98 protein-coding genes, 2 tRNA genes, 1 other RNA gene and 2 pseudogenes are annotated in these 105046 nt (G+C 35.8%); 43 read left to right on the top strand and 60 right to left on the bottom strand.

The annotated features are described in order from the left end of the window. The 7 genes from GN105_RS10445 to GN105_RS10415 form a co-directional block, all read right to left on the bottom strand. Window positions 1–2312, bottom strand: a 2312-nt coding sequence (locus GN105_RS10445; protein WP_155285338.1) for an isopeptide-forming domain-containing fimbrial protein, incomplete at its 3' end; no start/stop codon positions are given. Between the two features lie 160 nt (window positions 2313–2472). After that, the gene (locus tag GN105_RS10440; protein WP_155285337.1) at window positions 2473–3138 is read right to left on the bottom strand and encodes a DUF4294 domain-containing protein; all 666 of its coding nucleotides are present in this window, start codon (window positions 3136–3138) and stop codon (window positions 2473–2475) included. Between the two features lie 72 nt (window positions 3139–3210). Next, on the bottom strand, window positions 3211–5940 hold the full coding sequence (locus tag GN105_RS10435; protein ID WP_155285336.1) for a PD-(D/E)XK nuclease family protein: 2730 nt from the start codon (window positions 5938–5940) through the stop codon (window positions 3211–3213). Window positions 5941–6038: 98 nt separating this feature from the next. Then, complete coding sequence (locus GN105_RS10430; protein ID WP_155285335.1) at window positions 6039–6755, bottom strand: sulfite exporter TauE/SafE family protein; 717 nt, start codon at window positions 6753–6755, stop codon at window positions 6039–6041. After that, window positions 6755–7204: a FixH family protein gene (locus GN105_RS10425; protein ID WP_155285334.1), complete on the bottom strand. Its 450-nt coding sequence runs from the start codon at window positions 7202–7204 to the stop codon at window positions 6755–6757. The genes GN105_RS10430 and GN105_RS10425 overlap by 1 nt, the downstream gene beginning before the upstream one ends. A gap of 46 nt (window positions 7205–7250) precedes the next feature. Beyond that, window positions 7251–8657: an arylsulfatase gene (locus tag GN105_RS10420; RefSeq protein ID WP_155285333.1), complete on the bottom strand. Its 1407-nt coding sequence runs from the start codon at window positions 8655–8657 to the stop codon at window positions 7251–7253. Window positions 8658–8752: 95 nt separating this feature from the next. After that, a tRNA-Ala gene (locus tag GN105_RS10415) sits at window positions 8753–8826 on the bottom strand. A gap of 153 nt (window positions 8827–8979) precedes the next feature. Between GN105_RS10415 and GN105_RS10410 the strand changes: the two genes are divergently transcribed. The 10 genes from GN105_RS10410 (at window position 8980) to GN105_RS10365 (ending at window position 18781) form a co-directional block, all read left to right on the top strand. Further along, on the top strand, window positions 8980–9786 hold the full coding sequence (locus GN105_RS10410; protein WP_155285332.1) for a sulfite exporter TauE/SafE family protein: 807 nt from the start codon (window positions 8980–8982) through the stop codon (window positions 9784–9786). A 144-nt stretch (window positions 9787–9930) separates the two neighbouring features. Then, window positions 9931–11346, top strand: coding sequence for an MBL fold metallo-hydrolase (locus GN105_RS10405; RefSeq protein ID WP_155285331.1), 1416 nt, complete (start codon window positions 9931–9933; stop codon window positions 11344–11346). 252 nt (window positions 11347–11598) lie between these two features. Beyond that, window positions 11599–12369 carry an enoyl-CoA hydratase/isomerase family protein gene (locus tag GN105_RS10400; protein ID WP_155285330.1) on the top strand — a complete coding sequence of 257 codons (771 nt, stop codon included), beginning with the start codon at window positions 11599–11601 and terminating at the stop codon, window positions 12367–12369. Beyond that, the gene (locus GN105_RS10395) at window positions 12366–12569 is read left to right on the top strand and encodes a hypothetical protein (protein ID WP_155285329.1); all 204 of its coding nucleotides are present in this window, start codon (window positions 12366–12368) and stop codon (window positions 12567–12569) included. The genes GN105_RS10400 and GN105_RS10395 overlap by 4 nt, the downstream gene beginning before the upstream one ends. 516 nt (window positions 12570–13085) lie before the next feature. Next, entirely contained in the window at window positions 13086–13739 is a 654-nt protein-coding gene (locus GN105_RS10390; RefSeq protein ID WP_155285328.1) for a PQLLE family protein, read from the top strand. A gap of 156 nt (window positions 13740–13895) precedes the next feature. Beyond that, entirely contained in the window at window positions 13896–14042 is a 147-nt protein-coding gene (locus tag GN105_RS10385; protein ID WP_155285327.1) for a hypothetical protein, read from the top strand. A gap of 18 nt (window positions 14043–14060) precedes the next feature. After that, window positions 14061–15764, top strand: a complete 1704-nt coding sequence (locus GN105_RS10380; protein ID WP_227977434.1) for a beta-N-acetylhexosaminidase — start codon at window positions 14061–14063, stop codon at window positions 15762–15764. Window positions 15765–15953: 189 nt separating this feature from the next. Further along, window positions 15954–17294, top strand: a complete 1341-nt coding sequence (locus GN105_RS10375) for an alpha-L-fucosidase (protein ID WP_155285326.1) — start codon at window positions 15954–15956, stop codon at window positions 17292–17294. A 206-nt stretch (window positions 17295–17500) separates the two neighbouring features. After that, complete coding sequence (alr, locus tag GN105_RS10370) at window positions 17501–18640, top strand: alanine racemase (protein WP_155285325.1); 1140 nt, start codon at window positions 17501–17503, stop codon at window positions 18638–18640. Window positions 18641–18708: 68 nt separating this feature from the next. Next, window positions 18709–18781, top strand: a tRNA-Met gene (locus tag GN105_RS10365). A gap of 62 nt (window positions 18782–18843) precedes the next feature. Here the strand turns inward: GN105_RS10365 and GN105_RS10360 are convergent. After that, complete coding sequence (locus GN105_RS10360) at window positions 18844–21231, bottom strand: heavy metal translocating P-type ATPase (RefSeq protein ID WP_155285345.1); 2388 nt, start codon at window positions 21229–21231, stop codon at window positions 18844–18846. A gap of 117 nt (window positions 21232–21348) precedes the next feature. On the opposite strand from GN105_RS10360, the gene GN105_RS10355 reads away from it, so the two are divergent. The 3 genes from GN105_RS10355 to GN105_RS10345 are packed head-to-tail and all read left to right on the top strand — an operon-like array spanning window position 21349 to window position 23544. Next, a complete protein-coding gene (locus GN105_RS10355; RefSeq protein ID WP_173015000.1) occupies window positions 21349–22050 on the top strand; it encodes a Crp/Fnr family transcriptional regulator in 702 nt (233 codons plus the stop codon). A 19-nt stretch (window positions 22051–22069) separates the two neighbouring features. Next, window positions 22070–22564, top strand: a complete 495-nt coding sequence (locus GN105_RS10350; protein WP_155285324.1) for a YqiA/YcfP family alpha/beta fold hydrolase — start codon at window positions 22070–22072, stop codon at window positions 22562–22564. A 2-nt stretch (window positions 22565–22566) separates the two neighbouring features. After that, on the top strand, window positions 22567–23544 hold the full coding sequence (locus GN105_RS10345; RefSeq protein ID WP_155285323.1) for a glycosylasparaginase: 978 nt from the start codon (window positions 22567–22569) through the stop codon (window positions 23542–23544). A gap of 60 nt (window positions 23545–23604) precedes the next feature. Here GN105_RS10345 and GN105_RS10340 read toward each other — a convergent pair whose 3' ends face one another. Together GN105_RS10340 and GN105_RS10335 are read right to left on the bottom strand one after the other, a co-directional pair. Beyond that, a complete protein-coding gene (locus GN105_RS10340) occupies window positions 23605–24009 on the bottom strand; it encodes a lipocalin-like domain-containing protein (protein ID WP_155285322.1) in 405 nt (134 codons plus the stop codon). A gap of 235 nt (window positions 24010–24244) precedes the next feature. After that, window positions 24245–25126, bottom strand: coding sequence for a helix-turn-helix domain-containing protein (locus GN105_RS10335; protein WP_227977374.1), 882 nt, complete (start codon window positions 25124–25126; stop codon window positions 24245–24247). Window positions 25127–25371: 245 nt separating this feature from the next. On the opposite strand from GN105_RS10335, the gene GN105_RS10330 reads away from it, so the two are divergent. The 6 genes from GN105_RS10330 to era all read left to right on the top strand — a co-directional run bounded on the left by GN105_RS10330 (window position 25372) and on the right by era (window position 31168). Then, window positions 25372–26217 (top strand): metallophosphoesterase, encoded by an 846-nt coding sequence (locus GN105_RS10330; RefSeq protein WP_173014999.1) that lies wholly within the window; start codon window positions 25372–25374, stop codon window positions 26215–26217. A 281-nt stretch (window positions 26218–26498) separates the two neighbouring features. Further along, entirely contained in the window at window positions 26499–27152 is a 654-nt protein-coding gene (locus tag GN105_RS10325; RefSeq protein WP_155285321.1) for a hypothetical protein, read from the top strand. 58 nt (window positions 27153–27210) lie between these two features. Next, a complete protein-coding gene (hemB, locus tag GN105_RS10320) occupies window positions 27211–28200 on the top strand; it encodes a porphobilinogen synthase (protein WP_155285320.1) in 990 nt (329 codons plus the stop codon). 469 nt (window positions 28201–28669) lie between these two features. Beyond that, the gene (locus GN105_RS10315; protein ID WP_155285319.1) at window positions 28670–29584 is read left to right on the top strand and encodes an OmpA family protein; all 915 of its coding nucleotides are present in this window, start codon (window positions 28670–28672) and stop codon (window positions 29582–29584) included. A gap of 36 nt (window positions 29585–29620) precedes the next feature. Then, window positions 29621–30187 (top strand): hypothetical protein, encoded by a 567-nt coding sequence (locus GN105_RS10310; RefSeq protein WP_155285318.1) that lies wholly within the window; start codon window positions 29621–29623, stop codon window positions 30185–30187. Between the two features lie 99 nt (window positions 30188–30286). Further along, the gene (era, locus tag GN105_RS10305) at window positions 30287–31168 is read left to right on the top strand and encodes a GTPase Era (protein WP_155285317.1); all 882 of its coding nucleotides are present in this window, start codon (window positions 30287–30289) and stop codon (window positions 31166–31168) included. Between the two features lie 31 nt (window positions 31169–31199). Here the strand turns inward: era and GN105_RS10300 are convergent, their stop codons facing one another. From GN105_RS10300 to mraZ, 37 genes and pseudogenes are all read right to left on the bottom strand, one after another. Beyond that, complete coding sequence (locus GN105_RS10300) at window positions 31200–31586, bottom strand: DUF6168 family protein (RefSeq protein ID WP_155285316.1); 387 nt, start codon at window positions 31584–31586, stop codon at window positions 31200–31202. Between the two features lie 2 nt (window positions 31587–31588). Next, window positions 31589–31819, bottom strand: coding sequence for an AtpZ/AtpI family protein (locus GN105_RS10295; protein WP_095896257.1), 231 nt, complete (start codon window positions 31817–31819; stop codon window positions 31589–31591). Beyond that, the gene (locus tag GN105_RS10290) at window positions 31782–32195 is read right to left on the bottom strand and encodes a bactofilin family protein (RefSeq protein ID WP_095896258.1); all 414 of its coding nucleotides are present in this window, start codon (window positions 32193–32195) and stop codon (window positions 31782–31784) included. The genes GN105_RS10295 and GN105_RS10290 overlap by 38 nt, the downstream gene beginning before the upstream one ends. A 263-nt stretch (window positions 32196–32458) precedes the next feature. After that, entirely contained in the window at window positions 32459–34300 is a 1842-nt protein-coding gene (ftsZ, locus tag GN105_RS10285) for a cell division protein FtsZ (RefSeq protein ID WP_155285315.1), read from the bottom strand. 18 nt (window positions 34301–34318) lie between these two features. Then, window positions 34319–35695: a cell division protein FtsA gene (gene ftsA / locus GN105_RS10280; RefSeq protein ID WP_155285314.1), complete on the bottom strand. Its 1377-nt coding sequence runs from the start codon at window positions 35693–35695 to the stop codon at window positions 34319–34321. A 144-nt stretch (window positions 35696–35839) separates the two neighbouring features. Next, complete coding sequence (locus GN105_RS10275) at window positions 35840–36553, bottom strand: cell division protein FtsQ/DivIB (protein WP_155285313.1); 714 nt, start codon at window positions 36551–36553, stop codon at window positions 35840–35842. A gap of 30 nt (window positions 36554–36583) precedes the next feature. Beyond that, a complete protein-coding gene (murC, locus tag GN105_RS10270; RefSeq protein WP_155285341.1) occupies window positions 36584–37927 on the bottom strand; it encodes a UDP-N-acetylmuramate--L-alanine ligase in 1344 nt (447 codons plus the stop codon). A gap of 157 nt (window positions 37928–38084) precedes the next feature. Then, window positions 38085–39176: an undecaprenyldiphospho-muramoylpentapeptide beta-N-acetylglucosaminyltransferase gene (gene murG, locus GN105_RS10265; RefSeq protein ID WP_155285312.1), complete on the bottom strand. Its 1092-nt coding sequence runs from the start codon at window positions 39174–39176 to the stop codon at window positions 38085–38087. After that, entirely contained in the window at window positions 39176–40414 is a 1239-nt protein-coding gene (locus GN105_RS10260; RefSeq protein WP_155285311.1) for an FtsW/RodA/SpoVE family cell cycle protein, read from the bottom strand. The genes murG and GN105_RS10260 overlap by 1 nt, the downstream gene beginning before the upstream one ends. 3 nt (window positions 40415–40417) lie before the next feature. Continuing rightward, complete coding sequence (gene murD, locus GN105_RS10255; protein ID WP_155285310.1) at window positions 40418–41752, bottom strand: UDP-N-acetylmuramoyl-L-alanine--D-glutamate ligase; 1335 nt, start codon at window positions 41750–41752, stop codon at window positions 40418–40420. A 129-nt stretch (window positions 41753–41881) separates the two neighbouring features. Further along, window positions 41882–42472, bottom strand: coding sequence for an STM2901 family protein (locus GN105_RS10250; protein WP_155285309.1), 591 nt, complete (start codon window positions 42470–42472; stop codon window positions 41882–41884). A gap of 38 nt (window positions 42473–42510) precedes the next feature. Continuing rightward, a complete protein-coding gene (locus GN105_RS10245) occupies window positions 42511–42870 on the bottom strand; it encodes a DUF1493 family protein (protein WP_155285308.1) in 360 nt (119 codons plus the stop codon). 66 nt (window positions 42871–42936) lie between these two features. Next, entirely contained in the window at window positions 42937–43419 is a 483-nt protein-coding gene (locus GN105_RS10240; RefSeq protein ID WP_155285307.1) for a HEAT repeat domain-containing protein, read from the bottom strand. Window positions 43420–43704: 285 nt separating this feature from the next. Further along, window positions 43705–44421 carry a hypothetical protein gene (locus GN105_RS10235; protein WP_227977373.1) on the bottom strand — a complete coding sequence of 239 codons (717 nt, stop codon included), beginning with the start codon at window positions 44419–44421 and terminating at the stop codon, window positions 43705–43707. Between the two features lie 63 nt (window positions 44422–44484). Further along, entirely contained in the window at window positions 44485–45699 is a 1215-nt protein-coding gene (gene mraY, locus GN105_RS10230; protein WP_155285306.1) for a phospho-N-acetylmuramoyl-pentapeptide-transferase, read from the bottom strand. Window positions 45700–45889: 190 nt separating this feature from the next. Beyond that, complete coding sequence (locus tag GN105_RS10225) at window positions 45890–46459, bottom strand: transposase (RefSeq protein WP_155285305.1); 570 nt, start codon at window positions 46457–46459, stop codon at window positions 45890–45892. A gap of 162 nt (window positions 46460–46621) precedes the next feature. After that, window positions 46622–47137, bottom strand: coding sequence for a hypothetical protein (locus tag GN105_RS10220; protein WP_155285304.1), 516 nt, complete (start codon window positions 47135–47137; stop codon window positions 46622–46624). 72 nt (window positions 47138–47209) lie between these two features. After that, entirely contained in the window at window positions 47210–47746 is a 537-nt protein-coding gene (locus GN105_RS10215; RefSeq protein ID WP_155285303.1) for a GNAT family N-acetyltransferase, read from the bottom strand. Window positions 47747–47767: 21 nt separating this feature from the next. Continuing rightward, window positions 47768–48490 carry a CPBP family intramembrane glutamic endopeptidase gene (locus GN105_RS10210; protein WP_155285302.1) on the bottom strand — a complete coding sequence of 241 codons (723 nt, stop codon included), beginning with the start codon at window positions 48488–48490 and terminating at the stop codon, window positions 47768–47770. Window positions 48491–48623: 133 nt separating this feature from the next. Then, window positions 48624–50075, bottom strand: coding sequence for a UDP-N-acetylmuramoyl-L-alanyl-D-glutamate--2,6-diaminopimelate ligase (locus GN105_RS10205; protein ID WP_155285301.1), 1452 nt, complete (start codon window positions 50073–50075; stop codon window positions 48624–48626). 22 nt (window positions 50076–50097) lie between these two features. Continuing rightward, window positions 50098–50589, bottom strand: a complete 492-nt coding sequence (locus GN105_RS10200) for a putative immunity protein (protein WP_155285300.1) — start codon at window positions 50587–50589, stop codon at window positions 50098–50100. Between the two features lie 54 nt (window positions 50590–50643). Next, the gene (locus GN105_RS10195; protein ID WP_155285299.1) at window positions 50644–51189 is read right to left on the bottom strand and encodes a DUF1697 domain-containing protein; all 546 of its coding nucleotides are present in this window, start codon (window positions 51187–51189) and stop codon (window positions 50644–50646) included. A 55-nt stretch (window positions 51190–51244) separates the two neighbouring features. After that, complete coding sequence (locus GN105_RS10190; protein ID WP_155285298.1) at window positions 51245–52060, bottom strand: DNA alkylation repair protein; 816 nt, start codon at window positions 52058–52060, stop codon at window positions 51245–51247. 106 nt (window positions 52061–52166) lie between these two features. After that, window positions 52167–52613, bottom strand: a complete 447-nt coding sequence (locus tag GN105_RS10185) for a GyrI-like domain-containing protein (RefSeq protein WP_155285297.1) — start codon at window positions 52611–52613, stop codon at window positions 52167–52169. 33 nt (window positions 52614–52646) lie between these two features. Beyond that, window positions 52647–53438 (bottom strand): cation efflux transmembrane domain-containing protein, encoded by a 792-nt coding sequence (locus GN105_RS10180; protein ID WP_002664567.1) that lies wholly within the window; start codon window positions 53436–53438, stop codon window positions 52647–52649. A gap of 33 nt (window positions 53439–53471) precedes the next feature. Further along, window positions 53472–53618 (bottom strand): annotated as a pseudogene (locus GN105_RS13010) (YdeI/OmpD-associated family protein); the annotation flags it as partial. 49 nt (window positions 53619–53667) lie between these two features. After that, window positions 53668–54405: an SDR family oxidoreductase gene (locus GN105_RS10175; RefSeq protein ID WP_155285296.1), complete on the bottom strand. Its 738-nt coding sequence runs from the start codon at window positions 54403–54405 to the stop codon at window positions 53668–53670. A gap of 112 nt (window positions 54406–54517) precedes the next feature. Then, window positions 54518–55033 carry a hypothetical protein gene (locus GN105_RS10170; protein ID WP_227977372.1) on the bottom strand — a complete coding sequence of 172 codons (516 nt, stop codon included), beginning with the start codon at window positions 55031–55033 and terminating at the stop codon, window positions 54518–54520. 88 nt (window positions 55034–55121) lie between these two features. Continuing rightward, window positions 55122–55571 carry a DUF1569 domain-containing protein gene (locus GN105_RS10165; protein ID WP_155285294.1) on the bottom strand — a complete coding sequence of 150 codons (450 nt, stop codon included), beginning with the start codon at window positions 55569–55571 and terminating at the stop codon, window positions 55122–55124. A gap of 69 nt (window positions 55572–55640) precedes the next feature. Continuing rightward, window positions 55641–56552, bottom strand: coding sequence for a hypothetical protein (locus tag GN105_RS10160; protein ID WP_155285293.1), 912 nt, complete (start codon window positions 56550–56552; stop codon window positions 55641–55643). A 50-nt stretch (window positions 56553–56602) separates the two neighbouring features. Then, window positions 56603–56956, bottom strand: coding sequence for a VOC family protein (locus GN105_RS10155; protein ID WP_155285292.1), 354 nt, complete (start codon window positions 56954–56956; stop codon window positions 56603–56605). 34 nt (window positions 56957–56990) lie between these two features. Then, window positions 56991–57911 (bottom strand): hypothetical protein, encoded by a 921-nt coding sequence (locus GN105_RS10150; RefSeq protein ID WP_155285291.1) that lies wholly within the window; start codon window positions 57909–57911, stop codon window positions 56991–56993. Between the two features lie 3 nt (window positions 57912–57914). Then, window positions 57915–58226 (bottom strand): DUF4298 domain-containing protein, encoded by a 312-nt coding sequence (locus tag GN105_RS10145; protein ID WP_155285290.1) that lies wholly within the window; start codon window positions 58224–58226, stop codon window positions 57915–57917. Between the two features lie 448 nt (window positions 58227–58674). Further along, window positions 58675–60687 carry a PASTA domain-containing penicillin-binding protein gene (locus GN105_RS10140; protein ID WP_155285289.1) on the bottom strand — a complete coding sequence of 671 codons (2013 nt, stop codon included), beginning with the start codon at window positions 60685–60687 and terminating at the stop codon, window positions 58675–58677. A 34-nt stretch (window positions 60688–60721) separates the two neighbouring features. Then, the gene (locus GN105_RS10135; protein ID WP_155285288.1) at window positions 60722–61051 is read right to left on the bottom strand and encodes an FtsL-like putative cell division protein; all 330 of its coding nucleotides are present in this window, start codon (window positions 61049–61051) and stop codon (window positions 60722–60724) included. Window positions 61052–61072: 21 nt separating this feature from the next. Next, entirely contained in the window at window positions 61073–61981 is a 909-nt protein-coding gene (rsmH, locus tag GN105_RS10130) for a 16S rRNA (cytosine(1402)-N(4))-methyltransferase RsmH (RefSeq protein WP_155285287.1), read from the bottom strand. Continuing rightward, window positions 61974–62480: a division/cell wall cluster transcriptional repressor MraZ gene (mraZ, locus tag GN105_RS10125; protein ID WP_373279401.1), complete on the bottom strand. Its 507-nt coding sequence runs from the start codon at window positions 62478–62480 to the stop codon at window positions 61974–61976. Before mraZ ends, rsmH begins: the two co-directional genes overlap by 8 nt. Before the next feature lie 377 nt (window positions 62481–62857). On the opposite strand from mraZ, the gene GN105_RS10120 reads away from it, so the two are divergent. The 14 genes from GN105_RS10120 (at window position 62858) to galE (ending at window position 75564) form a co-directional block, all read left to right on the top strand. Beyond that, window positions 62858–63700 (top strand): ABC transporter ATP-binding protein, encoded by an 843-nt coding sequence (locus GN105_RS10120; RefSeq protein ID WP_155285286.1) that lies wholly within the window; start codon window positions 62858–62860, stop codon window positions 63698–63700. A 2-nt stretch (window positions 63701–63702) separates the two neighbouring features. After that, window positions 63703–64506 carry a hypothetical protein gene (locus GN105_RS10115; RefSeq protein ID WP_155285285.1) on the top strand — a complete coding sequence of 268 codons (804 nt, stop codon included), beginning with the start codon at window positions 63703–63705 and terminating at the stop codon, window positions 64504–64506. Window positions 64507–64508: 2 nt separating this feature from the next. Next, window positions 64509–64901 carry a GntR family transcriptional regulator gene (locus GN105_RS10110; RefSeq protein ID WP_155285284.1) on the top strand — a complete coding sequence of 131 codons (393 nt, stop codon included), beginning with the start codon at window positions 64509–64511 and terminating at the stop codon, window positions 64899–64901. After that, window positions 64888–65652, top strand: coding sequence for a hypothetical protein (locus GN105_RS10105; protein ID WP_155285283.1), 765 nt, complete (start codon window positions 64888–64890; stop codon window positions 65650–65652). The genes GN105_RS10110 and GN105_RS10105 overlap by 14 nt, the downstream gene beginning before the upstream one ends. Before the next feature lie 125 nt (window positions 65653–65777). Beyond that, window positions 65778–66320 (top strand): YceD family protein, encoded by a 543-nt coding sequence (locus tag GN105_RS10100; RefSeq protein WP_155285282.1) that lies wholly within the window; start codon window positions 65778–65780, stop codon window positions 66318–66320. 3 nt (window positions 66321–66323) lie between these two features. Beyond that, on the top strand, window positions 66324–66518 hold the full coding sequence (gene rpmF, locus GN105_RS10095) for a 50S ribosomal protein L32 (RefSeq protein WP_155285281.1): 195 nt from the start codon (window positions 66324–66326) through the stop codon (window positions 66516–66518). 367 nt (window positions 66519–66885) lie between these two features. Then, a complete protein-coding gene (locus GN105_RS10090; RefSeq protein ID WP_155285280.1) occupies window positions 66886–68199 on the top strand; it encodes a TolC family protein in 1314 nt (437 codons plus the stop codon). Between the two features lie 63 nt (window positions 68200–68262). Continuing rightward, the gene (locus GN105_RS10085; protein WP_155285279.1) at window positions 68263–69540 is read left to right on the top strand and encodes an efflux RND transporter periplasmic adaptor subunit; all 1278 of its coding nucleotides are present in this window, start codon (window positions 68263–68265) and stop codon (window positions 69538–69540) included. A gap of 82 nt (window positions 69541–69622) precedes the next feature. Continuing rightward, window positions 69623–70210 (top strand): peptide deformylase, encoded by a 588-nt coding sequence (gene def / locus GN105_RS10080; protein ID WP_155285278.1) that lies wholly within the window; start codon window positions 69623–69625, stop codon window positions 70208–70210. A 69-nt stretch (window positions 70211–70279) separates the two neighbouring features. Next, window positions 70280–70717: a DUF5606 family protein gene (locus GN105_RS10075; RefSeq protein WP_155285277.1), complete on the top strand. Its 438-nt coding sequence runs from the start codon at window positions 70280–70282 to the stop codon at window positions 70715–70717. A gap of 58 nt (window positions 70718–70775) precedes the next feature. Beyond that, a complete protein-coding gene (locus GN105_RS10070) occupies window positions 70776–72200 on the top strand; it encodes a leucyl aminopeptidase family protein (protein ID WP_155285276.1) in 1425 nt (474 codons plus the stop codon). Between the two features lie 131 nt (window positions 72201–72331). Beyond that, entirely contained in the window at window positions 72332–73255 is a 924-nt protein-coding gene (locus GN105_RS10065; protein WP_155285275.1) for an SPFH domain-containing protein, read from the top strand. Window positions 73256–73669: 414 nt separating this feature from the next. Then, window positions 73670–74512: a mechanosensitive ion channel family protein gene (locus tag GN105_RS10060; protein WP_155285274.1), complete on the top strand. Its 843-nt coding sequence runs from the start codon at window positions 73670–73672 to the stop codon at window positions 74510–74512. A gap of 29 nt (window positions 74513–74541) precedes the next feature. Continuing rightward, window positions 74542–75564 (top strand): UDP-glucose 4-epimerase GalE, encoded by a 1023-nt coding sequence (gene galE / locus GN105_RS10055; protein ID WP_155285273.1) that lies wholly within the window; start codon window positions 74542–74544, stop codon window positions 75562–75564. A 70-nt stretch (window positions 75565–75634) separates the two neighbouring features. Here galE and dprA read toward each other — a convergent pair whose 3' ends face one another. From dprA to GN105_RS10020, 7 genes are all read right to left on the bottom strand, one after another. Beyond that, window positions 75635–76732, bottom strand: a complete 1098-nt coding sequence (gene dprA / locus GN105_RS10050) for a DNA-processing protein DprA (RefSeq protein WP_155285272.1) — start codon at window positions 76730–76732, stop codon at window positions 75635–75637. A 115-nt stretch (window positions 76733–76847) separates the two neighbouring features. Next, a complete protein-coding gene (locus tag GN105_RS10045) occupies window positions 76848–78230 on the bottom strand; it encodes a dipeptidase (protein ID WP_155285271.1) in 1383 nt (460 codons plus the stop codon). A 152-nt stretch (window positions 78231–78382) separates the two neighbouring features. After that, window positions 78383–79252 carry a DUF3078 domain-containing protein gene (locus GN105_RS10040; protein ID WP_155285270.1) on the bottom strand — a complete coding sequence of 290 codons (870 nt, stop codon included), beginning with the start codon at window positions 79250–79252 and terminating at the stop codon, window positions 78383–78385. A gap of 27 nt (window positions 79253–79279) precedes the next feature. Next, complete coding sequence (locus GN105_RS10035) at window positions 79280–79786, bottom strand: DUF2480 family protein (protein WP_155285269.1); 507 nt, start codon at window positions 79784–79786, stop codon at window positions 79280–79282. 11 nt (window positions 79787–79797) lie between these two features. Beyond that, window positions 79798–80121: an iron-sulfur cluster assembly protein gene (locus GN105_RS10030; RefSeq protein ID WP_155285268.1), complete on the bottom strand. Its 324-nt coding sequence runs from the start codon at window positions 80119–80121 to the stop codon at window positions 79798–79800. Window positions 80122–80125: 4 nt separating this feature from the next. Next, window positions 80126–80548, bottom strand: coding sequence for a SufE family protein (locus tag GN105_RS10025; RefSeq protein WP_155285267.1), 423 nt, complete (start codon window positions 80546–80548; stop codon window positions 80126–80128). A gap of 155 nt (window positions 80549–80703) precedes the next feature. Continuing rightward, window positions 80704–81483 carry a proline and serine-rich protein 1 family protein gene (locus GN105_RS10020; protein ID WP_155285266.1) on the bottom strand — a complete coding sequence of 260 codons (780 nt, stop codon included), beginning with the start codon at window positions 81481–81483 and terminating at the stop codon, window positions 80704–80706. Between the two features lie 179 nt (window positions 81484–81662). Between GN105_RS10020 and GN105_RS10015 the strand changes: the two genes are divergently transcribed. The 5 genes and pseudogenes from GN105_RS10015 to GN105_RS13005 form a co-directional block, all read left to right on the top strand. Beyond that, window positions 81663–82553 (top strand): hypothetical protein, encoded by an 891-nt coding sequence (locus tag GN105_RS10015; RefSeq protein WP_155285265.1) that lies wholly within the window; start codon window positions 81663–81665, stop codon window positions 82551–82553. A gap of 15 nt (window positions 82554–82568) precedes the next feature. Then, window positions 82569–83444: a hypothetical protein gene (locus GN105_RS10010; RefSeq protein WP_155285264.1), complete on the top strand. Its 876-nt coding sequence runs from the start codon at window positions 82569–82571 to the stop codon at window positions 83442–83444. A 15-nt stretch (window positions 83445–83459) separates the two neighbouring features. Next, the gene (locus GN105_RS10005) at window positions 83460–85223 is read left to right on the top strand and encodes a protein kinase domain-containing protein (RefSeq protein ID WP_173014998.1); all 1764 of its coding nucleotides are present in this window, start codon (window positions 83460–83462) and stop codon (window positions 85221–85223) included. A gap of 85 nt (window positions 85224–85308) precedes the next feature. After that, on the top strand, window positions 85309–88038 hold the full coding sequence (locus GN105_RS10000) for a calcium-translocating P-type ATPase, PMCA-type (RefSeq protein ID WP_155285262.1): 2730 nt from the start codon (window positions 85309–85311) through the stop codon (window positions 88036–88038). An 89-nt stretch (window positions 88039–88127) separates the two neighbouring features. Next, a pseudogene (locus GN105_RS13005) lies at window positions 88128–88259 on the top strand (helix-turn-helix domain-containing protein); the annotation flags it as partial. A 154-nt stretch (window positions 88260–88413) separates the two neighbouring features. On the opposite strand, the gene GN105_RS09990 reads toward GN105_RS13005, so the two are convergent. From GN105_RS09990 to asnA, 4 genes are all read right to left on the bottom strand, one after another. Continuing rightward, a complete protein-coding gene (locus tag GN105_RS09990; protein ID WP_155285261.1) occupies window positions 88414–88839 on the bottom strand; it encodes a hypothetical protein in 426 nt (141 codons plus the stop codon). A 105-nt stretch (window positions 88840–88944) separates the two neighbouring features. Beyond that, window positions 88945–90885 carry a beta-N-acetylhexosaminidase gene (locus GN105_RS09985; RefSeq protein WP_155285260.1) on the bottom strand — a complete coding sequence of 647 codons (1941 nt, stop codon included), beginning with the start codon at window positions 90883–90885 and terminating at the stop codon, window positions 88945–88947. 318 nt (window positions 90886–91203) lie between these two features. After that, window positions 91204–91606: a transfer-messenger RNA gene (ssrA, locus tag GN105_RS09980) on the bottom strand. Between the two features lie 99 nt (window positions 91607–91705). Beyond that, window positions 91706–92740 (bottom strand): aspartate--ammonia ligase, encoded by a 1035-nt coding sequence (gene asnA, locus GN105_RS09975; protein ID WP_155285259.1) that lies wholly within the window; start codon window positions 92738–92740, stop codon window positions 91706–91708. A 279-nt stretch (window positions 92741–93019) separates the two neighbouring features. On the opposite strand from asnA, the gene metF reads away from it, so the two are divergent. The 3 genes from metF (at window position 93020) to htpG (ending at window position 98440) form a co-directional block, all read left to right on the top strand. After that, on the top strand, window positions 93020–93976 hold the full coding sequence (gene metF, locus GN105_RS09970) for a methylenetetrahydrofolate reductase [NAD(P)H] (protein ID WP_155285258.1): 957 nt from the start codon (window positions 93020–93022) through the stop codon (window positions 93974–93976). Window positions 93977–94034: 58 nt separating this feature from the next. Further along, window positions 94035–96338, top strand: a complete 2304-nt coding sequence (gene metE / locus GN105_RS09965) for a 5-methyltetrahydropteroyltriglutamate--homocysteine S-methyltransferase (protein WP_155285257.1) — start codon at window positions 94035–94037, stop codon at window positions 96336–96338. 218 nt (window positions 96339–96556) lie between these two features. Then, window positions 96557–98440, top strand: coding sequence for a molecular chaperone HtpG (htpG, locus tag GN105_RS09960; RefSeq protein ID WP_155285256.1), 1884 nt, complete (start codon window positions 96557–96559; stop codon window positions 98438–98440). Here htpG and GN105_RS09955 read toward each other — a convergent pair. Then, on the bottom strand, window positions 98433–98672 hold the full coding sequence (locus GN105_RS09955) for a hypothetical protein (protein WP_155285255.1): 240 nt from the start codon (window positions 98670–98672) through the stop codon (window positions 98433–98435). The genes htpG and GN105_RS09955 overlap by 8 nt on opposite strands. Before the next feature lie 402 nt (window positions 98673–99074). On the opposite strand from GN105_RS09955, the gene GN105_RS09950 reads away from it, so the two are divergent. Together GN105_RS09950 and GN105_RS09945 are read left to right on the top strand one after the other, a co-directional pair. Continuing rightward, on the top strand, window positions 99075–100745 hold the full coding sequence (locus GN105_RS09950) for a sialidase family protein (protein ID WP_155285254.1): 1671 nt from the start codon (window positions 99075–99077) through the stop codon (window positions 100743–100745). A 458-nt stretch (window positions 100746–101203) separates the two neighbouring features. After that, on the top strand, window positions 101204–103273 hold the full coding sequence (locus tag GN105_RS09945) for a thioredoxin fold domain-containing protein (RefSeq protein WP_155285253.1): 2070 nt from the start codon (window positions 101204–101206) through the stop codon (window positions 103271–103273). A gap of 713 nt (window positions 103274–103986) precedes the next feature. Here the strand turns inward: GN105_RS09945 and GN105_RS09940 are convergent. Beyond that, entirely contained in the window at window positions 103987–104814 is an 828-nt protein-coding gene (locus GN105_RS09940) for an RteC domain-containing protein (protein WP_155285252.1), read from the bottom strand. Between the last annotated feature and the right edge of the window lie 232 nt (window positions 104815–105046).

Raw genomic sequence — 105046 nt, 5'->3', positions numbered from 1 at the left:
TCCAATCTTACTTTTTTACGAACAAGAACCGAATAAATTCCCGCTGTTTCTATTTCAAAATCAGGACTTTGTTGATATACAGGAGATTCAGTTGTTCCTTGTAATTCAATAGCATATTCGTAATCGGAACTTGCATTTTGCACGGAAATTTTCCCATTTTTACAGTAAATGTCTTCCTTTGAAATAGTTGGATTAATGGGCGATGTATGCACACGGAAATAATATGTTGCCAAACAACCATTTTGGAAAGTCAGATTTAACTTGTAAATTCCTTCTTCAGTTAGTGAAAAGGTTTTGGAACTTGATATACTTTGCCACATATTGTCGTTAGGCGGACAGTTTTCTTCCAAAGCAAGTGATTGTGTACCAGCGTATTTTTCCAAATTAACCGTAGCCACATTCTGGATTGAGGTTAAATCAATTGATTTTGAAGCTCCCGTTCCGCATAGAAATATTTGAGGGAAGGTTCTGTGTGTTTCTGCACAAGTAAAAGTAACTTCGGAATAAGGAATAAGAGGATTAGTGCCTTGACGTTGTACCGTTGAAACATTATAAATTTCCTGTCTATCAACACAATTGTTGGTATGTTTGATTAAAGTATATCTTCCTGATGCAGATATAATTACAGTTTGGTTTGTGCTGATAATATTTCCCATATTGTCTTTCCACTCATATTTGTCAAAACCAGCCTGAGCCGTTAACACCAGATTTTCTCCGCAAAGTAGTTCAATATTTTCCGGAATCACGCAAGGAGTTAAATCAGCATAAAAAACAGTATCTTCTAAAATACCAATATTACAATTATCAATTGATGAAAAACTTCCATTGTCATTTATAATTGATTGATTAAGAGTTCCTTTATATGTGGATTTTGCCTTGTTTATGATTTTTTCAGAACAAGGAGCCTCGAAATCGGAACAATTAGAACTTAATTTTACGGCAAATCGGATTTTATGTTTTTCTCCACCTTTTTTGACCAACTCATTAGGAATTTTGAAAGTAATTTCACTTCCGTTAGTAGAATTATTTACCGAATGCGTAATGCCACTTCCAGCAGGAATTTCAAAAGGAATACTGGTATCTAAAGTTACGTTTTTGGGGAGAAAGTCTTTGATTTGGTAATCAACGACGTCGTCATTTCCAACGTTTTGAAATTCAAGTCCGTAATAAACAGTTGAACCAAGAGCAACCGTTTGGTTGTTCAAAATATTTCCTGCTACATCTTGGGCAGTTTTTAACAGATTCATCTTTGGTTCAATGACTTCCACCTCAAAAGCACTGAAAAAGATATTGTAAAGGTCTCCTGTTGAGTGAGCTTTGAAAGAGGCTGTTTCTTGGTCATTTTGTATAATAGAGTTATTTGTATTTGGAATAGAAAATAAATCAATATCCCAACCCAAAGTATTGGTCGATGCCGGGTGTCTGTCTATAATTAAATTTTCGCCTTCGCTTATTGAGCTATTGAAGAAATTATTCGCTGGATTTATAGAATTAGAAAGGTCTTCATAAGAACCATCTGGTTTTAAGATGGATAGCTTGTCCCCTGAAATATCTTTATCTCCTTCAAGAGCCATCACTCCAAAACGAGCATTTACGGGAAGTGGCGAGGGTAGGGTTTTGAATCCGGAAAAGGAAAAATCAACTTTTTCTCCTTTTGTAATTCTGGCGTATCCATCAAAAGTTGTAATGTTTTTGTTGCTTTTGTCGGGGTCTTCGTAAATGATAACAAGTGACCAACCTGCTGATACTCCTCCACGGACTTCATGAGGATTTGTTGTTCGGGAAGCTTTTACATTTGCCACAACATATTCACCGGTTGGATTTGCATTGGAAAGTAATTCTGTAATATCCTTGTAACAAATGTAAGAATCTCTGCCTTGCTGTATGTTTAAAGCATAGCCGTCATAAATGAACGTATCAGCTTCTATGTCAATGTAATCCGTTTGAGAAGGAATTTTTATTTTGATATTTCTTAGATTGGGGTCGTTTTGTAAATATACACCTCCCCAATATAAACCAGCATATTTTATTTTGGAACACGTAGGATTATCAAAAGTCAATGTAGCAGCACTTGAACTGAAGGTATTTTCATCATTGTCAATATCTACGTATTTCATCGGTAGTAAATCATTCATACCTGTATCATCATTATGATTTTCATTGGCAGGATGTTTGTTTAGTATTTGATTTCCAATCATCTTCAAGCCACCTTTTAGATTTTCGTTTTGTCGAATTTTGAATGGAGTGTGTACTTGTGAATAAATCCCTACATAGGAAAGAAGCAAAAAAGTAAGAAAAATTAATTTTTTCATAGGAAGTATCATATGATTGCTTTAAAAAATCGTGCAAAGATACAAAATTTTTGCAATATGATAAAAAAGTACAGTTTTCTGAATTCTTTCAGAAGATAGGAAAAGCCAATTGAAATTCTCCATTGAAGAACTCAATCTTATTTTGTGACGAGAAGAAAAATTATTTTGAATTACCTTCTTTTCTTCTACTTTTTCGCTCATCAATTATTTTACTCAAATTTATCTCAAAGGCAGGAGCTTGGTAATCCAACTCGTCGTTGGCAAAAGCACGATGCAAGATTTCTTCTATTAGTAAATCTTCATTATTTTCAGCAGGATTATATTCGGTTTTAAGGGAAATATCATATAGCCAAGCCGTGCTGTTATACATAAAAGCACTCCATCCGTTGCGTAAATCTTTAACTAATTGATAAGCAGTTCTTCCCGTTTGCCGATGTATAAGTTTTACTAAAATTCGTCCTTGTGAACGTGAAAGTTTTTTGAGTTCGGCTGTAAATCGGTCTTCGATGTATTTTTGCATTCGCTTGGTATATAGCTTTTTGGCTCGTTTGTTACGCATTGTATCCATTGTCTGTTCCATAATTTCCAGACGGTCAGCGGCGAGCTTGGCATAAGGATAAACTTTTTTAACGCGACTACGCAAAATCAGATATTGTTTACGAGCTTCCTCGCTGACAAACTTTCGTTCTTTTCCAAAAACAACAACTTCCGGAAGCCGAATTGTATCAATAAACTGAAAATTCTCGCCTTGATAAAGTGTATCGGTTTGGGCGAAAGCAAAAGAGCAACAAATGATTGTAAAAAAAGTCAAAAAAAGTGATTTCATCCAAAAAAGCTTAATTTTCAGAGAACAAAAGTACAAACTAAAATATAAGAAAGCAAGATGGCAAAAATTTAACTACGTATTTTTCTCAGAAAAAGGAATGTTGGGGTCAAAGATTTCTGATAGTAGTTTTTCGGTGTATTCTCTGTAAATTTCAATGACTTGCGGGCTTATTTCATACTCTGTTTCTCTTCCTTGTTTGATGTGAAACTTTATTAATCCTTGGTTAAGGTTTTTAAACGAAAAATTTCCTGCAATCATATTTTGTTGATTTTGATTCTGTTTATCAAACATATAGGCATATGTAAGCAGTTGAAAAGCTTTACTATATTTGAAATCGGTAATTAGCAAATCCCAATCAGAAACGCAAACGTTATTGTGATTTACCTTTCCTGTTTTGTAATCGATAATATGCAAAATGCCGTTTCGTAAATCAATGCGGTCAATAATTCCTTTGAAATGGATAGGAAAAGGCAGGATTTTACTTTCAAAAGGGACGCTTAATCGTTGCTCCAAATGCAAAACGATAATTTCAGTTCCTTTGCGGATTTCAGCAATTTCAAGGTCAAGAAATCGATTTACATATTCATAAATAACATTGAAAATCAGTAAATTTTTACCGCTTTTGAATTCGGAGTTTTTGTATTTTTCCAAAAAATGTTTTTCAATTAAAGAACGTACTTTAGGACGCATTGCTTTGAAATGGCTTTCCGTTAGAATTTGTTTGAGCAATGGGTTATACAAATCCTCTAAAGTTCCGTGAACAATATCCCCAAAGGTGCGTGCTTCCACCGTTTCTTCAACATCTCTTTCTTCGTAAACTTGCAGGACGTTTTGTTGATAGAATGTAATTGGATTCAGAATATAATTCGTTAAAGAAGAGGGAGATATACCTTTTTCTGCTATATTTTTCAAGCGTTCCAAAATATCATCAGTTTTTGGAATGATAATCTTCGGAGCAGTTGCAGGATACACCTCAGGGGCTTTTACCTGATGCAAAACCCGGTGTGCAGAAATCCTTTCGGCAAGTAATTGCAAAACAAATCGGCTTTTTTCTTTGCTTTTCAGTCCGCTCATTTCCGTGTCGTAAATCAGATGTATCTTTCTGGAACGCTGTAACATACGATAGAAATTATAACTATAAACAGCATCTTTTTCTTTGTAAGTAGGCAATTCCAAAAAATATTTCACATCATACGGAATAAACGAATTTCCGCTTTTCCCCAAAGGAAGAACTCCTTCATTTACTGAGGTTATTATGATGTTTTCAAAATCCAAACTTCGGCTTTCCAAAACTCCCATAACTTGCAGTCCTTCAAGAGGTTCTCCAACAAAATTCAGAGAACTTTTCTGTAAAACATCTAAATAGAAATGATATAAAGATTTTACCGAATCAATGTAACCAAATTTATTTTGAAGTTGTCTTAACTGGTTGAATAACAAATAGAAACGATACAGAAACTCCAAGGTAAGTGTATGTTTTCCATCATCGTTATTTGTTTTCTGTTTGATACTATAGATTAAAAATAAAGCATTGTCAATCAGTTTGTTAATCAGGTTTTCATCTTTCTCTGGGAATAATATTTCGATGAATTCTTTTTGAGCGTCAGGAGTTGCTTCCAGAATTTTTTCCCGAGTTAAATAATTCAAGTTGCGTTCTTTTATGAATTCTGAAATCTTAATTATAGCTTCTTCCGTGAAGATATTTTGCAAGAAAGGTTGCGAAATGAGGTTTAAAATATCTTTATAATAGAAATTCTTCGATAAATGTAACCTGAAATAGCCTGTAAATAGGTCATTAAGAGGCGTTTGTTGCAGCGGATACCCCATTGTTATATTAACCGATGTGTTCGGTTTAACTGATTGTAACATAGGGATTAACAGATTTTCATCAGCAATGATTAAAGCTGTTTTTTCCAATTCGCTGTTAGGCGTTTTTTGGAGCAGTTCGGCAACTTCGTGAGCTTGGTTGATACTCTTCGGAACTCCTGTGATATGAATTTCTTTTTCTTGTAAATAGTTGTTATTTAACCATTTTGGTTTGTTTGTTTCGTAATATTTCCAGTTTTTTATATATTTTCGGATAAAATAACCCGCATCGTGTTCTTCCGATTTTATAAAATATTCATCAATATCCCAATAAATTTCTGATTTTGAATCCATTAAAATGGAATGAATGATTTTTTGTTCTGCCTTTGATAAAGCATTGAATCCCACGAAAATATGAATTTTATTGGTGTTATTTTGGATGTAGTGTGGCAATTTTTCAACTGCTTTTTTGGCAATAAATCCGGAATATCCCTTATTTAATGAAGTAAGTTTCTCATTAAGAGCAAAGTAATAATCGCCAAGTGTATTCCAAAATTCGAGATGTTTTTTTTGCATTTCGGTTAGCTCATCTGCTCCCGACCAATGCTCGGCTTCCTTCAAAGCGTGTATGTAGGGGAAAATTTTTTCGGGCTGAACCAAATACTGGTCAATCTCGCTAAAATCCTTCAGTAATGTTTGTCCCCATCCGATAAAAGTCTCAAAATCATCAGGTTCTTTTTTGCATACAGATTTGTAAGTGTCGTAAAATTCAAACAAAAGAGGTAATTCTCCGAAGCTTTCTACTCCCGAAATTCGAGTGAAAAGCTCCGAAATTCCTATAAATTCAGGAGCAATGCTTGTTTTGTGATTAAGTTCCGCGAAATATTTCTTCAAGAAAAGTACAGGACGTTTTCCTGAGGTTACGAAAATCAAATTTTCAAGCTCATCAGGGAAGCATTCCAACACATCAGCAACAACACTTTTTAAATAATTCATCTGTAATACGAATCTGTTAAACCGATTTTTTTACAAAAGTATAATTATCTTAAAAAAATGAAAGGAAAAAACGAAAATAAATTTACTTTCGAATAATTTTATTTCGGCATAGGGACAATGCAATCGGCATCGGCTTTAATCATCAAATTCATATTTGACGGGGAGATGTACGGAATTCCTAAAGCAAGCCCACGGAGTATAAACAATCCGCCAATGATGATAATCACAAAAGGAATTGCTTTTTGAATGTATTTTTTCGTTTTTTGACTTAAAAAATTTCCCAAATAAATGGTGGCGGTCATTAAAGGAACGGTTCCCAATGCAAAAGCAAACATATACATTGCCGAGTAACTCAATTCCCCTTGAGCTAACGCTCCGAATAACGCCATATAAACCAATCCGCAAGGAAGAAACCCATTGAAAAAACCTATAAAAAGAATCGATAGTACGCCTTTACGACGAAGTTGCTGAGCAAGAGCATATTTTACCTTTCCTATCAAAAAATAAATCGGTTTGGAAAACAGATTCATTTTTACTTTTACCAAAGAAAGCAACACAATCAAAATCATCAGTGAACCAACAATAATAGAAAAGACTTGCTGATATTCTCTGATAAATAACCCTTTTCCAAGCATTCCGAACACTAACCCCAAAGACACGTATGCCATAGCCTTCCCGATGTGATAAGAAGCAATTTGAAAGGCTTTTTTAAAAGGTTTTTGATGTTCAAGCGGAAGAATTAAAGTTAAAGGACCACACATTCCCACACAATGAAAACTTCCCAAAAAGCCCAATATAAAGGCAGTATAAAACATTATTCTATGGTAATATTTTTAATCGAAAAATAATCGTTTGTATTAAAAGTATAGTCCACTTCTATGTTCCATCGTCCTTTAGCCAAAACGTTCATCGGGATTAGCATCCTTCTGTTTTTCAATTGCAAAGGAATTCTGAAATCTCTTTTTTTATCGGAAGGTCGGTAGAAAGAAACCGTACCCGTAACAGTCTCATCAGTTGTTTTTTCAGGGAAAATTAACAAAACTCCTTCCGAAGAAGGTTTTATTTGTACGGTCATCTGTTCTTGCTCCGTTTTTTTGACCTTAACCATCATATTTTGGTATGACCACTCTTTTTTATAGTAATCTTCCGTTACAAAATCGTGATCATATTTTTTATCAACTATCATATTTAAAACAAAATACATTATAAATGTGATAAAAAACACAAAAGCAATCACAATTCCCGTTCCCCAACTTATTTTCATATATTTTTCTTTTTTGTAAAACAAAGTAACCTAAACAAAAACGAATTTATTTTTTTGTTTTTTCCCACGAATATTTAAAAATATCCGAAGATGTACGGGATTTTTCCATAAACTTGGTCAATTTCTTTATCATTTTAGGGTATTTTCCCGCTATATTGTTCGTTTCCGAAGGGTCTTTACTCAAATCGTAAAGCTCAATGGGGGCATTTTTGTCTTTATCTACATTTACCCTTACTGCTTTCCAATTTTTATATCTAACAGCTTGTTTTCCGCCAAATTCATAAAATTCCCAGTAAAGATATTTGTGTTTTTTCTGTTTTTTATTTCCTTTGAGCGTATTCATAAACGATATTCCGTCAATCGGGTCGTTTTTATCTACGCGAACGCCTGCCATTTCAGCAAAAGTAGGATAAATATCCCAAAAAGCTCCTTGAAAATTACTCTTAGTATTAGCCGGCACGGTTCCTTTCCACCGTACGATGAAAGGTTCACGTATGCCTCCTTCGTATAAATCACGTTTTACACCTCGATAAATGCCACTACTTTGAAAATAAGCTACATCTTCCATAGTTCTGCCTCCTTCTATATGTGTGCCGTTATCGCTTGCAAAAATGATAATCGTATTTCGGTCGATGCCCAACTTTTCCACCAAAGTTGAGATTTGTCCCACATAATCATCTATTCCGTTAACCATTGCAGCATATGTCGCTTTGGGGAATTTTTGAGGTCCGTAATGTCCTCCTTTAAAGTTCTTTTCATTAGGATGAATACTATTTTTATTTTCATCTAATTGTTTTTCCATATAGTGCTGTGCAACAGAAAGTTCTGCGTGAGGAACGGTCAATGACAAGTAAATGAAAAATGGATTTTTACTCGCATTGTCTTTGATGAAATCAAGTGTTTTGGTTATGAAAATTTCATTGGCGTATGTTCCTTTGGCAAGTGGCTTTCTTACTATTTTTCCATCTTCAATACAATCGATAGCGTCAGGTGTTTGGGAATGAGCTTCCATATGGTGAAGAAAACCTGCAAAGGCATCAAAACCACGTGTGAGAGGTGTACTTCCGCTGTCTTTGAGTCCCATTCCCCATTTTCCGAAAATAGCATTCTGATAACCGGCTTCTTTCAAAAGTTCAGGAAAAATTTTCTTGTTTTCGTCTAATGGAAATTCGCCGTTTCCTCTTACTTTCGTACGTCCGGTGTGTTGTCCTGTAAGCAAAGAGGCTCGTGAGGGAGCACAAACGGTACTTCCCGCATAAAAATCCGTGAAGGTCATTCCTTCATTGGCAAGTTTACTCAGGTGAGGCGTTTTCACGATGCTCTGTCCGTAGGGCTCAATATCTCCATATCCCATATCATCAGCCAAAATAAAAATAATATTTGGTTTTTGTTCTTTTTGAGCCATCAGAATCCCACTGAACAAACACAATAGAAGAGTAAAAATATTTTTCATTATGAGAAGTGTTTTTTAATGTTTGCAGAAATATTTACTAAAAAACGTATCTGACTCAGCAAAAGACAGATACGTATTCCAAAGAATTATATTTGTGGAGAAGATGGGGCTCGAACCCACGACCTCTTGCATGCCATGCAAGCGCTCTAGCCAACTGAGCTACATCCCCAAAAGTGGGGCAAAGATATGATAAAAAATTGAATAAAATCACTTATCGAAGGAAAAAGATTGTACTTTTTTCAGAAAAATATTGATATGTAACTTTGGTTGCTGTCAAACCCAAATATGCGATTTATTTTTGCCCCGTAAAACATCAAAAAGTATGGAAACAGAGATTTTGGGGTATGCTTTGGCTACTTTAATAGGGATTTCTTTGGGGCTGGTAGGTAGCGGAGGTTCTATCCTTACTCTTCCTATTTTAGTGTATTTGATGGGTGTAGAGCCAATTTTAGCTACGGCATATTCGTTATTTATTGTTGGAGTTACATCACTTGTGGGAGGAATTAAAAATGCTTTTCTGAAAAGGGTTGATTTTAAAAGTGTATTTGTTTTTGGATTACCTTCTGTTTTGGCAGTTTATTTCAGTAGAGCCTTTCTATTACCTATGATACCCGATGTTATTTTCAGAATGGATTCACTGGTTTTTACCAAATCAATGGGTTTGATGGTTCTGTTTGCGGTAGTGATGATTTTGGCATCAGTTTCAATGCTCCGCCCCAAAAAAAAATATCAGCAAGAAGAGGAAACTGAAATACGTTACAAATATCTTATGATTTTGTTGGAGGGGATAGCTGTGGGAGTGCTTACTGGGCTGGTTGGAGCTGGTGGAGGATTCTTAGTAATCCCTGCTTTGGTGCTTCTTGCCAAAATGCCTATTAAACTTGCTGTAGGAACGTCTTTGTTTATTATTGCGATAAAATCAATGTTAGGTTTCATAGGCGATTTACAGAATTATTTCAAAATCATTGATTGGGAATTGCTTATAATTTTTTCAATCCTTTCCGTTTTAGGGATTTTTGTGGGTATATTTCTTTCCAGAAAAATTGATGGAGCTCGTTTAAAATCCATTTTTGGGTGGTTTGTATTAGTTATGGGAGTTTATATTTTTGTAAAAGAACTATTTCTGTAGAAAGCATTTGGCTGGAATACAATTAAAAAGAATATTAATAGAGTAACAAAGGAGATTATGATAAAGAAAGTTATTTGTACAATCCTAAGTCTGTTGGGATTATGTACAGTTCAGGCACAGAAAAATAATATAAAATCAAATACTATGAAAGTAGAACAAATTTATACGGGATGTTTAGCTCAAGGGGCTTATTATATTGAAAGTGAAGGAGAGGCAGTTGTAATTGACCCGCTTCGTGAGGTAAAATCTTACATCGAGAAGGCGGAAAAGAACGGAGCGAAAATCAAATACGTACTCGAGACACATTTCCACGCCGACTTTGTAAGTGGACATCTTGATTTGGCAAACAAAACAGGAGCTACTATCGTTTTTGGTCCTACGGCAAAGCCTCATTTTAAGGCTCACGTGGCGGAAGACGGCGAGATTTTGAAGGTAGGTAAAGTCCGCATTAAGGTAATTCACACTCCGGGGCATACGATGGAAAGTACTTGCTATTTACTTATCGATGAGAATGGAAAACAAGTCGCTCTATTCACGGGAGATACTCTCTTTATAGGTGATGTAGGGCGTCCTGATTTGGCTCAGAAGGTAGCTGCCGATTTAACTCAAGAAAAGTTAGCCGGACATTTGTACGAGTCGTTACACAGCAAGATAATTCCGCTTTCCGATGACATCATCATCTTCCCGGCACACGGTTCAGGCTCAGCTTGTGGCAAGAATATGAGCAAAGAAACAAGTGACACACTCGGAAATCAAAAGAAAACCAATTACGCACTTCAGCCAATGACAAAACAGGAGTTCATCATAAAGGTATTGGACGGTTTGATGCCTCCTCCTGAGTATTTTCCTGAAAATGTATTGATGAATATCAAAGGATATGAAAGCATTGACCAAGTACTAAAAAAAGGACTCAGAGCTTTGTCTCCCAACAATTTTGAAAAGGAAGCAAACCTCACGGGAGCTTTGGTGTTGGACACGCGTGCTCCGCAAGTATTCGCTAAAGGTCACATTCCTAATGCAATAAACATTGGCATTGACGGCAGTTTTGCTCCGTGGGTGGGTGCATTGATTCCGGATATCAAACAAGAAATCCTTATCGTGGCGGAACAAGGAAGAGAAGAAGAGGTAGTAACCCGATTGGCTCGCGTAGGTTATGACAACAGTGTTGGTTTTCTTGAAGGAGGATTTGAATCGTGGAGGCAAGCAGGAAAAGAGATGGATAAGGTAGAATCAATCACACCCAAAGAACTGTCAAAAAGAATGAAAGACAATCCCGAAATTCAAATTTTGGACGTACGTAAGCCCAACGAGCACATTTCGGAACACCTAATAGGAGCAAAGAACACGCCGTTGGACTATATCAATAACTATATTTCTGAAATAGATAAAAATAAAACGTATTTCGTGCATTGTGCAAGCGGTTATAGGTCTATGGTATTTATTTCTATTCTTAAGGCGAGAGGCTATCATAACCTGATTGATGTACAAGGAGGATTTAAAGGCATAAAAGCATCTGAAGAGTTGAAAATTAGTCCGTTTGTGTGTCCAACAACCTTATAAGTCGATTTATTGCAGCAATTTCTTGAGATAAAGAATAACCAATGCAATAAAATACTTGAGATAAAGGCTATATCGTTTGAATATGTGTTCATAAATAATGAAAATCCCTGAGGAAAAGAAACTTTCTGTCAGGGATTTTTTAGTAATGGAATTGTTCGTATTGCTTAGGAATTTCAGCTGATGAATCTAAAAAAATAAACCAAAAGGCAATAATCTGTAAAAATATTACTACTTTTGGAAAAAAATAAGATTATGACAACAAACAGACAAAACGGTTCTTTATACACCAAAATCGAAAATAAAATTGCCACCATTGAGTTTGGGCATCCTAATGCGAATTCTTTTCCATTGGAACTTTTGGAAAGATTTGCCAAGGAATTGAAATTACTTTCCGATAATCCTGAGGTTTCTCTCATTCTGCTTAAAAGCGAAGGCGACCGAGCCTTTTGTGCAGGGGCTTCGTTCGATGAATTACTGGCAATAGAAACCGAAACGGAAGGCAACCGCTTTTTTAATGGCTTTGCAAATCTTTTTCTGGCAATGCGTGAATGTAAAAAGCTCATCATCGGGCGGGTACAGGGCAAAACCGTTGGTGGGGGAGTGGGGCTTATCGCTGCCTGCGACTATGTTTTTGCTACCGAGGCGGCAATCATTCGTTTATCGGAACTCTCGCTCGGAATTGGTCCTTTTGTGATTGCTCCCGTAATCCTCAGAAAGACCGGTCAAGCCGCACTCAACGAGCTTTTTATGGCTCCCGACCAATGGAAGAACGCCTATTGGGCTCAACAGAAAGGACTTTACGCACGCGTATTTGAAAACAGCAAGGAAATGGATGAAGCCATCGAATATTTCTTGGAAAAATTGTTGCAATCCAATCCTGTAGCTCTTTCCGAAATGAAACGCATCACTTGGCAACACACCGAACATTGGCTGGAAGAGCTTCCGAAGAATGCCGAAATCTCCGGAAAGTTAGTACTTTCCCAGCAAACCAAACAAATGTTAGCAAAATTCAAAAATCGATGATACTTTTATTACAAAATCCAAAACAAGAACAGCATTTAGAACAAATAAAACAAAAAATTGCTGAAGCTCCTGATAGTACTTATGAAATTAGTTTAATAATAGGTAGCTTTCTTCCTGTTATTGTGCTAAGTTTACTCGCATACCTTCTATATTCTTATATGAAAAAACGAGCAAATAAAGACCCTGAAATGTTTGATTGATGTATTTATAAAACAAAGGATTATACAGCACAATATCACCAGTGTAGAGGCGAAATATCTTTTGCCAAATATGAAAAAGATAAGAAATTTTTGCTTCTACAAGAGAAATCTAACAATGATTCGTCCAAACGTAGGGGCTTATTGCATCAGAATATTATAGTAAAGATAGAAAACAATAGATTTACGTATATAAAATACATTTCCGAGTGAGAAACGTATCAACATTCAGCCAAATGTAAGGGCTTATTGCATAAGCCCTTCAACAAAAATAATATTCAACACAAAATAAACCCCGTACAATGTAAAATAAAGTTGGTACAATAGGAAATGAAGTCCGTACATAGCAATATAAAGCCCGTACAATAGGAGATAAAACAAGTTCGGAAGGAAATAAAGTCCGTATGATGGGAAATGAAATGATTTTTGGTTGAAAAAGAGTGTTTTTGGAATGATTTTTGCTGTAAAATAAGTCTAAAAACAAAAAGAAATCTGACGTTTAATAAAAAAATGACGATTATGGCACAAAAAAGATTAACTATTGAGAAGTTCCAGAATTATGGAGCTATTTTTGAGAACATCAGCAAGAACGAAATGCTGAAAAACGAGCTGGCAGAGTACGGCTATGATGAACAAGAAATTGCCAAAGGGAAAGCCCTATATGACAATGCCGCACAAAAGCTCGACCTGAACAAAACCGAAACTGCCGAAGAGAAAATGGCATACGATACATTCAGCAAAAAGTTCGAGGAGTTGAAAAAATCATACACTACTGACCGTAAAAAGGCAAAAATTATCTTCAAAGATGAGGATACGATTCTTACCGTGTTGGCAATCAAGGGAGTTATGAGTATCCGAATTGGTGCAATGCTCGATGATGTCGATACTTTTTACAAGCAATTGCAAGCTAAAGAGGAACTTCGCACGCCTCTGAAAAGACTTAAAATTACCGATGAACATATCGCCGGACAACTTAAAGCCCTTACGGAGGTACGGCAGGCATATCTGCAATATACCAACGAAAAAGGCGAAAGCCAACAGGCAACCAAAAACAAAGATGCTGCCTTTGAGGCTTTGGAGAAATGGGTACGCGAATTTTACAGCATTGCTAAGATTGCACTGGAAGACCAGCCTCAATTGCTGGAAAGCCTTGGCAAATTTATGAGGAATTAATACAAAGAAAAGACGCTCTTCGGGGTGTCTTTTCTTATTTTTGAAATTTTCAGGAGCAAGCAATCCTTTGAAATAAATAAAAAATTGTAAATTTGTACCAAACAAATCGAAGTACTAAACGGATTTGAGTTAAAAAATATAAAGTTTTATAATATAATGGGCATTGTCAGGCTGAGCGAAGTCGAAGCCATTTATGTACAAGGCTTCGACTTCGCTCAGCCTGACACTCTAACTGATTGTATGTCTGTTACAATGCCTGAACAATACTTGATGAATGCAAATATGACTAAAAAAATTAATTAACAACATAAATTTAAACGTATGAAGAAATGTATCTTAGCCATTGCTTTGGCTTTTGCATTGGTTTCGTGCCAGGAGAAGAATCCGTATGCCGAAACTCAAAACGTAGTAAGCGACTATGCCTTAGTACCGCTTCCGCAGAAGTTGGAAATCCAGAACGGACGGCTTTTGCTGAACGACAAAACCAAGGTTTATTTTGACGACGAGCTTCAAAAAGAAGCCGAATTCCTGAAAGAATACATCAAGTTGCAAACAGGGATTGAAATTACCTTCGGAAACGAAGGCAAATTTGACAAAGGGATTTTCCTTCACATTGATGAAAAGATTAATGAGGAAGAAGGTTACAAAATCGACGGAAATTCCAATCTGATAGTCGTTAGCGGGAAGAATGCCCAAGGGGTTTTCTATGGATTGCAAACGTTACGGCAGATGATTAAAGAGGTTTCTGCCGAAAATGGAGAAAAACATTTTGTCATTTTGAGCGGAAAAATCGAAGATGCTCCCCGATTTGCTTATCGCGGAATGCATCTGGATGTAGGAAGGCATATGTTCCCGATGGAATTCATCAAAAAGTACATCGACCTGCTGGCACTGCACAAAATGAACAGATTCCATTGGCATCTGACCGAAGACCAAGGCTGGCGACTTGAAATTAAACAGTATCCGAAGCTGACCGAAGTGGGAGCGTGGCGTGAACAGACCGCCATCGGCAAGAACTTTCCGGGAGCTGCCAAAGATGCTGTCTTCAAAGGCGACGGAAAACGCTACGGAGGCTTCTATACGCAGGAAGAAGCCCGCGAAATTGTGAAATATGCCGCTGACCGCCACATCACAGTCATTCCCGAAATTGATATGCCCGGACATATGCTCGCCGCTTTGGCTGCATATCCTGAACTCGGCAACGGAACAGGTCCTTACAAAGTAGCCGAATACTGGGGAATCTTTGAACAGGTCTTGGCACCGAAGGAAGAAACCTTCCAATTCTTGGAAAATGTGCTTACCGAAGTAATGGATATCTTCCCAAGCGAATATATTCACATCGGGGGCGATGAAGCACCGAAAAAAGAGTGGAAAGAGTCTGCACAAGCTCAGGAAGTTATCAAACAATTAGGGTTAAAGGACGATACGGAGCCAAATCCTATCGATGGGAAGAAACATACGAAGGAAGAAAAGCTGCAAAGTTATTTCATAAGCCGTATAGAGAAATTCTTAAACAGTAAAGGACGACAAATCATCGGTTGGGATGAAATTTTAGAAGGCGGATTAGCCCCTAATGCAACCGTGATGAGTTGGCGAGGCGTAGAAGGTGGAATTGCAGCTGCAAAAGCCGGACATAAAGCCATTATGACTCCGGGAGGATATTGTTATTTTGACCATTATCAAGATGCAGTAGATGCTGAAACCAAACAGCCTTATCTGAGTATCTGTTGCCTTACTACAGTCGAGAAAACATACTCCTATGACCCCGTACCTGCCGAGTTTACTGAGGAACAAGCCAAACTTATCTTGGGAGTACAGGCAAATCTTTGGACAGAATATGTACATTCCCCCGAACAAGCCGAGTATATGGTAGCACCGCGTATGACAGCTCTTTCCGAAGTGCAATGGACACCCGTAGCACAGAAAGACTACAACCAATTTAAAGAGCGTATCACTTCTATCAGAAACATCTTTGATATAATGAAGGTGAATTACGCCAAACATATGTTTGACGAGAAAAAATAACTTACTCATATGATTCAAATCCCTTTCATCAATTGCAATGAAAGGGATTTGTTTTTTTAACAGAATAAAAGTAAGTATATTTTATCAAAAAACGTTTATAAAATTACTAACTTTGCCAAAGTTCAAACTCGCATAATGTAATAACATAACAGCATCAAAACCAATTATATTAAACCTAAAATCAAAAGTATGACAACAAAACGCATTTTAATGAGTATCATCGGGATTTTCTTCGGAATTGTTTTGGTAATGGCTCAACCCGATTACAAACTATCAGCTGAGAATCTCAAAGCAAGAGAAACATTTCAGGACGATAAGTTCGGAATCTTCATTCATTGGGGCATTTACAGTATGCTTGCCGATGGTGAATGGGTTATGCAAAACAAAAATCTGCATTGGCAGGAATATGAGAAGTTGGCTTCAGGATTTTATCCTTCAAAGTTCAATGCTGCCGAGTGGGTTTCCGCCATTAAGGCTTCGGGAGCGAAGTACATCACGATAACTACCCGCCATCACGACGGATTTTCAATGTTTGATACCCAACATTGCGACTATAACATCGTGAAAGCCACTCCGTTCAAACGCGACATCATCAAAGAGATAGCACAGGAGTGCCAAAAGCAGGGAATACGGCTACATTTGTACTATTCGCACCTCGATTGGCGTCGGGCGGATTACTATCCGTTGGGACGTACGGGCAAAGGCACGGGACGCACCACGCACGGCAAGTGGGAGGATTATCATACCTTTATGAAGAATCAACTTGCTGAATTATTAACCAATTATGGCAAGATAGGAGCCATTTGGTTTGACGGAATGTGGGATAAAGACATCTATCCTGACGGAATGACTGCCAAAACGTGGGATTTGAACGAGCAATACAAACTCATTCACGGTTTGCAACCTGCTTGCCTTATCGGAAATAATCATCATATCACTCCATTTGCTGGAGAAGATATTCAAATATTTGAACGCGACCTGCCCGGAGAGAACAAAGCCGGATTATCAGGGCAGGATATTAGCCGCTTGCCTTTGGAAACTTGCGAAACGATGAATGGAATGTGGGGATATAAAATTACCGACCAGAATTATAAGTCTGTCAAAACCTTAATTCAGTATTTGGTGAAAGCAGCGGGCAAAAACGCTAATTTACTGATGAATGTAGGTCCGCAACCTAACGGAGAAATCCCCGCCGTAGCTGTGCAACGCCTTAAAGAAATGGGACAATGGATGCAAACCTACGCTCCTACCATTCAGGGGACAAGAGGAGGCGTGATACCTCCGAGTCATTGGGGCGTAACTACTCAAAAAGGGAAAGTACTTTATGTACACGTCTTGGATTTGACTGACAAAGCCTTATTTTTGCCTTACTCAGGAAACAAACTTATCAAAGCTGTTGAATTTAAGACCAAAAAAGCCCTTAAATTTACCCAAGACAAAGACGGAATATTGCTAAAATTTCCACAAACACCCGAATCTCCCGATTATGTATTGGAACTCATCTTTGAAAAAGAGCTTCCAACCCTATAAAAGATAAAAAATCTGTCGGTAAATAAAAGAAAAAGAATTTTAAGTATAAAAATCGGTCGTGTTGTAAAAAGTATGATGATAGTTTCGATTGTCAGGCTGAGCGAAGTCGAAGCCTGTAATAATAAGGCTTCGACTTCGCTCAGCCTGACAGAAATATCCTCTTTTTAAGGTATCATACTTTTTACATCAACCCTAAAAATTAATATATGAATACAGAAAAAGAAGAGCAAAACGAACATATACCGATACAAGAAACCACTTTGGAAATCCGTTTGGATAACTTGGAACATAACGTGAAGTTCCTGAAAAGCAAATTGAAAGAAAATACGTTATTTATGGCTGTGGTGAAAGCATTTTCATACGGAAATAATCACTGTGAAATAGCCAAATATTTAGAGAAAAAGGACTTAGCAGATTATTTTGCAGTAGCTTATGCTTCGGAAGGTGTTGAATTACGCAAATCAGGAGTAACGAAACCTATTTTGGTGCTTCATCCGCAAGTGGCACACTTTCAGGATATTGTAAAGTATGAGTTAGAACCTACTTTGTATTCACATCGCACTTTGGAGGCATTCCTTGTTTTTGCCAAAGAACATCATTTGGAAGGTTATCCGGTTCATATTAAGTGTAATACGGGAATGAATCGCTTAGGGTTTCTTCCTCAGCAAATTGAAAACGTTTGTCAAATATTAGCAGATAAAAAGCAAGTTAGAGTAAGAACGGCATATTCACATTTATTGGCTTCGGAAGATAAAAACGCTGAAACTTATATGCAGGAGCAAATTCGTAAATTTGTGGAATGTCAGCAAATTATCGAAAAGTATTTTCCATATAAGGTGTTGTATCATAATTGTAATACTTCGGGCATTTTGAACTATCCGCAGGCACATTTTGATATGGTTCGCAGCGGAATTGGAATGTACGGTTTTGGAAATGATGCTGAATATCAAGCAAATTTCCGTCCGATAACCATTTTAAAAACGTTGATTTCACAAATTCACGATGTTCCCAAAGGCGGATATGTGGGATATAATTTTGGTTTTCAAGCCGAAACCCTTACTCGAACGGCAACCATTTCGGTTGGGCACGCCGATGGACTGAATAGAATTTACGGGAAAGGCGTTGGCTTTGTGTATATTAACGATAAAAAGGCTCCGATTGTAGGTAATGTTTGTATGGATATGCTGATGGTTGATGTTAGTGAAATCGACTGCCAAGAGGGCGATGAGGTAATTATTTTCGATGAAAAACACACTTCTGAAATCCTTGCTGAAACGGCACAAACTATTTCCTATGAATTAATTACATCACTTTCCAGAAGGATAAAACGCGTGTATGTGGAATAGTTTCGTTGGATTTTTTTGTAAATAAGTTTGGTAGTATAAAATATTGTTGTATATTTGCACCCAGAAATCGCGGGATAGAGCAGTAGGTAGCTCGTCGGGCTCATAACCCGAAGGTCACAGGTTCGAGTCCTGTTCCCGCTACAGGGTTTAAAAAGAGTGATTGTTAACAATCACTCTTTTTTATTTGTAATCAGTAAGTTGAGTTATTTCAATTTTCTTGCCGCTATATTTGTATTCAGAGTCGTGAAAAGCACGATAGTAATTGAGCTCAAGGGCATCAGAATGGCTGCTACCAAAGGAGATAAATGCCCTAAAACAGCAAATGAAATTCCGATAATGTTGTACAGAAACGAAAGGAAGAAACTCCTTTGAATGATTCGGATTGATGTTTGAGAAAGTTTCAGGAATATTCCCAAATCACTTATTCTGGTAGAATCCATAATCCCATCGCAGGCAGGGGAAAATACATTTACATTTTCGGCTAAGGCAATTCCTACATCGCTCTGTTTTAAAGCTCCGGCATCGTTCAGTCCGTCACCAATCATCATTACTTTTTCTCCTTTCTTTTGTAGTGATTCGATGTAATTTAATTTATCGTTGGGTTTTTGATTGAACAAAATAGTAGAATTAGGAGGAAGTAATTTTTCCAATGTATCTCGCTCACTTTCATTGTCTCCCGAAAGAATTACCAACCTATATTGGTTCGCCAAGGATTTGAACAAATTCGAAATTCCTTTTCGGTAAGAGTTATTGAAAATGAAACAACCTTTATAGATTCCGTTTAACGAAATATGCACACTTGTTTTGAGATTGTCTTTATCTGTTTCTTTACCGACAAATCCGGCGGAACCTATTTTTACGGAAATTTCGTCCGTTTGAGCTTCGATTCCTTTTCCTGCTATTTCTTTGAAATCGTCAATGAAAACAGAGGTGTACGAAACGGTTAAATAGTCGTAAATTTGCCGACTAAGCGGATGGTTAGAATTTCGTAATGTTTTCTTTATAACTTTTTGTTCTTCAATGGATAATTCAGTTCCCAGATAAGTCAAATCTGATTTGTTGGCGGTGGTAATTGTACCTGTTTTATCGAAAATAATGGTGTCAATTTTTGCCATTTTTTCAATAACCTTGCTATTTTTCAGATACAATTTACGTTGTCCGAAAATACGCAGCATATTTCCCAAAGTAAAGGGAGCAGAAATAGCCAAAGCACACGGGCAGGCGATAATCAAAATAGCCGTAAATACGTTCAAAGGCATCACGGGGTCAGCGAGATTTTTGTATGCCAAATAAATCCACACAAACAAGGAGATGAAAGATATTGCTAAGATTATGATTGTGAAATATTTACTTACTTTATCTGTTAATGTTTTGAATTTATCATCTTTGTCTTTGCTGAAAATTTCATTACTCCAAAGTTGAGTTAAATAACTTTGTGAAATTCCTTTAAGTGCTTCAATTTCAATGGCTCCTTGTGTTTGTTTTCCACCTGCAAAAAGCTTATCGCCGCTAATTTTTTGTACAGGATTGGCTTCACCCGTCACAAAACTATAATCTATATGAGCTTCACCTCGAATCAGAATAGCATCTACGGGGATAAGTTCTTGATTTCTAATAAGAAGCCTGTCTCCTTGTGCAATATCGTAAACTTGAACACTTTCCTCCTTTCCATCAGGAAGAATTTTAGTAATTCCAATAGGGAAATAACTTTTGTAATCCCTTTCAAAGGAAAGAAAACTATACGTTCGTTGTTGGAAAAATTTTCCGATTAAAAGTAAGAAAACCAAGCTGTTAAGACTATCAAAAAATCCTTGACCAGAATCTGTGAAAATGTCATAACAACTACGTACAAACATTGCCAAAATTCCCAGAGCCAAAGGAATATCAATGTTTAAAATCTTGCTTCTGATGCCTTTGTATGCCGAAATGAAATAATCCGAAGCAGAGTAAAACATTACGGGAAGTGACAAAATTAGCATTATCCAACGAAAGAACGGTTTGTACTGCTGAATCCAAAATTCATCGGTTTCAAAATATTCAGGAAAAGAAAGCAACATTACGTTTCCGAAGGCAAAAGCCGCAACGCCTAATTTGTAGTAAATCTGTCGGTTAGGTTTGTTTTTCTTTGTCTGATAATCTTCTAAACTTATGTATGGAGAATAACCGATATGAGCCAGTAACAATACCAATTCTTTAAGAGAAATCTTTTCGGAATTGAAAGTGATGCGTACTGTTTTTTGAGGAAAATTAACCACCGAGCCTCCTACCGCCGAATGTAATCTGTCTAAATTTTCAAGTACCCAAATGCAAGAACTACAATGAATATGAGGAATGTACAGGTTTACGATTTGAATATTTCCGTCGTTAAACTCAAGTAATTTTTCTACGATTTTATCATTATCCAAGAAGGAATATTTTTCTAACGATTCCTCAGAACGAGCCCCCGGATTTTGTTCAAGGTCGTAGTAAGATGACAGATTATTTTCAGAGAGAATTTCGTAAACCGTTTTGCATCCTAAGCAGCAGAAAACCTTGTTATCTACCGAAAGAGGCTCATTATCAAATTCATTTCCGCAATGGTAACAGTTCATATCAGGGTGTGTTTTTGCTTTGCGTGTAAAAAAGTAAATCAGGCAAGCATTATTTCCCCGCAAAGATATGATAATTATCATAAAAATTTTATCTTTGCGAAGAAATACAAAAACATTATGAAAAACCAAACCGATACAAAGTGTGAGCATTGTTCTGTTCGGCATCAAAAGATATTAAAAACGCTGAGCGATGGTGAGCTTCGTATCATTTCTGATTGTAAAACTGCTTCGGTTATCAAAAAAGGAGAGGTCATCTTTGAAGAAGGTGATGTACTTGCAGGTGTTTATTGTATTAAAGAAGGAATTTGTAAACTTAGTAAACTGAGTGCCAACGGGAAAAGCCAAATTGTACGCTTTGTGGGAAAGGGCGATATTTTGGGGCAGCGAAGTGTGATTTCCAATGATTCGGTGAATTTGACGGCGGTTGCCCTTACGGATATAAAAGCTTGTTTTATTCCAAAAGACGAAGTGTTTAATTTTTTTGCCACTAACACTGATTTCTCCATTGAAGTATTTCGTAATGTGTGTGACGAACTTAAAAAAGCGGATAACACAATTGTTGATTTGGCACAAAAAACCGTAAAACAACGATTGGCAGATACATTGTTGTTCTTGGAGGATAACTTCGGAACTGACGAAAAAGGTTATATAAACATTCAGCTTTCACGGGAAGAAATCGGGAATATGATAGGCTCTGCAACAGAATCACTCATCAGGATGCTTTCCGAGTTTAGTAAAAATAATTGGATTGAAACCCAAGTAAAGAAGATTAAAATACTCAATAAGAAAAAGTTAGAAAAATTGTCGTTAGGCAATTAATCGTAAAATTCCTCATAAAATGAAAATATTGTACTTACACGGTTTGGATAGTTTTCTGCAAGATGACCGACGGGAAGTTTTGCAACGGTACGCAAGGGTTTTTGCTCCCGTTTTGGATTACAAAAATACGCCCAATCTGTTTCAAGCCTTGCAGGAAGAATACCACGATGTAGATGTGATAATCGGGTCAAGTGCCGGAGGATTAGTAACTTATTATTTGGCTCAAGCGTTGCAAAAACCTTGTTTGTTGTTCAATCCGGCGTTGGCTTTCCGTGGTGAAATGCCCATAAAAACAGACTTTAATCGGCAGTACAATCAATATATGCAAATAGTAATCGGGTTGCAAGATGAGGTCATTCCGCCTTGGCAATCTTTGGAATTACTTCGTAGTGATATTTCTGAAAATCAGAATATTGAAATCCATTTGATTAATAAAATGGAACATTCCTATCCGATTGACATCTTCCGAAAAGAAACCGAATTTTTCATAAAAATGATTCACCAAAATTTATAGAAATGAAAACCATCTATTTTTTTGCAATTCCTTTATTTTTAGTTGCTTGTAAATCAAATTCGTCAGAAAAAACTGCTACAACAGAAGCTTCTGTTAATGTTAAACCTGTGGTTATCAGCACTTGGAATCACGGATTGCCCGCTAATGATGCGGCTTGGAAAATTCTTGCTTCGGGAGGAAATGCTTTGGATGCTGTTGAAAAAGGCGTGATGACTGCTGAGGCTGACCCCGAAGAAACATCGGTGGGATATGGCGGCTACCCCGACCGTGAGGGGAATGTAACGCTTGACGCCTGCATTATGGACAGTCATAACAATGCCGGTTCGGTGGCTTGCTTGAAAAATATCAAACACCCCATTTCGGTAGCTCGTTTGGTGATGGAAAAAACGCCTCACGTGATGCTTGTGGGCGAAGGAGCTAAGCAATTTGCTATTTCACAAGGATTTAAAGAAGAAAATTTACTTACTGAAAAATCAAAAAAAGCCTACGAAGAATGGCTAAAAACTTCGCAATACAAACCCATTATCAACATTGAAAACCACGATACGATTAGTATGTTGGCATTGGACGAAAACGGAAATCTTTCGGGAGCTTGCACCACCAGCGGAATGGCTTGGAAAATGGCAGGTAGAGTAGGCGATTCGCCCATCATTGGCGGAGGTCTGTTTTTGGATAACGAAGTGGGAGCAGCTGCGGCGACAGGCTTGGGCGAGGCGGTTATCCGTACGGCGGGCAGTGCGATGGTAGTGGAACTGATGCGACACGGAAAATCTCCGCAAGAGGCTTGTGAAATCGTTACCAAACGCATTTATGATTTGTATAAAAACTCGCCCGAATTGGAACATCTGCAAGTGGGTTTTATCGCTTTGAACAAAAAAGGAGAAATTGGGGCATTTTGCGTTAGGAAAGGATTTAATTACGCACTGCAATCTAAAAATCAACAAAATACACTCATTGATGCAACTTATATGATGGAGTAAAAAGAAAACTCCCAAGAAGTAAGTTTAAAATTTCTTGGGAGTTTTTTGCGCTCATACAAATTATTTCTTTTTAAAAACTTGTACGATGATGAGTTCCTTACCATTCTCCATTTCTTTATGAGTTGTGGTCAAAGTACTACCTTTGATTGAATAAGTAAAAGTTAGTGTCTCGTTGTTTGTATTTGTAAGGGTAATTGTATCTCCGGAAACAACATAGCTTCCTTTATCTTGCTCATCCTCTACACACTCTCCATTGTCATTTTTGGAATAGAGTACCGTAGTGTAAGTTTTACTGGAGAAATTATTGTACGACTTTTTCATACACTCATCAATAGGGAAAGCAACTCCATTTTCAGATGCAGATTCCAAATACCAAGTTCCTTCAAGACTAGCATCCTCATCTTTTCCGCACGAAATAACTAACGTTCCTAAGGCTACAAAAGCCAACATAATGATTTTTTTCATTGGTAATAAAATTAAAATTAGTGCGGCAAAGATATGATTTACCCCCCCCCATTTAGTTAATTGTTTGTTAAAAAACAACTGACTATTGTTAAATTTATTTGGTCAGTTGAAATGAAGGAAGATAATTTGCAAGGTGATAGTGAGATAAACAGATGTAATCTTCTTATTTTTCAATGGTTGGTTAATAATTGAATAAAGTGTAAGAATTTCAGGTTTTGGGATTTGTTTTTTCTTTCTAAAGTGATTGTGCGTATCTTCTGTTATTCCGAATTGTTTTTATGATGACTTTGATTACTATACAAATAATGCCTATTAAACTCCATAAGGTAATAACTACAGGAAAATCAAGTTTATCAAAAAGTCTTGCTAAAATAGGAAGCATAGGTACAGAAAGTATAATAATTAAAGTATCATAGTTTTGATTTACCTCGTAGGTCTCAATGAGGTTTTCTGAATGTAATCCTTCTTGAATATACATTAAATCACGGGTTTTGAAAGTAACTGACCTTTCTTTTATGTACTTTCCGTCACGGTAAGTGATTATGAAATAAATATTTCCAAGTTTTGTGCTCTCTATTTTTGTTGCTACAATATGCTTACGTTCAATATATGGAACTGCCCCCGAAGAAAACCACATTATAAGGAAAATCACTATCAAAAGAATAACCGCAAAACCAGTTGCAAAAATAGCTAAACCAGTGTTGTTCAAAAAGAAAAGTACAATGGCTATTATAGTAGACAATAATGTTGTAATAAATATAACTCCTAATGACTTAAACAAATACGAAATAGATTTCTCGTAAGTTTTTGTTATATTTTCAGGAATAACAGACCTATTGATTATCAGTTTATCGTTGAAGATATGCAGATACTCGTTTACACCTTGTAAGGTTCGCAAGGGTTTTTCTGTTATAGTTTCAGTAATCAGAGCCTCGTAGGAAGTACCCAAAGTTTTTAAAATACGTTTTAAAGTTTCTCCCGAAGGATTGCTCTCTGCATTTTCCACCCGTTGAACCGTTCGGAGCGAAACTCCCGCTTGAGCTGCCAATTCTTCTTGCGAAAGGCATTTAACTTTTCGTAATTCCTTAATTTTTTGTGATAGTTTTTCGATATTCATAGTTTCCTGATTTTTCGCAAAGATATGGGGATTTCAGCTTTTTTCTCTAATTTTTGATATGTCTTTTTTACGTCATTTTGCTTTGTGAGCTATTGCCAAAGAAAAATTGAAAAATATAAAGAGTGTAAAAAATGTCAATCTAAGCAAAAAAATAAAATCGGAATGTTTTCCGTTTGTAAAGATTTTTTGAATTATTATGGCATAAAAATTGTTATGTTTTCTTTTGGTTTTAAAAGAAAAATCCGGTGAATAGACGAAGTTTTATAAAGAAAAGTTTTTTGGGAGCTGTGGGCATAACGGCTTTGACGGGTTTGTACGCTTGGAGAATTGAGCCTCATTGGCTGGAGTTTGTCCGTGTGAAAATGCCTGTCAAAAATCTCCCTGAATCGTTGGTTGGGAAAACTTTAATGCAGATAAGTGATATTCACACGGGGAATCGGGTAGATAATTCTTATTTAATAAATTCGCTGAAAAAGGCAAAGGAATATAATCCTGATTTTGTGGTATATACAGGAGATTATATCACGCTTCATCAAGAGCGGTTGATTCGTGATAAACTTGAAGAAGTATTTCAAGAAAGCGTTCAAGGAAAGTTGGGTACAGTTGCTATTTTGGGAAATCACGATTACGGATTGAATTGGAGCGACCCCGAAGTTGCTAACCAAATAATAAAAATAATTGAAAAAGAAGGGATTACTGTGCTGAGAAATTCCTCTGTTGAAATAGAAGGATTAAATTTTATTGGACTTGATGATTATTGGGCAAAGCAAACTGATGCAGAAAAAGCCTTTGCAGATTATGAGCCAACCAAAGCGAATATTATGCTTTGCCACAATCCTGATGTTTGTGATTTGAATGTATGGCACAATTACGAAGGTTGGATTCTTTCTGGGCATACACACGGAGGACAATGCAAACCGCCTTTTTTGCCACCTCCGATACTTCCCGTGAAAAATAAAAATTATACCGCAGGAAAATTCAACTTATCCAACGCAAGAACACTTTATATTAATCGCGGATTGGGACATTCACAGAAAATTCGGTTGAATGTTCGCCCTGAAATTACTATCTTTGAGCTTGAAAAAGGGTAAATTATAAAAAACAATCCTAAAAAGGACAAAGTTTACAATTTTTTAATACCTTTGTGGGAGGTAATATAAAAAGTATGATGCCTTAAAAAAGAAGTGTTTTTGTCAGGCTGAGCGTAGTCGAAGCCTTATCATTACAAGGCTTCGACTACGCTCAGCCTGACAATTAGAACTACCATTATACTTTTTATAACTCGACCTCTTTGTGCTAATAGGAAATCTATTTTTTATATTTTGGTATTATTCCAAAGTATCTATAAAACCAAAGTTTTAGCTTTATAAAAATGAACAGAAAAATTGTATTAGTTATATTGATATTGTCTGTTTATCTTGGTTGTGCACAAAAGCAACTGACTCAAACAGAATTGGAAACAATGTTTAGCAAGGATTGGTGTGCTTGTTTGGAAAAAGAATCTGTAGGCAAAGATGGAGAGCAAATTCCCCAAATATGGGTGGATTGTGTAGCCAAAATAATGAAACAATACACTGAAAATGAGATTTTATATGCTGATATACGTAAATTTGCAATGCTGAATTATCCTGATTCAAGCTTATCAGATTATGAAAGAGAAAGGCTTTTTGGAAAGCAATTAGGAAAAAAAATGCTTGTACAATCACTTGATAATTGCGATATCTATCTGAAAGGAATGAGTGATTTTAAAACATCTTATATCAGAAAAGCAACACAAGATGCTTCTTCTGAAGACAAAAAAGAAGTGGAAATGCTTATAAAGAAAATACAAGAGGTATTGGACGAAGTTGACATTAATAAAATGAACGATGCACAGAAAAATCAGATAGGTGAGTATTATGTTCTTTTAGGACTGTTATATGAATTTAAGGGTGATAAATCTCTTGCAATACTTCAATACGATAAGGCTATAAAACTTGTTCCATATAATTATAAAGCAATTGCTTTCAAGAAATTAATAAACTAAAAAATACTTTTTTAGATTGTTTAATTTTTTTAATATTTTAATTTTTTGAACGAAAAATATGTATCCATTAAGAAGAAACCGAAGATTGCGTACCACCGAAGCCATTCGTAGTTTGGTTCGTGAGACTATCGTTACGCCTGATAATTTTTTGGTGCCACTTTTTGTGGTGGAAGGCAAAGGTGTAAAAGAAGAAATCGCCTCAATGCCAAATTATTACCGATATAGCTTGGATTTGCTTGAAAAAGAAGTGAAGGAACTTTGGAAATTAGGTTTGAAATCGGTGTTATTGTTTGTGAAAGTTCCTGACAATTTGAAAGATAACAAAGGAACGGAAGCCGCTAATCCTAACGGATTAATGCAACGTGCCATTAAAACTGTGAAAAATGCCGTTCCGCAGATGTTGGTAATGACTGATGTAGCACTTGACCCGTATTCTGTTTACGGGCACGACGGAATTATCGAAAACGGACAAATTGCCAACGATGCCACAGTAGATGCCCTTTGCCAAATGAGCCTTTCACACGCTCAGGCAGGTGCCGATTTTGTTGCTCCCAGCGATATGATGGACGGAAGAATATTGAATATCCGTGAAACATTGGAAAATAATGATTTCCAGAATGTTGGGATAATGTCGTACAGTGCCAAATATGCTTCTGCTTTTTATGGTCCTTTCCGTGATGCTTTGGATAGTGCTCCTGTTGATATTCAGGATATTCCGAAAGACAAAAAAACCTACCAAATGGATTATCACAATCGTTTGGAAGCCATCAGAGAAACCCGAATGGATATCGAAGAAGGAGCAGATATCGTGATGGTAAAGCCCGGATTGTGTTATCTGGATATTGTTCGTGAGGTAAAAAATATGTCGGAAGTTCCCGTTGCGGTGTATCAGGTTTCGGGTGAATATGCAATGCTTAAAGCGGCTGCCGAAAAAGGCTGGCTTAACCACGATGCCGTGATGCTCGAACAAGTAACTGCTATCAAAAGGGCGGGAGCCGACATCATCGCTTCTTATTTTGCTAAAGATGTAGCTAAATTAATAGGTTAAAAATATAGAAATCACACAGATAATAATGAAATTTGAAGGTGATGTAAAACAAGTATGATGCCTTAAAAAATTTCTGTCAGGCTGAGCGAAGTCGAAGCTTTATTATTACAGGGCTTCGTTACATACTCCGCAGTGCGGACTTTGCTCAGCCTGACAATCGAAACTATCATCATACTTTTTACAACACGACCTGAAATTTATGTCTGTGTGATTTTTTTATAGGACGAAATATTACTAAGTTTTTGTATTTTTCTGAAGCTTATATGCTGAAAAATAGGAATATGGCATAAAGTAATGTTAAAGTTTAACCGCTGATTTTGAGATGTTTTTGTGTATGTACTTGAAAGTCAGTTTGTTTTACTTTCTTATTTTCTTAAAATATTGTTATTCAGGAGTTTTTATGTTAAAATAGAGTTGCTTTATTTACATATCTTTTGTTACTTTGTAACTGTATTTCAACAAGAAAACTATGAAACAACTTTTTTACTTACTTGGTATTTTATTGACTGTCATTCTTGGTGCTTTTTTGCAGTATCATTTTTGTTGTCAGGCAGTTTGTTGCTCCAATAATTCCTCTGAACAGACTGTAAAAGAAGAACTTCCTAAGGAAAAGCAAAAAACATTAGGTTTTTTGATTGTTACCCATCCTTTGAAATTAGAGCATACGGATAATTTCAAGTTTACTAAAAATTCGTATGAAATTCGTCCCGTAGTAGCGGAAATAGATGTTTTAATTGACCAATCGAAAGAACATTTTAAAGAAAATGAATCTAAAGTATTGGAAATTATTGGATTGTATTCTTCAGATGAAACGAATCACTCTGTTTTTCCTACGATTGGTTTAGCGAGGGCTAATGTCGTTAAAATGTACTTCGAGAAAAGAGGATTTCCGTCCCAACAGTTAAAAATTTCAGACCGATTGGAGCAAGGCATAGGAAAAAATTTAGATGAGGCAGATATTGCAACAGCTTTTCAAGTAATAGAGATAACTGCTGAAAGTCAGTCAGAAAAAATGGAGTCTTTTAAGGCTTTTGCCAAAGAACTTCGTGAAAATCCTATCCGATTGTACTTTGAAACAGGAGAATCACACATTAATCTCACAATGGAAGAACGTGAAAAAATCCAAAAGTTGAACGATTATATTTCACACGTGGAAGGAGCTTGCGTACAAGTTGTTGGGCATACGGATAACGTTGGAAAACGACCTTCCAATTTGCGTTTGGGAGAAGAAAGGGCTGCTTTTGTGAAATCGTATTTGGTTAAAAATCATTTTCCTGAGTTACTTGTTGAGGTAATTTCACACGGACCGGATAAACCCATTGCAAGTAACAAAACCGAAGAAGGGCGAGCCAAAAACAGAAGAGTTGAAATTACTTTAGAATAATCAAAATAAACTGTTAATCATTAAATTACAAAAAATATGTTGTGTTGGATTATACCTATTATCGTTGGACTTATTTGTGCTTTGTTGGGTTATTTACTTGGCAAACGTTGTGTGTGTAAAAAATTAGATGATTGTGAAGCAATCCGTGAAAATATGCGGAAGGATTTTGAAAAGGAACGTTCTGATTTTCAAAAGATACGATTTGATTTAGAAGAGAAACTTAAATCTAAGGAAAATGAGATTTTTGGATTCCGAAGCCAAATAAAAGATTTGGAAAAACCGCCGGTACCTCAATTTGTATTTGATGAAGAAGCTGCAAAACTTGTTTTTGGTAAGAAAATTAAAGAAAACGATTTGACAATCGTTGAAGGCATAGGACCTAAAATTCAGGAATTGTTTAAGGAAAACGGAATTGCTACTTGGAAGAAACTTTCGGAAACATCAGTGGAAAGGCTTAAAGAAATTCTTACAATTGGAGGAGAGCGGTTTATGATTCACAATCCTGGCACGTGGGCTCGTCAAGCAGAGTTGGCGTATCAAGGCAAATGGCAGGAACTTAAAGATTGGCAAGACTTCCTTGTAGGAGGTGTGGAGCCATCATAGTTATACAGTTTTTTAAGGATTAAAATGGTTTGTTTTTATGGCAAACCATTTTTTGTGTTTATTTTTTTCAGTACATTTGCGTATTTAATTTCTTGTTTTATGCACAAATCAGGTTTTGTAAATATTATAGGCAATCCCAATGTTGGGAAATCTACTTTGATGAATGCCTTTGTTGGTGAGAGGTTGTCCATAATTACTTCAAAAGCTCAAACGACAAGGCATCGTATTTTTGGAATTGTAAGTGGTGATGATTTTCAAGTTGTATTTTCGGATACTCCCGGAATTATTAAACCGGTTTACGAATTGCAACATTCAATGATGGATTTCGTGAAAAGTGCCTTGGAAGATGCCGATATTCTCATTTATATGGTTGAAGTGGGGGAGAAAGAACTCAAAGATGAAGTTTTTTTTGCGAAAATAAATAAAATGAATGTTCCAATTCTTCTTTTAATTAACAAAATTGATAAATCTTCACAAGAAGAATTGGAAAATCAGGTTGCTTATTGGAAAGAAAAAGTTCCAAAGGCAGAAATTTTTCCGATTTCAGCTTTGGAAGGTTTTCAAACTGGGGAAGTATTCAATCGTATTTTAGAATTATTGCCCGAATCACCTCCTTTTTTCCCAAAAGACCAATTGACGGACAAACCCGAACGATTTTTTGTTAATGAAATCATCCGTGAGAAAATTTTACTGAATTACAAAAAGGAAATTCCGTATGCGGTTGAGGTTGAAACAGAGGCTTTTGTTGAATACGAACAAATCATTCATATCCGTTCGGTAATTATGGTGGAGCGTGAAACTCAGAAAGGAATTATCATCGGTCATAAAGGTGAGGCACTCAAGAAGGTAGGTGTACAGGCTCGTGCCGATTTAGAGAAATTTTTCGGAAAACAAATTCATATTGAGATATTTGTAAAAGTAAATAAAGATTGGCGTTCCAACACACGGCAATTAAGGCGATTTGGCTACAAAGAAAATTAGTGAATTTAAAGAACACAGATTTGTGTTCTTTTTAGTTTTCAATTCTTTGTTTGATTAATTTTACTGTGAAAATAGCTTCTATAATTGTGAAAATGAAGTAAGGAATTACCACAAATAAGGCATCGGAGATGGGAGTTTTTTCCGTATTATTTATTAAAGGAAAAATAAAAATGATAATGGCTATCATACGGATTAAAGCCGTCCCCAGAAAAGCAAATGCAGTGTATTTTCTTAAAAATAAATGGATTGTGTAAATAATACTTATTACACAAACAGATAAACTGAAATGAAATAAACAAACTTTGTCAATTCCTAAAAAAGACGAAATTCCGTACTTGCCAACAATAGTTTCCAAAGAAAAATACGTCAGACCAGTCAGGGCAATTATAAGAAGAAAAAAGCGAAAAAAAATACTCATAATCAAGATTTATCAGACATATTCATCACTTGCCTGATTACGGAATATATAGCCACAAAAACTCCTAAAAGAGAGAGAACCACAGTGAATAAGGGATATAGATTAGGAAATTTTCCGTCCAACCAATCGCCCAAAAAAACACAAATGGCTATGGTAATAGCCATTTGTAATCCCGCTTGGGAGAATTTTATCCACTTATTTAGTTGCTTTGTCGGCAATTTGTAATTTTTCATTCGAAATCTGAGGTTTAGAGCCTTTCATAGTACACGAAACATTGAAAATAGCTCCGGGTTCAATAGATAATTTATCCGTAAAAACCTCTCCTTCAATTACTGAAGTTGATTTTAAGCTTAGTACGCCATTTACGCGCAATGTTCCTTCAATTTTACCTTCAACATCTGCGTTTTCGCAAATAACCACACCTTTGATAAGTCCTGTTCTTCCAACAACTAACTTTCCGCTTGTTTGGAAATTTCCTTCAATCTCACCATCAATTCTAAAATCAGTTTTAGAAATTATATCTCCTTTAAATTTTGTTTCAGCAACGATTCTGTTGCTACTTCCTGATGATGTGTTTTCAGCCATAACTTTTTTATTTTCTTTAAACATAATTTTCTATTTTTAGAGAGATTAAAAATTATTCCCCAAAGTTAATCTTTTTTTAAATATAAAAAAAGAAATAAAAATCTTTTTTGAAATCATTGAAAAAAGAAGCTAAGAAAACGATTTCATTATTTGATGATTGGTTTTCTGTCAAAGATTTGATTTTTAGGCATTTGTTTTTTGTTGAAATGAAACATTCCAATACAAATTTCTGTATTGGAATGCTAAGAAAATTTAAAAATTTATTTGTTATGAGAGTATTTTCAACATTAATCTACATTGTCGTGTAGGAACGAATTGTTTCTGCGTATTTGATATTCACCAGAGCTGTCCTTGCTGATTGAAGTTCTTGACTGGTTGTTTTCAGAATAGTTGCTTGATGAACCAAATACGTGATTATAATTTTGTAATCGATTTGAACGCCTTGCCATAACATCTGAAATTCTGCTGTTTACAGGGTCAATTTCTTGAGATTCTTCATCCAAAAACATACTCATCTGTCCTTGTTCGTCAATGTTTGTAGATTTTGGAGTTTCAATCTCTTCTTTTCTGTAAAGGATGAATTCATTTCGGTTTTCCTCCATTGTGGAACGGGAAGAAAATGGTTTGGCTTCGTTAAAAGTTTTCTCCAACTCCATATAATCTTCCAACGAATGGCGAATTTCCCCTTTCTGGTTTACAGTTGGAGTGATTTGTTTTGGCTCTTCGTAATCCTCATTAATATCACTACTCAAATGAAAGAAAACAGGTGTATCGGAATTTTTCTTGATTTCTTTGATAGGCTCTTGTTTTATAACTCTTTGAGGTTGAACCCGTTCCTTTGCTGCATATGAATTGTTATTCAAAGTAGCTTTAGGTTTTTCAACAATCGTGAAAAGCTGCTCTGGAGAAAGTACTTCGCAATCAACCCAAATGTTGAACAATTCAGCGAGAGAAGAGGCCTGAGGATTTGATTTCTTTTCTTGATGAGAAGGAGCGGTAGGTGTCGGGTAAACAGGCTGCCACTCATTTGTGTTTACAATTGGAGCATTACGTTCCGTTAAGTCGTGTATAATAGGCTGAGTATCATCAAGTACGTGAATAACTTTTTTGGTCTCACCACTAACAATTTCGTGTTGTTGATTAGCATCAAATCCTGTGGCAATTACTGTAACTGACAAAGCATCACCTAATGATTCATCTTCACCAATACCAGTGATTAAGTCAGCCATATTTTCACCTGCTTGCATCTGAACATAATTGCTGATTTCTTCAATTTCCTTAGTTGTTGCTTGTTTGCTTCCGTAAACGATTAGCAATAAGGCATTTTTAGCTCCGGTAATTTTGTTGTCATTTAACAGAGGAGAATTTAAAGCTCCTGAAATAGCCTCGAAAGCTCTGTTTTCTCCTTCGGCGATTGCAGAACCCATAATTGCAGTTCCTCCCTCTCCAAGTACAGTGCGAGCATCATTCAAGTCGATGTTTACAATATAGTGCTTACTGATTACCTCAGCCATTCCTTTGGCTCCTTTCAAGAGGATTTCGTCAGCTTTAGCGTAACTATCTCTGATACCCAAGTCTCCGTAGATTTCAGAGATTTTGTTATTATTGATAACAATCAATGAATCAACACATTCTCTTAATTTTTTGATTCCTGCTTGTGCTTGTTTACTTCTTTTTAGGCCTTCATAAGTAAAAGGAGATGTAACAATAGCCACGGTTAAAATTCCCATTTCTTTGGCTTGTTTGGCAATTACGGGAGCTGCTCCGGTTCCAGTTCCACCACCCATTCCTGCTGTGATGAAAACCATTTGTGTGTTCCCTTCCAGAACTTTACGAATTTCCTCCAAGCTTTCTTCGGCTGCTTTTTCACCAATTTCAGGGTCTGCACCGGCACCTAATCCTTCTGTTAGTGTTACTCCTAATTGAATTTTATTGGTAACCGGACTATTTTCAAGGGCTTGGGCATCTGTATTACAAATAACGTAGTCCACTCCCTTTATTCCTTGAATATGCATATGGTTCACAGCATTACACCCACCGCCACCAACGCCTATAACCTTGATAATATTGCTTTTACCTTTGGGTAAGTCAAATTTCAATCCTGTGTTGTTCATATCATTTGTACTCATAACTATTTGTTTTATTATTTATTCGTCGCTACTGTCTAAAAAATCTTTAATTCTTTTGCCTAACCTTTCCCAAACTCCTCTTGGCTTTCTTTTAACTTCTTCCTCATTTTCAGTATTTTCATCTGGAGAAGAATCAAAATCTTGAGATGCGGAAGGTTCCGGATGTACAACTTCGGGTTGAGGAGAAGTAATTTCCTTTACTGCCTCCAGTTTTTGTCGGATAATTTCTTCCATTTCATAATCAATTGCACTCATTACCAATCCAATAGATGTTGAATAGATGGGAGAGATTACCTTTGTGTCCGAATTGTTTGCTAAATGTTCGTTAGGATAACCAATACGGGTATCCATTCCGGTTATGTATTCTACCAATTGCTGAATGTGTTTTAATTGGCTTCCACCGCCTGTAAGCACAATGCCTGCGATTAGTTTCTTTTTGTGTTCTTCGTGTCCGTAACTTTTTATTGTATTGAAAACCAAATTGATAATTTCACTTACACGAGCGTGGATTATTTTTGAAAGGTTTTTCAGAGTAATTTCTTTCGGTTCTTTGCCTTTAATTCCAGGAATTGAAACGATTTCATTATCGCGATTTTCCCCTGGCCAAGCTGAACCAAATTCTACTTTTAACATTTCGGCTTGTCTTCCTAAAATGCCACATCCTTCTTTAATGTCTTCTGTGATGATATTTCCTCCCATTGGAATTACTGCCGTATGCCGAATGATTCCATCTTTGAAAATTGCTACGTCAGTAGTTCCGCCACCGATGTCAACCAAAGCTACTCCCACGTCTTTTTCTTCCTCACTGAGAACAGCATTAGCAGAAGCCAAAGGTTCAAGCGTAAGATTTGTGAATGTCAGCCCTGATAATTCTACACATCGGGTAATACTTTTGATAGAATTTAACTGCCCGATTACCAAATGAAATGAAGCATCTAAGCGGGAACCAATCATTCCGATAGGCTCTCGAATATCGTCTTGGTCATCCACCTTGTATTCTTGCGGTAATGCGTGAATTATTTTTTGCCCAGGAGACAAACCAATGCGATATACTTGCTGTTTTAGTTGCTCAATGTCTTCAATGTCAATGAGTTTTTCTGCGTCAGGACGAATGATGTAATCACTATGTGAACGGCTCAAGATGTGTTGACCTGCAATTCCTACAACAACATCCTTAATTTGTAATCCCGTTTTTTCTTCCGCATCACGGATTGCTTCAAGAATTGATTGCGTTGTTTTTGTAATATTATGAACTACACCTTTGTTTATCCCTTCACTTTTAGCTTGCCCGTAGCCTAATATTTCAATTTTTCCATATTCATTCTTGACTCCAACCATCGCGACAATTTTTGTTGTCCCGATATCTAAGCCAACGTAATATTTTTTATGTTTCATATCATTATGCTTCATATTTTTTTTCGTGTTAAGATGTTAAATTGCAGATTGTAAATGAATTTATTTGTTAAATTCCAATCTTTTTCTGAAAATATTAACTACTTTTCAATAACATAAAAACTCCAAAAACGCAAAAATAAACAATTATTTCGTACAAACCACCTGATTTGAATATTTTAAATTAACAATTTTATAAACATTTAAGGTTTTGCTTTTTTCCATTTGTTTGTAAAATGCTTTTAGATTTGCTTTTTTCTGTTCCATTCCCTCCAAATCTCCCCAAATAACAACAAAACTTGCTACCCGCATTTGGAATTCGTATTCGCCGTTGCGTTTTACCTTAATTTCGGTAATGTTTTTTGTTAGAAAATCATCATTTTGTATGAATTTTATTAAATCGTATGTGTTTTCCCAATATTTTTCATTAACATTGCCGGTAATTAGAGGAACTCTTGCCGAAAACGAATCGGAAAGAGGCATTTTCTTGCCTTGAGAGTCCATATAAAAGAATTTTCCATTCTCATAAAACCGTGCAATGGGCTGGCGTTGTTTTACGCTTACGTTCAGAATTCCGTCAATTGTACAAAAAACTTCCGATTTTTCAACCATTGCGTGATTGTCCAATAACTTTTCTATTTCGTTGAGTTTCAATAAACCCAATTGATTTGCGTTGTGCGAGTTGTTAAGAACCATTCTGCGTACCGTTTCGTCCGTGATGTACATATCCGAGCTTTGATGATCAACACGTACTTCTTTGATAACCCGAACTTTATTTCTGCTTGATGCGAAAACTTGTAATGAAACGGGCAACAAAATAATTGTTATTATTTTTAATATTTTTCGTAATTTGGTTTTCATTTATTACAAATAAATCAACAAAAATCAATTTTATAAGAAAGATTTTTTAATTCTCTCAACTTCCGCCCCGATGTCGCCTGCACCAACGGAGAGCAATAATTTCGGTTGTTTTTCTTTCAGTAACGGAATTAAATTTTCTTTCGACACCAAAGTTTTTTGTTTGCTTCGGATTTTTTCTAATAATTTTTCCGAAGAGATTTCTTCAATAGGCAACTCCCTTGCAGGATAAATGTCTAACAGAATTACATTGTCGAATTTGGATAAACTTTCGGCAAATTCATCCATAAAATCGCGTGTTCGGGTGAATAAATGCGGCTGAAAAACAATGGTTTTCTTGATTTTCGGATACATTTCGTCCACCGCCTGAAAAAGTGCATTGATTTCCGATGGGTGATGTGCGTAATCGTCAATGAAAACGAAATCTTTTTCCTTAATGATGTACGAAAATCGGCGTTTTACTCCTTTGAACGTTGCCAAAGCCGACAATAATTTTTCGGCGGGAAATCCTGCTCGTACGCCCATCGCTACCGCTGCCAAAGCATTCGACAAATTGTGTCTACCTGGTTTGGGAAATACATAATCTTTAAGAACGTTGTTAGTATAATGAAAATCAAAGTGATACATACCGTTTTCGATGCGAATGTTTTGAAAACTGAAATCAGAATTATCTTCCAAACCGTAGGTTTTTCCGTTTATTTTCAGTCCGTTACATATAATTCGATTTTCATCAGATTTGATTTTGTCGGCAAAATCACGGAATCCTTTTTCAAATTCTTCTTTATTCCCGTAGATGTCCAAATGGTCGGCATCCATTGAGGTAATGCACGCAATATCAGGCGATAATCTTAGGAAAGAACGATCAAATTCGTCAGCTTCCACAACTGTAAATTCACTTCCGTGAAGTACCAAATTGCTGTTGAAATTTTCAGCAATTCCGCCTAAAAATGCACTTACCGAAGCCCCGCTTTCTACCAAAATATGAGTCAAAATGCTCGATGTTGTGGTTTTCCCGTGTGTTCCCGCCACCGCCAAACAGAAACTGTTTTCGGTAATCATTCCTAAAATCTCAGAACGTTTAAACACTTGATAACCATTCTTTTGAAAGAATATCAACTCGGCGTGTTCCTTAGGAACGGCGGGCGTATAAATTACCAATGTTTTTTCAGTGTTTTTAAAATGGGTCGGGATATTTGCTTCATCTTCCGTAAAGTGGACTTTAATTCCTTCGCTTTCAAGAGTGTCGGTAATTTCTGTTGGCGTGCGGTCATATCCGCAAACATTCTTCCCGATGGCTTTGAAATAACGAGCCAATGCCGACATCCCGATACCTCCAATCCCGATGAAATAAACGTTTTGTATGTTGTTGAAATTGATTTTCATAGTGTTTTTGTTTAGCAATTTAAAATAATTGAAAGATTAAAAAGATTTAATAATTAAAAGATTAACTCTTGTTTTGCCCTCCTTTATCTCTTTTATTTGATTTTATTTTTTTAATCTTTTTGATTCTTCATTTTTTCAATCTTTGAATCATTTAATTATTTAATAACTCAAAAATAATATCTACAATGTCCTTAGTTGCGTTGGGTTGTGCTAATTTTTTGATGTTTTCAGAGAGATTTTTTTGCCAAACCTCGTCCGAAATCAGTTGTGAAAATATTTTTTCAAACTCACTATCCAACTCGCTTTCACGAATTAAAATGCAACCTTGTTTTTTTGCCACCGCTTGTGCGTTTTTGGTCTGATGGTCTTCCGCTACATTGGGTGATGGAATGAAAATCACGGGCTTGCCCACGATGCAAAGCTCACTTACGGAACTTGCTCCCGCTCGGGAAATAATCACATCGGCTGTGGCGTATGCAAAATCCATTCGGTCAATGAATTGCAGGACTTTAATGTTCTCGGAATCGTATTTTTTATATTCTTCAAAGTATAATTTTCCGCATTGCCAAAGTACCTGAACATTAAGTTTTTCAAAGAGCGACAAATGGCTTTCGATGAGCTGATTGACACGTCTTGCTCCTAAACTTCCGCCCAAAACCAAAAGCGTTTTTTTATTTGGATTGAGCGAGAAAAATAGCTGAGCTTCCTTCCTTTTTTCGGAAATGTTGAGCAAATCTGCCCGAACAGGATTTCCCGTTTTTACGATTTTGTCTTTCGGGAAGAATTTTTCCATATCGTCGTACGCTACGCATATTTTTTCCGCTTTTTGGCATACCCATTTGTTGGTTACGCCTGCGTACGAATTCTGTTCCTGAATTACGGTAGCGATTCCCAACCACTCAGCAGCTTTAAGCGTTGGAGCAGAGGCATATCCGCCCGTGCCGATAACCACATCAGGGCAAAACTTTTTGATGATGCTGCGAGCTTTCCATAAGCTGCTGATGAGCTTGAAAGGGAACATCAAATTATCGAACGTTAGCTTGCGTTGCAATCCTGAAATCCACAATCCTTCGATGGGGAAGCCTGCCTGAGGTACTTTTTGCATTTCCATTCGGTCTTTTGCTCCCACAAACAGAATTTCAGCCTCGGGTAACCGACGCTTTATCTCATTTGCGATGGCAATGGCAGGATAAATATGCCCGCCGGTGCCGCCCCCTGATATGATGAATTTGTGTGGTTTCATTATTTCTTCCTTTTGTTAATTCCTTCCATAATTTCCTCAGCAAGTTCTTCTTCTACGTCGGCTAAGTTTTTATCTTTTTCCATAGCCTGTTGCTTGCTACTGCGTTTGCTTGTACTTACTGACAGAATTAGCCCCAATGCCAAGCACGTCATCCAAATAGATGTCCCGCCACTGCTGATAAGCGGAAGATTTTGCCCCGTTACCGGAAATAATTCCACCGCAACGCCCATATTTATAAGAGCTTGTAAGATGATTGGAAAGCCAACTCCCAACACTAATAATTGCCCGAATATCGTTCTTGCATTTTGCGAAATGATGACAATTCGTAAAAGTAAAAGTACGTAAAGAGCCATTATAACTAATGCTCCGAACGAGCCATATTCTTCCGTAATGATGGCATAAATAAAGTCAGAAGAACTTTGAGGCAGAAAGTTTTTCATTGTACTCTTTCCGGCTCCTTCGCCCATCAATCCGCCTTTAGCAATAGCCATTTTAGCACGTTCAATTTGGTAGCCTTCTTTCTCGTCTTCTCCGGCTGTAAAGGATTCAATACGGCTTACCCAAGTACTTACCCGTGTATTTTTAAAATTATCAGGAAATGCCTTTACCGTAAGTACGAAAATCGCCATAAGCACAATACCAATACATAAAGCAGTAAATATATTCTTCAAAGGATGCCGACCGATAAAGGTTAAAATCCCAACCGAACCTGCCCCCAGTACTGCCGTAGAAAGGTTCGAAGGCACGATAAGCCCGATGATAACCGCTATGGGCAACCACAAAGGAAGGAAAGATTCGGAAAATGTAGGTTTTTTGCCATAATTTTCAGCCAAGTACGAGGCTACATACGTCATTAACATCACCAAAGCGAAGGTAGAAGGCTGAAACGAAATACCCACGATAGGTACTTGAATCCATCGGCTGGCATTGGCTCCATCAATGGTGGTTCCTTTCAAAGCTGCAAAAACCAATAGCAATGCCGAAAGGAATAACCCTAATTTTGAAACCGGACGTGAGAAACGATACGGAATCTTATGAATGATGTAAATGATGACAAAGCCAATAAAGACGATGAGTCCGTGCCTTAAAAAATGCCCGAGCGTAGTACCCTTACCGATAACATAAACCAAATTTGTGCTGGCACTATATACAGCCAAAAATGAGAATAATGTAAATATCAGTATGATAGCCCAAGTAACCTTATCGCCTTTTATATTTCGTGCTAACCAACCTCGCATTGCTTATAACTTTTCTACTTCCTTTCTGAACTGATTTCCGCGGTCCTCGTAGTTCTGAAACAGGTCAAAACTTGCACAGGCGGGGGCAAGTAGCACCGTATCTCCGCTATTTGCGAAACGTTTTGCAAAAGCTACGGCATCAGCCATACTTTGTGTCTCTACTATTTGTTCTACAATGTTTCCGAAAGAGTTTAATATCACTCTGTTATCTTTTCCTAAGCAAATAATTGCCTTTACTTTCTCGTGTACGTAGGGCAGTAGGGGAGAATAATCGTTGCCTTTGTCCACCCCGCCAACAATCCAAACTATGGGAGTTTTCATCGTGTCCAAAGCGAAAAATACAGAGTTTACGTTGGTAGCTTTCGAGTCGTTTATGTAGGTAATTCCTTCCACCGTTTTAACAAATTCCAAACGATGCGGCTCTCCCACGAAACCTTTCAGGCTTTCGCGAATCGATTCCTTGCGTACTTTCAAAAGTCGTGAAGCCACCGAAGCTGCCATTGAGTTTTTTACGTTATGTTTTCCCTTTAAACTCATTTCATTTACTTCAATTTCAAATGTTTGGTTGTCAATATTCATCTGTATTTTGTCTTTTAAACTATATATTCCTTTAATAATTTCTTTTTCTGTTGAAAATGGGATTTTTTGTGATTTTATATCGTGGTTTTCAATCCATTGGCTGATTATCGGATCATCAATGTTGTATATGAAATAATCATTTTCGGTCTGATTTTCAATGATTCTGAATTTTGATGCGATGTAATTCTCCATTTTATAGTCATACCTGTCCAGATGGTCAGGAGTGATGTTCAGTAAAATGGCAATGTGCGGCTTAAAACTCGTAATTCCGTCCAGTTGAAAACTGCTGATTTCCAAAACGTAGTATTCTTTGTCATTTTCAGTAACCATTTGAGCAAAACTCTTCCCGATGTTGCCCGCTACACCCACATTAAGCCCTCCTTCTTTCAAAATATGATACAGCAGACTGGTCGTGGTGGTTTTTCCGTTGCTTCCCGTTATGGCAATAATCTTTCCTTTGGTATATCGGTAGGCAAATTCAATTTCGGAAATGACCTCGATGCCTTTTTCTTTGGCTTTTTTGATGATTTCCACTTTGTCTGGAATTCCCGGACTTTTTATGATGCTATCGGCGGAGAGAATTTCGCTTTCGGTGTGCTTATTTTCTTCCCAACGAATGTTATGTTGATTGAGTACGTTGGCATATCTGTCAGCTACTTTGCTTTTGTCCGACAGAAACACGTCCCAGCCTTCTTTTTTTCCAAGAATGGCTGCTCCAACACCGCTTTCGCCTCCTCCTAAAATGACTAATTTCTTCATTTTTTGTTGTTTTTTTATAGTTTATCCCGCAAATCGCAGATGTTTTTACGGAAATTTATATTTATTATAGTCTCGTTCAGCTCAATAAGATTTGAATTTTCAAGATTTTTTAATTATTTGTTCATATTTCTACCAAAGGCTTGAAGCTCCACCGCCACCACCGATACCTCCGCCGAAGATGGAGTTTCTGTTGTTGTCTTTATTGGCTTGGTATATTTCTATTAAAATATCTACGGCATTGATAACCAATAAAACTACGCCAATATTAGGAATTAAGCGTCCGATGGCTCTTCCCACATTTTTAGTTCCAACTAACCTGAATTGAGCGTTAATTGAATATATTCGGAATGAAGATTTTGTTTTAATAATATTTGACAAAAAACTTGAAGCAATGGATGTGCTATCCACAGTTCCCTTCATAACTACTTTTTTTCGTATGATAGGTTGCCCGATGGCAATCATTCCTGCTGCAATGGAACTTTTTGTTATATGTTCTTTGTAATTTATTCTTTCATAATAAGGTGTTTTGTTCTCCAATTTCCCGATTTGGCAATGATATGAAGCGTGGTTACTATTCAAATAGAATAAATTTGATTTTAGTTCATCATACAGTAGTTTTTCAGGAGTAACAAATGTTAATCCTTGCTGTATTTTCTTTTGAGCATTTTTTCTTGACTTTTCAATTAAGTTTAAAAAATCAAAATCTGATAATTCGTTCATTTTATTTTATGTTTTCATTTTTTAATTCTATTGATTACTTACTCCAAAACTCCTGTTTTTATAGCTCTATCGAGTTCAGCAAAACTTAAATCTTTTCGTTCATCTTCTTTTGGGGATTCAAATAACGAAATGTTTATTAATTTTTGAATAAAAGTAAAGGGTAACAATAATCTTTCTATCAAACTTCCTTCAAATTCCAAATAAAAACGCTCTTTGAAATTAAAATTGTCTCCAAGTTTTACATTGAAAGTCTTTGTAAAGTCCAATAGAAAGTCTTCTACGTCTTCTCCCACCATTTTGAAATCTTTATAAAGCTTCATTTCGGGAGTAAAAATCATTTTCTGAGCATCGTAAGGAAATTGTTCCTTTAAAAACTCTTGTAATTCGTTACTTAACATAATCTTTACAATGTTTTCTTGTGTAGGGATATAGAATTTTTGTTGTTTTTTTATAGTTTTAGAAATCTACATCTCATCTAAAATTTGTTGGACGTAAGGTTTCATATATTTGTCAGTAAGTAAAGATGTTAATATCTCTTTTTTAGCTTCATTAGGCATTTTTTCAATGGCAGATAAAGCATTATGTCTGCAATTTTCATCTTCATTGCTATCACTTACAATAGTTTTTGCCAGTTTAATCAATGTTGGATATTCAATAAAGTTCCGTAAGGCCATTATGGCATAGTTTCTTACCAAATAATCTTCTTCATTTGTGATGATATACTCTAAACTTTGAGCAATTTTTGGCTTTTTATCGTTTGGGATGTCATAAATTGCAATAATTTTCAATGCTTCGATGCGTGCTAAATCATATTCTGCTTCATTGGCGATAATTATGTTGAAAAGATCCCATTTTTCATCGGTTTCTTCAAATTCAACTTCTCTGATAAAATCATATTTTTGGTCATCATCAAGTTGATTTAGTTTTTCGATAAATATATTTTTCATAATGTTGTGTTTTTTCCTGTTTAGGAATAAATTATTATTTATCCTTTTTATTTTAGATTAAAAATGTTTCTTCTATACAATGTTAAATTTGTTATAAAATTGCTTTATTTTGTTCCGAACGCACTTCATATTGTATTGTACCTGCTTTATTTTGTGTTGTACGGACTTCATTTTGTTATGTACGAGCTTTATATTGTTATGTACCGCCTTTATTTTGTGTTGTACGGACTTCATTTTGTGTCATACAAGCTCAATTTTGTGCTATACTGACATATTTTTGTCAATTTAATCCATTCTGAAGAGCTTTTTTAGCTTCAAAATGAGAAAAACCAGACCTATTGTTGCGTATAATAAGACAATTATTAGTAAATCGTACAATAAACTAAAAGGTAACAGCATGATGGCTTTTGTATAAGCTCCTATTTTTGGAAGTTTGGATTTTTGTTTTATTGTAAATTCAATCTTTTGCTTCAGCGGAAACTCATTTTTTAGTTTTTCTTTCAATTTTTGCTTCGGTACGAACACTCCAGCAATGTGAATCGACTTATAGATGAAATTTCCCGTGTCTTCTTCGCAAGAAACATTACCTTTTTTGCAAAATCCGATGTTTTTAGTCTCTTGTACGCTCTTTTCAGAGAGTTTTTCAGGATTTATTCCCAAAAGAATTAATATACTGAGCATATTTTCCTGCTTGATACTCTCCGCATAATACTTTGCAAAGCCATAATACAACTCTTTTTTCCAATCGGAAGAGAAAATGTATTGCAATTCCTGCTGTTGTTCGGGTTTTGTCTTGTTAAATTTGTAAAAACACTTCTCTCCGATGATGATAAAATCATTTTTTTGGGAAAAACCGGCAGAAAGTATATTATCTTTATGCTTTCTGTCGATATTATTTTCCTTTTTTCGAGCTTCGGAAAACAGTTTTTCAGTCAGAGATTTGTATTTTAACAGATTTATCATTTCATTTTTGTTGTTTTCTCTTGTAAGGACATATTGCATACGCCCTTACATTGTGTTTTTCCTGTGTAGGGGTATATTGCAATACGCCTTTACGTTCGTTTTCTATCGAATTTTCAACGTTACAAACGACATAATTGCCAGAATGATGCCTATGATCAAAAATCGCATCACGATTTTGCTTTCGTGATAGCCTTTCTTCTGATAATGATGGTGTAGGGGCGACATTAAAAAGATGCGTTTGCCTTCGCCATACTTCTTTTTGGTATATTTAAAGTACGAAACCTGCATCATCACAGAAAGGTTTTCCGCCAGAAAGATGCCGCACAGCAAGGGAATGAGTAGTTCCTTCCGTACCGAGATGGCAATCACGGCAATTACTCCACCGATGGTCAAACTGCCCGTATCGCCCATAAAAACCTGAGCCGGATACGTATTATACCATAAAAATCCGATAAGTGCACCAGCAAGGGCGGCAATAAAAATGGTCATTTCGCCCACGCGGGGGATGTACATAATATTTAAGTACTGCGAGAAGATGATATTTCCCGAAACCCAAGCAAAAATCCCGAGTGTAAGCACTATAATTGCCGAACTGCCCGCCGCCAGCCCGTCAATGCCGTCCGTTAAGTTGGCTCCGTTGGAAACTGCCGTAACGATGAGAATCACAACGGGGATAAAGATGAGCCATACCCATTCTTTACTGTTTTCGCCTGCCCACGAGATGAGTTCGGCGTAATCGAATTCGTTATTTTTCAGAAACGGAATGGTCGTTTTAGTAGATTTGACTTCTTCCGATTGCATTTGTATTTCCGAAACGGTAGAGGCTTTGATGTTTTCGTTCTTCACGGTTACATTCGGATTGAAATAAAGCATCGCCCCGACGAACAATCCCAATCCTACTTGCCCCAAGACTTTAAATCTTCCTTTAAGTCCGTCTTTATTCTTCCGAAATACTTTAATATAATCGTCTAAAAACCCGATAGTTCCCATCCACAAGGTAGAAACCACCAATAGTATGATATAAACGTTGCTTAGTTCGGCAAATAAGAGTACGGGTATGAGCGTTGCCAAGATGATGATGACTCCGCCCATTGTTGGTGTTCCTGCTTTTTCGTTTTGTCCCTGTAATCCTAAGTCGCGGATGGTTTCGCCCACTTGCAAAGCGTATAGTTTGCGGATAATCTTTTTCCCGAAAATGGTAGCAATGAGCAGCGAAAGAATCGCCGCCACTCCCGCTCGGAATGATAAATACTGAAACAATCCGGCACCCGCTAAATTGTGTTCTTTTTCTAAATAATCAAATAAATAATATAGCATTTTTAAATTGTTTTTTTGTTGTTGTAGGACGTATTGTGTAGCCCTTACGTTTGCGTTTCGTTGTAGGGGCTTATTGCATAAGCCCTTTTGTTTGGGTGTATTGTAGGGGCAAAATATTTTTTGCCCTTACGATTTTTATTTGGTTATTTTATGAGGGCGAAAAATGTTTCGCCCCTACCCAACACACATATTATGAATAAAATCGGTCTTCCTCCCATTTGGCGGGATTGTTTTCGATGTATTCGTGAATTTTGAAATACGATTCTTCATTTCGGATAATGTGTTCGTGGTAATTGTGTTGCCAGATTTGATGAATATCCGTATTGACACGAACCCATTTGGTTACACCAATTTTAAAACCACGCACAATCGAACCAATCGTGTTTGACGTCCCCCGTAGGGGCGAAAGATATTTCGCCCCATTATCATCGGGCAAATGTTGATTTGTCGTTTCATTATGGGGCAAATGTTGATTTGCCCCTACACGTGTTACGATTTCTATAATTCCGTGTATATGATTGGGCATCACCACAAATGAATGCAACAAAACATTTTTAAAATGATTAGGAATGTCTCTCCAACATTTTTGGGCAATTTCTCCTATTTCGTTCAATCGCATTTCTCCGTCTATAATTTCCCCAAAATAATGTTCTTTGTTTTGGCAACAAATCGTAATGAAATACAATCCTTCACGACTGTAATCATATCCTTTTAGACGAATTGAACGCCTTTTGTGTATGTCGGGATTGTATTTTTTCATTGTTGATTTGTTTTTTGTTGTCGTAGGGGCGTATTGCATATGCCCTTTTTTATTTCATTATTATTGGGCGTATGCAATACGCCCCTACGTTCGTAAATGGTAATTTTGTTCCTACGGTTGCGGTGCGTTTTGCAAACCTCATAGAAGCATATTTTGTGAAATTTATTCCACTTCTTGATAGCGTACTTTGGTGTAAAATTCTCCTTCTGTAATGGTTAGTCCTGTTTCTAACCTCCCTGCAAAGGTTCCTTTTACCGTATTTTTGTCCACTTGGGTAATCGTAACCACAAAATTATTGGGGTCGTCAAAATGATTCCCATTATTGAAAAATGTAATATCCAAACGATACTGATTTTGAGTAGGGGTATAACTTCCAACACCTAAATCAAAATTAGAAGTCTCGGGAACATACAAATCCAAAGTCATTGACTCGGAATCAATAGAGGCTTCTTTTCTGCCACCGACATTCAACATAAAGTGATTCCCACGAATTTTGTGGTATTTATAGGTTGTGAGCAGTGCGGTTTTGTATTCCTTTTGCTGACCATCAACCTTAAAACGCATATAAAAATCGCCTGTGTTCCCGCCGTCAGAACCGCCATCTCCTGAACAAGCCGTTAGCAAAAATACCATCATAACAAAAACATATACGCCTGATAATAAATTCTTTATTTTCATTATTTTACAAAATTTTATAGATTAAACAAATATCCGAAAAATTGTCTTTGGATAATTTTTGTCCCTACGATTTTAAAATTCCTCTTTCAGTTTGCTGTACACTTCCAAATCTCGAAATACATTTTCAGAAACGCGTTCGCCTTGCCGTTCGATGCCTTCAAAAACGAAGTTCAATCGCTTCGGAATGCTTTTACTTGCAATGTTTTCAGTGGCACAACGGATTTGTACGCGGTTCATTCCCATTTCGGTAAAGGCAAATTCACACATTCGTTTAGTGGCTTTCGTTACGATGCCCTGTTTTTGGTATGTTTCTGAAATCCAATAACCGATTTCAGTTTTCTGATTGAGTTTGTCCGTTTTGATAAAACTGATAAGCCCAACAAAATTGCCCTCTTTTCGAATGCAAAACACATATTCTTTGGTCTGTTCCATCGTTTCCAAAGCTGATTTTAGGAAATTTTCCTCATCAGTAACCTCCTTAATATACTGAACAAAAGGCAACCACTCGCCTAAATATTCTCTTTGCGTATTGATGGTGTTGAAAATTGTTTCAGCATCAGATAATTTCACCAATTCGAGATATATTTTTTCGTCTGTGATTAGTTTCATATTTTATTTCTAATGAACGGGTTATTTAATCATTGTGGCTAATGTTCCCAAAAAATTACTGAAATTATGGGACAAAATCGCTAACAATATACTTCGACTTTTTAGGGTTATCCATCCCCAAAGGTATCCCGCAAAAGCGGTTTGTATGAAATAAATGAAATCGAAATCCACTGCATAGTTTTTATCAAGTGTCAAACCGTGCATAAATCCGAATAGAATTGCCGTTAATAAAACGCTCGGATTTCCTACAAAAGCTGTTTTTTCTTTCAATGAGGAAGCCAAAAGTCCAAGTAATATTCCGCGAAATATTATCTCCTCATCAACGCCCGGTAAGGATATTTGAAAAGCCAATGTTTCCACATCAAACTCGGATTTACCCAATAAAAACCAAACTACAGTTGATAATAATACCACTCCCACCGCTACAATGAGACTTGGTTTAAAATTTTCTTTATTTTGTCTTATTGTGAAAAAATCATTTTCTCTAAAATACCTTCTGAAAAACAAATAACAACCTATTCCACAAATCACACCCAATGCTTTTCCTTCCCAATTCCAACGGCTTTCTACTATGTCAAATTCTAAGATTTTTGGAAGCACGATAAAAAGCTGATACACCATATAGCAACCTACAAAAATCAATAATCGTATGAAGCTGATTTTGCTTTTTTCTTTCAGAAATAAAATTGCAAAAGGAAGCAACAGAGCGACCTGCAAAAAAGATTCAGCTAAAATTTTTATCATTTTTGATTTGTTATTGTTGTCGTTGTTTATTGCATTGTAGGGGCGTATTCAATACGCCCTTATTATCATTTTTATCAAAATTATTTGTTTGGGCATATACAATGTTACATCATTGGGCGTATTCAATACGCCCCTACACGTTTAATATTTTTTTCACTTCCTCCATATCATCGAAATGGGTGCGTTCGCCTTTTACTTCTTGATAGGCTTCGTGTCCTTTTCCTGCAATGAGAATAATATCTCCTGATTGGGCAAACTGACAAGCGGTTTTTATTGCCTGACGGCGATCGGTTATGGTTACGAATTTCTTGTAATTTTCTGCCGATACGCCTGCTTCCATTTCGCCCAAAATGATTTGTGGGTCTTCGTCTCGCGGATTGTCTGATGTGAAAATCACTCGGGTACTTTCCTTGGTCGAAATATCTGCCATTATAGGGCGTTTGCTCTTGTCGCGATTGCCTCCGCAACCCACTACTGTGATGAGTTGTTCGTTTTTAGTGCGTATGTTGTTGATGGTATCCAACACATTCTGCAAGGCGTCGGGTGTGTGGGCATAGTCCACAATTGCGGTGATTTTGTCTTTCGAAACAAAATACTGAAACCGTCCGCCTACCGATTGCAACGTACTCAAAGCCGTTAGGTTTTCTATTTTATCGATTCCAAGCAAATCTGCAACAGCATAAACCGCCAACAGATTATAAGCATTGAACCGCCCGATGAGGTTTGTCCAAACTTCTTGTCCGTCTATTTTCAGCACCAAACCTGAAAATTGATTTTCCAAAATTTGCAAACGATAATCCGCCATTGTTTTCAGAGCGTACGATTTCTTTTGAGCTTTGGTATTTTGCAACATCACTCCACCATTCTTGTCGTCGATATTGGTAAGAGCAAAAGCCGTTTTTGGCAATTGGTCGAAAAACTTCTTTTTGGCATCGCGGTAGTTGGCAAAGGTTTGGTGATAGTCCAAATGGTCGTGCGTCAAATTCGTAAACACGCCCCCCGCAAACTGCAAACCTTCGATGCGTCGTTGCTCCACGCCGTGCGAACTCACTTCCATAAAGCAGTATTCACAACCTGCATCGACCATCATTTTCAAATATTTATTGATTGTGAGAATGTCAGGTGTGGTGTTTTTGGTGTCGTACTTTTGCTCATCTACATAAATAGCGATGGTAGAAATAAGCCCTACTTTGTAGCCTACTTTTCTAAACAATTGATACAGTAAACTCGTAGTGGTGGTTTTTCCGTTCGTGCCTGTTATTCCCACCAATTTCAATTTTTCCGACGGATTTTCGTAGAAATTACTCGCCATTGTTGCCAAAGCGGAAGTGGTATCCTTTATTTTTATATAAATGATTTCCGAAGTGATTTCTTGCGGAATTTCCTCACAAACGACGACTTTCGCTCCCATTTCGATGGCTTTGTTTATAAACTGATGCCCGTTTGATGCTGTACCCTTTACAGCAACGAATACATCGCCTTGCTTAATTAACCGCGAGTCTTGCACCAAATCGCCTACTTCGGTATTGATTTCTCCAAAAAAGGAGATGATTTCTATGTTTTGTAATATATCTTTTAGGTTCATAGTTTTTGTGTAATAAAAAAATTTAACTTTGGAAAGCGTCGTCGTTATTAAAACAAGATGCTTTCAATAAAGCAATGTGTTTTTCTCTTTCTGTTCTAACGGCTTCCATATCGTTAGGAAGCATTTTGTTAACAAGGGTTATTGCGAAATCTGTTGCCCATAATCCGTGAAATTTAGTGTGCGGACTTGCAGTAATTTGAGCCATCGTTCGGTAAAACTTTACTTTTGCTACATCATTTTCTTCTTTTGCTAATCTGCTGATTTGAAAGCTTATGTTTCTTGCTTTATGATAATTGGTTTTCCCATCAAGCCATTCTTTCATCGCCTCAAAAGCCAACAGCATTTCATCACAAGGCTCAAACTTTGTAAAGTCTATGAGATGTTGTGCTAATGACAAACAGAATAACACAATTTCCTGACGATTTTTGGTATCGAAAATCGTGATGAATTCATCGCGTAATGCAGAAATATCTTCTATTTTTCCGACAGGTTTTTGATATTTATAAAAATCCATTTTTTCATTTTTGTTATCATCGAAGCGGATATATCCGTCTCCTAATAGTACGAATTAATTTCCCATTTCCTCCGCCAACGCTACCAACTTTGTTAATGTATTCAAATTGCGTGTAGTAGCAATGATTTTTAGTTTCTTTTCTAAAAAATTGTTACTGAGTTTGCTACGACTGGCATCTTTGGGTAAATACATATACAATGCTTTTTCGCTAAAATCAAATTTTTCCTCGCCAAAATCCTGCTTTTTGAGTTCGTTTGCCATTGCTTGTGGTAGCTCATCGTTAAATAGGGTAAAGAAAACGCGTTTGCTGTCGTGATTTTCGGTAAACGGATTTTCGCTTAAAACTTGTGCAATTTCATCAGCGGTTTTTACAATCACGGGGAGTTCTGCTCCAATGTTTTCCTTGATGAGTTCGTGTACCTTCCTACTCACCTCCGCAGGGGAAAGCTCCGTTTGTAAGACCACATTTCCACTCTGAATATAAGTTTTTACATTCACAAAACCGCCTTTTCCCAAAATTTCTTTCAGAAAAGCCATACTCGGAATTTTGTTTTTCCCTGTGGGCATCACACCACGCAAAAGGACGATATAGGTGTTCATATTTTTGGTTTTTACGATGTTGGGGCGAAACATTTTTCGCCCTTACAATATTTTGCTACTTTAAAATGGTTCTTAAAGCTTTTTTGATGATGTACTCTGTTGATTTTGTAGGGCTTTCTTTTTCCCAACGCTTGCACAACTCCTGCACAAAGTCGGGGCGAGATTTACTCGCATCATTGAGCCAATTGCCTACGCTATCTTGCACATATTTAGCCGAATCCGATTTTAATTTCTCCAAAATAGGCAATGCTAATTCAGGTGAATTTTTCAAGGTCTCGATATGCGAACACCACACCCCACGCGGACGCAAGGCTTCCGAAGAAAAACGACGGATATTTTCATCTTTATTTTCTGCCCAAACCGATAAAAAATCAATTGAAAATGCCAAATTTTGGCTCAATTCAGGTCTGAGTGCCATCCAAACCACTTCACGCACCCCAAAATGCTTGTCTGCCACCAACGGCTGTAACAAGCCGAGCTTTTTTTCAAGCGAAAAATCGGTGTTCAGAGCCATAAAATAAGTGGCATAACAACGCACCGAATCAGATAAATGTGTGGCTAATTTTTCAAAAACGGCTAAATAATCCGTTGATTGAGCGTATTTTTCATAAAGAAATGCTCCAATCAACTTGATAGTATTCATCGTTGACGGCTTTTTTTGATTTTCTATGAGCTCTTGAATTTCAGAAATATACGCATTTGAAATCCCTATTTTGGGGAACACTGTAGCCACCAAATCCGTATGATTTACAGCAAGCCACTCGGTTAAATTAACGCTTTCTATTGTACCTTCGTTCAATAATTTTAGTACTTGTTCTGGAATGTTTTCAAGTTTGGTTGCCCCTTTGCGGTTTTGTATTTCGTGTGTCATATTATTTCCTTTTAAAAATTAAACGATGTATATACCCCATAGGAGAAGGCTCTTTTTAGTATAAAGCATCTAATGAGTGCGATGTAGGTGTCCATTTTTGAGTTGTTTATTTTACGCTGATAAAAATCTCCACTTCAGACTCACTGCCGTTTTGGGATTTTTCACCATACACTTCAAAATCGTACTGGTAGGCACGATTCAGCACTTCATCTTGTTCCCAAATGGTTTTCCAAGTCTGCATAACGGCATTGGGCATTTCTCCTTTGGCAATGAATTTCTGAAACTTTGTAGCAGGAAATTCTCGCCTAATCATTCCGTTTGGAATTTCGTCTAACGAACTGACTTTCTTGCCGATAATCGCGGTATAAGCCCCTTGATAATCACTTTCATAATCGGTGTAAATCGCAATAATTTCTTCTGAAATGGTATTGGGGATTTTTGCGATGGTGTCGCTCATAAATTGTCCCCAAAGTTTGCCCAAATCTGTTGCGGCTTGTCCGTTGGCATTGGTCGTGCGTACCACTATGCCGATGATTTTACATTCGTTTTTCATATGATTTCCTTTTTTAATTAAAGTTAATTTACATTATTTTGAGAGTTTTAAAATTTTTATTGCCCCTTGCCAAACAATGCAAAATACAATGGCTCCGATGATAAGGTCAGGAGATTTAGAATTAGTCAAATAAACCAATCCACTAGCAATAATCACCCCTATATTGATAATGACATCATTAGAAGTAAAAATCATACTGGCTTGCATATGAGCTTCTTGGCTTTTGTTCTTTTGCAATAAATACAAGCAAAGAGCGTTACCAATAAGTGCCAGCAACGAAACAAAAGCCATCGTTTGAAAATGAGGAATGGATTCACTGCCAATAAATCGCTTAATGACTTCTACAAGTCCGATAATGGCAAGAAATATTTGAAAATAACCTGCTATTTTTGCAATGCGTTTTTTATAAATGATACTCGTACCAACAGCTAATAAAGCAAGTCCATACACTAAGCTATCAGCAAGCATATCCAAACTATCGGCGATAAGCCCCATAGAACCAGATAAAAATCCTGTTGCCATTTCTAAAATAAAAAAGAAAAAATTGATATATAAAACACGCCAGAGCAATACTCTTTCATTGGTGTCATTTGTTTTTGAGTAATCATCTGCAGCACTGCTATCAATCAGAGAAGTGTCTAATTGTAGGCTTTTAAGGTGCTGAAAAATCTGCTGATAGTTACCACTATGAAAAACAATTAACAGTCTATTATCTATGCTAAATTCCATTGAATGAATATTTTGCAACTCTGCAAGCTTCATTTTTATCATTTGCACTTCGCAAGGGCAATCCATTTTTGATATTTTAAATGATGTCTTGTACATTTTTTCCTTGTTTATTTTATCAAGTAACATACTTATCATTTTCTCCAAACGCCTTTCTTTGGTTTCTTGCTTTTTGGCTTCGTTTATCCACTTGATGTATTCGTTTCGGTGCGAAAGGGGCATTTTTTGAAACACATTGTACGCCTCAGGGGTTTCTTTTAAGATGTTTTCTATATCCATATTACTAAACTGATTTTCCATATGAATTTTATCTTTGATTTTTAAGTGATTACAATCCGTTTTTCATTATGTTATAAGCCACTTTCGGAAAAATGCGATGTATGAATTTAAGCAATTTGGTTTTGCCGATATAAATTTCGTATTTATTTGACTTAAAGCCTTTTATAAATTCATCAACCAACTTTTCAGGGCTGATTTTTGATTTGCCACGCCCTTGGGTCATTGGCGTATCGATGAGCGAAGGCACGATTTCAAATACCTTAACAGGTGTACTTTCTAACTGATAACGAAGCGTTTGGCTAAAACTATGCAATGCCGATTTGGTGGCACAATACACCGAAGCCGTTTTTTTCGGTGCAATAAAAAGTCCACTACTGACATTGACCACTGCCGAATTTTTGTTTTTCAACAAAATAGGAAGTAAATTAACACTTAACTTCATTGGAATAGCCAGATTTATAGCCAGTTCGTAATCTATTTTTTGGGCGTAATCACGTTCTTCAGTAAACAAATAATTGTACTGCACCGCCGCGTTGTTTATCAAAATGTTTAAATCAGGGTGATTTTCTTTAATAAAAGCGGCTAAATCATCAAGAGCTTGGGGCTGGGTCAAATCTTGTGCAAAAGTTTGAATATTTGGGTATTGGCTTTTGATTTGAGCCAATTTTTTAGGGTCTCTTCCTGTGATAATTACCTTATTATCAAGTTCATAAAAACGCTCTGCTAATGCCCAACCAATACCTGATGAACCGCCCGTAATTAAAATAGTGTTGTTTGATAGTTTCATTGTTAAATTCTTTACTAATGTACAAAGTTATATAATTTTAATACATTTTTTTAAGTTTTGCTATCTAAATTGATAAAAACATATAAAAAAAGTAAATTGAGTTTTTTAATTATCATAATTTCTTTCTTCTCACCAAAACCATAATTCCCAATCCGAAAAATGCTAACAGATACAGCACTACAAAGAGGGTTTTCAGCAAACTAAAAAAAGGCAGTACCGACAAAAGAGTATCTGAAAGCGACGGAAAATGATAGAGCGATATACCAATACCTATATTTTCCAAGTAGTCAAACACTGCTGCGACAATAGGGAAAAAAACTACCCATTTTATCCTTTTCAAGTTCAATTTATCAATGAAATGGCTTAAAATTTTCCAATAGGTAAAGGCATACAATAGCGGATATAGCATATCCAAAGGGATTTGCCTGTATAGATAGTAATGTCTGCCCTCACTTTCTAAATATTCAAGCAAACGCACCACATATTCGCCATCGTAAAAGGGTAATACATCAATAATATCAAGTCCGTTGGCAAGACGATTCAGTGTGGGGATAGTGACAAAAACCATCAGCAAATACACCGCCATTGTGATGATGAAATATAGCCAAAGTTTTTTTGATTTTGTCATTTTGTTTTCCATTTTAAAATTCTTTTTGATAAATAATATTGTTTCCGTTTTTTATAACAAAAACGAATCCTTTTCGCTATTTGGTTCATTACACACCAAATTGTCGTAAATGGTGGTCGCAATGTTTGTAGGCTAAAATACCGACTTGCTCTCGGGTTATTTTTCCAAAAAAATCGTGAATGAAATCATCATTGTTGAAATGCTCAAAATCTTTAACCAACCCGATACATTTGTTCTTCTGAAAATCAAAATCGGAAGAAGTTTCCTGAGCTTTGTAATTCTTCATCGTGGGCAGATTGATAGGCATAGGTTTTTCTCCGGTTAATCGTTTTAAAACTATTTTTCCTAAAATTTTCCCCCAAAAGGATTGTTTTCCTTTCTTTCCGTCTTTTCCTAAAAAATATTCATTGGTCAGATTTAAGTGTTCGAGCATTTGGCATACATTCATTTTTCCCCATCGCGGAGTTTTTGTTTCGGTAAGTAAGCCGATGCGTTTGATGAGGTTTTCTCGTTGTGTATCGTTAAAAATCGTATTCATTTTTATGGTGTTGTTTAATAATTATAAAACGAAACAAATTGGCACGGACATTCGCTTTCGTGTGTTTGATTAACAATTATAATACTCCCCACCAAATAAAATCTTCTGCTTAAAGATTTTTTCTAAATCCACCTTGTCAAAAAAGTTGTTCTCGGCTTCAAGGATTTTGGTGGGATATTTTTCGTTTTTATATCGTATGAAAATGTAATCTGCTCCGTGTCCTTTGGCAGGAAGCATACGCTCGATGTACACTTTTTCGATGTCTGACAGTGGAAAAACCCGAACAAATTTGTCCACACTTACACCGATTTGCTGATTCTCCTCATCTCGCCATAAAATAGACTGATTACCAAACTTTTCGGTTAATAGAGATGGTCGGCGTTTGACACGAATGTCTTCTCGGTAATTGGCATCCATCCGAATGTCTTTTGGTGGGAAAACCAAAAAATCCGTAAGTTGTATTGCGTTTTCCAAAGGCTTGACGATTTGGTGATAATTCCTTGTATTATAAATAGATAAAAAGAAATCTCGATGCCGAGCCTCGCCATAATATTGCATACGAAAACTGATGTCGTCCGTATGATTGTTGTAATACGAATTTTCTAAATATTCATCTACTTCCCTGTGCGACAGGTCTTTATTAAATTGCTCGCAAATCTGTAAAAAATCGTGTTTAGAAGCCCCTTTTTTGCTCGTAAAACGGTATTCTCTTACGGCAATATCGGTGCGTTGCCTACTTGTAAAGCCAAATTCAAAGTTGTAAAACAGTAAATTGCCCACTCGCACAGGAAATTTAAAGGCAAATTGACGACTAAGTTGCCCCTCGCCATAATCCTTATAAAAAATCTGTTTCACCCAAGGCGATGCGATAACTTCCTCGTAGGTAGCGTCCCACGAAAAGAATTTCGGTTCAGGAGATTGCACCTCAAATCCGAGATGATAATCCGTGTGATTTTCTGAAAGTAAAGTGATTTGTTTCATAGTTTCATTTGTTTATTAGTGAGGGGGCTTGTTTCGTGGATTTATAGTTTTTAAGCATTAGCACGATAATCCGTAAAACCCATTACATTGCCAGAAGGGTCTAAAAACTCGACTGCCCAACCTGTTTTTATGGGAAAAGGTGGTGTTAAAAATTCCACGCCTTTTGTCCTTAAATCCTCATAAACTTCCACTACATCATCTACTTCAAGCCAAATAGTGGGTTTTGCATTCGGAAATTTTTTCTTATCCTTTAAGATAATAGCAGCCTCTTCATTACCCACTTTAAAGGCAATCATTCCCATTGGTGAAAAATCAAATTTGATTTCCAAGCCCAAAATCTCAGCAAAAAAATGTTTGCTTTTCTCGAAATCTTCCGCAGGAAGAAAAAAGTTATCGTAATTCATAATTTAATTTTTTAAATGTCATAAAATCTGTTCATTAACAATTATAATAAAACCCTGTTACTTCAATAGACCTACCGAAGAATTTTTCTAATTGGGGCAAATAATTGTCCAAATCATATTCTTTGGTATTGAGAATTGCCGTTGGGTATTTTCTTTTTTTGTAATACACTCGCAAGGTATCGGCACCACCGCCTTTGGCAGGAAGCATTCGGTCGATGTCCACTTTTTTGATGTCCGACAGCGGAAAAACATTGCAAAACTTACCCGCACTTACCCCGAGTTGTTTATTCACCTCATCTTTCCATAAAACGGCTTTATTTCCAAACCTTTCCGTCAGCAGAGGTGGACGGCGTTTAACGGCTTCGTTTTTTAGATAGTCCGTATCAATACCGATATAATCCTTCGGAAATAACACAAAATCAGTGAGTTGTATGTTGTCTTCATTTTCAATAGGCGTAATGAGTTCGGGATATTTACGAGCATTGATAATATTAAAAAATACATATTGATGCGGTGGTTCTCCATAATAAATGACCAGAAATGTGATTCCGTCTTTGTGAAAAAACGAATAGAGGTTTTCGTAAGCTTCGTAGCTTTTATCAAGGGTTAAATGTTTTTCTAATTGCTGATGCACTTGCCAAAAATCAAATGCTTCTACTTGTTTGTCGCCATTGGCATAATATTCTTGCACGGCAATATCTCTGCGTTGAGGGTTGTCTATCCGAAATTCAAATTTGGAAAAAAGCAAATTGCCTACCCGCACCGGATATTTGAAATAATAATATTCATACACCTCATAATCCAAATCAAAAGGGCTGTCCCATTCCACCAAAGGCGATGCGATGATTTCCTCATAGGTAGTGTCCCACGAAAAAAATTTCGGCTTGGGCGATTGCACTTCAAATCCGAGATGATAATCGGTGTGATTTGCTGAAAGCAAGGTGATTCGTTTCATTGTTTATTCATTTGCAATGATTTTCGTAACTGTTTTTAGAAACTCAACTGCAGTAAGATAATGTTCTCCCATAGCGTTGTAGATGGCATCTTCGGAAAGTACCCCGTGCGGGATTCCTTCAGGAATTTCTCCTCGGTTGGAAGCATCATAATCGTCTTTCCACCCGCCTTCATAGTAATAATCGGATAGTTTTTTGATTTCAGGTAGCAAATTTTCCCATTTTTCTAAAAATTGTTTGGCTTCAGAGGTAAAAACTTCTGTTTTATTCAGAATTTCCTCCATTTCTTTTATGTTTTGCAATTGTTTTTCGGTCATAGCTCAATAGTTTAGTTTTTTATTGTAATATACGAGGTTATTTTTTGTCTGTATCTTTCAGAAGTAGTATTTTATGCTTTCGGAAATAATATATCTTTTATCAGAAATAATATTTTAAGTCAAAAAAATGATTTAACAAGTTTGGAAAATGATTTTTCAGCTTACAGAAATGGCTCAACAAGTTTGAAAAATGGATTATCAGCTTGCAGAAATGGTTCAACAAGTTTGCTGATTGATTTTTCTTTTGCTAAAAATGATTTTTTGGGCTTGAAATTGATAAACTGCGGTCATATAATCACAAACCGCAGTTTAAATATCAATTTCTTTATTTGAAAAACCTATTTTAGTTCGTTGTAACACGAACTTTCGTTATGAAAATCCTTTATAATTACTTTAAAAATCCCATTATGTCAAAGAACTTTTTATTTTCACAGGAAAAAGCCTGCTACTAACTATTTTCTAACGTTAAAATAACGTTTTTATTGTCTTTTATTTTCTGACCGCTCGGAATGGATTGATGAATCACCTTCCCCTCACCAACTAATTTTACTCGCAACCCGATGTTTTCTAATAAAGCTACGGCATCCATTGCTGCCATCCCGACTACATTAGGAACAATCGTTTTATATTTTTGGGCTTTTGTATAATATTGGTCGTAATCGGTGTTGGTTTTATCCGAGGCATTGTCCACATCTTCAATGGTGTCAATAAGGAGCGAGTTTGTATAAATTTTTTGTGCGATACTTTTGAATACAGGTCCTGAAACGTCGGCTCCGTAATAACCTACGTTTCTGTCAGGTTCGTGAATGACCACGATACACGAGTATTTCGGACTTTCAACAGGGAAAAAACCCGCAAATGAAGAAATATAACTCCATTTTGACTTGTCATTATTGCCATAATTCTTCCGAGCAGTTCCTGTTTTTCCCGCCATCGAAAAATCAGATGAGTACAACTTATGTGCGGTTCCGTATGGTTTTTCTACTACGCTTGCCAGCAGTCCTTTTGCTTTTTGAGCGGTTTCTTTTGAGCAAATTTTCCCGTTGATGATTTCCACATTGAATTTTTCAATGGTTTTATTCCATTCGCGGACTTCTTTTATAAGTCGTGGTTTTACCATTACGCCATCGTTAGCAATTGCATTATAGAATGTTAGCGTTTGTAAAGGAGTCAGATGCAAGCCATATCCGAAAGCCATCCATTCAAGAGAAATACCGCTCCAATTTTTATCCTTTGGTTTTGGTATGTACGGAACTCTTTCTCCCATTATGGGCAATCCTAAAGGTTGGTCTAATCCCATTTTTGAGAGTTTGTCAGTGAAATCTTTTGGATTTTTAGAAAATAAATGATGAACCATTTCCGTCATCCCAACGTTTGACGAAACAGCGAAAGCCTTGGCTATATTTATTTTTCCTGTAAATCTTCTTTGAGAATCATCAACCGTTTCTTTGTAATAATTGGCTCTACCATTTTTAATATCAACCACATATGTAGTGTCAATTCCACGTTCTTCAATGGCAACTACGACTGACATCAGTTTGAAGATAGAGCCAGGTTCGTGAGCTTCTCCAATAGCATAATTGAACCGTTCTGAATATGTGTTAGTGGAAGTAAGTTCCAAGTTTGAAATGGCTTTTATTTCTCCTGAGTTGACTTCCATTACTATCACACAACCGTGTTTGGCTTTGAACTTTTCCAACTGAGCAAGTAAAGCGTGGTGTGCAATATCTTGAATGTTAATATTTATGGTAGAAACTACATCATATCCGTCTTTCGGTTCAATGGTATTGAAGCCATTGGCAAGTTTCCATTGTCCTTTAGCGATTTTTTGCTCCAAACGGCGTCCTTTTGTCCCTGAAAGATAATTGGAATAAGCTCCTTCCAAACCAACACGGATGGTGTATCCGTTTTCGTCAGTTCGCTCGTATCCAATACTCCGATGAGCGATTCCTCCCAAAGGATATTCGCGTTTTACTTTTTTATCAATAATAAGCCCGCCTTTGTACGGACCTTTCTCAAAAAGCGGAAATTTTTTAATACGTAGATAATCACTATATCCCAATTGAGGAGCAATTAACAAATAACGATTTTTTAATTTGCGTTCTTTTTTTAGTAAATTTTGATAGTACGAACTTGGCTTGCCAAACATCTTTGAAAGCGAGTCGCTTAAGGATTTTACGTACTTGTTGAAGTTTTTTTCTGAAGGAGCAATTCCGTCCCACCTCACATCGTAACGCACTACTGATGTGGCAAGTAAGCTCCCATCATCGGAATATAAATTACCTTGATTGGGGATTATTTCGGCTTCTCGCAGTGTGGTTTCATCTGCTTTTGCTCGATATTCATCGCCTTCAATCTGAATTTTCACGAGTTTCACAGAAATGACAATTGCCAACAAAAGCATAGCTGTCGCAACAATGTATGTGCGAGCCAATATTCTTTTGTCATTTTTTGTTGCCATTTTTTATAATTTAATTTGTTGTGAAATGTTAATTCTATTCTTTGATGATTACTTTAATTTTTTGAGGAGGCTTTTCGGGTTGTTTTAAACCTCTGCTTTTAAGTTTGTTAAGTAAAGATGATTCCAACCTTACTTTTTGCAATTGTGAACGAACGTCCACAAACTGGCTCTTTAGCTCATTTACTTCCTCATTGAGTTTTGCGATTTGATGTACCTTATTATCTACATTATGAGAGCTTGTAATCATAATCACGCCCAAAACGAACAGAAAAGCAATAAATGTCCAGTTTTTGGTAGCTTCTTTGCCTTCTACCAAAAATTTTCCTCTGAGGATATTTTTTATTTCATTTGTTGCGTTACCCATTTTTTTCTGGTAGAATGTTTTTTATTGTCTTTCTGCGATGCGGAGTTTAGCACTTCTGGCACGGCTATTTTCTGCGATTTCGGTTGTGGTTGGGACGATTAATCCGCCTACTTTTCTGAAAGGAACGGAAACATTTCCGTAAAAATCTTTTTCGGGAGCTCCTTCAAACTGTCCGTCACGAATGAATCGTTTTACCAATCGGTCTTCCAATGAATGATAGCTAATTAAGCTGATTCGTCCGCCTATTTCAACAATATCAGGAAGTTGTGTAAGGAATTCTTCCAAAACTTGCATTTCCTCGTTCACTTCAATACGAATGGCTTGATAGATTTGAGCCAGTGTTTTATTTTCTTTGAATTTTTGTAAAAAAGGTTTTAAAATTTGCTGTAATTGATTGCCCGTTACTATTTTTTGTTCTGTTCGGGCAGAAATGATGGCTTTTGCGATGGCTTTTGAGTTTTTCAGTTCTCCGTATTTAAAAAAGATATTAACCAATTCATTTTCAGAATACTCATTTAATATGTTTTGAGCTGAAATGGCTCCGCTTTGGTTCATTCGCATATCCAAAACGCCCTCAAAACGAGTAGAAAATCCGCGTTCGGGAACATCAAACTGATGCGATGAAACCCCAAAATCACCTAAAACACCATCTACCTTTTTAACTCCGTAGAATTTTAAAAATCTCTTTATATATCTGAAATTCTGGTTTATGAGTGTAAATCGTTCATCATCAATGGCATTATTGGCAGCATCAGCATCTTGGTCAAAGGCGTACAACCGTCCGTTTTTACCCAATCGGTTTAGAATTTCACGTGAATGACCTCCTCCACCGAAAGTTACATCTACATAGATTCCATTTTCCTTAATTGCCAGTCCATCAATACTTTCGTGTAATAAAACGGGCTTGTGATATCTTTCCGTGTTAGTCATTTCCTAAACCTCCCATAACTTTTTCTGCCAACACAGAGAAATCCTCCGGACTTGTATAAATCGCTTTTTCATAAGCGGTTTTATCCCAAATTTCAACTCGATTTCCTAATGCCGACATCACAATTTCTTTATCAATCTGTGCATATTCCAGCAAATCTCTCGGTACTAACATTCTTCCAACCGAGTCAATTTCAATGAGTTTTACCCCCGACATAAATTTTCGGATAAAATCATTGTTTTCCTTTACATATCGATTTAGGCTATTTACTTTTTGCATTTCCAAATTCCATTGGTCCATCGTGTAAAAATCTACACATCTTTGAAAATCAGAACGTTTAAGGACGAATCCTGCTTCCAAGTCCCCCAATTGTTTTTTGAGAGGAGCTGGAAGTGTTATCCGTCCTTTGGCGTCGATTTTACATTCATATGTTCCTATGAGAATTCCCACCGAAATCGTTTTTTTGATAATTACAGGACAAAAGTAGAAAAAAAATCCCATATTTTACCACTTTCTCCCACATTGTTGATAAGTTTTTTCTTTCGATAGGGAATAATCAAGATGTTCATAATTAAGTATTTAGTTAAATATTTTATAAATTTAACGTTGAATCCGATAAGGTTACGTTTTTAACTATTTAATTTTCAGTTTTTTGTTGTTTTGAATTGATGTGAAATAAAAGTTAAACGAGTTAAAGTTTGAATTTGAACTCTGTATATCATTTTTTTAATTTATAGGAAAATTAATATGCTGAAAATCTGTTTATTTAATTAGAAAAAGAATTATGATTGTGTTTTTTTACATCAAAAATTTGCACGAATGATTTTTTGTGTTACTTTTGTAGTGTAATAGTAAAGTAATACGCTAAAACGCTTTTTATGATAACTGTCAAAAATTTAGATTTTTCTTTCCGTAAGAAAAACATTTTCAAGGATTTGAATTTGGATATTGAGCCAGGGCAAATCTGTGGTTTGTTCGGGAAGAATGGGGTTGGGAAAACCACATTTTTGTACAATCTTGCGGGATTGCTTTTCCCAAATCAAGGAACAATTCAAGTTTTAGGATTCGCCCCGAAAGAGCGAAAAACGGACTTTTTACGAGAGATTTTCGTAATCCCCGACGAGGTGTATTTACCCGATACTTCGGTAGAAAAGTACCAAAAAAGGCTTTCGTGTTTTTATCCGAAATTCAGTTTGGAACAATTCCGAAATTTTTTGCGTGCATTTGAAGTTTCGGAAGAAGAAAAGCTCCATAATTTGAGCTATGGGCAACGCAAAAAAGTGCTGATTAGCTTTGCTTTGGCAGCGAATACGTCGGTGGTGCTGATGGACGAGCCTACTAACGGACTGGACATCAGTGGAAAAACGCAATTTCGGAAAATTATGGCTGAAATAATGAACGATGAACGTTGTTTTATCATCAGTACACATCAGACGAAGGATTTGGAAAACCTCATTGACCGAGTGATTGTCTTAGATGAAAAAAAGGTGCTTTTCAATCAGTCGATGCAAGAAATTTCTCAGTTTTTGGAGTTTAAAGCCTCGCACGATAAAACCCAGCGTGAAGAAGCCTTCTATTTGGAGGAAAGTTTCTTCGGAGATATGCTCGTTCTGCCTAATAACAGCCACAATGAGAGTAAGATAGATTTGGAATTGCTTTACAAAGCCGTGATTTCAAATCCTAAAAAAGTAAATGATTGGTTTAACTCAAAAAATAAGTAACGATGAAGGTGTTTTTAAATCTTTTAAAAAAAGAATGGAGCGAAAATGCAAAGTATTTTCTGTATTATTATCTTGGTTTTACGATAATTTTTATCGGTTTGGTAGCTTATGTTTGTTATGATGGTTATATGAAAACTCAGGAATATAAACAATTTGTTTTCTCGTATGACAGTATTTTAACACCGATGATATTTAGCTTTCCGGTAGGAGGTGTTATTGCTGTCTATTGGGGACACAATTCCTTGTTTAAAAGGAAAAAGATGATACAAACATTAACGCTTCCTGTCAGTAACTTGCAAAAATGGCTTTGCTTGTTTACAATTTATTCCATTTCATTTTTTATTATAAGTTTGATTTGGAATAATATACTGATGATTTCGGTAGAAGCCTTTATAAACAGTTTGGAATTTGTAAAACGTTATAGAACTATAAACAATTGGAGTAATCAAGTAATAAAAAGTAATGTTTTTATATTTTTCTTGTTGATACTTCTCTTTATTCAATCAATATTTTACGTAGGATTGTTTCATTTTAAAAAATATGGAATTATTAAGACGTTGTTTATTTCTATCGTAATTGTGTATTTATTTTTTGAACACACTAGCAGTATGGCAGGATTCTTTGGTGGATATAATAATCCTTTTAAAGGAGAGGAGTTGGGGCTTGGTATAGATGAAGATAAATATTTTGCGATGTATAACAATTCTAAGTTAATTGAGTTTTTATTATTTATTTTTACACTTTCAGTTCCAATAATCTTATTTATAGCATCTTATTTTAGGCTGAAAGAACGAGAATTACGATAATTATGGAATTACGAGATAGCGGACAAGCCATTTACCTTCAAATTGCGGATTATGTCTGCCAGAAAATTTTGTTGGGCGAATGGCAACCCGAAACCAAAATACCGAGCGTTCGTGAGTTGGCGGTGCAGATGAGCGTCAACCCCAATACGGTCGCTCGAAGTTATGAATTTTTGAAAAATAACGGAATCATCATTGATAAACGCGGAATCGGTTATTTCGTAGAAACCGATGGCGAACAAAAAGCCAAAAAGTATCGTCAGCAAGAATTTTTGCAAAACGAACTTCCTGTGTTGTTTAATACACTCTATGTTTTAGGTATTGAAATCAATGAATTACAGCAACATTACGAAAATTTTAAAACCACTTTAAATCAGAAACAAAATGAAAACCAGTAATAAAATCCTCTTGTTTTTAGCAGTACTATTACTTTTGTATCCTGCATTTTTGTCTTACATCAAGAGAAAGGAATATGAAAAAAATCCTACAAAACTATTTAGAAAGGAAAGCCAATATTATGATTTAGAAAAATTGAAAGAGTTCAAACATCTGAAAATCATCGGAAACGATAGCACGCAGTTGAGTTATATTCGCTTTACCTATTCTGATTCTTGTTTTTCACTGAACAAAAAAGACAATTTACCCAGAGAATTTTCCGTTGATAACAAGCAAGATACGTTGATAATTACGCTCAATAAAATAGGAAATTCCTATTGGGGCGAAAATATCAAAGTGTTTACAAGCACTCCACGTTTGCATTTGTTCGCTCCTGCCTTACAATCGGTAAGTTTGGATAAAATAGGATTGATAATCAATGCGGTAACTTTTAAGAAAGAAAATGCTTCTACGTCTTTTCATCTGAATAAAAGTGAAGTGATAATGGAAACGACATACGATAGCGATATAACCCACATATTGGAAAGAACTTCTAAAATTCCGTATAAATCGTTTGATATCAATGGATTGAATAGTAATTTTGAATTAGGAAATGTACTTTGTAACAGTCTAACCCTCAATCTGAAAGGAAAATCGTGTTTTAAGACCAACTCAGATGGCTTTAAACATTTTTCAGGGGAAATCAGCAGCCAAACCGAAGCAAATTTCCCTGAAAGGTTTAAAGATTCGGTTAAGGTAATTGAGGAAAAGTAATCCGTTACTTCGAAATGACAAATCCAAAAAATAATAATTTTTTTAGCAAAAATATTTGACATTCAGAATAAAGTAGTATATTTGCACTCGCTAAAAAACGATTTGGTTTTATAAACTTGTAGAAAATGAGGAAGTTAAAAGAATATGATATCTCTTTTGCAGGATTGAAACAAGGAAAACATCAATTCGTTTATGAGGTTGATAAAAAGTTCTTGGATTCATTCGGATATGATGATGTGAATGATATCCGCCAGGTTGTAACTGTTGAGTTAGATAAAAAAAGTACTTTACTTGAGCTACATTTTAAAAATGAGGGAGTTGTAAACGTAAATTGTGACTTGTCCAACGAGCCTTTTGATATGGAAGTTAAAGGAGAGCTTTTTTTGGTAGTGAAATTTGGAGAGGAATACAATGATGAAGATGATGAATTACTCATTTTACCTCACGGAGAGCATCTGCTGAACGTAGCACAATATATTTATGAACTCATTGTACTTTCAATACCGGTAAAACGTGTTCATCCTGAAGTTGAAAAAGGAACATTACACTCTGATGTTTTGGATAAATTGGAAGAATTAAGCCCGAGAGAAGAACTTGAAGAAAGTGAATATATAGACCCGAGATGGGAAAGTCTAAAGAAAATAATAATAACTGATAAAGAAAAATAAGAAATGGCACATCCTAAGAGAAGACAGTCAAGCACAAGAAGAGATAAGAGAAGAACACATTATAAAGCAGTTGTTCCTCAAATTGCAAAAGATCCTACAACAGGTGAAAATCACTTGTACCACAGAGCTCACTGGCACGAAGGAAAATTGTACTATCGTGGTCAAGTTTTAGTGGATAACACTGAAAAAAGCGAATAAAGATTTTGATTTCATAATAAACATTTTTAAAATTAAACTGGAGAAGTCACCCGTGAGGGTGATTTCTTTTTTTATTTGATTTATAGGCTATTGTGAAGATATCGTGAAAATAATTTTGAAAATATGTCAGTAATACTGAAAAAAATTAATATATTGGCAGACAAATTTTGATTTAGCTCACTATAATTAACTTTAAATAGTTTGTTATTTCTCATTTTTCATTGTTTTTCATTTGAAGGAAGGTATGTAATTTAGAAAATATTCTACATCCTTAAATGAGGATTTAAGAGTAATAATTAAAAATGAGCTGGTTATAAAATAATTTTAATGATTTGATATTTTTTGTTTCTTTGGTAATCTTTTAAAAATGAAAAAGTTATTACACATAGTTTTACTGATATCGTCTTTTTCAGTATATTCACAAAAGCTCTGGACTTTAGAGGATTGTATTGAATACGCTTTGCAAAATAATATTTCTGTGAAGCAATCGGAAATTGATTTGAATGCAACAGAAATTGATAAGCTACAAGCACGAGGCGATTTTTTACCCTCATTGAACGGAAATGTAACTTATAATTTTAATGAAGGGAAGAATATTAATCCGGTAACGAATCAGTATGAAAATGCCTTTTTTCAATCGGCTTCGGGAGGCGTAGGTGTGGATGTAACTCTCTTTGCGGGTTTGCAAAATTGGCGAAGATTGAAACTTGCAGAACTCAACAAATTGGCTTCCCAATATAAGCTTGATAAGATGAAAGACGATATTATCTTGATGATAATCAATGCTTATCTTGAAATTCTATCGAATAAAGAGCAAATTAAGAAATTGAAAATTCAGCTTGAGGTTTCCAAAGAAAATTTGAAACGTACTCAAGATTTAATTGAGGCAGGTTCACTTCCCAAAGGAGATTATTATGAGGCTGAATCACAGTTTTTTTCTCAGGAACAACAAATTATCGCTACTGAAAATGCTCTGTTTATTTCAAAAATGGGATTAGCACAGCTATTATTACTGAAAAATTATCAGGATTTTGAAATTGCAGACACATCTCTTGAGATTCCCATAACTGATATTCTTTCAAAAACACCAGCCGAAATTTTCGAGAAAGCAAAAGAAGTTACCCAAGATGTGAAAATTGCACAGGCAAATGTAGATTTGGCAGAAAAAAATCTAAAATTGGCACGTTCTTCCCACTTCCCAAGACTTTCGGCACAATGGGGCTACAATTCAAGATGGTCAAAAAATCATCCGGAAAATTTTTGGCAACAGATTGATCAAAATAAAGGAATGTATGCAGGCTTGTCGTTATCAGTTCCGGTATTCAACAGATTTTCAACGACAGCAAGTGTGAAGCGTCAGGAAATCAATCTTTTAAAGAGTCAATGGAACAAACAGCAGGTGGAGCTTACTATGGAAAAGGATGTTTATCAGGCTTATACAGATGCCTCAAATGCTAAAAAGTTTTTTGAAGCCACCGAGAAAACATTACAGGCAAAAAAGCAGTCATACACTTATGCTAAAGAGCGTTACGATGTAGGTCTGATGAATACTTTTGATTTTAACCAAGCAAAATATCAGTATGAGAATGCTGAAAATGAAAGTATTAAGGCAAAATATCAATATATTTTTAAAATAAAAGTATTACAATATTATTTCAATGGGTTGAATGTCAATAAATAGAAATTGTTTTTTATTGTTTTGAAATTTTCAGATTAATAGTTGTTCTTAAATTGATGAAATACTATGAAAAAAAAGACTGTATTCATAATCATAGCAATTGTTTTGGGTTTAATATTGCTAATTTTAGGCAAAAAAGCCGGGTGGTTTGGAGGAGAGCCTGATGGTAAAGAGGTAGAAACTCAAGATGTTGTGTTAGAAACACTAACGCAAAAAGTCTCGGCTACGGGTAAAATTCAACCTGAATTGGAAATTAAATTATCTTCCGAAGTATCGGGTGAAATTATTGAACTTCCTGTGGTTGAGGGGCAAATGGTAAAGAAAGGCGATTTGCTGGTGCGTGTTAATCCCAATGTTTACGAATCTGTTGTAAACAGAAGTGTGGCAGGGCTTGAAACAGTAAAAGCCTCATTACAGCAAGCCGAGGCAAGCCTAAAAGAAAGTGAAGAGAGTTACAAACGCAGCAAGATTTTGTATGAAAAAGGCGTGATATCAAAATCGGATTGGGAAAAAGCTACATCTGCTTATGATATTGCCAAAGCAAACAGAGAATCAGCTCGTTATAATGTTCAAAGTGCAATGGCAAGCGTAACAGAGTCTCGAGATAATTTAAGAAAAACAACTATTTTTTCACCAACTGACGGAACCATTTCCAAACTTAGCGTAGAATTGGGAGAGAGAGTCGTAGGTACGGTTCAGATGACGGGAACGGAAATTATGCGTGTTGCCGATTTAAGCCGAATGGAAGTGGAAGTTGATGTAAATGAGAATGATATAGTAAAAGTAAGTGTAGGGGATAGTGTCAATGTTGAGGTTGATGCATATCTGAAAAAAGTATTTAAAGGAACTGTAACCAATATCGCAAATACAGCAAATGCGACAGCGAGTGTTGATCAAGTTACAAATTTTAAAGTAAAAATTCGTATAGAGGAGAGTTCTTATCAGGATTTATTGAAAGATAAGAAAGCGGGTTATTCGCCTTTCCGACCGGGAATGACAGCAACGGTGGACATACTTACTGAAAGTAAAAAAGATGTACTTGCAGTGCCAATAAGTGCTATTGTCGTTAAAAAAATGTCAGAGATTAATCCCGAAGCATCAAAAGAGGAAGCCGAAAAACGCCAAGAAGCTGTCTTCGTTCTGAAAGATGGAAAAGCTGAACTCAGAGCTGTTACTACTGGTATTCAGGATAATACAAATATTGAAGTTTTGTCAGGAATTGAAAAAGGAGAACAAATCATAACAGGACCTTATAATTTGGTGGGCAAAACTTTGAAAAAAGGAGATAAAGTCATCACAAAAACTAAGAACAAAAAAGGCGAGGAAAAGAAAGATTCAAATTAATCTAAAATAAAAGTTAAACCCATCTGATTTTACAAATATCAACTTTATTTATTATTTTTGTAGCCTTTAATATTACAAAATTATGGTTTTACCTATTGTTGCTTACGGAGATGCTGTACTTAGAAAGGTAGGAACAGACATCACGGCTGATTATCCTAATTTGAAAGAGCTGATTTCCAATATGTTTGAAACGATGGAAGCAAGTCACGGAGTAGGGCTTGCTGCCCCCCAGATTGGCTTGCCAATTCGTTTATTCGTCATTGACGCTTCACCTTTTGCGGACGATGAAGAGTTGAGTCCTGAGGAGCAGGAATTTTTAAAAAATTTCAGAAAAATATTTATCAATGCCAAAATTATTGAGGAAACTGGCGATAAATGGAGTTTTAATGAAGGATGTTTAAGCATTCCGGGAGTTCGTGAAGATGTTTTACGACATAAAAAACTTACTATCAGGTATGTAGATGAAAATTTTGTTCCGCAAGAACTTACCGTAGATGGGCTTGCTGCACGAATTATCCAACACGAATATGACCATATCGAAGGAATTTTATTTACAGACAAACTTTCAGCTTTTAAAAAACGTTTGCTAAAAGGAAAACTTACAGATATTAGCAAAGGAAAAGTAAAGGTGGATTACAGAATGCGTTTTCCGGATGTAAAGAAAAGATAAAATAAAGCAATATAAATATAAAAGTTTAATAGATAGAGAATTAGAGATTAATTTTTATAACACAGAAAGATGAATTTAAACAAGATTTTAGCCATTTCAGGCAAACCAGGGTTATATCATTTAGAATCGCAAACACGTACAGGATTTTTGGCAACATCATTGTTAGACGGAAAACGAATTTCAGTGGGAATCAGAAATAATGTGAGTTTACTTTCAGAAATAGCTATATATACATTGGAAACAGAAGTGCCTTTAGCTGAGGTATTTAAAAATATTAAACAGAAAGAAAATAACGGAAAAACGAGTATTTCTCACAAATCTGATGATGTAACATTGGAGGAATATTTTTTCAGTGTTTTGCCTAACTATGATGAAGACCGTGTGTATGCAAGTGATATTAAAAAAGTAATACAATGGTACAATTTGCTTCTTGAAAAAGGATTTTTAGAAGAAACTTCAGAAAGTAAAGAGGAAATTTCTGAAAAAGAAGAAGTTGTTAAAGAATAATTTATTTTAAAGGCGGTGCAAAGGCATCGTCTTTTTTATAACTTAAAAAAAGAAAAAGATGAAAGTTCAGTTGTTTAAAAATATTGAAGAAGAGCAGGTGATAGATGTAACTGTTTATGTTACAGAAAGTTTGAATAGCTTGCCGGCTATGCTTTATCCATATCTTGAAAAGTATTTCGAAAAAAAGAAAAATGTAGTTATTTCAATTCCTACATTGGAAGAACCTTTGGTTGTAGCACTAATTTTGGAAAAATCCGAAAAGGAATCTGTAAATAATGAAAAGGCAAGGTTGGTTGGAAATGAAATACTTACGTCGTTAAAAAAAGAAGAATGCCTCACAGCTCGTATTGTTTCTACTGTGGAAGATGAAATAGCGTTGATGGTTCTTGAAGGGATGCTTTTAAGCGATTATCATTTCACAAAATACAAAACGAAGGAAGAAGATAAGAAAGAAAAAGATATTCAGATATATACAGAAATTGCTGAGGATAAGATAATTGAGCTCGTAGGTTTGTTGGAAACAGTAGCCATTGCTCGTAATTTGGTCAATGAGCCTCCTGCCGTTTTAACAACAACACGATTTTCAGAAGAAATTACAAATTTGGGCAATCGTTACGGATTTGATGTAAATGTACTTAGCAAATCACAGATTAAAAAATTAAGAATGGGAGGATTGCTTGGCGTTAATGCGGGAAGTGATGTTCCTCCAACGTTTAATATTCTCACTTGGAGACCTCAAGATGCTAAAAATCAACAACCTTATATTTTTGTAGGTAAGGGAGTTGTCTATGATACAGGAGGTTATAACGTGAAACCGGGCAGTTATATGGATACGATGAAATCGGATATGGCGGGGGCAGCAGCGGTAGTTGGGTTGCTTTGTGCTGTGGCTCAGAACAAACTGCCGATACATGTGATAGGGTTAATCCCTGCTACGGATAATCGTATTAACAGCAATGCTTTTGTCTCCGACGATGTACTCACAATGATGAACGGAACAACGGTTGAGGTTAAAAACACAGATGCCGAGGGACGCCTTATTTTAGCTGATGCTTTAGTTTATGCTCAAAATTTGAATCCTAAAATAGTAATTGATTTAGCTACACTTACCGGAGCGGCAGCTCGTGTTACAGGACACTACGGAAGTGCCTTTATGGGTAATGCTCCTGAGGAAATTAAACAGAGTTTGAAACAATCAGGGGAAATGGTTTTTGAAAGATTAGCAGAACTTCCTTTCTGGGATGAATTTGCCGAAGATTTGGAGTCGCCCATTGCTGATATTAAAAACTTAGGAAAACCCGAAGGCGGAGCCTCTTCAGCAGGGAAATTTTTGGAGCATTTCACAAATTATCCTTGGTTACATATCGATATTGCAGGAACTGCTTTTCTGACAGCGCCATACAAATACTTTAAAGCTGGAGCAACAGGTGTAGGAATCCGATTGTTATATCATTTTCTAAAAAAAGAAGAAAATATTTTGTAAGCATTCAAAGAAAGTAAAATTCCAAGTGTTAGAGAAATTCCTGATACTTGGAATTTTTTTATACGATAAAAACTATTTGTATTTTTCACAGAAAGTTGTATATTAGCCCAATAAATTTTAAACTAAAACTTATGGGAGAGTTAATAACATCAGTTCCTTTTATTATTATAGCAGTAGTGATTGTTTTGGGAACATTTTTTACGGTAAAACAACAAACTGCAGTTTCCATTGAGCGTTTTGGTAAGTTTCAAAGTATCCGCCATTCGGGGTTACAGATTAAAATTCCAATCATAGACAAAATTTCGGCTCGTATTAGTTTGAAAATACAGCAGTTAGATGTTATTGTGGAAACCAAAACTCTTGATGATGTATTTGTTAAAATCAAAGTATCAGTACAATATGTGGTAATTAAGGATAAAGTGTATGATGCTATTTATCGTCTTGAATATCCACACGACCAAATCACGAGTTATGTGTTTGACGTGGTGCGTGCCGAAGTTCCAAAAATGCGTTTGGATGATGTTTTTGTTAAGAAAGACGATATTGCAATTGCTGTAAAACGTGAGGTGCAAGAAGCGATGGAAACTTACGGGTATGACATCATCAAAACTCTTGTAACGGATATTGACCCCGATGCACAAGTAAAAGCAGCGATGAACAGAATTAATGCGGCTGAACGTGAGAAAGTTGCAGCTCAGTATGAAGGAGATGCTCAGCGTATTTTAATTGTAGAAAAGGCGAAAGCTGAAGCAGAAAGCAAACGTCTGCAAGGGCAAGGTATTGCTGACCAACGTCGTGAAATTGCTCGCGGATTGGTGGAAAGTGTTGATGTACTTAACAAAGTTGGAATTAGTTCGCAAGAAGCTTCAGCTCTGATTGTTGTAACACAACATTACGATACGTTACAAGCTGTAGGTCAGGAAACTAACAGTAATCTGATTCTGTTGCCAAATTCTCCACAAGCGGGAAGCGATATGCTTAATAATATGATAACTTCATTTACTGCTTCCAATCAAATTGCAGAAAAAATGAAAAACAAAGGTAAAGATTCATAATAGTCAATTCAATAGTGAGATAATTCAGCAAGAAAAGCGTTTTTCCTGCTGAATTATTTTTTTATACGTTTGTGAAATAAATATTTATTAATTACCTTTGTTTGCTTCAAGCAAAGAAACAAAAAGACTATGGAAAGGGTGCTAAATTTATTTTACCTCTTAGTTTTATGCTTCACTTTTTTAGGATTTTTTAACATTCCCTATTACAGCATTGTACTTTCATTGTTTGGGGTTTTAGTTTTTATATCAGTCTTTTACGCTCATTTTAAAGATTACCGAAAGCAAGTGCGTTGTGGATTAATATTGTGATATTTATAATTCCGTTTTTTCTAATTTTTTTCAAAAAATAAATTACAATTTTTTTAAATTTAAAATACTAAAAAGTTAATTATAAAATAAATAAGGATAAGAAAGATGAATCATTTTACAACAGAAGATTTTGAAAAGTTATTAAAAGGTTGGACTACCGAACTGATTAATTTTGTCCCGACGTTAGTTGGAGCTATTTTAATCTTCATCGGAGGGCGTTATATAATACGTTTTTTAGTGAAGTTAATACAGAAAATAATGTTGCGTCGAGAGGTAGAAATAACTCTTCAAACTTTTGTTTTACAATTAGTTAAATGGATTCTTCACATTGTATTATTTTTAATAATCATTCAAATTATCGGAATTCCGGCAACGCAATTTTTTGCTATTTTAGCCAGTGCCGGGGTTGCCATAGGTTTGGCTTTGCAGGGGTCATTATCGAATTTCGCAGGCGGAATTATGATATTGATTTTCAAGCCTTTTAAAGTAGGAGATAATATCGAAGCAAAAGGAGAACGAGGTACTGTAAAACGTATCGGATTGGTTTCCACTACATTGAATAAATTTAATAATGAGGAAGTTATCATCCCAAATGGCCCACTTTTCGGGGACAGCATCATTAACTATACGCGAGAGGATAAAAGACGAGTAAAGGTTTTAGTCGGAATTGGGTATAGTTCTGACCTTCAAAAAGCTAAGGAAATTTTATTGGATATAGCCAAAAATGATGAGCGTGCTTTTGAAGACCCTGCTCCGTCTGTGTTTGTGGAAGAATTGGCGGACAGCTCCGTAAATATTTCGGTGCGTTTTTGGTGCAATAATGATGATTATTGGGATGCTTATTTTGCTACTATTGAATCAATTAAACTACGATTTGATGCCGAAGGTATCGAAATTCCTTTCCCGCAAAGGGTTCTCAATATTGTGAGCGATACCAGCAAATCTTAAAAAAAGAATAAAAAAATATTTTGACAGATATGAAAAAAATAGTTGTAACCGGCGGATTGGGTTTTATCGGTTCGCATACGGTAGTTGAGTTGCAAAACTCAGGTTTTGAAGTGGTTATCATCGATAATTTGTCCAATTCATCGGAAGATGTGTTGCCACGTATCGTGAATATTACGGGCAAAAAACCAATTTTTGAAAAGTTTGATTTGCGTGATAAACAAGCGGTTATTGATTTTTTCCAAAGACATCACGACATTGCAGGAATGATTCATTTTGCTGCGTCGAAAGCTGTTGGGGAAAGCGTGGAAAAACCGTTGCTGTATTATGAAAACAACCTGACTACATTGGTTTATCTGCTGCAAGAATTGAGCAAAAAAGATAAAGCTCATTTTATATTCAGCTCATCTTGTACCGTTTACGGGCAAGCCGATGAGCTTCCGATTACGGAAAATGCTCCTGTGAAAAAAGCAGAATCTCCTTACGGAAATACCAAACAAATCGGAGAGGAAATCATTGTAGATACGTGTAAGGTAACTCCGCATTTGCAAGCAATTTCACTGCGTTACTTCAACCCAATTGGTGCACATCCTTCCGCAGAAATTGGCGAATTGCCTATCGGAGTGCCTCAGAATTTGGTGCCGTTCATCACACAAACAGGCATCGGATTGCGTGAAAAACTGTCTGTTTTTGGAGATGATTACCCAACTCCTGACGGAACTTGTATCCGCGATTATATTCACGTGGTGGATTTGGCAAAAGCTCACGTGGTTGCGTTACAGCGATTATTGGAAGGCAAAAATACTGAAAACTACGAGGTTTTCAATGTAGGAACAGGAACCGGAAGTAGCGTTTTGGAAGTAATCAATAGTTTTGAGCGAGTTTCGGGCGAAAAATTGAATTACCAAATTGTAGGCAGACGTGCCGGAGATATTACCGCAGCTTATGCCAATACTGACAAAGCTAATAACGTACTGGGTTGGAAATCAAAATCTACTTTAGATGAGGCAATGGCTTCGGCTTGGAAATGGGAGAAGAAAGTTAGAGGGAAATAAATAGCAATAATGGAAGAAGGCAAATCTCAAAATCAAGAACAGAACATTTTTTGATTTTTGCCTTCTAATTTTAAATAATCTCAAACATTTTTCCAGGCAACGGACGAATTACACTTTTCATTTCAAGTTGAAATAGCAAATTGGAAACTTGATAGACAGGTATTTGACATTCAAGAGCAATTGTGTCGAGTAATTGTTTTCCGTTGTTTTTCAAATAATTGTAAATTTTTTCTTCTTCTACGGAAAGTTCCACAAAAAGTTGTTGTTGTATGGGTTTTGATGTGGGTTTATCCCAATTTAAATGATATAATAAATCTTTGGCAGAGGTTAAAATACGAGCCTTTTCTACACGGATTAAATCATTGCATCCTATGCTATAAGTATCTGTTGCTCTTCCCGGAACGGCAAAAACATCACGATTGTAGGAAAAGGCGATATCTGCAGTAACCAAACTTCCTCCTTTGGCACCTGATTCAATAACTACGGTGGCTTCTGATAATCCTGCAATGATACGATTTCGGCTAAGAAAATTCTTTCTGTCAAATTTACATTGGAATCCAAAATCAGTTATAAATCCGCCATATTCTTCCATTGTTTCGCAATATTTGCTATGAACTTGCGGATAAGTCATATTGAGTCCGTGGGCTAAACAAGCAATAGTTTGTAAGTTGTGGTTGATAGCAGCTTTATGAGCGGTAATATCTACCCCGTAGGCAAATCCGCTTACAATTACAACATCCAGAGAGGCTAAGTCTTCTATTAATTTTTCGCAAAAGGCTTTTCCATAGGGAGTTATGTTACGAGTACCGACAATGCTTAAAATTCGTTTATTTTTCAGATGAATATTACCTCGTTGATAGAAAAAAATAGGACCATCAACGCATTGTTTCAGTAAATCAGGATAATCGTTATCTGTAAAACAACAAATTTTAATATTGTTTTTTTGTGCAAAATTTAATTCGGTTTCTGCCTCGTGCAAGTATTCCGATTTTAGTAAATTCTTGGAAATTCTTTCTCCAATACCATCAATATTTTCAATTTTGCTTTTTTTCTGAGAAAAAATATCCTTCGCACTTCCAAAGTGGGCAATGAGCTTTTTAGCTGTGATGTCACCTATTAGAGGTGTTTTTTTTAGGGCTATTAAGTAGAGAATTTCCTCGTCTTTCATTGTTTACGATAAAGTGTGGGGTTATAAAATTAACAAATCAGACATCTTCTCCCGAAAAGAAAAGATGCCCGAATTGCTATGAATTTGAAAAGTTATTTTATTGATTTATATATGATTATTTATTTGCGAAATAATGGAAAAACCACGGAATAGTTTCAATTCCTTTTAAAAAGTTGAAAATTCCGAAGTGTTCATTAGGTGAGTGAATCGCATCACTATCCAAACCAAAGCCCATCAAAATGGATTTACTTCCCAGTTCCTTTTCAAAAAGTGCTACAATTGGGATACTTCCACCAGAGCGAACAGGAATTGGCTCTTTTCCAAAGGTTTTAGCATAAGCCTTAGCAGCAGCCTTATAACCTGCTGTATCAATAGGAGTTACGTAGCCTTGACCACCGTGATGAGGTTTTACTTTCACGGTTACGCCTGCCGGTGCAATACTTTCAAAATGTTTTTGGAAAAGTTCCGTTATTTCTTTCCAATCCTGATTTGGTACTAATCGCATTGATATTTTTGCAAAAGCCTTGCTGGGGATGACTGTTTTTGCTCCTTCACCTATATATCCTCCCCAAATGCCATTTACATCAAGAGTAGGGCGGATGGAATTACGTTCATTTGTTGAATAGCCTGCTTCTCCATATACATCATTGATGTCCAGTGCTTTTTTATAGTTTTCCAACGAAAAAGGAGCTTTAGCCATTTCATTGCGTTCTTCTTGCGAAAGTTCTTCAACTTTATCGTAAAATCCTGGTATGGTTATTCGTTTATTTTCATCGTGTAAAGAAGCAATCATTTTGGTAAGCACATTGATTGGATTTGCCACCGCACCTCCGTAAAGTCCTGAGTGTAAGTCACGATTAGGACCGGTTACTTCTACTTCCACATAACTCAATCCGCGAAGTCCCGTAGTGATGGAAGGCGTGTCGTTAGCAATCATTCCTGTGTCAGAAATCAAAATGATGTCATTTTTTAATTTTTCGTGATTTCGCTCAACGAACCAGCCCAAGCTTTCCGAACCAACTTCTTCTTCTCCTTCAATCATAAATTTCACGTTACAAGGCAAATTGTTGGTTTTTACCATATATTCCAAAGCCTTTACATGCATATACATTTGCCCTTTGTCATCACACGCACCACGAGCAAAAATGGCTCCCTGCGGATGTTTTTCTGTAGTTTTGATAACAGGCTCAAAAGGGTCGGAATGCCACAAATCAAGAGGATCGGCGGGTTGAACATCGTAATGTCCATAAACGAGAACCGTAGGCAATTTAGGGTCAATGATTTTCTCTCCGTACACAATTGGGTATCCGGGAGTTTCACAGATTTCTACACTGTCGCATCCGGCTTCTTTTAAAGCCTTTTTTACGGTTTCTGCCGTGTTGATAACATCTTGGGAATAAGCCGAATCGGCACTTATTGACGGAATTTTGAGCAGTTCTATTAATTCTGAAATAAATCGCTCCTTATTTTCTTCAATATAATTTTTTATTGAGTCCATAGATTTGAAATAAAAATAATTTCCCAAAGGTAGCAATAAAATCAGATTAATCAAAGTTTTTAGAAAAAACTCATAAGGAGTTATGAATAAAAAAATGCTCAAAACTTTCGATGAAGCTTTGAGCATTTTTTACGATTAATAAAAATTCTTTATTACAACTTATAGTTTAGTCCTAAACCTAATACTTCACGGATTTGGAATCCTTTCGCAGCATTGTCATCGTAAATAGCTTGGAATGTGAAGTTTGCAGACAAATATTTATTGATTGTCATAGCTACGTTTGCGGTGTAATCAATGTCAATATTTTGCGGTTTGTCCAAATAGTTGCTGTACAAAGTCAAAATATTTTCCATTGAAACGTTTTCCATCAAATTGAATTTCGCATATCCAGCCAACGAAAGACCCATCTCGTAACGGAAAGTTTTATTATCTTCAACTCCGTAATAATCTTTTTTGTAAACTGCATTCCCTGGAGTTGTGAAATCTTTATTAACAAAAACGAATTTTGAAGTTAAAGGAGCAATGTTTACTTTTAAGTTATCGCTTTTTTTCCACAACATACCCGGACCTACTTGAATAAATGCAGGAGAGAAGAATTTACTGATAAGAGTTCTGTCTGTCTTTCCGTAGTTGTATCCTTTGTCAAACTGTGTTTTGAAGTTGAACAGAAGTGAGTAGAACCAAGTTTCAGAAGCTTGTTTTCCTAAAACTGAATTAAATTCCAAGCGGTCTGTAGTTTTTCTCGTGTACTCATCACCTTTTAGTTTTGTGATTCCGTAATCAACAAAAAGGTTATTGTCCCAAGTCCAACTGTCTTTTTTGTAGTTGAATGCGTAACTAACAGCCAAGTTCACTGCAACGTTGTTAGTTCCTCCTCCTTGCCACTCATTGTTGAAGGCAGCTTGGTTGAACATCAAAGATGCATTTCCACCACGTGTCCAGTTTGACGTAGGCTCTGTCGTTTCTTGAGCGAAACCACTCAATGAAGATAAAAATAATACTGATAATAAAATTTTTTTCATCTGTTAAAATATTTAATTAATTTAAGTTTATTTTCTTTTAAAAATAGGTACTGTTGAACAAGCTTCCCCGTACATTATGCTTTTTGCAATAGGCTGAATTTTTTGTAAAGCCAAAACATAAGCATTTTCAGGAATTGGTTTTTTGGAACATCCTTTAATTATAACGGGTTTTCCTTCAAGATAAGAAAAATCTATTTCAGAGATAATTTCTTGAAAAACAGAGTTTTCTAAATCGGTTAAATTTCCTTGTACAACTTTTTTTGCGTAAGGTTGTAATTTTGAAGCTACAAGCATAAAAGCCCACGCAGGAACAATCGCATCAGCTGAGTTATCAATTGCAACAAAACAATCGCTGTAATCAGTCCAAGGATGGTTTTCCAATTGCTCTCTGAAATCTTTTTCTCTCAAAATGAGTCCTTCAAAAAGAAAATCTTTCAAATCGAATAAAACTCGCCTTTCTGTTGGATAAAAGTCTTCTAAATCAAAAACTTCCAACGGACTTTTAGTTACTCTATTTATAATTTCGTCAGCCAAAGGAAACTATTTTACAAAAATCCTAATTCTAATTTAGCTACTTCACTCATCATATCCTGATGCCAAGGCGGGTCAAAAGTGATTTCTACCTCCACATCATTAATTTCGTCAATGCTTTTCACTTTTTCCTGAACTTCCACAGGCAGAATTTCTGCTACTGGGCAATTAGGTGTAGTGAGTGTCATCAGAATCTTCACATCAAAATTTTCATTTACGAATACATCGTAAATCAGCCCTAATTCATAGATATCAACGGGAATTTCGGGGTCGTAAATTGTTTTTAACGTTTCAACAATTTTTTCGCCTAAAGCTTCTGTATCAATTGTATCGGACATATTTTTAAGATTCTTTTAGTTGATAAACAAGTGCATAGCGTTTCATTTGCTCAATCATACTTACCAAGCCATTGGCACGTGTGGGTGAGAGATGTTCTTTTAGCCCTATTTGGTCAATAAAGGCAGTGTCCGCCTTTACAATATCTTCTGGTGTTTGATTTGAAAAAACACGCACAAGTAAAGCAATGATTCCTTTTGTGATAATAGCGTCACTATCAGCGGTGTACACTACTTTTCCTTGTTGAAGTTCGGCAAATAACCAAACTTTACTTTGGCAACCCTTGATTGTGTAATCGTCTGTTTTGTATTTGTCATCAATCAATGGTAAAGATTTTCCAAGTTCAATCAGATACTCATATCGTTGCATCCAATCATCAAAGAAAGAAAATTCTTCTACAATCTCATTTTGAATTTGCTGAATTGACATATTGAAAATTTGTGGGCAAATGTAATCAAATTTTTTAAGTATGCAAAAAATTAACAAAAAAGTTGAAGTTCAAAAAGATAAAAACCTAACCTTGTTGTTTTTTTAGTTGTTTGCAACAAGGTCAGGAGGTTTGTTTTTTTCTTGAAATTTTGCTTTTAGTCATCATCGGCGTCTTCTAAAAAGTCAGCGAATTTATTTGCTGTACTTCTGAAAGAGAAACTCTCGTGTAGTTTGTAGTAATTTTCGCGGTCAATTACATTATAGAAGGCTTCTTTTGCTAATATCAAACGATTATCATCAAAACTCAAACACTTCATCATATCGGCGATTTGTTTTGTAGTAAAAGATGTTGTGTTTTTCTGCATTCTGAAGAATTTCAGTTTGTCATCGTCAAATGATTGATTTTTAAACATTTTGAAAAAAGAACCGAAATTGTTATAATCCATAGTTCTTCTTCCATATGCATTATTCCAAACGTCATTCCATCTTCTTCCGTAATACACTTCTCGAACATTGTTAAGGTTTATTTCCTCTAAAAGGAACAATCCTCTTTGTGAGAAAAAATCCAATACTAAACGTGTGTTGTCACGCGGAGTTATTGTAACACAGTATATTAGATTTCGTCCATACCAAATGTTAAGTTGTTGAGTTTTGGCATACACATCAAAAAATCGGAACATTCCGGTACTACTTGAAATTTCTTGGTCTCCCAAGCTAATGGTAAAACGCCCCATTTCAGGAATACGAATAAAAACTTCGGCATAACCTGCATCGTAAGTCATTTCCCATCGATAATTGTAATTTGTGTTTAGCCCGCGGTCAATGGCGACATCCCTCCGATTTTCGTTTTTTAACCAACGTCCCGCACTGCCAATTTCTTGAGCATTACTCACAATGGAGGCAAACAATAGTAGAAGTAAACTAATCTTTTGCATAAAAATATTTTTTGGTTTGTTTACAGAATATCTAAATCCGTGCCAAATCGCATAATTTCACCAATTTTTTATTGAAAAATTGATGAAAAGTTGATTTTTGGAAAAGCATTTTTTCTAATTTTCTATGGATTTTTTATAAGCTTATATGCTTGAAAATGAATTTAAAAATAAAAAATATAATGATATTTCAAAAATATTTTTACCTTTGTGATGTTTTAAAGAAAGGAATTATGGATAATTACACTACAATGTGGAGCTCGGCCACGCCGGGTTTTATTATTTTTTTGATAGATCAATCTGCTTCAATGCAGGAGGAATTCACTGCAGATAAAAACAAAGCTGAATTTACGGCTTCTGTTATTAATGAAACAATTAATGACTTGATTTTGCAGTGCAGTAGCGGAAATATGGTGAAAGACCGTTTGTTCATTTCTCTTATCGGTTATGGAGGAAAGGGAGGCACTTCAGTAGATGATATTCGTTCCGGATACATAGGCTCTTTTGCTGAAAGCCCGTTGCGTTTTGAGGCTGTCAAAAAAAATATTCCTGATGGCGATGGCGGATTTATCGAAATAGAAGAAGAAGTTCCGATTTTCATTGAGCCTACCTGTCCTGAAAATGGTCTTACTCCTATGGCAGAGGCATTTGAGTTTGCAAAACAACTTGTTACCGCTTGGATAGAAAAGAAACCAAAAAATCCGGCACCTGTAATTATTAATATTTCAGATGGCTTTCCTTTTACAGGAAAAGATGATGACGATGAGGATATCCGTAACACAACCAATAAGGCTTATGATATAATGAGTATGCATATGGAAGATGGTAATCCTCTGGTTTTCAATATTCATTTAGGAATAGGAAGAGAGTGCCGTTTTGAGGAAAGTTCATTGGAATTGCCTGATGAAAATGCAAAATTCTTGTTTAGCATTTCAAGCAAAGTACCAAGAGCCTACAAAGAAGTGGGAAGAAGATATGATTTTGACATACGTCCTAATTCTCGAGGGTTTATTTCCAATGCAAGTGCAGATAGTTTTATCAAATTTATTAGCTTCGGTTCAAGCTCTAAATAATAGATACATTTTATAATGAAATTTACCATAAAAGGATTTGTAACTAACAAGAAATCAGAATTATATTCCGATTGTGCAGATAGTTATGCTTTCAATACGGAAAGGCATCGATTTGCAGTTTCTGACGGAGTATCAATTTCTTTTTTCTCTGAAATATGGTCGCAAATTTTGGTGGATAATTACGTGAAAGGCACGAGTTGGGTAGATTCGGAATTTATAAACAAATGTCAGAAAGAATGGCAACAAAACATTGAAGAAATTGTTCAACTGCCAAATGTAAAGTGGTTTGTAAAAACAAAGTATAGTAAAAAAGAATTTGCAGCAGCAACTTTTATCGGCTTAGCGTTTCTACAAAATGAAAATAAGTGGATTGCACAATTTATTGGAGATAGTTTTTTATTCTTTGTTCCTAAGTATTGTTCTGATTTTCAGTGTGTATTGAAATATCCTAACAAAAGAGATTTTGTTTTTGATAACTATCCTGATTATTTGGCAAGCATTGAGAATAATCAGCGAGGAGAACTATGTATGTCGGTTGAGGAAAAAATTAAAGAAGGAACTTTTTTCCTGATGACAGATGCCGTTTCGGAATGGTTTATTTCGGAACTTAAAAAAGATGTCAGAAAAGCAGTAGATTCATTATTAAATATTGAAAATCAGGAAGATTTTGTGGAAATCATTCAGCAACAGAGAGATGAAAACTTATTGAAAAATGATGATTCTACCGTTTTAATAATTGAAGTTACAGATGATGAGCAAAAGGAATTCAATTATTCTGTAACTCATTTTACCGATTTGGAGAATACAGATTTCAGAGAGCAGAAAATTGATGGAGAAATCGTGGATAAAAAAGAGGAAAACCCAACATTAAGTGTATTTGATAAGTTTTAGACGATGGCTATCAATATGCAAAATATAATTACTTCAGTTAAGAATCTGGAGAAGTTTCTTAAAGTTACTGAGTTACAGGGGGCTATTGCCGTTAAAAAAGCAAACGGACAGCCTTTCTGCTACACGGGGGGCTTTAATATGGTTTTTAAATTGGAGCATCAAGGAAAGAAATGGGCTTTTCGGGTGTGGCATACTCCTTATGGGGAAAGAGAACGTTTTCAAGCGATTTCTAATTATTTGAATAGCAGAAAATTGCCTTACTTTGGAGAATTTTTCTACGACTCTAAAGGATTGCTGGTAAATGGTGTTCTGCACGATACTATTCGTATGGAGTGGGTTGATGGTCAGTTGCTTAAGGACTATCTAAAAGAAAATCTTTATGACAAAGAGAAATTGCTGAATTTTGCTGAAAAATTTATGCAAATGGTAAAAACTCTTCACGAAAATAAAATTTCCCACGGTGATTTGCAACACGGTAATATATTGATAGACAGTAATAATAACATTAGTCTGATTGATTATGATTCTATTTGCATACCGGAAACCGAAGGGCAAGAAGAGGTTGTTTCAGGATTAAAAGGCTATCAGCATCCGTCGCGTTTTGACAGCAAAAAATCTTCTTTAACGGCAGATTATTTTTCTGAATTGATTGTGTATCTGTCTGTTTTGGCAATCATCGAAAATCCTGATTTGTGGGAAAAATATCGATTGGAAGAAAGTGAATATTTACTTTTTTCGGAAAATGATTTTTTTAATCTGAAATCTTCCGAAATTTATAAAGATTTACAAAATTTGTCGCCAATAATTAAAGATTTGTTATTTGTTCTTGATGTTTATGTCAGAAATACAAATTATTTAACTATCCGACCTATTGATGAATATTCTTTTTTAGAATTGAATCAGAGAGTTAAGAATGAAATTCTTTCTTTTGAGTTAAACATTCCTCGCCCGCTTATGATTCAATTTTCGGCTTCTAAAATTGTTGTACTTGAAGGAGATGAAATTGAATTGAGTTGGAGGGTAAAAAATGCTTCTAAAGTTTATCTTTTAGAAAAAGAGCAAGAAGTTAATTGCTTAAAAAACAATGACTTTGATAGTATTTCAGAAAAGGCAGTTCCTTTAAGAGGGAAGGCTCGTAAGAAAATGACTAAAAGCACGTTGTTTACTCTTTTTCCTATTCCAATTCAAAATTCTGAAAATCAAACAGAAAACGCATATCGAGCAATTGATATAGATGTTTATCCGAGACCTCAAATTATTGATTTTAAATCAAATAAGTTTGATGTAACATACGGAGAAACAGTTACTTTGTCTTGGAATATCAAAAATGGAATGAAAGCCTATATTTGGTCTGGAGGAATTTGTAATACGGTTAAAAATAAAACTGAAATCAAAATCAATTTAGCTAAAACCACAAAATATAAACTTGAGGTAATTGCTCTTGATAACGAAACAAAATTTGAAAAAGAGATTGAAATAGTGGTACATCATAAGGCTCAGATTATTGGTTTTGAGTTGATTACAGGAGATACATCAAAAGGAGAAGCACCAACAAAACTTCGCTGGAATGTTATGAATGCCTCTGAAATTATTTTAAAATCTGATAAAGAACCTGATCAAAACGTATCAAATTTAAAAGAAATAACCATAAATCCAACGAAAAAAACAAAATATTGGATTGAAGCCAGAAATAAATGTTTCAGTGCGGAAAGCCAAAAGATAAGTGTTGATGTTCAGACTTCTATTGTGAAAAAAATGACAAGTTTTTTCAATAAATAAGTATATAAAACCCATTGTTTCAGTTAATATCTATTTTATTCTATTTCAAAAAAATGCCTACTTTTGTGGCAAAAATTAAATTAAAATGACAGAAAAAAATCATTATAAAGGTCTTTCAGATGCACAAGTGCTTGAAAACCGCCAAAAATTTGGAAATAACTCGCTTACCTCAGTTCAGGGCGAGCCTCTTTGGAAGCAGTTTTTGGAAAAACTTTCCGACCCTATAATAATTATTTTACTTGTGGCTTTGGTGGCTTCTTTCGGAGTTTCGTGCTATGAATTTTTTGCAGGAGGAGAAGGCTTTCACGTATTTTTGGAACCTATAGGCATTCTGTTTGCTATTTTTTTGGCAACAGGTGTAGCTTTTTATTTTGAGCTGAAAGCCAACAAACAGTTTGAAATCCTTAATAAAGTCAATGACGATATTCTCTATAAAGTTATTCGTAATGACAATATTACGCAAGTACTTAAAAATGATATTGTTGTAGGAGATATCATTCTTTTGGAAACGGGAGAAGAAGTCCCTGCCGATGGGGAACTTTTGGAGGCTATTTCATTGCAAATCAATGAATCAACTCTTACGGGAGAACCTGTTATACATAAAACTACAAATCCTGAAGAGTTTGAGGCAGAAGCCACGTATCCTTCTAATTATATTTGTCGAGGCACTTCAGTTGTAGATGGGCATTGTATTTTTGAAGTAAAACAAGTGGGCGACAATACTGAATATGGAAAAGTTTTCGAAGGAGTTCAGATAGATAATTCAGTAAAAACGCCTTTAAATGAACAACTTAATAGACTTGCAGGTATCATTACCAAATTGAGTTATGGAATAGCACTTCTGGTAATTGTTGGTCGGTTGTTGGTTTATTTCTCAAATCCGGCAAATTTACCAATTGATTGGATTAGTTTCGGGGGGTATTTCCTTAATACTGTGATGATTGCGATTACTATCATTGTGGTTGCCGTTCCTGAGGGCTTGCCGATGAGTGTTACACTGAGTTTGGCATATAGTATGCGTAGTATGATGGCTACCAATAATTTAGTCCGTAAGATGCACGCTTGCGAAACGATGGGAGCTACTACCGTGATTTGTACCGATAAAACGGGAACGCTTACTCAAAATCAGATGAAAATTTATGAAGTTTTCTTTCCTAATTTCAAAGAAATGGGAGATGATAAACTATCGCAAATTATAGCCGAGTCGATGGCAATAAATTCCACAGCTTATATTGATTTTTCTGAAAAAGAAAAACCACAAGTTTTAGGAAATCCTACCGAAGGAGCGTTGCTGTTATGGTTAAATGAACGAGGAAAAAATTATCTTCCTATTCGGGAAAAAGCATACATAATCAATCAATTGACTTTCTCTACGGAACGTAAATATATGGCAACTTTTGTGAAGTCGTCCGAGGCTGGAAAAGGTATTTTGTATGTAAAAGGAGCTCCTGAAATTGTGATGAATTTCTGTCATTCAGCCAACGGATTGAACTCTCCGGTTCCACAAAAAGATTTTGAAGAACGATTACTGCAATATCAATCGCAAGCAATGCGTACCATTGGTTTTGCTTACAAAGTTTTTGATGAAAAAACAACTGTTTTTGAAAACGGAAAATTGGCTGTAAATGATTTGCAATTTGTTGGTATTTGTGCCATCAGTGACCCTGTCAGAGAAGATGTTCCACAAGCAATAAAAGAATGTTTAAATGCTGGAATTCAGGTGAAAATAGTAACGGGAGATACTTCAGGAACTGCCAAAGAAATCGCCCGACAAATAGGACTTTGGGACGAAACTTGTTCTGATAAAAATATGCTTACGGGAACTGAGTTTGCCGAGATGAATGATGAGGAATTAACGCAACGATTAGGTGATTTACGAGTTCTTTCAAGAGCTCGACCATTAGATAAAGCCCGATTAGTCAATTTGTTACAACAAAAAAACGAAGTGGTAGCGGTAACAGGTGACGGAACCAATGACGCTCCTGCACTCAAAGCGGCTCAGGTAGGACTTTCAATGGGAGATGGAACTTCGGTGGCTAAAGAAGCCAGTGATATTACTATTTTGGATAATTCGTTTACCAGTATCGGGAAAGCGGTTATGTGGGGACGTTCGCTGTATCTGAATATTCAGCGTTTCATTTTGTTTCAGCTTACAATCAATGTTGTAGCTTGTATTATCGTGCTTCTCGGGGCATTTTTAGGAACAGAATCGCCTCTTACGGTTACGCAAATGCTTTGGGTGAATTTGATTATGGATACTTTTGCTGCATTGGCTTTGGCATCGCTTCCGCCAAGTAAAGAGGTAATGAATGACCTTCCAAGAAAGAGGAATACGAATATTGTAACTCCAGTGATGTCTCGAATTATTTTTGGAGTAGGAGGATTTTTTGTAATTCTGCTTTTTGGATTTGTACAATACTTTAAGCATACAGACATTCAGTCGCTTACGCAATTTTCTATTTCTGATTATTTCGGGTGCTTTTTTGATTTTTCAAAAGTTCCGAACGGACTTAGTGCTTATGAATTATCGCTATTTTTCTCCATTTTCGTGATGCTTCAATTCTGGAATATGTTCAACGCGAAAGCTTATCGAACTGGAAAGAGTACTTTACATCAAATGTCAAGAAGTCAAGGTTTTATGTTTATTGCCTTTATAATAGTTTTGGGGCAGATTTTTATCACGACTTTTGGTGGGGAAATGTTCAGCGTTACGCCTTTAAAAATAATCGATTGGCTAATAATCATAGGGGGAACAAGTTTTGTACTTTGGTTGGGGGAAATTGGACGTTTTCTTAATAAAGGAAAAACTTCATAAAAAAGAAATTAGCAAATCTTAAAAAATGTAATATGAAAGTCTTGAGTTTTCAAGACTTTCTTTTTGTTTGTGGAAATAGAATTTAGTGGTTAACGCTTTCCAATCTTTTCATTTTAAAAACAGGAAAAGCCAAAGCCATCCGATTCACTACGCTTGAATCCATCTGCAAAGCCCTTGATTGCCAACCTGCCGATATTTTGGAATACAAGGAAGAAGAGTAAATAAAGAGAATGTGATTAAGCAGTATTTGAAAATCATTTTTTATTAAAGAAGTCATTAAGTTTTTAACGTATCGAAAATGAAAAATAATAATAAAAAAATAAGTCCCTTCAGAAAAGGGACTTATTTTTTTGAGTTTATCTTATTAAACTTTTATTATTCTGTATCTCTTGTTACAGTTTTGACACAATCATTCTCGTCATTTGAACAAGGGGTACATTTAGTTTTAGTTTCAGGAATGCATCCGTCTGTATCTGCACCTGTTTTTGAAGTACAAGAGATACCCGCATAAACGTAATGCTTTGTTTTTGAATTTTCCTCTAACATAGAGACTGCTCTGTATTCTCCGTATATAGAAACTAAATAAGGCTTACCATTAATCTCTTTTACTGTAGATTTTCCTATTTTAATTTGAGCAGGTGAGTTGATAGTTTTCGAAAAATAATTTATCCACAGACTATTTTCTACAATACTTTCTATTTTCTCTTTCTCTGAATCAGGTAAAGTATACTGTTCTTTTTTGCTATTGCAAGAAACTAACAAAATCAAAAAAAACGACGACAATAATTTTAAATGTTTCATAATAAGTATTTTTAAATGTTAATAACACCAAAGATAACACAAAAAATCTTATAACACAAGTGCTTAGATAAAAATTAATATTTTAAATGTTTGTTTTTCTGTTTTCTACTTCAAATATTCTACTTTTAAATCGGTGATTTTTCCGTTGAAATTTTCTAATTTTTTAAGCGGAAAGACCAAAGTCTGCACCCATTTTCGAGGTTTATCCAAATGGGCATCGTCTTTATGCGGAACGATTTCCAAAGTTTCGATAAGTTCGTCATTTACATATAATGAAGTCGATTTGTTGGTTCCTTTAATAATGATTTTCAGCTTTTTATTCGTTGGTAGAAAATAGTTGAATTGATAATCATATCCATCACGACTAAATCCTACTTTTCCGCTTTTAGGGTCTGACAAATAGAACGTTGCATAATCGGAAGTGAATAAAGCAGTTCCCTTCGGATTGTTTTTCGCATTGAGGTAGAAAGTTACGCGGTAATCATATCCAATATCCGTAAGCGATTGATTTAAATTTTGTCCTTTAATCGGTTTTTTAATTTCAAAAACAGTTCCTTTTTGAGCTTTTTCGGGGCGACCCAGCACGTTTACCGCAGGGGCTTCACTCAGTAAATGACGTTTTTTATCGAAATCGGCAAAAGGTAAGGTAGTATTTTTTCCATTCCACATCTTTACGGAAAGCGTTTGCATTGCAGGGAAGACACGATGATACACATCTTGCTGACTGATGCCGTTGCCCACGTGGTCGTTCCATACGGCAAACATTCCGCCTTTAATTTGAGGATGTTGCTCTTCAAAAATTTCTTTCCCGATAACAGCAGGCGTCCAACTTTCATATAATTTTTTGATATTCAGATAATCGTAATAATATCCCGCTTGCGGAACGATATATATAAGTCCGTCCGGAACGCTAACTACATCGTATCCCAAAGCAATCATATCGCGAGGCTCGGCATATCCGTTATACCAGCAGAACATCAGCACGTCTTTTACCTTAACAGGTGTTTCGCCTTTAGCGTGAGTTAAGGCTCCCCATACGGCTGCTTTCTTACCAAAATTTTCAATGTATTTGATGTAATAATCAGTAAAATAACGGAATTTTTCCACTACTTCGGGGTCTTTGTTGCTGTATTCGTCCGTACCGATATGAACCAACGGATTTACGAAAACAGGATTTTCGCCTTCGAGGTATTCTTTGAAAAGTTTATCAAAGAACTCATAGGTTTTCGGGTTGAATAAATCCACGTGGTCTTTGCCATATTTGTCGCTCCCGATTTCGGGCAGATAGTGAGCAAAAGCCAAAGTGTGTGCCGGAGCATCAATTTCCGGAATGATGGTAACGCCTTGTTTTAGAGCATCAATTTGAAGCTGACGAAATTCTTCTTTGGTGTAAAATCCGTCTTTTGCGGCAAGTCCGGGGAAAGTGGTGCTTTCCAGACGAAAAGCCGAATAGGTTTTGTCCCAATCTTCATTAAAGAATTTTTTGAATCCGTTGTCGTTCAGGTGAATTTGGAACGTGTTCATCTTGTAATAAGCCATCAGTTTTACGACCGATTTGAGATAATCCATCGTGAAGAATTTCCGACCTACATCGAGCATAAAGCCACGCAAAGGATATTGCGGATAATCCTCAATGGTTCCGCAAGGCAGGTCAAAAGACTGTTCGGAAAGTTGTAGCAAAGTACGCGTCGCCCAATATAGCCCCTTGGTAGTATTGGCACTAACTTTTACGGTTTTTCCAATTTCGATTTTGTAGGCTTCTTCGCCTTTGTCCTTCAAGATATTAGGGTTGATTTCAAACTGAATTTTTGGTTCGGTATTGTTGAATTTGAGGCTTTTCCCGAACATCGTTTTAAAATCATCGGCGAAGGCTTGTGCCACTTCCAATGATTTTTCATCAGCTGAAATGGAGGCTTCATCAGCAATGGTAAAATTCCCTGCCGCCTCTTGCCATTGTTGCAATTCAGGGATTACAAAGGGTTTGGTGTTTTGTGCCGTGCCCACCCAAGGAAGCATCAGCAGAGCAATAATCATAAAATGTTTCATAGCAAACTGAAAAATTTTGGTTTCTTGGCAAATTTAGTAGAAAATTCAGAAAGTAACAAGTTTAAAGCTTTGAAAGTTAAAGCCTAAATAGCAGTTTTGAATTTTAAAATGGAATACTTATTGACAAAATTTAATTTTAAATACTCATTCGATAAGTATTGTTTATCTTTTTAAGGAGGTAAAAACAATCTGTTAAACTAATTTTTACAGCGCCAAAAGCCTAAAAGAGAATGTTTGATTTTTGGTTGTGCAATGGTTGTACAAATTAACAAAACAAAAAGGATAATTATTTGACTAAAAAATAATTATCCTTTTTTGTTGTGGAGTCGGAGAGAATCGAACTCTCGTCCAAATAAGCAATTCAAAGGCTTTCTACATACTTAGTTTTTGTTTGATTTTCGTCGGGTTGCTGACCAAAAACCGCCCACAACACGCTTAGTTTCCTAAAATCCGAATCTTCAGCAGAAACCATCATCCGATTCAATGTTGACTTTTATGGTGCCTCTGTACGAACCGCCGTCAACAAGGGCTTTTCAGAGACATCTCGCTTCCCTACCTTGTAGAGACTTAGCCAGAAATCCTACTAAACTTCAGATTAGGCAGCAAGAGCGTAGTTATTCTCGCCATTTAAAAAGTTTGAAATAGAGATTAACGAGCATTAATTTCATAGCTCGGTATGCTTACATTTCAATTCGACTTACTGTCAAAACCGATCGACCCCATTCAAGGTTCTTTCTATGAACTTGGGGCAAAGATAATTACTTTTTTTATTCTTTCAAAAAATAAATCTCTCGAAATCAATTCAAATTATTAAAAAAACTTAAATCAGAGGAATATTCCATCTTTTACATTCTTTACGCATTTCGTCAGACCATATACTTGCTTGAATTTCACCAATGTGGGCTTTCTGTAATAGAAACATACACAATCTGGATTGTCCGATGCCTCCTCCAACAGAAAGTGGGAGCGTATCATTCATCAAGCGTTGATGGAAATATAAGTTCAAACGATTTTCCTGTCCTTCCAGTTGCAGTTGTCTAAGCAATGCTTCCTTATCAACTCGTATTCCCATTGACGAAATTTCAAAAGGAAGTTCCAAAATAGGATTCCAAAGGATAATATCGCCATTTATTCCTGCAAAATCACCGGAAAAACTGCTCCAATCATCGTAATCGGGTGCACGTTTGTCGTGTTTTTCCCCATTGGAAAGTTTTCCGCCAATGCCTATGATAAAAACTGCTTTTAGTTCTTTGGCGATAGCAGCTTCTCGTTGTTTGGTAGTAAGGTTCGGGAATCTTTGCAAAAGTTCTTCCGAATGAATAAAATGGATTTCGGGAGGTAATATGGGTTTTATTTTTGAGAAACTTTCGCAAACCAAATATTCTGTACGTAATAGTGTGGCATAGATACGACGTACGATGTCTTTCAGAAAGGTAATATTGCGTTGTTGTTCTGAAATTACCATTTCCCAATCCCATTGGTCAACATAAAGCGAATGCAAGTTTCCGAGTTCTTCATCGGCACGGATAGCGTTCATATCGGTATAAATTCCGTAACCTTTTTCGATGTTATAATCGGCAAGCATTACGCGTTTCCATTTGGCGAGTGAGTGTACTACTTCGGCACGTTGGTCGTTCATATCCTTAATTGGGAAATTAACAGCACGTTCCACGCCACTCAAATCGTCATTAAGTCCTGTTCCTTGCAAAACGAACAAAGGAGCGGTAACTCTGCGTAATCGAAGTTCGGCGGATAAGTTAGCTTGAAAAAAATCCTTTATTTTCTGAATTCCCAATTCGGTTTGTTGTAAATCTAAAAGGGGAGTATAGTCTTTAGGTTTTATTAAATAACTCATACAAATTTAATGATTGGTGAGCCAAAAAGTTTTAAAATCGGACAAAAGTATGAAAAAATTAATTCGTCTTAAAAATAATTTCTATGCAATAGTAGAAAATACATATGCACAAGCTTGTTTGTTGTGTGAAAGGTAAATTTTGATATACTTTGATTTTGTTATTTTGTAGTTTTTTTTTCTGAATTTTATTTTTATGTAGTTTTTTTTTATAATTATTTTGTTTTTTAAAAAATATTTTTAATTTTGCCTCTGTAATTTATTTGTAAAATCACGTACACTATGAAGGTAACAGAGCATATTGCCAAAGCCAAAGGGAAGACGCTTTTTTCTTTTGAGATTGTTCCGCCTAAAAAAGGGAATAATATTGAGGAGCTTTATAGGAATATTGAGCCACTTATTGAGTTCAAGCCTCCTTTTATTGATGTAACCACCTCGCGTGAGGAATATTTTTATAAGGAACACCCCAACGGGCTATTGGAGAAAAAAATTACCCGTATGCGTCCCGGGACAGTGGGGATATGCTCTGCCATAAAATATAAATATGGTATTGATACGGTGCCACACGTGCTTTGTGGAGGATTCACAAAAGAGGAAACTGAATATCTGTTGGTTGATTGTTTCTATTTGGGTATCAACAATGTAATGGCACTGCGAGGCGACGCAATGAAGGAAGAACGTTACTTTCAGCCTACTAAAAACGGACATACCTACGCTGTGGAACTGGTAAAGCAAATCAAGGATTTAAGCAAAGGAAAATATCTGCACGACGTAATTGAAACCGACTACGGAGCCGATTTCTGCATCGGGGTGGCAGGATATCCTGAAAAGCACATAGAGGCTCCTTCGATGTCTTTTGATTTGGCTCGGCTCAAAGAAAAGGTAAATGCAGGTGCGGATTATATTGTAACTCAAATGTTTTTTGACAATCAAAAATATTTTGATTTCGTGGAAAAGGTGCGTTTGGCTGGCATTGACGTTCCTATCATTCCTGGTATCAAGCCCATTACCACTAAAAGGCATATCAGTTTGCTTCCACAGGTTTTCAAACTTGATTTGCCTGAAGAATTGGTAAGCGAACTCGAAAAATGCAAAACCAATAGCGAAGTGAAACAGGTGGGCATTGAGTGGGCAATTCAGCAAAGCAAAGAACTTAAAAACTATGGCGTACCCACGCTTCACTATTATTCTATGGGAAAATCGGACGGAATAGTGGATATTGTTTCCAAAGTTTTTTAATTTGTGTGCTATCCAAAAAGAAAAAGAGTAAAAATACATAAAAAAATAGAATTAAAATATGAAAACCAATTTATTAGGATATCCTCGCATAGGGGAGAAACGCGAGTTGAAAAAAGCCAATGAGGCTTTTTGGGCAGGAAAAATTTCCGAAAAAGAACTTTTTGAAGTTGCTGATACTATCCGAGCTTATAACTGGAAAATTCAGAAAGAAGCGGGCATTGACCTAATTCCTTCCAATGATTTTTCATTTTATGACCAAGTGCTTGATTTTTCATTCTCTGTAAATGCCATTCCCAATCGTTTTGCTCCGATAAGCCATTTGTCGGATATGGAACTTTATTTCGCTTTGGCAAGAGGATATCAGAAAGATGGGATTGATATTACGGCTATGGAAATGACCAAGTGGTTTGATACCAATTATCATTATATCGTTCCTGAATTCTATAAAAATCAATCATTTAAGGTAAGATACAACAAAGCCCTTGCCGAGTATCAATTTGCCAAAGACAAAGGATTTGAAACCAAACCCGTGTTGCTGGGCATCGTTACTTATTTGTTGCTGGGGAAAGAGAAAGAAAATGATTTTGACCGTTTGGATTTGGCTTCTTCGTTGCTTGTTGCTTACAAACAAATCGTGAAGGAATTGGTAGCCGCCGGGGCGAAAACCATTCAGATTGACGAACCTTGTTTGGCACTTGACCTCTGCCCAAAAGCAAAACAAACGTACTTATCAGTTTATGAAGACCTTAGAGCATCGTTCCCAGATACGGAATTTATCCTGACCACTTATTTTGGTGCATTGGCAGATAATTTGTCTTTGGCATTGAGCCTTCCGTTTGACGTGCTTCACATTGATTTGGTACGTGCTTCTGAGCAATTAGATGATGTTCTTAATCAAATAGATGGTAAAAAGAAACTTTCACTCGGAGTTGTTGACGGAAGAAACATCTGGATTAACGATTTTGAAAAATCAGTGACGTTGATTCAGAAAGCACAGCAAAAGATTGGCAATGAGCGCGTTTTGGTGTCTTCCTCTTGTTCTTTGCTTCATTCGCCTTGTAATTTGGAGTTGGAAAACAATGAAAAAGTGCTTACTCCCGAAATCAAACAATGGTTGGCTTTTGCCAAACAAAAACTCGCGGAAATCAGCACTATCAAGGCAATAGCAGAGGATTCTTTAACTGAAAGTCAAAAATCTGCTGTGGCTCAAAACAAAACTTCTAACGACAATCGGAAAACTTCCAAACTCATCCACGATACCGAAGTAAAGGCTCGGGTAGCTTCCATCACTGAAAAAGATGCTCACCGCAAAGGAGCGTTTGTTGAGCGTCAAGCCATTCAACAAAAGGCGTTGAACCTGCCGCTTTTCCCTACAACTACCATCGGTTCGTTTCCTCAAACACAAGAGGTTAGGAGTTGGCGGGCGAATTTCAAAAAAGGCGTTCTTCCGCTGTCAGAATACGAAACATTATTGAAAGAAGAAATTGAAGCCTCCATTCGTTTTCAGGAAGAAGCGGGAATTGATGTATTGGTGCACGGGGAGTTTGAACGTAACGATATGGTGGAATATTTTGGCGAACAATTAAAGGGATATACTTTTACCAAATTCGGTTGGGTGCAAAGTTATGGGTCGCGTTGTGTAAAACCTCCGATTATTTACGGAGACGTATCGCGTCCTGAGCCGATGACGGTACGCTGGTCGCAGTACGCACAGTCTTTAACGTCGCTTCCTGTTAAGGGAATGCTTACAGGACCAGTAACGATTCTGCAATGGTCGTTCGTGCGTGATGACCAACCTCGTTCAACAACTTGTACGCAAATTGCTTTGGCTATTCGAGATGAGGTGATTGATTTGGAAAAAGCGGGCATCAAAGTGATTCAAATTGATGAACCAGCCATTCGCGAAGGTTTGCCATTGCGTAAAAAAGATTGGGAAGCCTACTATGATTGGGCAATACGAGCTTTCAGAATTTCGGCTTCGGGAGTGGAAGACAGCACTCAAATTCACACACATATGTGTTATTCCGAATTTAATGATATGATTCAGGCTATTGCCGATATGGACGCCGATGTAATTACCATTGAATGTTCTCGTTCGCAAATGGAACTGCTTGATGTTTTTGCAGATTTTAAATATCCGAATGAAATTGGTCCGGGAGTTTACGACATTCATTCGCCCCGCGTGCCTTCGGTTGAGGAAATGAGCTTTCTGATGGAAAAAGCCATTAAAGTGATTCCGCAACGAAATCTGTGGATAAACCCCGATTGCGGACTCAAAACACGCCATTGGGAAGAAACCAAAAAAGCACTCGTTGCAATGGTAGAAACCGCAAAACAATTGCGAAACAAATACACAAAATAAATCCTTTCCATCAAATAAAGAAAAGGTTGCCAAAAAGAAAAGGCAGCCTTTTTTGTTTTTTTAATTTGGAAGAAGTGTTAACAGCAATAATAAAAACTGACAAATTGACATTTTTAAAAACATTGGTATTTTTTTTGACAAAGCAATTTCCGTGAATTAAAATCATTTAACTTTTTTAATCATTTTAATTTTTAAATCATTAAATTATCTCATAAGAAATGAAAGGAAATATCAATGTTTCGGTGGAAAATATTTTTCCGCTTATCAAGAAATTTTTATACAGCGACCACGAAATTTTCCTTCGGGAACTCATTTCCAATGCTACCGATGCTACACTGAAATTAAAGCACTTAACCCAAATTGGGGAAGCGAAGGTGGAATACGGCAATCCTATCATCGAAGTAAAAATCGATAAGGAAAATAAAACCTTACACATCATCGACCAAGGTATCGGGATGTCGGGCGAAGAGGTGGAAAAGTATATCAATCAAATCGCATTCTCGGGAGCAGAAGAATTTTTGGAAAAATATAAAGACACTGCCAAAGATGCAGGCGTGATTGGGCATTTCGGACTTGGTTTTTACTCCGCTTTTATGGTAGCAAACCAAGTGGAAATCATTACCAAATCGTACACCGACGCTCCTGCCGTAAAATGGACGTGCGACGGCTCGCCCCAGTACACGCTTGAACCTGCCGAAAAGTCAGAAAGAGGTACGGAAATCATCTTACACATTGCCGACGATTCTACCGAGTTTTTGGAAGAATATCGCATCGAAGAATTGTTGCGTAAATACAACAAATTTATGCCGATTCCCATTAAATTCGGAACCAAACAAGAGCCGCTTCCTCGTCCTGAAAATGCCGATGAAAATTACAAAACCGAATATCAAACCGTTGACAATATTGTAAATAACCCAAATCCGGCGTGGACAAAACAACCTGCCGATTTGCAAGATGAGGACTATAAAAACTTCTATCGTGAACTTTATCCGATGCAGTTTGACGACCCTTTGTTTCACATTCACCTCAATGTGGATTATCCGTTTAATTTAACGGGAATTTTGTATTTTCCAAAGCTCTCGATGGATATGCAAATTCAAAAAGACCGCATTCAGTTGTATCAAAATCAGGTTTTTGTAACGGACAATGTGGAAGGAATCGTTCCAGAATTTTTAACAATGCTTAAAGGAGTGATTGATTCGCCGGACATTCCGCTGAACGTGTCGCGTTCGTACTTGCAAGCCGATGGCAACGTGAAAAAAATCGCAAATTATATTACCAGAAAGGTTTCCGATAAATTAAAATCGCTTTTCAATACAAATCGGGAGGATTTCGAATCAAAATGGAACGATATTAAGATTGTTTTGGAATACGGAATGCTTTCCGAACCGAAATTCTACGAAAAAGCGGGCGAATTTGTGCTTTATCCTACGGTGGACGACAAATATTACACGCTTTCGGAGCTTAAAGAAGCCATCAAAGACCAACAAACCGACAAAGACGGCAAATTAGTGGTACTTTACGCTCAAAATAAAGAGGTACAACACGCTGCCATTGAACAGGCGAAGGAAAAAGGATACCAAGTATTGCTTTTAGATTCGCCCATCGTGTCGCATTTGATTCAGAAATTGGAACACGATAACGAAAACCTGACTTTTGCACGCGTAGATTCAGCTCCGATTGCCAAACTGATTCAAAAAGAGGATACTGCGATTTCCAAATTTTCGGAAGAGGAAAAAACATCACTTAAAGAAAGCATCGAAAAAAGCATTCCGAGCGAAGGTTTTGTGGTACAATTGGAAGATTTGGACAGCGACAGTACGCCTTTTAGCATCAATCAGCCCGAATTTATGCGTCGGATGAAAGAAATGAGTGCTACGGGCGGTGGCGGAATGTTCGGAATGGGTAATTTCCCCGAAATGTATCATTTGGTGGTCAATACCAATTCGCCTTTGGCAACCTCTATCCTTAATGCAAAAGACGAAAACGAAAAACAAAGCCTCATTAAGCAAGCCTTTGATTTGGCGAGACTTTCGCAAGGACTTTTGAAAGGGAAAGAACTCACGGATTTCATTAAACGCAATTTTCAGGAACTCAAATAAGGTTAATTTTTTCATAACTATTGAAAAGCGATACACTATTTTTGTGCATCGCTTTTCTTTTTTTGTCTTTGGGAAAATTGATAATATTCCGGAGGTGATAAAAAATATGATGCTTTAAAAAAGAAGTGTTTCTGTCAGGCTGAGCGAAGTCGAAGCCCTGTAATAATAAGGCTTCGTCACATACTCCGTTTTCACGGACTTTACTCAGCCTGACAATCAGAACCACCATCATACTTTTTATAACACAACTAATAATCCAAAAACAACAAACTTTGAACTTTAAACCTAAATTTTACATTCCGATGACAATATTTTTGATTTGGGAAGCAATAATTTAGATTCTGATGACTATTTTTTAGATTCCGGAAGTAATATTTTTGTTTTCAGAATCATTTTTTCAGACTTCAAAAGCAATAATTCAAGTTTTAAAAATTATTTTTTAGCTTGTAAAAGCAATATTGTAGCTTCTGTTTGCATTTATATAGAATTTTTAATTTGAAAGTTAAATCTTATTATTCCTTTTTTTGCATTTAATTAATTTTTGTACATTTGTAGAAACAAAAAAATAAATGAAATGTCATTAGATGTTTTCGTAATCTTATTTATAAAGAAATTAATAAATTATTGAGATAGAATGAAAAAGATAAGATACATAACCATTTTCTTTTTGATGTTTGCCTTTAGCATATCAGGACAAAATGTAAATTCTGGCAAAGCAATTATGGAGCCTACAGTAGTGGGTGTTCCGCCGAGTGATGCTTACATTGGGCTTTCATTACTTGAAACCGGTGAAATCAGACATTATAATTACGGAGAACAAGCCGAGCCGGGCTCTTTTTATCTTTCAAGTTTGGATAAAGGCTTCACTTGGAAGCGGGTAAATGTTTCAGGTGATATTCCTTTTGCCGATACACGAAGTCCGATAAGCGGTGAATACATCCGATTGATTGCAGCTCCCAATATGGGAACTTATTCTTTACGTACCGAAGGAGGAATTAACGGTAATCGGGTAATTAGAAAGGTTTCGGACTCAATGGCAATAATGCTGAAACCTCCTGTTTTCATTCGCAAAGGCAAACGAGCTGTAGTTTGCGGGCATTATGGTCTTCAAAAAGGTTTGCCAAGAGTATGTTTTACATTTGTTTCGGATGATGATGGAATTACGTGGCGTCAGTCATCATTTGTAAACACTCCTGACCATAAAGGAGGAGGATTTCATCAAGGAATTCGCTGGAATCACGGTGCCGTAGAACCTACGGTTGTGGAATTAAACAATGGAAAATTATGGATGTTGATTCGTACCTCACAGGATAAACATTATCAATCTTTTTCAAACGATGGGGGACTTACTTGGAGTGAATCAACACCTTCTCCATTCTACGGAACAATTACGATGCCCACTATCGGACGTTTAAGAGACGGACGTTTACTTTTCATTTGGTCTAACACAACTCCTTTACCCGAAGTGAACAATACAAATGGAGTTTGGGATGATGTTTTTACAAATCGTAATGTTATTCACGCTGCAATTTCAACAGATGACGGGCTTACGTGGCAAGGTTTTCGGGAATTATATCTCGACCCATACCGTAATGCAGCTGATTTTGGCACTGCACCAGGCATTGATAAAAGTGTACATCAAAGTCAATTCGTTGAAACAGATGATGCACGCGTATTGGTTTCTTTGGGGCAGTCTGCAAGGCATCGCAGAATGTTAATTTTTGATGTGGATTGGCTTAATGCTAAAAGTCGTTTTTGTGATTTTTCGGACGGATTGCAACAATGGTCTGTTTTTAATTATTATAAAGGTATCGTAGGGCATTGCGGATACAATCGTACTGAAGGATGTGCTTTGGTGGACAATAAATTACAAATTCGATATATACATAATGATTCTTTACTTACCTCACAACGAGGAGCAGTTTGGAATTTCCCTGCTTTTCAGAAAGGAAAGTTTACGACATCTATCCGATTTAAAGATAAAACTACAAAAGGGAAATTATTACTTAATGACCGCTGGTTTAATCCAACAGATAGCACGGCAGCATATTTTGCTCCTTTTACGATTCCGTTAAATGCGGAAATGTTAAAAATAAAAGACGAAAAAGCACATATCATTCGGATAGAATGGGATTTAGAAAAGGATAAACCTTTTGCTCAAGTGTATGTTGATGATAAAAAACGAATGAAAATTCCGCTGAAAAACCATTCACAACACGGATTATCGTATGTTCATTTTTTAAGTGATACAAAAATAGATGATAAAGGCTATGAAATTGAATGGGTAAAGGCAGAAGCTTTGTAGATTTACCAATATTATAATACTTTAAACCTTACAGAAAGCAATACAAAAAGATTTTATTTTATTCATTAAAGAAGATAATCTCTTTTTCAGTAAAATATTTTTAAAAAAATGATTCCGAAGGCAAAAATATTGCTTTCGGAATCATTTTTTTTAGTTCTTGAAGAAAATAACATTACTTTTTTAAATTATTTTTTACATCTTTCTGCTTTAATTCAGATAACTTTAAATTTCGGAACTTTATTCCCCCTTTTAAGGGGGGCAAGGGGGATATTTTTTTAACTTCCGAGAAACAAAAAAATCTGTATCAATCTATAAAATTTGTTACAGTTATCTGTTAAAAAGTTTCTAAAAGCTATTTTGCAAGAAAAAAATGATTATCTTTGGGTTGTGTATCAAAATTTTATAAAAACGAAAAATACATATTGTTCAATAGATTATCAACCAAATCATTATTTGTTATGAAATTACTATCATCAATCTTTACTATTTTGTTTGCTTTCACTTTTGCAAACATACAAGCACAAAATAAAGCTGTGGATTTGCCTCCTTTTGGGTTTGCCAACAGTCAAACGTTAGAAATTCGCAAAGTAAATCTTTCTGAGAAAGAAACCGTACTTGACATTGATGCATTTTACAAACCTGAAAACTGGATTAGAATTGCTTCTGACACTTATTTGAAAGTAGGAGACAAAAAATATAAAATCCGAAAAGGTGAGGGCATTGTATTAGACTCTCTTTTTTGGATGCCAAAATCAGGAGAAGCTTCTTTCAAACTTATTTTTGAACCTTTACCCTTAAAAACTGAAAAATTTGACTTTATTGAAAGTGATTGTGAAGGTTGTTTTAAAATCTATGACATTAATTTGAATAAAAAACAAACTAATAAAGTCAATCTTCCCAAAGAATTTCAGCAAAAACATCAAGTTACAAAAAACTTTTCAGCAAAATGGCAGAAAGGAAAAGGTTTAGTAAGTGGCAAAATCATAGGATACAGACCTGAATTTAGAGATATTGAATTCATTTACCCAAATCCTGTTACTGGTAATAGAGACAAAAACCCCGTAACCATTTCGGAAGACGGTACATTCAAAATTAACACGACCATTTATAGTCCTACCTCACTTATATTACGTTCCAATTCATTTTATATTCCTTTAATAGTTGCTCCTGATAAAGAATTAAAAGTATTTATCAATTTGTCTGAAATGCAACGCAAACAAAGTCGTTTACAAAGAACTAAGACTTCAAAAGAAGAAGAAATTTACTATGCAGGATTTTTGGCAGATGTCAATTATGATGTTTATAAAATTTCCGCTGAAGAGGAAAGAAATCGCGTTAATATGGATTCCATTGCTGATTCAGGTACAAATGCTCTCGAAAACTTTTTTAAACAAAAATATCAAAAAGAAATTTCAAGAAATAATGCTTTAAAAATAAACGATTTGTCAAGAAAAATATTAAACTCAAAAGCCATTGATGATTTGATAAATAACATAGATATGATGGGATATTATTTATCTAAATCTTATGCCAAAAAATATAATATTTCGGAAAATGAAGCCAGAATGAAGTATTATTCAGAACCTAAAAGAGCTGATTTTTATGATTTTTACAAAGAAATTCCATATAATGACCCCGATATTTTACTTTCACCTGTTGTAAGTGAACTTGTTAATGACCTTTCATTTTTTTATACAGGAGGAAATCAAATTTCAGACATAATTAATTTTCTGTTAGAAAGTCCTAAAGTTACCGATGCCGATAAAAATTTTTTCAAAGAATTTCTGGAAGCCCAACAAAACAATACTCCTTTTTCAAAAATAGAAGAATTAGAGAAAATAGGAATGAAGTATGATGATTTAATAAAAGAATACAATAACAAAAACAGAGGTGCAGCTGCCATTGCCAAAATTTGGGGTACCGACGATGCTTTTTTATTAAACCTTATCAAAGCAAGAAGTATCGCTAATCAGTTTGAAAACTATCAACCTCTTACAGAAGAAAACAAAAAAGAAATAAAATCATTACCTATTGAAATTCAGCAAATTTTAATAAAGGAAAATGATAAACTTTTAGCTCAAATTGAAGAAAATAAAAAGAAAACAGGCTTTACTGTGCTTAATGTTCCACAAACCAGTGATGAACAACTTTTGGTAGAAATGTTAAAACCTTTCAAAGGGAAAGTAATTTTGATAGATATGTGGGCTACTTGGTGTGGACCTTGTTTGGCTGCCAACAAACAAATGGAGCCACTTAAAGCAGAGTTTGCCGATAAAGATGTAGTGTTTTTATATTTAGCGGGCGAAAATTCACCGGAACAAACTTGGAAAAATATGATTCCAAACATCAAAGGGCAACATTATCGCGTCAATAAAAAACAATGGAGTTATTTGGAAAAAAGCCTCAATGCCAGAGGTGTGCCTACTTACGTAATCATTGACAGAGATGGAGAACATTTTTATCAAACTTCAGGTTTTCCGGGTGTAAATACAATGAAAAATGAATTACTTAAAGCATTGAAAAAATAGAATTCTTTTTATTAAATTGAAACAATCAAGTTTATAAAAGATTAGTTCTAAAAATTAAAAGATTCCAAAAGCATTTATTTTGATTCCGAAGGCAATATTTTTGCTTTCGGAATTATTTTTTTTAATTTTGGAAACAATAATTTAAATTTAGATGACAATATTTTAAGCTCCGAAAACTAATTCTATCCTTTTATTAAATTATTTTTTACATCTTCCTGTTTTAATTCAGATAATTCTAAAATTTCGGTGCTTTATTCCCTCTTTTAAGGGGGCAAGGGGGATATTTTTTTAATTTATAAAAACAATCGTTTTGCTTTCGGAATTATTTTTTTAATTTCTGTAAGCATTTTTACTTTTAACAGATAATCATTTAAAAGTTAAACATTTACTAAAAATGATTTTTGTATGAAAAATAGAAGAGCTATCTCAAAAATTTTATTATCAGCAAGTTAATTGGTTTTTAAGATATGTAAGGTAACGATTTGGTAACGGAACTATTTTCATTGTTTTTACCTATTTTGGGTAGTAACTCAATGAGGCAAAGTTACAAACTATTTACATATTGTCAAAAAAATCTTACCTTTGCCCTGTGAAGCGGGTGCGGTTGCGAGNNCTCGCAACCGCACCCGCTTCAAAAGGTCAATAGTAAGGTGATTCCTTTAGTACTATCGAATGGGATGTTACTAATCAGAAATCAAATCCGGTTGTGTAAATTATTCTTTATCCATATATTCCTCCAAAGATCTTTTAAGTTCGTCCAAAAACGAGGTTCTGGATTTGGAGCGTGTTTTCATTCTGTGAAAAGCGTGATGACTATCTTTCAAATCGAGCTTAAAAATCTTGTTAAAAGTAGCTATCATTTTATTGATGCTCATTTTTCCACCTGCAATGGCTTTGACTTGTTGTAATGCATAAATTAGTTCAATTAGATCGTTTTTAGTTGCTGTCCATTCAAGAGAAATATCTTTTGTAATGATGTTATTTTCCAGTTCTATGGTTCGATGAAAAAAATATTCCATCAATTGCTTGTGACAGAGAATTTGAGCTACTAAAAAATCATAGTAAGTCGAAAAATCAGGATCGAAATTTAGCATATATTCTTGTTGGATATCAATAATATCACATTGATATCTGGTGAAATACTTACTGTCCCAATGACGACTTCCTGAAAGATAGTAGTTGTAAAAGGGTTGCTTTTGAAAACGTTTTTTGAATTCTTTTTCAAGTTTATTCTCTTGCTTTACAAAATATTTTTTTAAATGACTTTCTGGCAGGTATGCTGCAATAGTTTCCATTTGATAAATTTGGTAGTAAAATAGTTCTTTTCCCTGTATATATGGTTTTACCTCTCGAAAAAAGAAAATTTCTTCCTTTTGACAAACAAAATGATGAGAGGTCACATATTCTTTTAACTCTTTTAGGATGTCGTTAAAAAAAGTAATCATTTGCAGGGAGTCCTCTACAATGCTTTCAAGTGAAAACGTTAGCTTTCGTTCTTTTTGTTCTACTCTTGAGAAAATAGTCTTAAAGTATGTATTCATAGCATTAAAAATAAAGTTTGATGTAGTATTTTTTTGCTAAATTTAAGTTAAAATAATATTTTTTACAAAAATAAAAATTATTCGTTTTTTTACCTTATAATTACCCATTGGCTTTTTTCTTCTTATTTTTTAATAAAATGGTTTTATGACATCTAAAATTAAAATTAGTTTTTTGAATTTCAAATAATTACATACGTCTTCTTTTGAAATGTTAAAATGCACTAATCAATGG

Origin of the sequence: Capnocytophaga felis (assembly GCF_009684755.1) — a bacterium.
Lineage (GTDB): Bacteria > Bacteroidota > Bacteroidia > Flavobacteriales > Flavobacteriaceae > Capnocytophaga > Capnocytophaga felis.
Note: the sequence above shows the minus strand (reverse complement) of the source record. Positions and strands in the feature narration are given on the sequence as shown.

Coding starts and splice junctions, on each gene's coding strand:
- GN105_RS10440 (WP_155285337.1), bottom strand. CDS start 3,138: ATGAAATCACTTTTTTTGACTTTTTTTACAATCATTTGTTGCTCTTTT.
- GN105_RS10435 (WP_155285336.1), bottom strand. CDS start 5,940: ATGAATTATTTAAAAAGTGTTGTTGCTGATGTGTTGGAATGCTTCCCT.
- GN105_RS10430 (WP_155285335.1), bottom strand. CDS start 6,755: ATGTTTTATACTGCCTTTATATTGGGCTTTTTGGGAAGTTTTCATTGT.
- GN105_RS10425 (WP_155285334.1), bottom strand. CDS start 7,204: ATGAAAATAAGTTGGGGAACGGGAATTGTGATTGCTTTTGTGTTTTTT.
- GN105_RS10420 (WP_155285333.1), bottom strand. CDS start 8,657: ATGAAAAATATTTTTACTCTTCTATTGTGTTTGTTCAGTGGGATTCTG.
- GN105_RS10410 (WP_155285332.1), top strand. CDS start 8,980: ATGGAAACAGAGATTTTGGGGTATGCTTTGGCTACTTTAATAGGGATT.
- GN105_RS10405 (WP_155285331.1), top strand. CDS start 9,931: ATGAAAGTAGAACAAATTTATACGGGATGTTTAGCTCAAGGGGCTTAT.
- GN105_RS10400 (WP_155285330.1), top strand. CDS start 11,599: ATGACAACAAACAGACAAAACGGTTCTTTATACACCAAAATCGAAAAT.
- GN105_RS10395 (WP_155285329.1), top strand. CDS start 12,366: ATGATACTTTTATTACAAAATCCAAAACAAGAACAGCATTTAGAACAA.
- GN105_RS10390 (WP_155285328.1), top strand. CDS start 13,086: ATGGCACAAAAAAGATTAACTATTGAGAAGTTCCAGAATTATGGAGCT.
- GN105_RS10385 (WP_155285327.1), top strand. CDS start 13,896: ATGGGCATTGTCAGGCTGAGCGAAGTCGAAGCCATTTATGTACAAGGC.
- GN105_RS10380 (WP_227977434.1), top strand. CDS start 14,061: ATGAAGAAATGTATCTTAGCCATTGCTTTGGCTTTTGCATTGGTTTCG.
- GN105_RS10375 (WP_155285326.1), top strand. CDS start 15,954: ATGACAACAAAACGCATTTTAATGAGTATCATCGGGATTTTCTTCGGA.
- alr (WP_155285325.1), top strand. CDS start 17,501: ATGAATACAGAAAAAGAAGAGCAAAACGAACATATACCGATACAAGAA.
- GN105_RS10360 (WP_155285345.1), bottom strand. CDS start 21,231: ATGAACTGTTACCATTGCGGAAATGAATTTGATAATGAGCCTCTTTCG.
- GN105_RS10355 (WP_173015000.1), top strand. CDS start 21,349: ATGAAAAACCAAACCGATACAAAGTGTGAGCATTGTTCTGTTCGGCAT.
- GN105_RS10350 (WP_155285324.1), top strand. CDS start 22,070: ATGAAAATATTGTACTTACACGGTTTGGATAGTTTTCTGCAAGATGAC.
- GN105_RS10345 (WP_155285323.1), top strand. CDS start 22,567: ATGAAAACCATCTATTTTTTTGCAATTCCTTTATTTTTAGTTGCTTGT.
- GN105_RS10340 (WP_155285322.1), bottom strand. CDS start 24,009: ATGAAAAAAATCATTATGTTGGCTTTTGTAGCCTTAGGAACGTTAGTT.
- GN105_RS10335 (WP_227977374.1), bottom strand. CDS start 25,126: ATGAATATCGAAAAACTATCACAAAAAATTAAGGAATTACGAAAAGTT.
- GN105_RS10325 (WP_155285321.1), top strand. CDS start 26,499: ATGAACAGAAAAATTGTATTAGTTATATTGATATTGTCTGTTTATCTT.
- hemB (WP_155285320.1), top strand. CDS start 27,211: ATGTATCCATTAAGAAGAAACCGAAGATTGCGTACCACCGAAGCCATT.
- GN105_RS10315 (WP_155285319.1), top strand. CDS start 28,670: ATGAAACAACTTTTTTACTTACTTGGTATTTTATTGACTGTCATTCTT.
- GN105_RS10310 (WP_155285318.1), top strand. CDS start 29,621: ATGTTGTGTTGGATTATACCTATTATCGTTGGACTTATTTGTGCTTTG.
- era (WP_155285317.1), top strand. CDS start 30,287: ATGCACAAATCAGGTTTTGTAAATATTATAGGCAATCCCAATGTTGGG.
- GN105_RS10300 (WP_155285316.1), bottom strand. CDS start 31,586: ATGAGTATTTTTTTTCGCTTTTTTCTTCTTATAATTGCCCTGACTGGT.
- GN105_RS10295 (WP_095896257.1), bottom strand. CDS start 31,819: ATGAAAAATTACAAATTGCCGACAAAGCAACTAAATAAGTGGATAAAA.
- GN105_RS10290 (WP_095896258.1), bottom strand. CDS start 32,195: ATGTTTAAAGAAAATAAAAAAGTTATGGCTGAAAACACATCATCAGGA.
- ftsZ (WP_155285315.1), bottom strand. CDS start 34,300: ATGAGTACAAATGATATGAACAACACAGGATTGAAATTTGACTTACCC.
- ftsA (WP_155285314.1), bottom strand. CDS start 35,695: ATGAAACATAAAAAATATTACGTTGGCTTAGATATCGGGACAACAAAA.
- GN105_RS10275 (WP_155285313.1), bottom strand. CDS start 36,553: ATGAAAACCAAATTACGAAAAATATTAAAAATAATAACAATTATTTTG.
- murG (WP_155285312.1), bottom strand. CDS start 39,176: ATGAAACCACACAAATTCATCATATCAGGGGGCGGCACCGGCGGGCAT.
- GN105_RS10260 (WP_155285311.1), bottom strand. CDS start 40,414: ATGCGAGGTTGGTTAGCACGAAATATAAAAGGCGATAAGGTTACTTGG.
- murD (WP_155285310.1), bottom strand. CDS start 41,752: ATGAAGAAATTAGTCATTTTAGGAGGAGGCGAAAGCGGTGTTGGAGCA.
- GN105_RS10250 (WP_155285309.1), bottom strand. CDS start 42,472: ATGAACGAATTATCAGATTTTGATTTTTTAAACTTAATTGAAAAGTCA.
- GN105_RS10245 (WP_155285308.1), bottom strand. CDS start 42,870: ATGTTAAGTAACGAATTACAAGAGTTTTTAAAGGAACAATTTCCTTAC.
- GN105_RS10240 (WP_155285307.1), bottom strand. CDS start 43,419: ATGAAAAATATATTTATCGAAAAACTAAATCAACTTGATGATGACCAA.
- GN105_RS10235 (WP_227977373.1), bottom strand. CDS start 44,421: ATGCAATATGTCCTTACAAGAGAAAACAACAAAAATGAAATGATAAAT.
- mraY (WP_155285306.1), bottom strand. CDS start 45,699: ATGCTATATTATTTATTTGATTATTTAGAAAAAGAACACAATTTAGCG.
- GN105_RS10225 (WP_155285305.1), bottom strand. CDS start 46,459: ATGAAAAAATACAATCCCGACATACACAAAAGGCGTTCAATTCGTCTA.
- GN105_RS10220 (WP_155285304.1), bottom strand. CDS start 47,137: ATGAAAATAAAGAATTTATTATCAGGCGTATATGTTTTTGTTATGATG.
- GN105_RS10215 (WP_155285303.1), bottom strand. CDS start 47,746: ATGAAACTAATCACAGACGAAAAAATATATCTCGAATTGGTGAAATTA.
- GN105_RS10210 (WP_155285302.1), bottom strand. CDS start 48,490: ATGATAAAAATTTTAGCTGAATCTTTTTTGCAGGTCGCTCTGTTGCTT.
- GN105_RS10205 (WP_155285301.1), bottom strand. CDS start 50,075: ATGAACCTAAAAGATATATTACAAAACATAGAAATCATCTCCTTTTTT.
- GN105_RS10200 (WP_155285300.1), bottom strand. CDS start 50,589: ATGGATTTTTATAAATATCAAAAACCTGTCGGAAAAATAGAAGATATT.
- GN105_RS10195 (WP_155285299.1), bottom strand. CDS start 51,189: ATGAACACCTATATCGTCCTTTTGCGTGGTGTGATGCCCACAGGGAAA.
- GN105_RS10190 (WP_155285298.1), bottom strand. CDS start 52,060: ATGACACACGAAATACAAAACCGCAAAGGGGCAACCAAACTTGAAAAC.
- GN105_RS10185 (WP_155285297.1), bottom strand. CDS start 52,613: ATGAAAAACGAATGTAAAATCATCGGCATAGTGGTACGCACGACCAAT.
- GN105_RS10180 (WP_002664567.1), bottom strand. CDS start 53,438: ATGTACAAGACATCATTTAAAATATCAAAAATGGATTGCCCTTGCGAA.
- GN105_RS10175 (WP_155285296.1), bottom strand. CDS start 54,405: ATGAAACTATCAAACAACACTATTTTAATTACGGGCGGTTCATCAGGT.
- GN105_RS10170 (WP_227977372.1), bottom strand. CDS start 55,033: ATGACAAAATCAAAAAAACTTTGGCTATATTTCATCATCACAATGGCG.
- GN105_RS10165 (WP_155285294.1), bottom strand. CDS start 55,571: ATGAATACGATTTTTAACGATACACAACGAGAAAACCTCATCAAACGC.
- GN105_RS10160 (WP_155285293.1), bottom strand. CDS start 56,552: ATGAAACAAATCACTTTACTTTCAGAAAATCACACGGATTATCATCTC.
- GN105_RS10155 (WP_155285292.1), bottom strand. CDS start 56,956: ATGAATTACGATAACTTTTTTCTTCCTGCGGAAGATTTCGAGAAAAGC.
- GN105_RS10150 (WP_155285291.1), bottom strand. CDS start 57,911: ATGAAACGAATCACCTTGCTTTCAGCAAATCACACCGATTATCATCTC.
- GN105_RS10145 (WP_155285290.1), bottom strand. CDS start 58,226: ATGACCGAAAAACAATTGCAAAACATAAAAGAAATGGAGGAAATTCTG.
- GN105_RS10140 (WP_155285289.1), bottom strand. CDS start 60,687: ATGGCAACAAAAAATGACAAAAGAATATTGGCTCGCACATACATTGTT.
- GN105_RS10135 (WP_155285288.1), bottom strand. CDS start 61,051: ATGGGTAACGCAACAAATGAAATAAAAAATATCCTCAGAGGAAAATTT.
- rsmH (WP_155285287.1), bottom strand. CDS start 61,981: ATGACTAACACGGAAAGATATCACAAGCCCGTTTTATTACACGAAAGT.
- mraZ (WP_373279401.1), bottom strand. CDS start 62,480: ATGGGATTTTTTTTCTACTTTTGTCCTGTAATTATCAAAAAAACGATT.
- GN105_RS10120 (WP_155285286.1), top strand. CDS start 62,858: ATGATAACTGTCAAAAATTTAGATTTTTCTTTCCGTAAGAAAAACATT.
- GN105_RS10115 (WP_155285285.1), top strand. CDS start 63,703: ATGAAGGTGTTTTTAAATCTTTTAAAAAAAGAATGGAGCGAAAATGCA.
- GN105_RS10110 (WP_155285284.1), top strand. CDS start 64,509: ATGGAATTACGAGATAGCGGACAAGCCATTTACCTTCAAATTGCGGAT.
- GN105_RS10105 (WP_155285283.1), top strand. CDS start 64,888: ATGAAAACCAGTAATAAAATCCTCTTGTTTTTAGCAGTACTATTACTT.
- GN105_RS10100 (WP_155285282.1), top strand. CDS start 65,778: ATGAGGAAGTTAAAAGAATATGATATCTCTTTTGCAGGATTGAAACAA.
- rpmF (WP_155285281.1), top strand. CDS start 66,324: ATGGCACATCCTAAGAGAAGACAGTCAAGCACAAGAAGAGATAAGAGA.
- GN105_RS10090 (WP_155285280.1), top strand. CDS start 66,886: ATGAAAAAGTTATTACACATAGTTTTACTGATATCGTCTTTTTCAGTA.
- GN105_RS10085 (WP_155285279.1), top strand. CDS start 68,263: ATGAAAAAAAAGACTGTATTCATAATCATAGCAATTGTTTTGGGTTTA.
- def (WP_155285278.1), top strand. CDS start 69,623: ATGGTTTTACCTATTGTTGCTTACGGAGATGCTGTACTTAGAAAGGTA.
- GN105_RS10075 (WP_155285277.1), top strand. CDS start 70,280: ATGAATTTAAACAAGATTTTAGCCATTTCAGGCAAACCAGGGTTATAT.
- GN105_RS10070 (WP_155285276.1), top strand. CDS start 70,776: ATGAAAGTTCAGTTGTTTAAAAATATTGAAGAAGAGCAGGTGATAGAT.
- GN105_RS10065 (WP_155285275.1), top strand. CDS start 72,332: ATGGGAGAGTTAATAACATCAGTTCCTTTTATTATTATAGCAGTAGTG.
- GN105_RS10060 (WP_155285274.1), top strand. CDS start 73,670: ATGAATCATTTTACAACAGAAGATTTTGAAAAGTTATTAAAAGGTTGG.
- galE (WP_155285273.1), top strand. CDS start 74,542: ATGAAAAAAATAGTTGTAACCGGCGGATTGGGTTTTATCGGTTCGCAT.
- dprA (WP_155285272.1), bottom strand. CDS start 76,732: ATGAAAGACGAGGAAATTCTCTACTTAATAGCCCTAAAAAAAACACCT.
- GN105_RS10045 (WP_155285271.1), bottom strand. CDS start 78,230: ATGGACTCAATAAAAAATTATATTGAAGAAAATAAGGAGCGATTTATT.
- GN105_RS10040 (WP_155285270.1), bottom strand. CDS start 79,252: ATGAAAAAAATTTTATTATCAGTATTATTTTTATCTTCATTGAGTGGT.
- GN105_RS10030 (WP_155285268.1), bottom strand. CDS start 80,121: ATGTCCGATACAATTGATACAGAAGCTTTAGGCGAAAAAATTGTTGAA.
- GN105_RS10025 (WP_155285267.1), bottom strand. CDS start 80,548: ATGTCAATTCAGCAAATTCAAAATGAGATTGTAGAAGAATTTTCTTTC.
- GN105_RS10020 (WP_155285266.1), bottom strand. CDS start 81,483: ATGCAAAAGATTAGTTTACTTCTACTATTGTTTGCCTCCATTGTGAGT.
- GN105_RS10015 (WP_155285265.1), top strand. CDS start 81,663: ATGATATTTCAAAAATATTTTTACCTTTGTGATGTTTTAAAGAAAGGA.
- GN105_RS10010 (WP_155285264.1), top strand. CDS start 82,569: ATGAAATTTACCATAAAAGGATTTGTAACTAACAAGAAATCAGAATTA.
- GN105_RS10005 (WP_173014998.1), top strand. CDS start 83,460: ATGCAAAATATAATTACTTCAGTTAAGAATCTGGAGAAGTTTCTTAAA.
- GN105_RS10000 (WP_155285262.1), top strand. CDS start 85,309: ATGACAGAAAAAAATCATTATAAAGGTCTTTCAGATGCACAAGTGCTT.
- GN105_RS09990 (WP_155285261.1), bottom strand. CDS start 88,839: ATGAAACATTTAAAATTATTGTCGTCGTTTTTTTTGATTTTGTTAGTT.
- GN105_RS09985 (WP_155285260.1), bottom strand. CDS start 90,885: ATGAAACATTTTATGATTATTGCTCTGCTGATGCTTCCTTGGGTGGGC.
- asnA (WP_155285259.1), bottom strand. CDS start 92,740: ATGAGTTATTTAATAAAACCTAAAGACTATACTCCCCTTTTAGATTTA.
- metF (WP_155285258.1), top strand. CDS start 93,020: ATGAAGGTAACAGAGCATATTGCCAAAGCCAAAGGGAAGACGCTTTTT.
- metE (WP_155285257.1), top strand. CDS start 94,035: ATGAAAACCAATTTATTAGGATATCCTCGCATAGGGGAGAAACGCGAG.
- htpG (WP_155285256.1), top strand. CDS start 96,557: ATGAAAGGAAATATCAATGTTTCGGTGGAAAATATTTTTCCGCTTATC.
- GN105_RS09955 (WP_155285255.1), bottom strand. CDS start 98,672: ATGATGGTGGTTCTGATTGTCAGGCTGAGTAAAGTCCGTGAAAACGGA.
- GN105_RS09950 (WP_155285254.1), top strand. CDS start 99,075: ATGAAAAAGATAAGATACATAACCATTTTCTTTTTGATGTTTGCCTTT.
- GN105_RS09945 (WP_155285253.1), top strand. CDS start 101,204: ATGAAATTACTATCATCAATCTTTACTATTTTGTTTGCTTTCACTTTT.
- GN105_RS09940 (WP_155285252.1), bottom strand. CDS start 104,814: ATGAATACATACTTTAAGACTATTTTCTCAAGAGTAGAACAAAAAGAA.